This is a genomic window from Paraciimarium castrense LEGE 11436, assembly GCF_056633055.1.
Genome location: NZ_JBSJOW010000007.1, coordinates 109,571 through 218,534, shown reverse-complemented (window position 1 = coordinate 218,534; position 108,964 = coordinate 109,571). Strand labels below are relative to the sequence as shown.

Annotated in this window: 104 protein-coding genes, 2 tRNA genes and 1 pseudogene (1 of these 107 only partly in view); 53 read left to right on the top strand and 54 right to left on the bottom strand. The window is 68.9% G+C overall.

Features of this window, described 5'->3' with window-relative positions; translation table 11 throughout:
- Positions 1-188, bottom strand: a 188-nt coding sequence (locus tag ACWJIO_RS12080) for a sigma-70 factor domain-containing protein (RefSeq protein WP_480313690.1), incomplete at its 3' end; no start/stop codon positions are given.
- Positions 189-275: 87 nt separating this feature from the next.
- Positions 276-1,688, bottom strand: a complete 1,413-nt coding sequence (mgtE, locus tag ACWJIO_RS12075) for a magnesium transporter (protein WP_480313687.1) — start codon at positions 1,686-1,688, stop codon at positions 276-278.
- A gap of 85 nt (positions 1,689-1,773) precedes the next feature.
- Between mgtE and ACWJIO_RS12070 the strand changes: the two genes are divergently transcribed.
- The gene (locus ACWJIO_RS12070) at positions 1,774-2,244 is read left to right on the top strand and encodes a glutathione peroxidase (RefSeq protein WP_480313684.1); all 471 of its coding nucleotides are present in this window, start codon (positions 1,774-1,776) and stop codon (positions 2,242-2,244) included.
- 23 nt (positions 2,245-2,267) lie between these two features.
- Here the strand turns inward: ACWJIO_RS12070 and ACWJIO_RS12065 are convergent, their stop codons facing one another.
- Together ACWJIO_RS12065 and gyrB are read right to left on the bottom strand one after the other, a co-directional pair.
- On the bottom strand, positions 2,268-2,597 hold the full coding sequence (locus ACWJIO_RS12065) for an SH3 domain-containing protein (protein WP_480313680.1): 330 nt from the start codon (positions 2,595-2,597) through the stop codon (positions 2,268-2,270).
- Entirely contained in the window at positions 2,598-4,556 is a 1,959-nt protein-coding gene (gyrB, locus tag ACWJIO_RS12060) for a DNA topoisomerase (ATP-hydrolyzing) subunit B (RefSeq protein WP_480313678.1), read from the bottom strand.
- Between the two features lie 151 nt (positions 4,557-4,707).
- Here gyrB and miaA point away from each other — a divergent pair, with 151 nt between their 5' ends.
- Both miaA and infC read left to right on the top strand, forming a co-directional pair.
- Complete coding sequence (gene miaA / locus ACWJIO_RS12055) at positions 4,708-5,676, top strand: tRNA (adenosine(37)-N6)-dimethylallyltransferase MiaA (protein WP_480313676.1); 969 nt, start codon at positions 4,708-4,710, stop codon at positions 5,674-5,676.
- A gap of 74 nt (positions 5,677-5,750) precedes the next feature.
- Positions 5,751-6,473, top strand: a complete 723-nt coding sequence (infC, locus tag ACWJIO_RS12050; protein ID WP_480313674.1) for a translation initiation factor IF-3 — start codon at positions 5,751-5,753, stop codon at positions 6,471-6,473.
- Positions 6,474-6,507: 34 nt separating this feature from the next.
- Here the strand turns inward: infC and ACWJIO_RS12045 are convergent, their stop codons facing one another.
- Positions 6,508-7,278 carry a dienelactone hydrolase family protein gene (locus tag ACWJIO_RS12045; protein WP_480313672.1) on the bottom strand — a complete coding sequence of 257 codons (771 nt, stop codon included), beginning with the start codon at positions 7,276-7,278 and terminating at the stop codon, positions 6,508-6,510.
- A 124-nt stretch (positions 7,279-7,402) separates the two neighbouring features.
- Here ACWJIO_RS12045 and ACWJIO_RS12040 point away from each other — a divergent pair, with 124 nt between their 5' ends.
- Entirely contained in the window at positions 7,403-8,392 is a 990-nt protein-coding gene (locus ACWJIO_RS12040; protein WP_480313670.1) for a GntR family transcriptional regulator, read from the top strand.
- A 9-nt stretch (positions 8,393-8,401) separates the two neighbouring features.
- Here the strand turns inward: ACWJIO_RS12040 and ACWJIO_RS12035 are convergent.
- A tRNA-Gly gene (locus tag ACWJIO_RS12035) sits at positions 8,402-8,473 on the bottom strand.
- Between the two features lie 121 nt (positions 8,474-8,594).
- On the opposite strand from ACWJIO_RS12035, the gene cysE reads away from it, so the two are divergent.
- Positions 8,595-9,344, top strand: coding sequence for a serine O-acetyltransferase (gene cysE / locus ACWJIO_RS12030; protein ID WP_480313668.1), 750 nt, complete (start codon positions 8,595-8,597; stop codon positions 9,342-9,344).
- A 39-nt stretch (positions 9,345-9,383) separates the two neighbouring features.
- On the opposite strand, the gene secA is transcribed toward cysE, so the two are convergent.
- The 6 genes from secA to ACWJIO_RS12000 all read right to left on the bottom strand — a co-directional run bounded on the left by secA (position 9,384) and on the right by ACWJIO_RS12000 (position 17,924).
- Positions 9,384-12,257 carry a preprotein translocase subunit SecA gene (gene secA / locus ACWJIO_RS12025; protein WP_480313666.1) on the bottom strand — a complete coding sequence of 958 codons (2,874 nt, stop codon included), beginning with the start codon at positions 12,255-12,257 and terminating at the stop codon, positions 9,384-9,386.
- 107 nt (positions 12,258-12,364) lie between these two features.
- Positions 12,365-14,224: a polysaccharide biosynthesis protein gene (locus ACWJIO_RS12020; RefSeq protein WP_480313664.1), complete on the bottom strand. Its 1,860-nt coding sequence runs from the start codon at positions 14,222-14,224 to the stop codon at positions 12,365-12,367.
- Between the two features lie 84 nt (positions 14,225-14,308).
- A complete protein-coding gene (locus tag ACWJIO_RS12015; RefSeq protein ID WP_480313662.1) occupies positions 14,309-15,283 on the bottom strand; it encodes an MraY family glycosyltransferase in 975 nt (324 codons plus the stop codon).
- Positions 15,280-16,215: an NAD-dependent epimerase/dehydratase family protein gene (locus ACWJIO_RS12010; protein ID WP_480313660.1), complete on the bottom strand. Its 936-nt coding sequence runs from the start codon at positions 16,213-16,215 to the stop codon at positions 15,280-15,282. The genes ACWJIO_RS12015 and ACWJIO_RS12010 overlap by 4 nt, the downstream gene beginning before the upstream one ends.
- A 9-nt stretch (positions 16,216-16,224) precedes the next feature.
- Positions 16,225-17,022 carry a glycosyltransferase family 2 protein gene (locus ACWJIO_RS12005; RefSeq protein ID WP_480313658.1) on the bottom strand — a complete coding sequence of 266 codons (798 nt, stop codon included), beginning with the start codon at positions 17,020-17,022 and terminating at the stop codon, positions 16,225-16,227.
- Positions 17,019-17,924 (bottom strand): N-acetylmuramoyl-L-alanine amidase, encoded by a 906-nt coding sequence (locus ACWJIO_RS12000; RefSeq protein WP_480313656.1) that lies wholly within the window; start codon positions 17,922-17,924, stop codon positions 17,019-17,021. The genes ACWJIO_RS12005 and ACWJIO_RS12000 overlap by 4 nt, the downstream gene beginning before the upstream one ends.
- Positions 17,925-18,025: 101 nt before the next feature.
- On the opposite strand from ACWJIO_RS12000, the gene ACWJIO_RS11995 reads away from it, so the two are divergent.
- From ACWJIO_RS11995 to ACWJIO_RS11970, 6 genes are all read left to right on the top strand, one after another.
- Positions 18,026-19,291 carry a flippase gene (locus tag ACWJIO_RS11995; protein ID WP_480313654.1) on the top strand — a complete coding sequence of 422 codons (1,266 nt, stop codon included), beginning with the start codon at positions 18,026-18,028 and terminating at the stop codon, positions 19,289-19,291.
- Positions 19,291-20,019, top strand: a complete 729-nt coding sequence (locus tag ACWJIO_RS11990) for an FkbM family methyltransferase (protein WP_480313652.1) — start codon at positions 19,291-19,293, stop codon at positions 20,017-20,019. Before ACWJIO_RS11995 ends, ACWJIO_RS11990 begins: the two co-directional genes overlap by 1 nt.
- A 93-nt stretch (positions 20,020-20,112) precedes the next feature.
- Positions 20,113-21,075 (top strand): glycosyltransferase family protein, encoded by a 963-nt coding sequence (locus ACWJIO_RS11985; protein WP_480313650.1) that lies wholly within the window; start codon positions 20,113-20,115, stop codon positions 21,073-21,075.
- Complete coding sequence (locus ACWJIO_RS11980; RefSeq protein ID WP_480313647.1) at positions 21,068-21,916, top strand: class I SAM-dependent methyltransferase; 849 nt, start codon at positions 21,068-21,070, stop codon at positions 21,914-21,916. The genes ACWJIO_RS11985 and ACWJIO_RS11980 overlap by 8 nt, the downstream gene beginning before the upstream one ends.
- A gap of 236 nt (positions 21,917-22,152) precedes the next feature.
- A complete protein-coding gene (locus tag ACWJIO_RS11975; RefSeq protein ID WP_480313645.1) occupies positions 22,153-23,181 on the top strand; it encodes a glycosyltransferase in 1,029 nt (342 codons plus the stop codon).
- Positions 23,178-23,984: a glycosyltransferase gene (locus tag ACWJIO_RS11970; protein ID WP_480313643.1), complete on the top strand. Its 807-nt coding sequence runs from the start codon at positions 23,178-23,180 to the stop codon at positions 23,982-23,984. Before ACWJIO_RS11975 ends, ACWJIO_RS11970 begins: the two co-directional genes overlap by 4 nt.
- A gap of 4 nt (positions 23,985-23,988) precedes the next feature.
- Here ACWJIO_RS11970 and rfbB read toward each other — a convergent pair whose 3' ends face one another.
- Genes rfbB through rfbA form a run of 4 tightly spaced genes read right to left on the bottom strand, consistent with a single transcriptional unit; the run spans position 23,989 to position 27,611 of the window.
- The gene (gene rfbB / locus ACWJIO_RS11965; RefSeq protein ID WP_480313641.1) at positions 23,989-25,092 is read right to left on the bottom strand and encodes a dTDP-glucose 4,6-dehydratase; all 1,104 of its coding nucleotides are present in this window, start codon (positions 25,090-25,092) and stop codon (positions 23,989-23,991) included.
- Positions 25,089-26,105 carry a dTDP-4-dehydrorhamnose reductase gene (gene rfbD, locus ACWJIO_RS11960; protein ID WP_480313639.1) on the bottom strand — a complete coding sequence of 339 codons (1,017 nt, stop codon included), beginning with the start codon at positions 26,103-26,105 and terminating at the stop codon, positions 25,089-25,091. Before rfbD ends, rfbB begins: the two co-directional genes overlap by 4 nt.
- On the bottom strand, positions 26,102-26,686 hold the full coding sequence (gene rfbC, locus ACWJIO_RS11955) for a dTDP-4-dehydrorhamnose 3,5-epimerase (protein WP_480313637.1): 585 nt from the start codon (positions 26,684-26,686) through the stop codon (positions 26,102-26,104). The genes rfbD and rfbC overlap by 4 nt, the downstream gene beginning before the upstream one ends.
- On the bottom strand, positions 26,676-27,611 hold the full coding sequence (gene rfbA, locus ACWJIO_RS11950) for a glucose-1-phosphate thymidylyltransferase RfbA (RefSeq protein WP_480313635.1): 936 nt from the start codon (positions 27,609-27,611) through the stop codon (positions 26,676-26,678). The genes rfbC and rfbA overlap by 11 nt, the downstream gene beginning before the upstream one ends.
- Here rfbA and ACWJIO_RS11945 point away from each other — a divergent pair.
- Entirely contained in the window at positions 27,610-28,092 is a 483-nt protein-coding gene (locus ACWJIO_RS11945; protein ID WP_480313633.1) for a GNAT family N-acetyltransferase, read from the top strand. The genes rfbA and ACWJIO_RS11945 overlap by 2 nt on opposite strands.
- Here ACWJIO_RS11945 and ribH read toward each other — a convergent pair.
- Together ribH and psbZ are read right to left on the bottom strand one after the other, a co-directional pair.
- A complete protein-coding gene (ribH, locus tag ACWJIO_RS11940; RefSeq protein WP_480313631.1) occupies positions 28,089-28,568 on the bottom strand; it encodes a 6,7-dimethyl-8-ribityllumazine synthase in 480 nt (159 codons plus the stop codon). The genes ACWJIO_RS11945 and ribH overlap by 4 nt on opposite strands.
- 66 nt (positions 28,569-28,634) lie before the next feature.
- On the bottom strand, positions 28,635-28,823 hold the full coding sequence (psbZ, locus tag ACWJIO_RS11935) for a photosystem II reaction center protein PsbZ (protein WP_480313629.1): 189 nt from the start codon (positions 28,821-28,823) through the stop codon (positions 28,635-28,637).
- 215 nt (positions 28,824-29,038) lie between these two features.
- On the opposite strand from psbZ, the gene mutS reads away from it, so the two are divergent.
- Positions 29,039-31,825 (top strand): DNA mismatch repair protein MutS, encoded by a 2,787-nt coding sequence (gene mutS, locus ACWJIO_RS11930; protein WP_480313625.1) that lies wholly within the window; start codon positions 29,039-29,041, stop codon positions 31,823-31,825.
- Here mutS and ACWJIO_RS11925 read toward each other — a convergent pair.
- Positions 31,810-32,445, bottom strand: coding sequence for a precorrin-8X methylmutase (locus tag ACWJIO_RS11925; protein WP_480313712.1), 636 nt, complete (start codon positions 32,443-32,445; stop codon positions 31,810-31,812). The genes mutS and ACWJIO_RS11925 overlap by 16 nt on opposite strands.
- 99 nt (positions 32,446-32,544) lie before the next feature.
- On the opposite strand from ACWJIO_RS11925, the gene holA reads away from it, so the two are divergent.
- Both holA and ACWJIO_RS11915 read left to right on the top strand, forming a co-directional pair.
- Positions 32,545-33,594, top strand: coding sequence for a DNA polymerase III subunit delta (gene holA / locus ACWJIO_RS11920; RefSeq protein ID WP_480313620.1), 1,050 nt, complete (start codon positions 32,545-32,547; stop codon positions 33,592-33,594).
- Between the two features lie 35 nt (positions 33,595-33,629).
- Entirely contained in the window at positions 33,630-35,513 is a 1,884-nt protein-coding gene (locus ACWJIO_RS11915; RefSeq protein ID WP_480313616.1) for an aspartate kinase, read from the top strand.
- On the opposite strand, the gene uvrB is transcribed toward ACWJIO_RS11915, so the two are convergent.
- The 3 genes from uvrB to ACWJIO_RS11900 form a co-directional block, all read right to left on the bottom strand.
- On the bottom strand, positions 35,476-37,482 hold the full coding sequence (uvrB, locus tag ACWJIO_RS11910) for an excinuclease ABC subunit UvrB (protein ID WP_480313614.1): 2,007 nt from the start codon (positions 37,480-37,482) through the stop codon (positions 35,476-35,478). The two genes, ACWJIO_RS11915 and uvrB, sit on opposite strands and share 38 nt — an antisense overlap.
- 94 nt (positions 37,483-37,576) lie before the next feature.
- Positions 37,577-38,005 (bottom strand): phage holin family protein, encoded by a 429-nt coding sequence (locus ACWJIO_RS11905; RefSeq protein WP_480313612.1) that lies wholly within the window; start codon positions 38,003-38,005, stop codon positions 37,577-37,579.
- Positions 38,006-38,095: 90 nt separating this feature from the next.
- Positions 38,096-38,890 carry a DUF561 domain-containing protein gene (locus tag ACWJIO_RS11900; RefSeq protein WP_480313610.1) on the bottom strand — a complete coding sequence of 265 codons (795 nt, stop codon included), beginning with the start codon at positions 38,888-38,890 and terminating at the stop codon, positions 38,096-38,098.
- 55 nt (positions 38,891-38,945) lie between these two features.
- Here ACWJIO_RS11900 and tilS point away from each other — a divergent pair, with 55 nt between their 5' ends.
- Together tilS and ACWJIO_RS11890 are read left to right on the top strand one after the other, a co-directional pair.
- Positions 38,946-40,025 (top strand): tRNA lysidine(34) synthetase TilS, encoded by a 1,080-nt coding sequence (tilS, locus tag ACWJIO_RS11895; RefSeq protein ID WP_480313607.1) that lies wholly within the window; start codon positions 38,946-38,948, stop codon positions 40,023-40,025.
- Positions 40,000-40,629 carry a hypothetical protein gene (locus tag ACWJIO_RS11890; protein WP_480313605.1) on the top strand — a complete coding sequence of 210 codons (630 nt, stop codon included), beginning with the start codon at positions 40,000-40,002 and terminating at the stop codon, positions 40,627-40,629. Before tilS ends, ACWJIO_RS11890 begins: the two co-directional genes overlap by 26 nt.
- Positions 40,630-40,642: 13 nt before the next feature.
- Here ACWJIO_RS11890 and ACWJIO_RS11885 read toward each other — a convergent pair whose 3' ends face one another.
- The 3 genes from ACWJIO_RS11885 to ACWJIO_RS11875 all read right to left on the bottom strand — a co-directional run bounded on the left by ACWJIO_RS11885 (position 40,643) and on the right by ACWJIO_RS11875 (position 44,741).
- Complete coding sequence (locus ACWJIO_RS11885) at positions 40,643-42,691, bottom strand: ribonuclease J (RefSeq protein WP_480313603.1); 2,049 nt, start codon at positions 42,689-42,691, stop codon at positions 40,643-40,645.
- Between the two features lie 74 nt (positions 42,692-42,765).
- Positions 42,766-43,683, bottom strand: coding sequence for a 4-hydroxy-tetrahydrodipicolinate synthase (dapA, locus tag ACWJIO_RS11880; RefSeq protein WP_480313601.1), 918 nt, complete (start codon positions 43,681-43,683; stop codon positions 42,766-42,768).
- On the bottom strand, positions 43,680-44,741 hold the full coding sequence (locus ACWJIO_RS11875; protein ID WP_480313710.1) for an aspartate-semialdehyde dehydrogenase: 1,062 nt from the start codon (positions 44,739-44,741) through the stop codon (positions 43,680-43,682). Before ACWJIO_RS11875 ends, dapA begins: the two co-directional genes overlap by 4 nt.
- Positions 44,742-45,463: 722 nt before the next feature.
- Here ACWJIO_RS11875 and tig point away from each other — a divergent pair.
- The 5 genes from tig (at position 45,464) to ACWJIO_RS11850 (ending at position 51,900) form a co-directional block, all read left to right on the top strand.
- Complete coding sequence (tig, locus tag ACWJIO_RS11870; protein ID WP_480313599.1) at positions 45,464-46,870, top strand: trigger factor; 1,407 nt, start codon at positions 45,464-45,466, stop codon at positions 46,868-46,870.
- Between the two features lie 152 nt (positions 46,871-47,022).
- The gene (gene clpP / locus ACWJIO_RS11865; protein ID WP_480313708.1) at positions 47,023-47,670 is read left to right on the top strand and encodes an ATP-dependent Clp endopeptidase proteolytic subunit ClpP; all 648 of its coding nucleotides are present in this window, start codon (positions 47,023-47,025) and stop codon (positions 47,668-47,670) included.
- 234 nt (positions 47,671-47,904) lie between these two features.
- Entirely contained in the window at positions 47,905-49,263 is a 1,359-nt protein-coding gene (gene clpX / locus ACWJIO_RS11860) for an ATP-dependent protease ATP-binding subunit ClpX (protein WP_480313597.1), read from the top strand.
- A gap of 7 nt (positions 49,264-49,270) precedes the next feature.
- Positions 49,271-49,975 carry a lecithin retinol acyltransferase family protein gene (locus ACWJIO_RS11855; protein WP_480313595.1) on the top strand — a complete coding sequence of 235 codons (705 nt, stop codon included), beginning with the start codon at positions 49,271-49,273 and terminating at the stop codon, positions 49,973-49,975.
- Between the two features lie 29 nt (positions 49,976-50,004).
- Positions 50,005-51,900: a DNA polymerase III subunit gamma/tau gene (locus ACWJIO_RS11850; RefSeq protein ID WP_480313593.1), complete on the top strand. Its 1,896-nt coding sequence runs from the start codon at positions 50,005-50,007 to the stop codon at positions 51,898-51,900.
- 22 nt (positions 51,901-51,922) lie between these two features.
- Here ACWJIO_RS11850 and ACWJIO_RS11845 read toward each other — a convergent pair whose 3' ends face one another.
- Together ACWJIO_RS11845 and ACWJIO_RS11840 are read right to left on the bottom strand one after the other, a co-directional pair.
- On the bottom strand, positions 51,923-53,344 hold the full coding sequence (locus ACWJIO_RS11845) for a glycosyltransferase family 2 protein (protein WP_480313591.1): 1,422 nt from the start codon (positions 53,342-53,344) through the stop codon (positions 51,923-51,925).
- 24 nt (positions 53,345-53,368) lie between these two features.
- Entirely contained in the window at positions 53,369-54,919 is a 1,551-nt protein-coding gene (locus ACWJIO_RS11840; protein ID WP_480313589.1) for a SpoIID/LytB domain-containing protein, read from the bottom strand.
- 84 nt (positions 54,920-55,003) lie between these two features.
- Here ACWJIO_RS11840 and rpmI point away from each other — a divergent pair, with 84 nt between their 5' ends.
- The 3 genes from rpmI to ACWJIO_RS11825 are packed head-to-tail and all read left to right on the top strand — an operon-like array spanning position 55,004 to position 56,190.
- A complete protein-coding gene (gene rpmI, locus ACWJIO_RS11835) occupies positions 55,004-55,201 on the top strand; it encodes a 50S ribosomal protein L35 (RefSeq protein ID WP_186697954.1) in 198 nt (65 codons plus the stop codon).
- A 52-nt stretch (positions 55,202-55,253) separates the two neighbouring features.
- Entirely contained in the window at positions 55,254-55,601 is a 348-nt protein-coding gene (gene rplT / locus ACWJIO_RS11830; RefSeq protein WP_480313587.1) for a 50S ribosomal protein L20, read from the top strand.
- Between the two features lie 40 nt (positions 55,602-55,641).
- Positions 55,642-56,190: a tetratricopeptide repeat protein gene (locus tag ACWJIO_RS11825; protein ID WP_480313585.1), complete on the top strand. Its 549-nt coding sequence runs from the start codon at positions 55,642-55,644 to the stop codon at positions 56,188-56,190.
- A 12-nt stretch (positions 56,191-56,202) separates the two neighbouring features.
- On the opposite strand, the gene ACWJIO_RS11820 is transcribed toward ACWJIO_RS11825, so the two are convergent.
- On the bottom strand, positions 56,203-56,802 hold the full coding sequence (locus tag ACWJIO_RS11820) for a hypothetical protein (RefSeq protein ID WP_480313583.1): 600 nt from the start codon (positions 56,800-56,802) through the stop codon (positions 56,203-56,205).
- A 173-nt stretch (positions 56,803-56,975) separates the two neighbouring features.
- On the opposite strand from ACWJIO_RS11820, the gene ACWJIO_RS11815 reads away from it, so the two are divergent.
- From ACWJIO_RS11815 to ACWJIO_RS11800, 4 genes are all read left to right on the top strand, one after another.
- Positions 56,976-57,722 (top strand): thiazole synthase, encoded by a 747-nt coding sequence (locus ACWJIO_RS11815; RefSeq protein ID WP_480313706.1) that lies wholly within the window; start codon positions 56,976-56,978, stop codon positions 57,720-57,722.
- 107 nt (positions 57,723-57,829) lie between these two features.
- The gene (gene psb34 / locus ACWJIO_RS11810) at positions 57,830-58,000 is read left to right on the top strand and encodes a photosystem II assembly protein Psb34 (RefSeq protein WP_186697949.1); all 171 of its coding nucleotides are present in this window, start codon (positions 57,830-57,832) and stop codon (positions 57,998-58,000) included.
- Between the two features lie 86 nt (positions 58,001-58,086).
- A complete protein-coding gene (locus tag ACWJIO_RS11805; protein WP_480313581.1) occupies positions 58,087-59,280 on the top strand; it encodes an NAD-dependent epimerase/dehydratase family protein in 1,194 nt (397 codons plus the stop codon).
- A 58-nt stretch (positions 59,281-59,338) separates the two neighbouring features.
- Positions 59,339-60,487, top strand: coding sequence for a glycosyltransferase family 4 protein (locus ACWJIO_RS11800; protein ID WP_480313579.1), 1,149 nt, complete (start codon positions 59,339-59,341; stop codon positions 60,485-60,487).
- Between the two features lie 29 nt (positions 60,488-60,516).
- On the opposite strand, the gene mrdA is transcribed toward ACWJIO_RS11800, so the two are convergent.
- From mrdA to cbiD, 5 genes are all read right to left on the bottom strand, one after another.
- Complete coding sequence (mrdA, locus tag ACWJIO_RS11795; protein WP_480313577.1) at positions 60,517-62,259, bottom strand: penicillin-binding protein 2; 1,743 nt, start codon at positions 62,257-62,259, stop codon at positions 60,517-60,519.
- A 2-nt stretch (positions 62,260-62,261) separates the two neighbouring features.
- Positions 62,262-62,657 carry a hypothetical protein gene (locus tag ACWJIO_RS11790; RefSeq protein ID WP_480313575.1) on the bottom strand — a complete coding sequence of 132 codons (396 nt, stop codon included), beginning with the start codon at positions 62,655-62,657 and terminating at the stop codon, positions 62,262-62,264.
- Positions 62,658-62,755: 98 nt separating this feature from the next.
- Complete coding sequence (locus tag ACWJIO_RS11785) at positions 62,756-63,385, bottom strand: hypothetical protein (protein ID WP_480313573.1); 630 nt, start codon at positions 63,383-63,385, stop codon at positions 62,756-62,758.
- A gap of 80 nt (positions 63,386-63,465) precedes the next feature.
- Positions 63,466-65,037 carry a glutamine-hydrolyzing GMP synthase gene (gene guaA, locus ACWJIO_RS11780; protein WP_480313704.1) on the bottom strand — a complete coding sequence of 524 codons (1,572 nt, stop codon included), beginning with the start codon at positions 65,035-65,037 and terminating at the stop codon, positions 63,466-63,468.
- Between the two features lie 117 nt (positions 65,038-65,154).
- Complete coding sequence (gene cbiD / locus ACWJIO_RS11775) at positions 65,155-66,318, bottom strand: cobalt-precorrin-5B (C(1))-methyltransferase CbiD (protein ID WP_480313571.1); 1,164 nt, start codon at positions 66,316-66,318, stop codon at positions 65,155-65,157.
- Positions 66,319-66,439: 121 nt separating this feature from the next.
- Here cbiD and ACWJIO_RS11770 point away from each other — a divergent pair, with 121 nt between their 5' ends.
- From ACWJIO_RS11770 to ACWJIO_RS11745, 6 genes are all read left to right on the top strand, one after another.
- Positions 66,440-67,591, top strand: coding sequence for a pyridoxal-phosphate-dependent aminotransferase family protein (locus ACWJIO_RS11770; RefSeq protein ID WP_480313569.1), 1,152 nt, complete (start codon positions 66,440-66,442; stop codon positions 67,589-67,591).
- Between the two features lie 108 nt (positions 67,592-67,699).
- Positions 67,700-67,771, top strand: a tRNA-Gly gene (locus ACWJIO_RS11765).
- Positions 67,772-69,214: 1,443 nt separating this feature from the next.
- Entirely contained in the window at positions 69,215-69,658 is a 444-nt protein-coding gene (locus ACWJIO_RS11760; protein ID WP_480313567.1) for a hypothetical protein, read from the top strand.
- A 264-nt stretch (positions 69,659-69,922) separates the two neighbouring features.
- Complete coding sequence (locus ACWJIO_RS11755) at positions 69,923-70,315, top strand: lysozyme inhibitor LprI family protein (protein ID WP_480313565.1); 393 nt, start codon at positions 69,923-69,925, stop codon at positions 70,313-70,315.
- Between the two features lie 665 nt (positions 70,316-70,980).
- Positions 70,981-71,118, top strand: a complete 138-nt coding sequence (locus ACWJIO_RS11750) for a hypothetical protein (protein ID WP_480313563.1) — start codon at positions 70,981-70,983, stop codon at positions 71,116-71,118.
- Positions 71,115-71,267 carry a hypothetical protein gene (locus ACWJIO_RS11745; RefSeq protein WP_480313561.1) on the top strand — a complete coding sequence of 51 codons (153 nt, stop codon included), beginning with the start codon at positions 71,115-71,117 and terminating at the stop codon, positions 71,265-71,267. The genes ACWJIO_RS11750 and ACWJIO_RS11745 overlap by 4 nt, the downstream gene beginning before the upstream one ends.
- Positions 71,268-71,445: 178 nt before the next feature.
- Here the strand turns inward: ACWJIO_RS11745 and ACWJIO_RS11740 are convergent, their stop codons facing one another.
- From ACWJIO_RS11740 to ACWJIO_RS11730, 3 genes are all read right to left on the bottom strand, one after another.
- Positions 71,446-71,715 (bottom strand): hypothetical protein, encoded by a 270-nt coding sequence (locus ACWJIO_RS11740; RefSeq protein ID WP_480313559.1) that lies wholly within the window; start codon positions 71,713-71,715, stop codon positions 71,446-71,448.
- A 225-nt stretch (positions 71,716-71,940) separates the two neighbouring features.
- A complete protein-coding gene (locus ACWJIO_RS11735; RefSeq protein WP_480313557.1) occupies positions 71,941-72,198 on the bottom strand; it encodes a hypothetical protein in 258 nt (85 codons plus the stop codon).
- 54 nt (positions 72,199-72,252) lie between these two features.
- Positions 72,253-72,609 carry a chemotaxis protein gene (locus tag ACWJIO_RS11730; protein WP_480313554.1) on the bottom strand — a complete coding sequence of 119 codons (357 nt, stop codon included), beginning with the start codon at positions 72,607-72,609 and terminating at the stop codon, positions 72,253-72,255.
- Positions 72,610-72,675: 66 nt separating this feature from the next.
- Between ACWJIO_RS11730 and ACWJIO_RS11725 the strand changes: the two genes are divergently transcribed.
- The 3 genes from ACWJIO_RS11725 (at position 72,676) to ACWJIO_RS11715 (ending at position 74,089) form a co-directional block, all read left to right on the top strand.
- Positions 72,676-73,191, top strand: a complete 516-nt coding sequence (locus ACWJIO_RS11725; protein ID WP_186697911.1) for an AbrB family transcriptional regulator — start codon at positions 72,676-72,678, stop codon at positions 73,189-73,191.
- Positions 73,192-73,260: 69 nt separating this feature from the next.
- Positions 73,261-73,692 carry a DUF6554 family protein gene (locus ACWJIO_RS11720; protein ID WP_480313546.1) on the top strand — a complete coding sequence of 144 codons (432 nt, stop codon included), beginning with the start codon at positions 73,261-73,263 and terminating at the stop codon, positions 73,690-73,692.
- Positions 73,693-73,831: 139 nt separating this feature from the next.
- Positions 73,832-74,089: a hypothetical protein gene (locus tag ACWJIO_RS11715; RefSeq protein WP_480313544.1), complete on the top strand. Its 258-nt coding sequence runs from the start codon at positions 73,832-73,834 to the stop codon at positions 74,087-74,089.
- A 2-nt stretch (positions 74,090-74,091) separates the two neighbouring features.
- Here the strand turns inward: ACWJIO_RS11715 and ACWJIO_RS11710 are convergent, their stop codons facing one another.
- Positions 74,092-75,678, bottom strand: coding sequence for a DEAD/DEAH box helicase (locus ACWJIO_RS11710; protein ID WP_480313702.1), 1,587 nt, complete (start codon positions 75,676-75,678; stop codon positions 74,092-74,094).
- A gap of 74 nt (positions 75,679-75,752) precedes the next feature.
- On the opposite strand from ACWJIO_RS11710, the pseudogene ACWJIO_RS11705 reads away from it, so the two are divergent.
- Together ACWJIO_RS11705 and ACWJIO_RS11700 are read left to right on the top strand one after the other, a co-directional pair.
- Positions 75,753-76,131, top strand: a pseudogene (locus ACWJIO_RS11705) (HNH endonuclease); the annotation flags it as partial.
- A gap of 338 nt (positions 76,132-76,469) precedes the next feature.
- Positions 76,470-77,378: an SDR family oxidoreductase gene (locus tag ACWJIO_RS11700; protein WP_480313542.1), complete on the top strand. Its 909-nt coding sequence runs from the start codon at positions 76,470-76,472 to the stop codon at positions 77,376-77,378.
- Here the strand turns inward: ACWJIO_RS11700 and ACWJIO_RS11695 are convergent.
- Entirely contained in the window at positions 77,342-77,539 is a 198-nt protein-coding gene (locus tag ACWJIO_RS11695; RefSeq protein WP_480313539.1) for a hypothetical protein, read from the bottom strand. The two genes, ACWJIO_RS11700 and ACWJIO_RS11695, sit on opposite strands and share 37 nt — an antisense overlap.
- Here ACWJIO_RS11695 and pdxA point away from each other — a divergent pair.
- Positions 77,538-78,563: a 4-hydroxythreonine-4-phosphate dehydrogenase PdxA gene (gene pdxA / locus ACWJIO_RS11690; protein WP_480313537.1), complete on the top strand. Its 1,026-nt coding sequence runs from the start codon at positions 77,538-77,540 to the stop codon at positions 78,561-78,563. The genes ACWJIO_RS11695 and pdxA overlap by 2 nt on opposite strands.
- Positions 78,564-78,565: 2 nt before the next feature.
- Here pdxA and accB read toward each other — a convergent pair whose 3' ends face one another.
- Positions 78,566-79,054 carry an acetyl-CoA carboxylase biotin carboxyl carrier protein gene (accB, locus tag ACWJIO_RS11685; RefSeq protein ID WP_480313535.1) on the bottom strand — a complete coding sequence of 163 codons (489 nt, stop codon included), beginning with the start codon at positions 79,052-79,054 and terminating at the stop codon, positions 78,566-78,568.
- Positions 79,055-79,059: 5 nt separating this feature from the next.
- Positions 79,060-79,620, bottom strand: coding sequence for an elongation factor P (efp, locus tag ACWJIO_RS11680; RefSeq protein WP_480313533.1), 561 nt, complete (start codon positions 79,618-79,620; stop codon positions 79,060-79,062).
- A gap of 123 nt (positions 79,621-79,743) precedes the next feature.
- Here efp and ACWJIO_RS11675 point away from each other — a divergent pair, with 123 nt between their 5' ends.
- Both ACWJIO_RS11675 and ACWJIO_RS11670 read left to right on the top strand, forming a co-directional pair.
- Complete coding sequence (locus ACWJIO_RS11675; protein ID WP_480313531.1) at positions 79,744-80,835, top strand: peptidylprolyl isomerase; 1,092 nt, start codon at positions 79,744-79,746, stop codon at positions 80,833-80,835.
- A gap of 12 nt (positions 80,836-80,847) precedes the next feature.
- On the top strand, positions 80,848-81,906 hold the full coding sequence (locus ACWJIO_RS11670; protein ID WP_480313529.1) for a thiamine-phosphate kinase: 1,059 nt from the start codon (positions 80,848-80,850) through the stop codon (positions 81,904-81,906).
- A 46-nt stretch (positions 81,907-81,952) separates the two neighbouring features.
- Here the strand turns inward: ACWJIO_RS11670 and ACWJIO_RS11665 are convergent, their stop codons facing one another.
- Positions 81,953-82,975, bottom strand: a complete 1,023-nt coding sequence (locus tag ACWJIO_RS11665; RefSeq protein ID WP_480313527.1) for a type I glyceraldehyde-3-phosphate dehydrogenase — start codon at positions 82,973-82,975, stop codon at positions 81,953-81,955.
- A gap of 194 nt (positions 82,976-83,169) precedes the next feature.
- Here ACWJIO_RS11665 and murC point away from each other — a divergent pair, with 194 nt between their 5' ends.
- The 3 genes from murC to ACWJIO_RS11650 are packed head-to-tail and all read left to right on the top strand — an operon-like array spanning position 83,170 to position 85,900.
- A complete protein-coding gene (gene murC / locus ACWJIO_RS11660; protein WP_480313700.1) occupies positions 83,170-84,603 on the top strand; it encodes a UDP-N-acetylmuramate--L-alanine ligase in 1,434 nt (477 codons plus the stop codon).
- Positions 84,604-84,607: 4 nt separating this feature from the next.
- Positions 84,608-85,507 carry a UDP-N-acetylmuramate dehydrogenase gene (gene murB, locus ACWJIO_RS11655; protein ID WP_480313525.1) on the top strand — a complete coding sequence of 300 codons (900 nt, stop codon included), beginning with the start codon at positions 84,608-84,610 and terminating at the stop codon, positions 85,505-85,507.
- Between the two features lie 51 nt (positions 85,508-85,558).
- The gene (locus ACWJIO_RS11650) at positions 85,559-85,900 is read left to right on the top strand and encodes a YbaB/EbfC family nucleoid-associated protein (RefSeq protein WP_480313523.1); all 342 of its coding nucleotides are present in this window, start codon (positions 85,559-85,561) and stop codon (positions 85,898-85,900) included.
- 5 nt (positions 85,901-85,905) lie between these two features.
- Here ACWJIO_RS11650 and rsgA read toward each other — a convergent pair whose 3' ends face one another.
- From rsgA to grpE, 4 genes are read right to left on the bottom strand one after another with little or no spacing between them, the layout of a single operon-like run.
- Complete coding sequence (rsgA, locus tag ACWJIO_RS11645; protein ID WP_480313521.1) at positions 85,906-86,967, bottom strand: ribosome small subunit-dependent GTPase A; 1,062 nt, start codon at positions 86,965-86,967, stop codon at positions 85,906-85,908.
- Positions 86,957-87,211 carry a sulfurtransferase TusA family protein gene (locus tag ACWJIO_RS11640; protein ID WP_480313519.1) on the bottom strand — a complete coding sequence of 85 codons (255 nt, stop codon included), beginning with the start codon at positions 87,209-87,211 and terminating at the stop codon, positions 86,957-86,959. Before ACWJIO_RS11640 ends, rsgA begins: the two co-directional genes overlap by 11 nt.
- Positions 87,212-87,214: 3 nt before the next feature.
- Positions 87,215-88,342, bottom strand: coding sequence for a molecular chaperone DnaJ (gene dnaJ, locus ACWJIO_RS11635; protein ID WP_480313517.1), 1,128 nt, complete (start codon positions 88,340-88,342; stop codon positions 87,215-87,217).
- 2 nt (positions 88,343-88,344) lie between these two features.
- Positions 88,345-89,070, bottom strand: coding sequence for a nucleotide exchange factor GrpE (grpE, locus tag ACWJIO_RS11630; RefSeq protein WP_480313515.1), 726 nt, complete (start codon positions 89,068-89,070; stop codon positions 88,345-88,347).
- A gap of 98 nt (positions 89,071-89,168) precedes the next feature.
- On the opposite strand from grpE, the gene ACWJIO_RS11625 reads away from it, so the two are divergent.
- The 3 genes from ACWJIO_RS11625 (at position 89,169) to ACWJIO_RS11615 (ending at position 93,441) form a co-directional block, all read left to right on the top strand.
- Positions 89,169-91,019 carry a GspE/PulE family protein gene (locus ACWJIO_RS11625; protein WP_480313513.1) on the top strand — a complete coding sequence of 617 codons (1,851 nt, stop codon included), beginning with the start codon at positions 89,169-89,171 and terminating at the stop codon, positions 91,017-91,019.
- A 75-nt stretch (positions 91,020-91,094) separates the two neighbouring features.
- Positions 91,095-92,174 (top strand): type IV pilus twitching motility protein PilT, encoded by a 1,080-nt coding sequence (locus ACWJIO_RS11620; RefSeq protein ID WP_480313511.1) that lies wholly within the window; start codon positions 91,095-91,097, stop codon positions 92,172-92,174.
- Between the two features lie 10 nt (positions 92,175-92,184).
- Positions 92,185-93,441 (top strand): type II secretion system F family protein, encoded by a 1,257-nt coding sequence (locus ACWJIO_RS11615; RefSeq protein ID WP_480313509.1) that lies wholly within the window; start codon positions 92,185-92,187, stop codon positions 93,439-93,441.
- 10 nt (positions 93,442-93,451) lie between these two features.
- On the opposite strand, the gene ACWJIO_RS11610 is transcribed toward ACWJIO_RS11615, so the two are convergent.
- Positions 93,452-94,771 (bottom strand): aminoacetone oxidase family FAD-binding enzyme, encoded by a 1,320-nt coding sequence (locus ACWJIO_RS11610; RefSeq protein ID WP_480313506.1) that lies wholly within the window; start codon positions 94,769-94,771, stop codon positions 93,452-93,454.
- Between ACWJIO_RS11610 and dusA the strand changes: the two genes are divergently transcribed.
- On the top strand, positions 94,770-95,816 hold the full coding sequence (gene dusA, locus ACWJIO_RS11605; protein ID WP_480313503.1) for a tRNA dihydrouridine(20/20a) synthase DusA: 1,047 nt from the start codon (positions 94,770-94,772) through the stop codon (positions 95,814-95,816). The genes ACWJIO_RS11610 and dusA overlap by 2 nt on opposite strands.
- A gap of 32 nt (positions 95,817-95,848) precedes the next feature.
- On the opposite strand, the gene ACWJIO_RS11600 is transcribed toward dusA, so the two are convergent.
- From ACWJIO_RS11600 to ACWJIO_RS11570, 7 genes are all read right to left on the bottom strand, one after another.
- On the bottom strand, positions 95,849-96,355 hold the full coding sequence (locus ACWJIO_RS11600) for an RNA recognition motif domain-containing protein (protein WP_480313500.1): 507 nt from the start codon (positions 96,353-96,355) through the stop codon (positions 95,849-95,851).
- Between the two features lie 64 nt (positions 96,356-96,419).
- A complete protein-coding gene (gene argH, locus ACWJIO_RS11595) occupies positions 96,420-97,847 on the bottom strand; it encodes an argininosuccinate lyase (RefSeq protein ID WP_480313498.1) in 1,428 nt (475 codons plus the stop codon).
- A gap of 35 nt (positions 97,848-97,882) precedes the next feature.
- Positions 97,883-99,295 carry a PP2C family protein-serine/threonine phosphatase gene (locus ACWJIO_RS11590; RefSeq protein ID WP_480313497.1) on the bottom strand — a complete coding sequence of 471 codons (1,413 nt, stop codon included), beginning with the start codon at positions 99,293-99,295 and terminating at the stop codon, positions 97,883-97,885.
- A gap of 35 nt (positions 99,296-99,330) precedes the next feature.
- Positions 99,331-100,989: a signal recognition particle-docking protein FtsY gene (ftsY, locus tag ACWJIO_RS11585; protein ID WP_480313496.1), complete on the bottom strand. Its 1,659-nt coding sequence runs from the start codon at positions 100,987-100,989 to the stop codon at positions 99,331-99,333.
- The gene (nusB, locus tag ACWJIO_RS11580; protein ID WP_480313495.1) at positions 100,989-101,648 is read right to left on the bottom strand and encodes a transcription antitermination factor NusB; all 660 of its coding nucleotides are present in this window, start codon (positions 101,646-101,648) and stop codon (positions 100,989-100,991) included. Before nusB ends, ftsY begins: the two co-directional genes overlap by 1 nt.
- Complete coding sequence (locus ACWJIO_RS11575; protein WP_480313494.1) at positions 101,648-102,373, bottom strand: DUF502 domain-containing protein; 726 nt, start codon at positions 102,371-102,373, stop codon at positions 101,648-101,650. Before ACWJIO_RS11575 ends, nusB begins: the two co-directional genes overlap by 1 nt.
- 69 nt (positions 102,374-102,442) lie before the next feature.
- The gene (locus ACWJIO_RS11570; RefSeq protein ID WP_193915433.1) at positions 102,443-103,111 is read right to left on the bottom strand and encodes an HpsJ family protein; all 669 of its coding nucleotides are present in this window, start codon (positions 103,109-103,111) and stop codon (positions 102,443-102,445) included.
- 45 nt (positions 103,112-103,156) lie between these two features.
- Here ACWJIO_RS11570 and queG point away from each other — a divergent pair, with 45 nt between their 5' ends.
- From queG to ACWJIO_RS11555, 3 genes are all read left to right on the top strand, one after another.
- Positions 103,157-104,191 (top strand): tRNA epoxyqueuosine(34) reductase QueG, encoded by a 1,035-nt coding sequence (gene queG, locus ACWJIO_RS11565; RefSeq protein ID WP_480313493.1) that lies wholly within the window; start codon positions 103,157-103,159, stop codon positions 104,189-104,191.
- A gap of 9 nt (positions 104,192-104,200) precedes the next feature.
- Entirely contained in the window at positions 104,201-105,088 is an 888-nt protein-coding gene (locus ACWJIO_RS11560; protein WP_193915439.1) for a tetratricopeptide repeat protein, read from the top strand.
- Between the two features lie 112 nt (positions 105,089-105,200).
- Entirely contained in the window at positions 105,201-107,708 is a 2,508-nt protein-coding gene (locus ACWJIO_RS11555; RefSeq protein ID WP_480313492.1) for a DNA gyrase/topoisomerase IV subunit A, read from the top strand.
- 40 nt (positions 107,709-107,748) lie between these two features.
- Here the strand turns inward: ACWJIO_RS11555 and purF are convergent, their stop codons facing one another.
- On the bottom strand, positions 107,749-108,964 hold the 3' portion of the coding sequence (gene purF, locus ACWJIO_RS11550; protein WP_480313491.1) for an amidophosphoribosyltransferase. The gene runs 281 nt beyond the window's last position; 1,216 of the gene's 1,497 nt are visible here — the last part of the coding sequence; the start codon falls outside the window, past its right edge — the gene reads right to left on this strand; the stop codon is at positions 107,749-107,751.

The following is a 108,964-nucleotide window of genomic DNA, read 5'->3' as shown; positions in this document are numbered from 1 at the left end:
GCCATCAGCTCCTGCACCTGGCGGCCCAGGGTGATCTCCTGCTCATGGCTCAGCAACGGCACCCGGCCGATGTCCCGCAGGTAGCTGCGCACCAGGTCCCCATCCACAGCCGGCATGGAGCGGGTCGGACGCTCGGAGCGCTGGCTGCGGGGGGCGGTGATGGGGGTGGGGGCGATGGCGATCGTCATGCTTCAGGCCCTTGAACTTTGGTTAAGCCTAACCTAAAGAAGTGTGAACGCTCTCTCATCTAGGCCCAAACGGCGGCCCGGGGCCCCTCAGCCCATGCCGAAGTGGCCGATCAGCCAGCCCGCGGTGCTCAGGTAGATGAACACCCCGGCCACGTCGGTGGCGGTGGTGATGAACGGCGCCGACATCAGAGCCGGATCCAGCTTGAGCCGGTCGAAGAGCAGCGGCAGCGCCGCCCCCGCCGTGGCCGCCAGGGTGGTGATCGCCAGCAGGCTGATCCCCACAGAGAGGCCCACCAGGGGACCTTCGCCGCGCCACCAGGCCCAGGGCACCACCACCACCAGCATCAGCAGGCCCAGCAGGGCGCCGGCCACCGCCTCTCGGGCAATCGTGCGCCAGGCCCCCAGCGACTGGATCCGCTGGGTGCTGAGGCCGCGGATCACCACGGTGGAACTCTGGGCGCCGACGTTGCCGCCGGTGCCGATCAGCAGCGGAATGAAGGCCGCCAGCAGCACCACCTTGTTGAGCACCTCGCCCTGCAGGGCGATCACCTCGGAGGTGAAGCCGTTGGCCACCACCAGCACCGAGAGCCACACCACCCGGCGCCGGGCCACGGTGAACAGGTTGCTCTGGAAGTAGTCGTCCTCATCGCCGGCCTGCACGGCGCCGGCGGCGTAGAGATCGCGGGTGGCCTCCTGCTCGATCACGTCGATCACGTCGTCCACCGTGACGATCCCCACCAGCCGCTCCTCGCGGTCCACCACGGGCACGGCCAGGAAGTCGTAGCGCTGGATGGCGCGGGCCACCTCCTCCTGGTCGGTCTCGGTGGACACGCTCACCACCTCCCGGGTCATCACATCGCCGATGCGGTCCTGGGGGTCGGCCACCACCAGATCCCGCAGCGACAGGATGCCGGTGAGGTAGCGGGAACCGTCGGTCACATAGAGGGAATAGATGGTCTCGGTGTCGCGGGCCCGGCGACGCACCAGCTCGAGGGCCTGGGCGGCGCTGTGAAACTCCTTCAGATCAATGAATTCCGTGGTCATCAGGCGTCCCGCCGTCTCGGCGGCGTAGCCCAGCAGCTGGGCGGTGACCCTGCGCTCGGCCGGGCTCAGCTCCGCCAGCAGCCGGCGCACCACCTTGGCCGGCAACTCATCGAACAGCCGCACCCGGTCGTCCGGCGACATGCTCTCCACCAGCTCCAGCACCTCGCCGGAGCGCAGCCGGTCCAGCAGGCTCTGCTGCACGGCACCGTCGAGGTACTCGTACACCTCGATCGCCTCGTCCTTGGGCAGCAGCCGGAAGGCAAGGGCCTGCAGGGTGCGCGGCAGGGTGCCGATCGCCTCGGCGATGTCCACCTCCTGCACGGGCTGCAGCAGCAACTTGGCGCCGTCGTAGTTGCCGGCCTCCAGCAGGGTGGCCAGCTGCCGTGACACCACCTCGGCCACCATGACGCGGCCACCGCCCGCCAGCTCCTGGTTCGGGGCCTTCGCCTCGCTCATCGGCTCGCAGCCCAGGAACAGGAAGTTTATGGGCCGGGACCCGGGCGCCAGCCGCTAGTGTCCGCCCTCCGGAACTCCAGCCTGCATGACCGTGAACGTGAGCGATGTGGTGGTGCGTGACGCCGCCGGCGGCCAGCGTCGCCTGGGCGAGTGGAACGGCCAGGTGTTGCTGATCGTGAATCTGGCCAGCCGCTGTGGCTTCACGCGCCAGTACGCCGGGCTCCAGAAGCTGCACGAGACCTACGGCCCCCAAGGCCTGGCGGTGCTCGGCTTCCCCTGCAACGACTTCGGGGCCCAGGAGCCCGGCAGCCTCGAGGAGATCCAGCAGTTCTGCTCCAGCACCTACGGCGCCGATTTCACCCTGTTCGACAAGGTGGCAATGGCGGAAGACCCCTACAACAGCCTCACCAAAGCCGAGCCGAGCGGGCCGGTGGCCTGGAACTTCGAGAAATTCCTGGTGGGCAAGGACGGCACGGTGCTGGCCCGTTTCAAGAGTGGCGTGGAGCCCGAGGCCACCGAGCTGACAGCGGCCATCGAGGCGGCCCTGGCGGCCTGATCAGCCCAGCCCTCGAGACCTGATCAGCCTGGCAGCCAGCCCCGGCGCTGGCCGCGAGGGCTGGCCAGCTGCACCTGCAGCCAGCGTTCACCATCCGGACAGGACCAGGCGCGCAGGACCCGCAGGGGCTCCCCGGCCGCCGCTGCGCTGATGGTGGGAGCCTGGTGCTCGGGGGCACAGCGCAGCGCCAGGGGCACGGGGCTGAGCAGGGGTTCGCGGCTGCTCTGGCGGCGACGCAGCTCCGGCATGCGCCAGTCGGCGCCCCCGGCGGGCAGGCCAGCCGGGGCCACCAGGGCGAACCCCAGCAGGGCGGCCCAGCGCCACGGTGTGAGCAACGGTGCGACGGGACCCATTCAGATGTCCAGCTGGGCCAGGTCGAGTTCGGCGCTGTGGGTTTCGATGAACTCGCGGCGGGGAGCCACCTTGTCGCCCATCAGGATCGTGAAGATCCGATCGGCTTCCAGGGCGTCTTCGATTTCAACGCGCTTCATCATGCGTGTTTCGGGATCCATGGTGGTTTCCCAGAGCTGCTTGGGCATCATCTCGCCGAGACCCTTGAAGCGCTGAATGTTGTAGTTGGCCTTTTCGCCAAACTCGTTGATGGTGGCTTTGAGGTCGGCCTCATTATAGCAATAAACATGCTTCTTGCCCCTCTCTACTTTGTAGAGGGGTGGACAGGCAATGTAGATGTAGCCACCTTCCACAAGGGCCTTCTGATAGCGGAAGAAGAAGGTGAGGATCAGGGTGCGGATATGGGCGCCATCCACGTCAGCATCGGTCATGATCACGATCCGGTGGTAACGAAGATTTTTTTCTTCGAACTCTTCTCCTTTGATGCCCAGACCCAAGGCGGTGATCAGGGCCTGGATTTCGGTGTTCTTGTAGATCTTGGCGTCATCCGTTTTCTCGATGTTGAGGATCTTGCCCCGCAGCGGCAGGATCGCCTGGAAGCGGCGGTCGCGGCCCTGTTTGGCGGAGCCTCCGGCCGAATCCCCCTCCACGATGTAGATCTCAGACTCGGAGGGATCGCGGGAGGAACAGTCAGAGAGCTTGCCTGGCAGGGTGGAGCTCTCGAGCACGCTCTTGCGGCGCACCAGCTCGCGGGCGCGGCGGGCGGCCTCAGCGGCATTGAAGGCCTGGATCGCCTTCTCGAGGATCAAGTCGATCACGGAGGGGTTGAATTCCAGAAATTCACCCAGCGCCTCACCCACCAGGGTGTCGACGATGCCGCGCACCTCGGTGTTGCCCAGCTTGGTCTTGGTCTGCCCCTCGAACTCGGGCTCGGGCACCTTCACTGAGAGCACGGCGGTGAGGCCCTCGCGAATGTTTTCACCGGCCAGATTGCTATCGGCATCCTTGCGCTTGCCACGCTTCTTGGCAAACACATTGAGGGTTCGCGTCAGCACCGTCTTGAGGCCCTCAATATGGGTGCCCCCGTCGACGGTGCGGATGTTGTTGGCGAAGCCCAGGATGCTGTCGGAGTAGGCATCCACACACCACTGCAGGGCAGCCTCCACCTGAACGCCTTCCTTTTCAGCGTTCACGTAGATGATGTCTGGATGCAGAGGGTCTTTCTCCGCATTCATGTAGGCCACATACTCGCGGATGCCACCTTCGTAGAAGTAGATCTCCTCATGGGCTTCGCCGGCGGCGCTGCGGGCCGAGGCACGCTCATCGCGGAAGACGATGCGCACACCGCCATTGAGGTAGGCGAGTTCGCGCAGCCTCGAGGAGAGGGTGGCGTAGTCGAAGACGATGCCGACCGTGAAGATCTCAGTGTCGGGCTTGAAGCACACGGAGGTGCCCGTGCGGCCCTTCTCGCCCGGCACGGAGAGCAGGGTGCCGATCGGGGCGCCGCGCTCGAAGCGCTGCGTGTGCATCTGGTCATGGCGGTAGACCGTGACCTCCACCCACTCCGAAAGGGCGTTGACCACGGAGATGCCCACCCCGTGCAGGCCACCGGACACCTTGTAGCCGCCGGAGCCGAACTTGCCGCCGGCGTGGAGCACCGTGAGCACGGTTTCGAGGGCGCTCTTGCCGGTGCGCGGGTGGATGTCCGTGGGGATGCCGCGGCCGTTGTCGGTGACGGCGCAGGAGCCGTCGTCGTTGAGCACCACCAGGATCTGGTCGCAGTGGCCGGCGAGGGCCTCATCCACGGCGTTGTCCACCACCTCGTAGACGAGGTGGTGGAGGCCCCGGGGGCCGGTGGTGCCGATGTACATCCCGGGCCGCTTGCGCACCGGTTCCAGGCCTTCAAGCACCTGGATCTGCTCGGCGCCGTACGCGGCCTGAACTTTCGTGGCTTCGCTCATGCGGGGGGTGCTTTCCAGGGGTCGGGCAGAGGCGGCGACTGGCCCTGGGCAAGAGGGGGCGAGAAGTGGTGAAACCCCTTCTACGGTGGGCAATCTACCATCGCCAGCCGACCCACCAAGGGGTACGGGGGCCACCTGGCACTGTGGGGAAATGGCCCTCGACGCGCCCGTGCCAACCAGCCCTGAGCGCCCCGCTGAGCACCCCGGCCAGCTGCCCCTGGTGATTGCCCTGCTGGGCCCTACCGCCAGCGGCAAGACCGATCTGGCCATCGCCCTGGCCCAGGCGCTGGACCTGGCCGTGCTGAACGTGGATTCCCGCCAGCTCTACCGGGGCATGGACGTGGGCACCGCCAAGCCCAGCGCCGCCCAGCAGCGGCAGGTGCGCCACGAGCTGCTGGACGTCAGCGACCCGGATCGCCCCCTCAACCTCGAGGAGTTCCGGCGCCTGGCCGAACCCCTGATCGCCAGCGAGCACCAGCGTCCCCGCCAGCGGAGTGCCATGGCCCTGCTGGCCGGGGGCAGCGGCCTCTACCTCAAGGCCCTGCTCCAGGGGCTGCGGCCGCCGGCCGTGGCGCCCCAGCCCGCCCTGCGGGCCCAGCTCAGCGCCCTGGGCCAACCCACCTGCCACCAGCTGCTGCGGGCCAGCGATCCCGCCGCCGCGGCCAGGATCGCCAGCGCCGATGCCGTGCGCACCCAGCGGGCCCTGGAAGTGCTCTATGCCACGGGCCAACCCCTGTCCGGCCAGCAGGGCAGCACGCCGCCCGCCTGGAGGGTGCTGGAGCTGGGCCTCGACCCCGCCGACCTGCGCAGCCGCATCAGCGCCCGCACCGGGGCCATGTATGCCCAGGGGCTGGTGGCCGAAACGGCAGCCCTGATCGCCCGCTACGGAGCCGGGCTGCCCCTGCTCGACACGATCGGCTACGGCGAAGCCCGGCAGCTGCTGGCGGGCCGTCTGACCGAGGCCGAAGCCCAGGCCCTCACCACCCGGCGCACCCAGCAGTTCGCCAAGCGCCAGCGCACCTGGTTCCGCCGGCAACACCGGCCCGTGTGGCTGAGCGGCCAGGAAACCGGCCAACGGCTGGAGCAGGCGTTGCAGCAGGTCGAAGCCGTTCTAGGGTGAAAGGTGTGCTTGTGAGGGGCTGCCAGCGCCCTGCACCCGTCAGACCCTCACCCCCCAGATCCTCACCCCACTGAATGCCCCGTCCCCGTTTTGACCGCCGTGCTCCCGTTCGGGAGCTGCCCAACATCAATGAGCGCATCAACTACCCCCAGCTCAGGGTGGTCGACGCCGACGGCAGTCAACTGGGAGTGATCACCCGCGAGGCGGCCCTGGATGTGGCCAAGGACCGGGAGCTCGATCTGGTGCTGGTGAGCGAGAAGGCCGATCCGCCCGTGTGCCGGATCATGGACTACGGCAAGTATAAGTTCGAGCAGGAAAAGAAAGCCAAGGAAGCCAAGAAGAAGTCGCATCAAACGGAGGTCAAAGAAGTGAAGATGCGCTACAAGATTGACCAGCACGATTATGATGTGCGTATTGGCCAGGCTTCCCGTTTTCTCAAGGCCGGCGACAAGGTGAAGTGCACCGTGATCTTCCGGGGTCGCGAGATTCAGCACACTGCCCTGGCGGAAGTGTTGCTGCACCGCATGGCCCGCGATCTGGAGACGGCGGCCGAAATCCAACAGCCCCCCAAGCGGGAAGGCCGCAACATGATCATGTTTCTCACCCCGCGCAAGGCGGCGGTGCCCAAGGCCGGATCGGCCTCGGCTGCAGCCAAGTCCGCCACGCCGAAGCCGGTTCCCGTCAAGGCCGCTCCTCGGGTGGTGACCAGAACCGCCGAGTCCAGAAGCGTGGAAGCCTCGGCCAGCGAATCCAGCCCGGCGGCACCCCGTCCGGTCGATTCCAGCCCGGCCGGCTGAGCGTTCTGCCGGCAGCTAGCGCTGCGGCAGCAGTTCAGCCCAGGCGTTGGCTGAACAGCTCCAGCATCAGCCGCCAACCCTCGGCGGCCGCCTCGGGGTTGTGGTCGGCCCGTTGCTCGCACATGTAGCCGTGACCGGCGCCGGGGGCCAGCACCAGGCGGCGCAGGCAAGCCGGGTCGCGGCTGCTGTCGGCGGCGAGAGCGGCGGCGATGGCCTGCCGCTCCTGCTCCGGCATGAGGGGATCCTCAGTCCCGCAGAGGCAGAGCAGGTCCCCGGGGATCCGGGGCAGCCGCTCCAGGGTGGGCGGACCACCCCCGGGGCTGAACACAGAGACCCGGGCACCATAGAAATCGCAGGTGGCGGCCACCCCCTCCAGGCCGGCCACCAGCAGGGCCAGGTGGCCACCGAAACAGAAGCCCACACAGCCCACAGGACGGCCCTCCAACCCGGGCTGGCCCTGCAGCCAGGTGACGGCCCGGCAGGCATCTTCGAGGCAGCCAGCGGCCGTCACCTGGTCGCGGTGCCGGCGGCCGAGCTCCAGGCCTGCGGCGTCGTAGCCCACCTCGAACTGCGGCGCGGTGCGGGCAAAGATCGGCAGGGCCAGGGCGGCATAGCCCTCGGCTGCCAAACGGTCGGCCACGCTGCGCACCCAGGAATTGACACCGAACACCTCCGGCAGCACCAGCACGGCGGCCCGGGGGGCGCCGCTGGCTGGCCGCGACCACCAGCAGTGCAGGGGCGGCTGGTGGTCACCCGGCAGCTGCTGCCAGGCTGAGAGCACCGGGCGGGAGGCGGAATCAGCCATCGGGGAGCGGCAGTTCGGGAGGATTCTGGCCACGAACCGGCACAGCTCCGTATGCCAACAGGGGGATTGTCCGCAGGGCTCAGGCTCCGTAAGGTGAGCTCCTGCTCCCCCGGTCCACTCCTGCGTGCGATTTCACATCCAACAGGAAAGCGATATCCCGGCGTCGACCCAGCTGTACAACCAGATCTGCTTCGCGATCGCGGCTCGCCACTACCCCCCAGGCCACCGCTTGCCGAGCACGCGCCAGCTGGCCATGCAGACCGGCCTGCACCGCAACACGATCAGCAAGGTGTACAGGCAGCTGGAAACCGACGGCGTCGTGGAGGCCATGGCGGGCTCCGGCATCTACGTGCGCGACCAGCAGAAACCGCGGGAGATCAAGCCACCGCCGGGCCCCCGCAGCCGGGCCCTGCCGGATGCGGAGCGCCAGGTGCGCGAGAGCATTGACGGCCTGCTGAACGGGGGCTGCACCCTGCAGCAGGCCCGCGACCTGCTGACCCGCGAGATCGACTGGCGGCTGCGCTGTGGCGCCCGGGTGCTGGTGAGCACGCCGCGGGAAGACATCGGCGCCTCCCTGCTGATCGCCGAGGAGCTTGTGCCCAGCCTCGAGGTGCCCGTGGAAGTGGTGCCGATGGAGGAGCTGGAGGGTGTGCTTGAAACCTCCAACAACGGCACGGTGGTGACCAGCCGCTACTTCCTGCAGCCGGTGGAGGCGATCGCCAAGCGCCATGGGGTGCGGGCGGTGCCGGTGGATCTCAACGACTTCCACCAGGAGCTGAACCTGCTCAAGGAGCTGCGCTCCGGCAGCTGCGTCGGCCTGGTGAGCATCAGTCCGGGGGTGCTGCGGGCCGCCGAGGTGATCCTGCACAGCCTGCGGGGCAACGAGCTGCTGGTGATGACCGCCAATCCCGACACCGGCAGCCGGCTGCTGGCACTGCTGCGGGCGGCGGGCCATGTGCTCTGCGACCGGCCCAGCCTGCCGCTGGTGGAGCAGAGCCTGCGCCAGAACCGCTCCCAGCTGATGCGCATGCCCGTGGTGCACTGCGCCCAGAGCTACCTCGGCGGCGCCACCATCGACCAGCTGCGCAAGGAAATCGGCGTGCTGGCTGCCTGAGGGCTGAAAAGCGGATGAAGAGATTCGAACTCTCGACCCTCTCCTTGGCAAGGAGATGCTCTACCACTGAGCTACATCCGCAATCCCGAACGGCCTGCGGCTGAAACCGCTGACGGGACTGGGCCGGCGAGGCCGACCCGCTGATCATGCACGAGCGGGTACCCCTCGGTCAAACGCCTCCGGGCTCCGGCAGGATGCCTGCATGCTCAAGGCAATCCAGGCCGACCTGGCGATCATCAAGGATCGGGACCCTGCCGCCCGGGGGGTGCTGGAGATCCTGCTGTGTTACCCGGGGCTGCATGCCCTGGTGCTGCACCGCATCAGCCACCGGCTCTGGAGCACCGGCCTGCCGATCCTGCCGCGGCTGCTCAGCCAGGTGGGTCGCCTGCTCACCGGCATCGAGATCCACCCGGGCGCCCGGATCGGCCATGGCGTGTTCATCGACCACGGCATGGGTGTGGTGATCGGTGAAACCACCGAGGTGGGCAACAACTGCCTGCTGTATCAGGGCGTGACCCTGGGCGGCACGGGCAAGGCGCACGGCAAGCGCCACCCCACCCTGGCGGAGAACGTGGTGGTGGGGGCGGGCGCCAAGGTGCTGGGCGCGATCACGGTGGGCGCCAACACCCGCATCGGCGCCGGCTCGGTGCTGCTGCGGGACGTAGGCCCGGACAGCACGGTGGTGGGCATCCCCGGCCGGGTGGTGCACCAGAGCGGCGTGCGGGTGGATCCCCTGGCCCACTCCGCCCTGCCCGACACCGAGGCCCGGGTGATCCGCAACCTGATGGAGCGCATCGACAACCTGGAGGGGGAACTGGCCCGTGCCCAGGCCTGCCTGCGGGAGATCGCCGCCGGGCGGCCCTTGCCTGAACCCTGCAGGGGCGAGGCCCAGAGCCTCAAAGACCGCGAGATCCTCGAGTTCCTGGGCGACAACCCCGGCACCACCCGCTGACAGCCAACGGCAGATGGCCCAACGGCTGGTCAGCGCCGCTCAGACTGTGGCGCGCTGGGGTGCGGGAGCGGGCTGGAACATGAACATCGAGTAGATCACGTTGCGGCGCATCTGGGTCATCATCTCGAGGAACATGTCGTAGCCCTCGTTCTTGTATTCAATCAGCGGATCTTTCTGGCCGTAGCCGCGCAGGCCCACCGACTCACGCAGCGCATCCATGGCCTGCAGATGTTCCCGCCAGAGGGTGTCGATCTGCTGCAGGATGAAGAAGCGCTCAGCCTGGCGCATCAGGTCTGGGCGCTGCTGCTCGATCTGACCCTCCTTGATGTCATAGGCATTGCGCATCTGCTCCTGCAGGAAGGCCTTGAGCTCCTCCACCCCCAGGCCCTGGAGCTGCTGGGGCTCGAGGTCTTCGAGGAGATAGATGAATTCCTTCACCTTCTCCACCAGGCGGCTGAGATCCCACTCCTCGGGCGGCAGGTCCGGATTCACATAGGCCTCCACGATGTCGTCGATGGTGCGTTCGCCATAGCCGATCACCTGTTGCTTGAGCTCACGGCCCTCCAGCACCCGGCGGCGCTCCGTGTAGACGGCTTTGCGCTGATTATTCATCACCTCGTCATATTCAAACACCTGCTTGCGGATGTCGTAGTAATAGGTTTCCACCTTCTTCTGGGCGCCCTCAAGCGAGCGGGTGAGCATCCCCGATTCAATCGGCATGTCTTCCTCCACGCGGAAGGCATTCATCAGGCCGGCCACCCGTTCGCCGCCGAAGATGCGCAGCAGGTTGTCTTCCAGGGAGAGAAAGAAGCGGGTGGAGCCGGGGTCGCCCTGGCGGCCGGCGCGGCCGCGCAGCTGGTTGTCCACGCGACGGGATTCGTGGCGTTCCGTGCCGATCACATGCAGGCCACCGGCCTCCCGGACCCGCCCCTCCTCCTGCTTCACCACGGCGTCGTAGGTGGCCTTCACCGCCGTGATGCGTTCGCGCAGCAGGGCGATCTGCGGATCCTCCGTGGGGGCTTTCTCGGCCGCCTGGGCGATGCGATCTTCCAGTTCCAGCACGCTGAGGGCGCGATCGCCCCAGGCCTTCACCAGCTCCCGGGCCAGGGCGGCCAGGGCCTGGTCCTCCTCCTCGGGCAAGGAACAGGGGTAGAGGGCTCCGATGGCGCGGGCTTCCGAGGGGGCGCTGCCGTTGCGGGCGCCGGCGGCCTGGCCCTTGCCGGCGCCGAAGCCGGCCGCCTCGGCGGACCGCTGCAGCGGCACCGGCGGGCGATGCCCCTCCTCAGGGCGCACCAGCACGGGCAGCAGCACCTCGCGCAGCTTCAGGCGGGCCATGTAGTCGCTGTTGCCGCCGAGGATGATGTCGGTGCCGCGGCCGGCCATGTTGGTGGCGATCGTCACGGCGCCGGCGCGGCCCGCCTGGGCCACGATCTCCGCTTCCCGCTCCACGTTCTCGGGCTTGGCGTTGAGCAGGTTGTGGGGCACCTCCTGCTCGGCCAGCAGGGCTGAGAGCAGCTCCGATTTCTCCACACTGGTGGTGCCCACCAGCACCGGCCGGCCGGAGTTGTGCACCTCGGCGGTTTCCAGGGCCACGGCGCGCCACTTGGCGGTTTCGGTCTTGTACACCTGGTCGGTCCAGTCGGCGCGGGAGCGGGGCCGGTTGGTGGGCACGATGGCCACTTCGAGCTTGTAGGTCTTCTCGAACTCCACCTCTTCGGTCTTGGCCGTGCCGGTCATGCCGGCCAGGCGCGGATAGAGCAGGAAGAAGTTCTGATAGGTGATTGAGGCCAGGGTCTGGGTTTCGGGCTGGATCGGCAGAGCTTCCTTGGCCTCAATGGCCTGGTGCTGGCCGTCGCTCCAGCGGCGACCGGGCATCACCCGGCCGGTGAACTCATCGACGATCACGGCATCCTGGCCGCGCACAATGTAGTTCACATCCTTGATGAACAGCTCCTTGGCCTTGAGGGCATTGTTGATGTAGTGGGCCCAGGGGTCGGCGGGATCAAAGAGATCGCTCACCCCCAGCATCTGCTCAGCCTTGGCGAAGCCCTCATCGGTGAGCGTGCAGCTGCGCTGCTTCTCGTCCAGCTCGTAATCCCCCTCGGGGTCGATGCCGTCCTTGCCGAGCTCCGCCGCACGCTCCAGCCGGGCGGCCACCTCGGCGGCCTTCTGGTATTTCTCCTGGGGACGCTCCACCTGGCCGGAGATGATCAGGGGCGTACGGGCCTCGTCGATCAGAATCGAGTCGACTTCGTCGATCACGCAGTAGTGGAAATCGCGCTGAACCACCTCGGCGATGTCGGTGGCCATGTTGTCGCGCAGGTAATCAAAGCCCAGCTCGCTGTTGGTGGCGTAGGTGATGTCGCAGCCGTAGTTCTCGCGCCGATCCGAGGGCGCCATGTCCTGCTGGATCAGACCCACGGAGAGGCCGAGGAAGCGGTGGATCTGCCCCATCCACTCGGCGTCGCGGCGGGCCAGGTAGTCGTTCACGGTCACCACGTGCACGCCCCGGCCCGTGAGGGCGTTGAGGTAGCTGGGCAGGGTGGCCACGAGGGTCTTGCCCTCGCCGGTCTTCATCTCGGCGATCTGGCCGTCGTGCAGCACCATGCCGCCGATCAGCTGCACGTCGAAGTGGCGCATGCCCAGCACCCGCTTGCCGGCCTCGCGCACCACGGCAAAGGCCTGGGGCAGCAGCTCATCGAGCAGCTTGCGCTCCCGGGCCCGCACGGCCTCGGCGTTGCCGCCGGCATCCCGGGCCTGCTCCAGCCTCTGGCGGAACTCGCCCGTGAGGCTGCGCAGCTCGTCGTCGGAGAGGGGGGCGATCTCCTCCTCCAGCAGGTTGATGTCGGAGACAACCGGCTGGTAGCGCTTCAGCTTGCGGGCATTGGGGTCACCCAGCAGGAGCTTGAGCATGGAGGGAAGCCGCACGCAGGGAATTCAGCCTACCGAGGGCGAGCTCGGCGGAGTTCCAGAAGGCCGTACCAGCGGCCCAGCGCGCAGGCCTCTTCTGGGTGGAGCGTCTAGGTGGAGCCCACCCCCCGGGGGGAGTACTCGGGCACCAGCCGCTGCAGCAGCGCCACAGCCCGCCGTTCATCCCAGGCCTGGAGGGCTTCCTCCATGGCGGCCATCAGCGCCAGCAGCCGCTCCGGAGCGAGGGCCTGCTCCTGGGCACGGCGGATCAGAGGGTGGGCGGTGGGCTCGCTGGCGGTGGCCAGCAGCAGCTCCTCGTGCAGCTTCTCCCCCGGCCGCAGGCCCGTGTAGTGGATCTCGATGTCGCCATCGGGGTGGTCGGCATCACGCACGCTGGCGCCTGAGAGCTGAATCATCTGGCGGGCCAGGTCGGCGATGCGCACCGGCTCGCCCATGTCCAGCAGAAACACCTCCCCACCCCGCGCCATGGCGCTGGCCTGGAGCACCAGTTGCACGGCCTCGGGAATGGTCATGAAGAAGCGGCTGATCTCCGGATCGGTCACCGTGAGCGGCCCCCCGGCGGCGATCTGGCGGCGGAAGAGGGGCACCACCGAACCGGAGGAGCCGAGCACGTTGCCGAAGCGCACCATGCTGCAGATGGTGGCTGGGCGGGCGGCGGCCGCGTTCTGCACGAGCAGCTCACAGGCCCGCTTGCTGGCCCCCATCGCATTGGTGGGGCGCACGGCCTTGTCGGTGGAGATCAGGATGAAGCGCTCGAGGCCGCAGGCGAGGCTGGCCGCCAGGGCGCTGCGGGTGCCGAGCAGGTTGTTGGCCAGGCCCGCGCACACGTTGACCTCCACCAGGGGCACGTGCTTGTAGGCGGCCGCATGGAAGAACACCTCCACCCCGTGACCGCGCAGCAGACCCTCGAGGAAGCGCTGGTCGGCCACGTCGCCCAGGCTCTCCACCAGAGGCACCGAGCCGGCAAAGGCCGCAAGCTCCTGGCCGATGGCGTAGAGGGAGTATTCGCTGTGCTCCAGCAGCACCAGCCTGGTGGGCTGCAGCCGCAGGATCTGGCGACAGAGCTCAGAGCCGATCGAACCGCCGGCACCGCTCACCAGCACGCAGCGGCCGCTGATGGCCCCCTGCAGCAGGGCCGGCTCGGCGTGCACACTCTCGCGGCCCAGCAGGTCTTCGATCGGGATCGGCCGCAGGGTGTCGATGCGGGCGCGACCGGAGGCGATCTCCTCCACTGCGGGCACCTGGAGCACGGGCACGCCATAGCCCTGCAGCCGGGCCAGCAGCTGGCGGCGCTGGCGCTGGCCCAGGGAGGGAATCGAGACGATCAGCTGGTCAATCCCACCGGATCCCAGCAGGCGTGGCAGCTGGGACACCGGCAACACCGGCACCCCGTACAGGGTGCGGTGCCAGAGGCCGGGGTCGTCGTCGAGGAAGGCGGCGATCCGGGTGCCTTGACCGAGGCGCAGGGCCGCGGCCAGCTGGGCCCCGGCGGCGCCGGCGCCGTAGATCAGCACCCGCTGGCGGCGGCGGCGGGGATCGGCGGAGGGCCGGCCCAGCAACAGGTCGCGCAGGGCGAAGCGCAGACCGCCGGTGAACACGGTGAGCAGGATCCAGAGCAGCACCCAGCTGCTGCGGGGTGGAGCGGAGAGCTGCAGCTGCAGGCCCGTGAAAGCCACCAGCAACACCAGCAGGGCGTTGCGGCTGGCGACCTGATAGAGGGCCGCGCTGCCCACGTAGCGGGCCAGGCCGCGGTACTGGCCGCTGAGGGCATAGAGGGGCAGGCCGATCACCACCACGGTGGGGAACAGCCAGAGCGAGGCCTGCAGCTGGGCGGGCCAGGGCTCCGCCAACCGCAGCAGGAAGCTCAGCCACACCGCCAGGGGCAGCAGCAGCAGGTCGGCGGCCAGCAGCGGCAGGCGCCGCAGCATCAGCGGCAGCCCGGCAACCAAGCGCGGCAGAACCCTCAGCGCCATCGTGGCTGCTGCTGCAGGACCCTCACCGTAGACGCCGCCCCAGGCACCAACCCCGGGCGATCACGCCAAGGGCACCGCCACGCGCCGCTCCAGCAGCAGCCCCAGAAGCAGGCTCAAGGCCAGCAGGGGCCCCAGGGCGGACCAGCCGCCCCAGCTCCAGCCCAGGGCCAGCACGCCAGTGGTGGCGCCATAGACCGCTGCCACCCGGCCATGGCTCCAGCCGGCCTGCTGCAGCCGCTGGTAGAGGTGCAGGCGATGGGGCTGCAGCAGGGGCTGACCCGCCAGCAGCCGGCGCAGCAGGCAGAGGCCGCCATCGGCGAGCAGGGGCGTGGCCACCAGCAACAGGCCCAGGGCCTGGGGCCAGCTGGGAGCCTGCAGCACCTGGCCGGCGAACACCGCGCCCAGGAAGGTGCTGCCGCCATCGCCCATGAACAGCCGTGCCGGGCACCAGTTCCAGGCCAGAAAACCGAGCAGGGCCCCCACCAGGGGCCAGAGGGCCGCGCCCTGGGCCAGGGCGGCCGCACTCAGGCTGAGCGCCATGCAGAGGGCCACCAGACCATCGAGCCCGTCCATGAAGTTGGTGAGGTTGATCACGGCCACCACCAGCAGCAGCAGGGCCAGCAGCAACACCGGCAGCAGCACTGGCGGCAGCACCGAGGCGGTAGCGGTCCCCAGCCCCGCCCGCAGGGGACTGATCGCCAGGAGCGCCGCCGCCGTGGCCAGCTGGGCCAGCAGGCGGGGCGCCACGGGCAGGGAACGGTGATCATCCAGCAGCCCCACCAGGGCGAGGGGCAGACAGAGCAGGGGCAGGCCGCTGCCGAAACCTGCCGCCCCCAGGCCCCCCACCAGCACGAACACCACGCCGCCGCCCCGGGGGGTGGGCTGGCTGTGGGAGCTGCGGGCGTTGGGCCGATCGAGCAGGCCACGGCGCAGCAGCGGCAGCAGCAGCCACAGCAGCAGCCAGGCCAGCAGGGCCGCAGCGGCCACCACGGCGATCGTTGGAACCACCTCCAGGGCAGAACCAGCGGCGCTCATGGGCTCTGCGGCGCAAAGGCCAACTCCAGCGCCGCCAGCTGAGCCTGGGGTTGGCGCCAGCCGAGCTGCTGGCGCACACAGGAGCTGTCCACCACCAGATTGCCGCTGAGCTGCTGCAGCTTCGGGCCCAGCAGGGGCAGGGCGCCGAGGGCCTTGAGCAGGGGCGGGGGCAGGGGGAAGAGGCGGCAGGGCCGGCAGCGCACCCGGGCGATCAGACGCACCAAGGCGGGGGTGGCGATGGTTTCGGCATCGGCTGCCACGAAGGTGCGGTCGGCGGCGGCGGGATGGAGCAGGGCCACTTCGATCAGATCCACCAGGTTGGCCAGGGCGATCAGGCTGCGCCGGTTGGCCACGGCGGCCAGGGGCAGGGGCAGGCCGGCCTCCACCCAGCGGCAGAGGGAGCGCAGGTTGCCGGGGGCAGCGGGGCCGTACACAAGGGCCGGCCGCAGGATCGTGCAGCTGGTGTCGCTGCCGGCGAGGCGGTGGCGCACCAGCGCCTCAGCGGCCTGCTTCGAGGCGGCATAGGCCGTGACCGGGCGCAGGGGGCTCGCCTCGCTCAGGGCCACCCCCGGCGCTGTGCCGGCTCCATGCACCCCGATCGAACTCAGCAGCAGCAGCCGCTCCAACCCGAGCCGAGCCGCCAGGGCAGCGGTGCTGTCGGCCAGCTCCACATTCACCTGCCACAGCTGCTGCTGCTCGCGCTGGCCGCGGGGCGGCCGCCGGTGAGCCAGGGCGGCGGCATGCACCAGGTGGGTGGGACGCCAGCGGGCGAGGGCCTCGTCGCCGGCTGGCCTGTGGCGCGGCAGGGGGTACACGGGATAGCGCTCCGCCAGAGCGGCCACCAGCGCCCGGCCCACAAAGCCTGAGGCCCCCGTGACCACGATGCGGGGCTGCGTGGGGGCAGGGGTGGCTGCAGGGGTGGCGGTCGGCATGGCGGTGGCTCAGAGCCGCTTGCCCAGGGCGGCAACGGAGTGGCGGGCAAGGGCCAGCAGCACCGCAGGGGTGGAGAGGCCCGTGCAGGCGCGCAGGGTGCGAAAGCTGTCCAGGCTGGTGAGCAGCGGGTTGGCGGAGAGGGAGCGGGCATGGCGCAGGCGCACGGCCAGGGGCTGCTGCACCCCCCAGGCGAGCCGCTGGCCCGGCGCCGCCGAGAAGATCTGCAGCCACAGACCCCAGTCATGGGTGATGGTGAACCCCGGCAGGTAACAACGGCCCACCACCTCGGTGTCGACCATGGCCGTGCTGGTGCAGATGCCGTTGGTGCGCATGATCTGCCGGGCCGAGATCCGCTCCGGTGCCCTCACAACGTGCCGGGGGGTCTCGTCTGGGGTGTTCACGGTGAAGTAGGAGCCATGGCTGATGGCGGCGCCGGGGTGGAGCCGCAGGCACTCCAGCTGCAGGGCCAGCTTGGCGGGCAGCCAGGAGTCGTCGGCATCGAGGAAGGCGATGTAGCGGCCGCGGGCCGCTTCGATGGCGAGGTTGCGGGCGGTGGCGGCACCCACCGAGAAGGGCAGGTAACGCGGCTGGATGCGGGCCTCGTCGCGGGCGGCCCGGGCGATGCGCTGGCGGGAGTCGTCCTGGGAGTTGTCGTCCACGATCAACAGCTCCCAGCGCGGCTCCGACTGCTGCAGCACCGAGGCGATGGCCCGATCGATCAAGGGGCCGGCGTTGCGGCAGGGCATCACCACCGACACCAGCGGTGCCGGCTCTGCCCTGGCCTGTGGCGGCGCCTCGCCGCTCATCCGCCGCGCCGCTCCAGCAGCACGAAGGGATCAAACGTCATGCTGATGCCGAACTCCTCGGCGAACTCCAGCACCCGGCACCAGGCCCGGTTCTCGCGCAGGATGCCGCGCAGGATCACGGGTGCGTTGCCGCTCTGCAGGGTCATCTCGAACAGGGGCCATCCCACCGAGGGCTGCACCTGATCCTCGCGGAAGCTGGGCACCACATCGAGGCTGCCCACGAGGATGCGCCGCCGACTCGCCTCCCAGGCATAGGGAATCTCGTAGAGGGAGAGCAGGTCGGCGGCCAGGGCCCAGGAGCTGCCGGCGGCATCGATCTCCACCGCCAGCTCCCGGCCGCGGGCGGACATGGTGGTGGCGCGGCGGAACGCCAGCGGCGCCTCCATGGGCTGCAGCGACTGCTCGGGTGGACGCTGGGATGCCGAGAGAGCGCTGCGAATGCGCTGCCGCAGTTGGTCCCCGCCGGTGGGCGGGCCGTTCCGGCTGAGCTGCAGGAAATCCCAGCGCTCGCCGGTGCCGCCCCAGATCACCGGGCCGTAGTTCTCATGCATCCACTGGCCATCGCGGTTGGAGGCGGCCTCGGCGTGGGTCATCACCCGCTCGATGCCGATGTCGGCCGCACTCCAACCCCAGCTGCGGGCAACCTGGGCGGCCTCGCGGCAGAGGGCCTCGAGCTGGGCCTCGGTGGGGGGCAGCGTCCAGGGATCGGGGCGGCCCCCCATGCAGGCACAGGAGAGGGCCACAGCATTGCTGTTGCGGCGCCAGGTGTGGGCCGGCAGATCAATGCTGTAGGCGTGCAGCCGGTTCAGGCGGCCATCGCCGCTGATGATCGTGTGATAGAGCCCGGAGCGCACCCAGCTGTAGGACGTGGCGGCCCAGTGCAGGTAGATGGTGGCCGGCATCGGCGGAAGCGTGGGCTTGGCTGCCCAAGGCACTGGAGCAGCACACCAGACCGTAGCCACGGTCCCCGCTCCAGCAAGGATGGAGCCAGGCAAGCACCGTGATGGCCGACGCGCCCACCCACCCCAAGGCCGAGCGCCTGCGGCGTTCCCTGCTCAGCCAGGTGGGCAGCCACGGCCTCCAGTTGCTCATTTCGATTGGCCTGGGGGGCTGGATGGCCCGCTACCTGGGCCCGTCGGATCTAGGCAGGCTGAGCTACGTGACCGCCCTGGTGGGAGTACTGGCCCCCCTGGGCAGCCTCGGAACCTCGGCCAGCCTCGGAGTGCTGCTGTGCGAGCCGTCACCACAGCCGGGGCTGGTGCCCACAGCCCTTTGGCTGGAAATCGCCGGCACGGGGGTGCTCGCCCTGGTCTTGTTACCGGTGGCCTGGTTCAGCGGCGACCCTGTGGTGACGGGCCTGATCGGGCTCGCCATTCTGGCCAATCTGTTCCGCTCGGCGCAGGTGCTTGAAGTGGCCTTGCTGGCGATGGAGCAGGGATCGCGGCTGGCTGGCGTCAACGTCCGTCATGACCTGGTGAGAATGGCGCTCACCAGCCTCGCCCTGGGCCTGCGGGCGCCGCTGCTGGTGTTTGGCGTGGTGCAGGCCGCCACGGCCGCGGCCCGGGCCTGGCTTCTGGGAGCGGCGAGCCGGGCCACCAACCAGGCAGGCCACTGGGGCCAAGCCAACCTCAGCGCAGCAGGGGCACTGATCAGGAGAGGCTGGCCCTTGATGCTGGCCGGCCTCTCGGTATCGCTTTACATGCAGTCAGACCAGGTGATGTTGGCCTGGTTCAAAGGCCCGGAGGATGTGGGGCAGTACGCGGTGGCGGTTCGCGCAGCCGAGAGCTTGTATGTCTTGCCCCTGATTCTGGCCCGCACCATGTTGCCCCAGGTGGGGCGAGGGAGTGGCAAGTTCCGCACCGATAGATCGCTGCGCAAGCTCTATCAGAGTGCGTGGATTCTTGGCATGGGCATGATGATCGGTTCGGCCGTGATTCTACCTTCCCTGATTCCCATCATTTTCGGAGCAGACTTTCAGCCGGCCATGCTCACCCTGAGGTGGCTGGCACCAGCCTCATTCGCGGTGGCCATAGGATGCGCCAGCGCGGTTTGGCTGAACACTCAGCAGCTCGCCAGAGCGATCACCGTGCGCAGCGCCATCGGAGCCATAACCAACATTGCCTTGAACTCTATTCTGATCCCGCCGCTTGGCATTGTTGGCGCAGCGATGGCCACTTCTGCCTCCTATCTGGTGAGTGTGTTTGCGCCGGTGCTCTGGAGCCGCAGGATCGCCAGAAATTTCGCTTTTCTGATCGCACCACTCCCCTGATGGCCGGTTTTCTTCGCAACTGGATGCCGCCCGCACTGCTGCTTTCCTGCCAGCACCTTGTCAGAGAGCTGTGGCGGCAAGGGAGCACTGGATTGGACGGACTCGACCTCAGGCTGATCGACGCGATGCCACCCAGGAGGAATGGATACTTCATCGAACTGGGCGCCAATGATGGCCTGCGGCAATCGAATACCTACAAGCTTCAGCGGCATTATGGTTGGACAGGCTTGCTCATTGAAGCCAGCCCCCGCCGATTCGTTGATTGCATTCAGAATCGAAGCTTTGGTGATCATCCCGCCGTGAGGTGCGCGGCTTGCGTGCCCTTCGGCTATTCAGATAGATTTGTTGAAATGATAGAGGCAGACTTGATGAGTGTGGCCAAGGGTCTGAATGTAAGCGATGCTGCTGTTCTGAACCATGCTGCTCGGGGTATCCAGTTTCTGGATCATCCCCAAGCCAGCTTCGCCTATGGCGCCTTGGCATGCACACTCACGAGTCTTCTGGATGACGTCAGCGCTCCTGACCAGCCGGATCTGCTCAGTGTGGATGTGGAAGGCAATGAGCTGGCCGTGCTGATGGGCCTAGATTTCAGTCGATATCAACCAAAGTGGATCCTCGTGGAGACAAGGGATCAGAGTTGCAGTGTTTTCCTCAACAACCAAGGCTATCATCTGCATGAAGTCTTGAGTGATCATGGAAACTATCGGGATCTTCTCTTTTCGATCTGAACCAGCCTTGGCAACCTTTTCAGGTCCAAACCATCAGTTCAGGAGCTTGACCCTGCCCTTGTGTCGGCAGCTGATCTACAGCTGCCCGCTGGCATGAACACCAAGGACACCCCTCTCCTGCTTGTCGCCTGGCGCCGTCCCCATACCCTGCGGCAGGTGATTGACGCCATCCGCCCGGTCGCACCAACCCGGCTGTTCGTGGCCTGTGATGGACCCAACCCCGATCGCCCAGGCGAAGTGGAGAAGGTAGCCGCCACAAGGGCAGTAATCGAAACCGAGATCGACTGGCCTTGCCAGATTGAGCACCTCTACTCTGACACCAACCAAGGCTGCCGCCTCAGCGTCAGCCGCGCCATCAGCTGGTTCTTCGAGCAGGTGGTAGAGGGCATCATTCTGGAGGACGACTGTATTCCCCATCCCGACTTCTTCCCCTATTGCACGGAGCTGTTGGTCCGCTACCGGTACGACACACGAGTCTGGTGCATCAGCGGGAACAACTTTCAGAACGGCCAGTGGCGTGGCGACGGCAGCTACTACTTCAGTCGTTACAACCACTGCTGGGGCTGGGCCAGCTGGCGCCGCTGCTGGCGCCACTACGATGGCGAACTTCGCCAATGGCCGTCCCTCAAGGCCTCTGGACTGATCGGATCAATCTTTGAAAACCGCAGGGAGGCCAGATACTGGACACGCATCTGGGACCGCTTGCTCAGCAAAGGAGAGCCGGACTCCTGGGCTTACCGGTGGGCCTTCACATGCTTTGCCAATGGAGGCCTAACAGCGCTACCTAATTTGAATCTCGTAGAGAATGTGGGTTTTGGGAAGGATGCCTCCCACACCACGTCGGAACATTCAACAGGTGCACCCCTGAGCCATAGAGCAGAGCATCCATCCGGGCTAATACCATTGCAGCATCCCAGATTTACGGTGCGGAATGTCGCTGCAGACACCTATACGTATAGCCACCATTTTACCAGGTCTTTTCCATCTCGAGTTGCGCATAGGCTAAGACTGCTAAGCAGCTCTCGATGGCGAGGATCAGGGAGGGCTTATGATTGATTTAAGCAAGTACAATCTGTCTAGCATCGAGAGAGCTGGCGTTGAAGGTTATCTCAAACAAATCGGAAAGCACCCCAGCCTTGAGCAGATTTGGGCCTTGATGGACAAAGCATGGCGGGATGCGGGCTGCAGTCAAAAGAGATTTCAAGATAGCAAATATCATATGTTTTACGCCAACGCCGTATGGCTCCTGAATGGAATCTACATCGAGCAAGATCCAGTATCCATGGGGCACAGGCCCTCGATTGCAAATGCTATTGCCTCACTTGGGCTAAAATTCATTGTTGATTCCGGCGGTGGCTTTAGCACCCTTGCCAGGCTAATAGCGGATCGCCTTCCTTCCTCGCAAGTCTCCATCTACGATCCGTTCCCTCCAGCTCCTGGCTTGGAAACCTGCAGGGCGTATCCAAGCATCACTTACGTCGGCACGCTCACGCCGAACCGATTCGATGCACTGGTCTGCACCGATGTACTCGAGCATGTGCACGACCCCTTAGGCCTGCTAGAAGAGATGGTGGCAGCGGTGAAACCAGGAGGCCATCTCTTCATAGCCAACTGCTTTCAACCAGTGATCCTCTGCCATCTTCCCTGCACGTTTCACCTCCGCTATTTCTTCAGCTGGTGTGCCGAACCACTGGGGCTGCAACAGATGGGGCGATGCAAAGGCAGCCACGCCTGGATCTATCGCCGACGCTCTAAGGGGGCTATGAACCTACGAAAAGCGCGTTTCCGAGAGGCAGTGGCCAAGGCGCTGCATCCGCTCCTCTGCTGCTTTGCGATACCGGCTCGGCCCATTCTGAGAGGGATGAGAAACCTCCAATTGATTGGCCCAACACCTTGAACATCTGCCACGTTTCATTCTCCGACGGAAAGGGTGGTGCCGCCCGTGCGGCCGATCGGATTCACACCTCACTGCAAGAAGGAACAGCCCAGCAGGTATCCAGCTCCATGCGGGTCAGCCGGAAACAAAGCGACCAGGCCTCCATCCACGGCCCGAAAGGTCAACGGGCAGCACTCCCCCTGGCCCGCAGCGCACTCGGGGGCCTTCTCCCAGGCCTGCAGCGCACCTCCAACCCAGTGCTCCATTCCCCTTCCTGGATCCCCTGCCAGCTCGACCGAGAACTCAACGCCAGCGACGCCGACCTGCTGCACCTGCACTGGGTGCAGGGCGAGATGCTCTCGATCGAAGCCATCGGCCGTCTGCGCAAGCCACTGGTGTGGACCCTCCATGATTGCTGGGCCTTCAGTGGCAGTGAGCATTACCCCAATGGCACCGATGACCTCAGGTACCAGCAGGGCTACCACCGCCACAACCGCCCACCCGGCCATGGCGGTCTGGACATCGACCGATGGTGCTGGCAGCGCAAACGTCGGCAGTGGCGACGACCCATCCAGCTCGTGTGCCCCAGCCGCTGGCTGGCCGGTTGTGCACAGCATTCGGCACTGTTGGCCGACTGGCCGATGCGGGTGATTCCCTATCCCCTGCCTACCCACGTCTACCGGCCCTGGCCCCAGGTACTGGCGCGGCAGTTGTTCGCGCTGCCGGAAGAGGGGCCCCTGCTGCTCTTCGGTGCCCTGGGCGGCAGCCGCGACCCGCGCAAGGGCTGGGATCTGCTCGAAGCCGCCCTGCTTCAGCTCGCCCCCACGCTGCCAGGCCTCCGTGCAGTGGTGTTCGGCCAGTCGCAGCCCCACGATCGGCCACGACTCGGGCTGCCGATTCACTACCTGGGCAGCCTCCACGACGATCAGTCCCTGGCAATGCTGTACTCCGCCGCCGATGTGATGGTGGTGCCCTCTCGCATGGAATCATTTGGGCAGACCGCCAGTGAAGCCCAGAGCTGCGGCGTGCCGGTGGTGGCCTTCAACGCCACCGGCCTGCCTGATGTGGTGGAACATCAGCGCACCGGCTACCTCGCCACTCCCTACGATCCCGCAGACCTCGCCAGGGGCATCGGCTGGGTGCTGGAAAGCACCGAGCGGCGGGAATCCCTGGGCAGCGAGTCGCGCCAGCGCGCCGAACGCCTCTGGAACCCCGGCCGCATTGCTGGGCTCTACGCCGAGCTGTACCGAGAGGTGCTGAATTGCTCGCCCAGCCAAGGCAGATGAGGGCAGCAGCAGCCAGGCCCGAAGTGAGCATCATCGTGCTCACCCGCAACAACCCCCGGGACCTGGACGACACCCTCGCCTCGATCCGCCACCAGCAGGTGTCGGCCAGCCTGCAGGTGGTGGTGGTGGACGGCAGCGATGTGCCCGTGCCCCCGGAGGCGGTGGCGCCATTCGAGCTGGTGCGTGATCACCCGGCCGGCGGCATCTTCCCGGCCATGAATCTCGGTCTCAGCCACAGCCGCGGCCAGTGGGTGCAGTTCCTCAATTCGGGCGACAGCTGGCTCCATCCTCAGGCCCTTCAACGGCTGCTGGATCACGAACAGGCCCACCGCCGCCGCACCGGCAGCTCCCCGCGCGTGGTGTTCGGCCAGGCCCGCATCTGCCCCGTGCCGCCCAGCCGCTGCCGGCCCTGGCTGGTGCCGGATCCGGCGATGCGCAACCTGCGCCGCTGGATGCGCTTCTTCCTGCCCAACCACCAGAGCCTGCTGGTGGAAGGCGACTGGGCCCGCTCCAACCCCTTCAGGCTCGACGCGCCCTACAGCGCTTGCCTCGGCTGGATGGCGGCTGCCTTCGCCGATCTCAGCCGCGTGGCCTACCTGCGCGAGCCGGTGGTGACCTACAACCTCGGCGGCATCTCCAGCCAGCTGCCCACCTGGACCGTGCTGTGCCTGCGTCTCAAGGAACCCACCCGCAGCCTCACGGGCAAGACGGCACAGATCGTCAAGTTCGGCCTGAGGCCCTTCGCCCGCCACTACCCCCGTCTGATGGCCCTGCGCTCGCGCCTGGTGGGCTGGCTCGTCTGAGCCCCTACCCCACCAACCCCAGCCGTGCGCCGGTGTAGCCGCCGCGCTCGCGCACGGCCGTGCACCAGCCCTGCTGCTCCAGATACCAGCGCACCGTGGCCTCCAGGCCCGCCTCGAAGCTGTGGCGCGGCTGCCAGCCCAGCTCGCCGCTGATGCGGGCCGGGTCGATGGCGTAGCGGCGGTCGTGGCCGGGGCGGTCGCTGACCGGGGTGATCAGGCGGGCGTGGGGAGCGCCAGCCGGACGCAGCTGATCGAGCAGGGCGCAGATCGCCTCCACCACCTGCTTGTTGGTGCGTTCGCCGTGGCCGCCCACGCAATAGCTGCGGCCCAGCTCGCCGCGGGTGGCGGCCAGCAGCAGGGCATCCACGTGATCCTCCACATAGAGCCAGTCGCGCACATTGGCGCCGTCGCCGTAGAGGGGGATCGGCTCGCCGGCGGCGGCCTTGAGGATCACCACCGGGATCAGCTTCTCGGGGAACTGCCAGGGGCCGTAGTTGTTGGAGCAGTTGGTGAGCACCACCGGCAGGCCGTAGGTGTGGTGCCAGGCGCTCACCAGGTGGTCGCTGGCGGCCTTGCTGGCCGAGTAGGGGGAGCGGGGGTCGTAGGGGGTGGTCTCCGAGAAGCGGCCCGTGGGCCCCAGCGAGCCGAACACCTCATCGGTGCTGATGTGGTGCAGCCGGAAGGCGGCGCGCCGCTCCTCGTTCAGACCCTCGTAGTGGCCCCGCAGGGCCTGCAGCAGGTGGAAGGTGCCGCTCACGTTGCTGGCGATGAAGGCCTCCGGACCCTCGATCGAGCGGTCCACGTGGCTCTCGGCGGCCAGGTGCATGACCAGATCCGGATCGGCCTGGCGCACCGCCGCGGCCGTGGCCTCGGCATCGGTGAGGTCCACCCGCAGCAGCTGGTGGCGGGCCCCGGCGCCATCACCGAGCTCATCCAGCACGGCCTCCACGCTGGTGAGATCGCTGGCGTAGCCGCACTTGTCGAGGTTGAACACCGTGGCCTCGCTGTCGCGCAGCAGACGCCGCACCACGGCGCCGCCGATGAAGCCGGCGCCGCCGGTCACCAGCACGCGGCGGCGGGGACCGAGCAGGGAGGGGAGGTGGTTCACGGGGGAGCGGCGGCGGGAAACGGAAGGGGGCGGGAAAGGGAAGAGGGCAGCTGCTGCAACACCTGGCGCAGGGCCGCGCGCCAGTGGCGGGGCGGCAGCTCGAGCAGGCGGTGGCTGGCGGTGCACTCCAGCAGCGAATAGCTGGGCCGGCGGGCCGGGGTGGGGTAATCCGCCGTGGTGATCGGCCGCACCCGCGCCTGGCGCTGCAGCAGCCCCAGCTCCTGGCCCAGCTCGCCGATGGCCACGGCGAAGTCGTACCAGCTGGCGGCGCCCGCATCGCTCCAGTGCAGCAGGGGCGGCAGGGGCTCGGCCAGGTCGGCCGACACGGCGGCCTTCTCCCCACCGCGGGCCACCGCGATCAGCCGCCAGCAGGCCGCCGCCAGGGTGAGGGTGCTGGTGGGGCAGCCCACCTGGTCGGCCACCACGCCGATCTCCGGCTTCTCGGCATGCAGGCGCAGCATGGTGAGGCAGAAATTGCGGCCCACCGGGCCATACACCCAGCTGGTGCGCAACACCTGCGCGCGGCCTGCCTCTGCCAGGGCGCTGGCCAGCACCGCCTGTTCACCGGCCGCCTTGCTGGCGCCATACACCCCCAGGGGCGCCAGGGGCTGGTCGGGCCGGTAAGGCGTGCCCTGGCTGCCGTCGAAGACAAAATCGGTGCTCAGCTGCAGCAGCCGGCCGCCGCTGCCGGCCAGGGCCTCGGCGAAGGCCGCCGGCGCCGCGGCATTCACGGCGGCGGCCAGCTCCGGCTCGCTCTCGGCCCGGTCCACCGCCGTGTAGGCACCGGCGTTGAGCACCCAGTGGGGGCGCAGCTCCTGCACCAGCTGGCGGCAGGCGGCCGCATCGGCCAGGTCCAGGGCGCTGAGACCCTCGCCGCCGCTGCGGCTGGTGGCGATCAGCTCCAGGCCCGCAGGGGTGCTGGCAACCAGTGCCTGGCCCAGCTGGCCGGCAGCCCCGGTAAGCAGCACCTTGAGGGGCTGATCGGCTGACGCCATCGCGGCCGTGTTGGTCATGGGAACAGGTCCCCCGCGCCCAGCTCGGCGAAGAGCGGCGCCGCGCCGTCCTTGCCGCTCAGCTGGGGCTGGGCCCCGGCCAGGGCCTCCAGGGGCCAGGCGATCGCCAGGGCCGGATCATCCCAGCGGATGGCGCGCTCGCAGTCCTTGCTCCAGAAGTCGGTGGTCTTGTAGAGCACCTCTGCCTCGGGGCTGAGGGTGAGGAAGCCGTGGGCGAAGCCCGGCGGCACCCACAGCTGCTGCCTGTTCTCGGCGCTGAGCAGGGCGCCGCCCCACTGGCCCCAGGTGGGCGAACTGCGGCGGATGTCCACCGCCACATCGAAGATCTCACCCAGCACGCAGCGCACCAGCTTGCCCTGGGGGTGGGGCGGCAGCTGGTAGTGCAGGCCCCTGAGCACCCCCTGCTGCGAGCGGGAGTGGTTGTCCTGCACAAAGCTCGTGGCGCCCGCGGCGGCATTGAAGGTCTGTTGGTTCCAGCTCTCGTAGAAAAAGCCCCGCTCGTCGCCGAACACCCTTGGGCTGAGCTGCAGCACCCCCTCCAGAACGGCTCCTGAGGCACTGCGCAGCGGCTCAACCTGCATCGTCTGTCTCCAACACCTGCAGCAGATACTCGCCGTAGCCACTCTTGCGCAAGGGGGCAGCCAGGCCGGCGAGCTGCTCGGCGTCGATCCAGCCCATCCGCCAGGCCACCTCCTCAGGGCAACCCACCTTCAGGCCCTGGCGATGCTCGAGGGTGCGGATGTAGCTGCCCGCCTCGTGCAGGGAATCGCAGGTGCCGGTGTCCAGCCAGGCCATGCCGCGGCCCATCAGCTCCACCCGCAGCCTGCCCTCCTCCAGGTACTGGAGGTTGAGGTCGGTGATCTCCAGCTCGCCCCGGGCCGAGGGCACCACCCGCCGGGCCCGCTCCACCACGGAGTCGTCATAGAAGTAGAGGCCGGTCACGGCGTAGCGGCTGCGGGGCTTGGCGGGCTTCTCCTCGATGCTGAGCACCCGACCCTCGCCATCGAAGGCCACCACGCCGTAGCGCTCCGGATCGCGCACCGGGTAGGCGAACACCGTGGCGCCCTGGTGCTGGCCATTGCAGCCCTGCAGCTGGGGGCTGAAGTCCTGCCCGTGGAAGAGGTTGTCGCCCAGCACCAGGGCAGCAGGAGCGCCCGCCAGGAAGGACTCCCCGATCAGAAACGCCTGGGCCAGGCCATCGGGGCTGGGCTGCACGGCGTAGTCAATGGCCATGCCCCAGCGGCGGCCGTCGCCCAGCAGCCGCTCGAACGGCTCCCGATCGGCCGGAGTGGTGATGATCAGCACCTCGCGGATCCCCGCCAGCATCAGGGTGCTGAGGGGGTAATAGATCATCGGCTTGTCGAACACCGGCAGCAGCTGCTTGCTCACCCCAAGCGTGATCGGGTGCAGCCGGGTGCCGCTGCCACCGGCCAGAACGATGCCCTTGCGCTGCTGGCTCAAAGCGTCGGGGTGACTGGGAGGATGTTGCCATGGTGTTGTTGCCATGGTCGCGATCCAGCTGCTTCGCCATGCTCCCGGCGCCCCAGGCCTGCGCTGGTTCGGCCTCGGCCCCGGCCTGCGCCCCAGCCGCGCCCTGCTGAAGCTGCGGCACCTGTTCAACCACCACGCCTTCTGGGCCCAGCAACGCAGCTACGCCCAGCTGCGCACCCTGCTGGCCGGCAGCCCCGTGGTGGTGAGCCTGTGGCGGGGCAAGCGGCTGGTGGGCTTCGGGCGGGCCAGCAGCGATGGGGTCTGCCGGGCCGTGCTCTGGGACGTGGTGGTGGCGGGCGATCTGCAGGGACGCGGCCTGGGCCGCCAGGTGGTGGAGGGCCTGCTCAGCGATCCGCGCCTGCAGCAGGTGGAGCGGGTGTATCTGATGACCACCAACAGCGCCGGCTTCTATGAGCAGCTCGGCTTCCAGAGGGTGAAGAGCCAGCAGTTGCTGGCGCACCATCCCCAGGAGGCTGGCCCAGCCCCACCCAGCTAGCCCGGCAGGCCCGCCATCAGGCTGCCCATTTCGAGCGCCTGCAGGCCATAGCTCCAGCCCAGGTTGCTCTTGATGCCGGCCCGCTCCAGGGCCTGCTGCATGGTGTCGGTGGTGAGCACCCCGAAGATCACCGGCACGCCGCTCTGGCGGCTCACCGCCGCCACCCCCTTGCTCACCTCGCTCACCACCACGTCGAAGTGGGGCGTATCGCCGCGGATCACGGCCCCCAGGGTCACCACCACCTGATAGCGGCCGCTGGCGGCAAGGCGCTGGGCCACCAGGGGAATCTCAAAGCTGCCTGGCACCCAGGCCACATCCAGCTGGGGGCTGTTGGCTGACGTGTCGATGCCGTGGCGACCGAGGCAGTCGAGGCAGCCACTCAGCAGCTTCGCGGTGACCAGATCGTTGAAGCGGGCCACCACCACGCCGATCCGCAGGGAGTCAGCACCGACGAAGCGGCCCTCAAAAATTGCCACAGGCAGACGCCACTGAGTGGCGCGGCAAGGTTCTTTCAGGGTAGAAGGCGCTCTGGTACTGCGGCTTCAGACCACGAAGTAGCTCATGCCCCAGTTGACCAGCACCAGGGCCACCCAGGCGATCCCACCGATCAGGATCAGGCGGTTGGAGCGGCCGCTGTCTTCGCTGGTGGCGTAGAGCACGGGCACCGCCACGATCAGGGCGAAGGACATCACCACCAGGGCCAGAACGGTGAGCGTGTTGAGGATCTGCATGGATCTGCGGCGTCGCCGGGCCGGTCAGTGCCGGGATTCTCACACGCAGGCCAGGGGTCTCCGGCGCGGCCAGCCCCGATCCTTCACAAGTTGTCGGGCTCCGGGATCGGGCAGCTGCGGCCCCGGTGGCGCAGGCAGCCGAGGCGCCCGGCCTACGATCAAACGGCCTCCAGCGCAGAGCCGTGGCCGCGGAAGCCGACCAGCAGCTTTCGCTCATGCCCGAGCCCGTCCTGCAGGGCTCCCTCTTCGCCGAGATCCACGGCCCGGGGCAGGCCGGTGCCAGCGGCGAGGCCGCAGCTGGGCACATTGCGGCAGGCGAGAGAGGCACGGCATCGGACCCGCTTGCCGCCGCAGCCGCCCGGCCGCGGCAGCGGGCGGCACGAGTCCGCCCTGTAAAGCCTGAGCCCGACGAGGCCGCCAACGCAGACGCCGTCCCCCAGGCCCCTGGCAGCAGCACCCCGGGCTCCAGCGCTTCGGGTGCGAGCGCTCCCGAGAGCGATCTGCCCCCCTGGCACCACCACAGCCTGGTGGAGCCGGCCCGGCTGCCGCCAATGCTGCGCCACTACGTGCAGCTCAAGCGCGACCACCCCGAGCGGGTGCTGCTCTACCGGCTGGGCGATTTCTTCGAGTGCTTCTTCGAAGACGCCATCACCCTCTCGCGGCTGCTGGAGCTCACCCTCACCGGCAAGGAGGCCGGCAAGACGATCGGGCGGGTGCCGATGGCGGGCATCCCCCACCACGCGGCTGAGCGCCACTGCGCCGAGCTGGTGCGCCGCGGCTTCAGCGTGGCCCTCTGCGACCAGCTGGAGAGCACCCCCGCCAAGGGCGAACTGCTGCGCCGGGGCATCACCCGCGTGCTCACCCCTGGCACCGTGATCGAGGAGGGGATGCTGGCGGCGCGCCGCAACAACTGGCTCTGCGCCGTGGTGCTGGAGCCGCCGGGCAGCGGCGCCGGCTGGGGGTTGGCGGTGGCCGATGTGAGCACCGGCGAGTTCCGCGTCAGCCAGCAGCAGGGCAGCGATGCCCTGCACCAGGAGCTGCTGCAGGTGGAGGCGGCCGAGGTGCTCTGGCCGGCGGTGGCCAGCGAGGAAGCGGCTGCCGCCGCGGCCTGGTGTCCAGCCACCCTGCGGCGCACCCCCCTGCCGCGCACGCCGTTCGAGGCGCCCGAGGCCACGGCCACCCTCAAGCAGCGCTTCGGCCTGGCGAGCCTGGCTGGCCTCGGCCTGGGGGAGCACCCCCTGGCCCTGCGGGCCGCCGGTGGGCTGGTGGCCTACCTCGATGGCACCCAGAGCGGCCAGGTGCCGCTCGATCCCCCCACCACCTGGCACCCCGACGAGGCCCTGGTGCTGGACGCCGCCACCCGCCGCAACCTGGAGCTCACCCGCACCCAGCTGAGCGGCGCCTTCGAGGGCTCCCTGCTCTGGGCCCTCGATCGCACCCACACCGCCATGGGGGGCCGCTGCCTGCGGCGCTGGCTGGAGGCGCCCCTGCTGGATCTGGAGAGGATCGAGGCGCGCCAGACGGCGGTGGGGGAGCTGGTGGGTCAGCGCCCGCTGCGGCTGGCCCTGCGCCGGCTGCTGCGGCCGATGGGGGATCTGGAGCGCCTGGCGGGCCGCGCCGGCGCCGGCAGTGCCTCGGCCCGCGATCTGGTGGCCCTGGCCGATGGGCTGGAGCGGCTGCCCCAGCTCGCCGGCCTGCTGCAGCGCTGCGCTGCCGCCCCCCTGGCGGCCCTGGCGCGGCCCTGGCCGTCGCTCGACGCCCTGGCCGAGGACCTGCGCCACGTGCTGCTGGAGACGCCGCCGCTCTCGCTCACGGAGGGGGCCCTGATCCATGACGGCATTGATCCGCTGCTGGATGGCCTGCGCAACCAGCTCGATGACCAGGACGCCTGGCTGGGCCGCCAGGAGGCCGCCGAACGGGCGGCCAGCGGCATCGCCAGTCTGCGGCTGCAGCACCACCGCACCTTCGGCTACTTCCTGGCGGTGAGCCGGGCCAAGGCCGCCGCCGTGCCTGACCACTGGATCCGCCGCCAGACCCTGGCCAACGAGGAGCGCTTCGTGACGCCCGCCCTCAAGGGCCGCGAGGCCGAGATCCAGCAGCTGCGGGCCCGTGCCGCCGAGCGGGAATATGCGCTGTTCTGCCAGCTGCGCGGCCGGGTGGGCGAGCAGGCGGCCGCCATCCGCCAGGCCGCCCGGCTGGTGGCCGAGCTCGACGCCCTGGTGGCCCTGGCCGAGCTGGCCGCCAGCGGCGGCTACTGCCGCCCGCAGCTCAGCGACGGCCGGGAGCTGCAGATCGAGGCCGGCCGGCACCCGGTGGTGGAGCAGCTGCTGGTGGAGGAGCCCTTCACCGCCAACGGCATCGCCCTCGGTTGGGAGGGCCCGCAGTCAGCGCCCGATCTGCTGATCCTCACGGGGCCCAACGCCAGCGGCAAGAGCTGCTATCTGCGCCAGACGGGGCTGCTGCAGCTGATGGCCCAGATGGGCAGCTGGATCCCGGCCCGCTCGGCCCGGCTGGGCCTCGCCGATCGCATCTTCACCCGGGTCGGCGCCGGCGATGACCTGGCCGCCGGCCAGTCCACCTTCATGGTGGAGATGGCCGAAACCGCCAACATCCTTCACCACGCCACGGCCCGCTCACTGGTGCTGCTGGATGAGATCGGCCGCGGCACCGCCACCTTCGATGGCCTCTCGATCGCCTGGGCCGTGGCCGAGGAGCTGGCCCAGGGCATCGGCGCCCGCAGCGTCTTCGCCACCCACTACCACGAGCTCAACGAGCTGGCCGAGCTGCTGCCCAACGTGGCCAACGCCCAGGTGCTCGTGGAGGAAACCGGCAGCGACCTGCGCTTCCTGCACCGGGTGGTGCCCGGCGGCGCCAGCCGCAGCTACGGCATCGAGGCGGCCCGCCTGGCCGGCATTCCCGCCTCGGTGCTGCTGCGGGCCCGCCAGGTGCTGAGTCGCATCGAGGCCAACAGCCACGTGCGGGTGGGTCAGGACGCCGCCTGACGGCAGCCGGCCCGCAGCAGGGCGTTGCAGGCCGCGCCCACCAGGGCGGCTCCGCCCCGGGAGCCCTCCAGCCGTACCTGGGCCAGGCCACTGGCGCCCAGGTGACGCTTGCTCTCCGCCACCCCCACGAACCCCACCGGCATGCCGATCACCAGGGCCGGCGCCGGCGCCGCGCCGGCAGCCACCAGCTCCAGCAGACGCTCCAGGGCCGTGGGGGCACTGCCCACCAGCACCACCAGGCCCGGCCCCAGCGCCGCCAGGGCACCCTCCATGCCCACGGCCGTGCGGGTGCTGCCCTCGGGCGCCCGCGCTGGTGCCCAGGCGAGCACGCTGTGCACCGGATTGGCGAAGCTGCGGGCCGCCATCGGCGCCACCGCCGCCGCGGCCATGGCCGTGTCGGTGAGGATGGCGCCACCGGCGGCCAGGGCGGCGGCGCCGGCGGCGCAGGCCCCCGGGCTGAAGCGCAGATCCGCCGCGATCGAGAGGTCGCCGCTGCTGTGGATGCAGCGCTCCAGCACGGCCCGCTCCAGGGGGTCGGTGGGGCCGGCCACAGCGCGCTCGGCCAGTTCGGCCCGGATCAGCCGCAGGCTCTCGAGAAAAATCGGATGATCCTGGAGGATGGGGGTCTCGATGGAACTCGGGGGGGATCGGTCGGGAGCGCTCTGGCCTGACCGCCCTCACAGCCATGGCGCTCCCCAACCCTATCCACCCCCGCCGCCATGCCGATCCACCTGCTCTGGGGCGATGACGACGCCGCCCGGGGCCGGGCCGTGGATGGCCTGATCGCCCGGCTGGTGGACCCCGCCTGGGCCTCGATCAACCTCAGCCGCCTGGATGGCCAGGATCCCGCCCAGGCGGCCCAGGCCCTGGGGGAGGCGCGTACCGCTCCCCTGGGGGCAGGGGCGCGGCTGGTGCTGCTGCAGCGCAGCCCGTTCTGCAACCAGTGCCCCGCCGAGCTGGCCGATCAGCTCGAGGCCACCCTGCCGCTGGTGCCGGAGAGCTGCCATCTGCTGCTGGTGAACACGGCCAAACCCGATGGTCGCCTGCGCACCACCAAGGCGCTGCAGAAGCTGGTGAAGCAGGGCCAGGCCGAGGAGCAGGGCTTCCCCCTGCCGGCGATCTGGGATGGCGCCGGCCAGCTGGAGCTGGTGCAGCGCACCGCGCGGGAGCTGGGCCTGCAGCTGCAGCCGGGCGCCGCCGAGGCCCTCAGCGAGGCCATCGGCAGCGACAGCGCCCGGCTGGCCAGTGAGCTGGAGAAGCTGGCGCTCTACTGCCAGGGCACGCCGGCCGGCTCGGCAGCACCCCAGGCGGACAGGCCGATCAGCGTGGAGGCCGTGCAGGCCCTTGTGGGGGGCCGGAGCACCAGCGCCCTGGCCGTGGGCGATGCCCTGCTGCAGGAGCGGCCCGCCGAGGCGATCGCCCTGCTGGATGCCCTGATCGAAGCGGGTGAACCAGCCCTGCGCATCGTGGCCACCCTCTCCAGCCAGATCCGGGGCTGGCTGTGGGTGTGCCTGCTGGATCAGCGCGGTGAGCAGGACGTGGCCGTGATCGCCAAGGCGGCCGGCATCGGCAATCCCCGCCGCATCTATGTGATGCGCAAACAGATCAGGGGGATCCCCGGCTCCCGCTTCCTGGCCCTGCTGGCGCTGTTGCTGGAGGTGGAGGCCGCCCTCAAGCGCGGTACAGCCCCCGGGGATGCCTTCCGTGACGGCTTTCTGCTCGGCGCCGCCGCCCGGGAGCTCACCCCGGCGCAGGGCCGCAGTCGATAATCGGCCGTTGCGATCACCCCTGATCCCTCAACCCCATGGCCCTGCTGGTTCAGAAGTTCGGCGGCACCTCGGTGGCCGACGTGGCACGGATCCAGGCGGTGGCCCGCAGGGTGGCGCAGTGCCGCGACGAGGGCCATGAGCTGGTGGTGGTGGTGTCGGCCATGGGCCACACCACCGACGAACTCTCCGGCCTGGCCCGGGCGATCAGCAGCGATCCGCCCCAGCGGGAGATGGACATGCTGCTGGCCACCGGGGAGCAGGTGTCGATCGCGCTGCTGGCGATGGCCCTGCACGCCGAGGGCGTGCCGGCGGTGTCGATGACCGGCACCCAGGCGGGGATCATGACCGAGTCGGCCCACGGGCGCGCCCGCATCCTCGAGATCCGCACCGAACGGCTGCGACGCCTGCTGGATGAGGGTCAGGTGGTGGTGGTGGCGGGCTTTCAGGGCACCAGCAGCGGCCTGGCCGGCACACCGGAGATCACCACCCTCGGCCGGGGCGGCTCCGACACCTCCGCCGTGGCCCTGGCCGCGGCCCTCGGCGCCGAGGCCTGCGAGATCTACACCGACGTGCCCGGAGTGCTCACCACTGACCCCCGCAAGGTGCCGGATGCCCAGCTGATGGCGGAGGTGAGCTGCAACGAGATGCTGGAGCTGGCCAGCCTCGGTGCGGCCGTGCTGCATCCCAGGGCGGTGGAGATCGCCCGCAACTACGGCGTGCCGCTGGTGGTGCGCTCCAGCTGGAGCGAGGCGCCCGGCACCCGGCTCACCAGCGGCGCGCCGCAGCCGATCGGCCAGGGCGGCCTGGAACTGGGCAAGCCGGTGGATGGCGCCGATCTCGAGAGCCGCCAGGCCGTGGTGGCGCTCTCCCACGTGCCGGATCGGCCCGGGGTGGCGGCCCAGCTGTTCGAGGCGCTCGGAGCGGCGGCCCTCAACGTGGACCTGATCGTGCAGGCCACCCATGTGGGCACCACCGACGAGGCCTGCAGCTTCACCAACGACATTGCCTTCACCCTGCCCGAGGCCGACCTGGAGCAGGCCCAGCTGGTGTGCCGCGAGGTGCTGGCCGGCATGGGCGCCGAGCTCGGGGCCGGAGCCGCCACCCTCAGCGGCGAGGCGGGGCTGGCCAAGCTGAGCATCTCCGGCGCCGGCATCATGGGCCGCCCCGGCGTGGCGGCGCGGCTGTTCGACACCCTGGCCCGCTACGGCATCAACCTGCGGCTGATCGCCACCAGCGAGGTGAAGGTGAGCTGCCTGGTGGCGGGCGACCAGGGCAGCCGCGCCCTGCGGGCGGCCGCCGAGGCCTTTGAGCTGCAGGAGAGCCAGCTGCGCCACGACCCACCCCCCTGCCACAGCGGCGAGGCGGCCGTGCGGGGCGTGGCCCTCGACAGCGGACAGGTGCAGGTGGCCGTGCGCCAGGTGCCGGACCGCCCAGGCACCGCCGCCGCCGTGTGCAGGGCCCTGGCCGATGCGGGCATCAGCCTCGATGCCATCGTGCAGTCGGAGCGCACTGGCCTCAGCGGTAACCACCGCACCCGTGACATGAGCTTCACCCTGAAGCGCGACGACCGCAGCCGCGCTGAACAGGCCCTCGGGCCGTTACTGGGCCAGTGGCCCGGCTCCCGCTTCGAGGAAGGCGCGGCCATTGCCAGGGTGAGCGCCGTGGGCGCCGGCATGCCCTGCACTCCGGGCACCGCCGCGCGCATGTTCCGCTGCCTGGCGGAGGCCGGCATCAACATCGAGCTGATCGCCACCAGTGAGATCCGTACCAGCTGCGTGGTGGCCGCCGAACAGGGGGTGGGGGCCGTTCAGGCCGTGCACCGCGCCTTCGATCTCGGCGGCAGCACCACCCACCGGGCCGAGGGCAGCGAGGCCCCGGAGCTCAACGGCGGCCCACCAGTTTCTGCCGCAGCCCCTTGATGCGGTCCCTCAGGTTGGCGGCCTCCTCGAACTCCAGGTTCTTGGCCGCTGTTTTCATTCTGTCCTCGAGCTGCTGAATCAGTTCCGGCAGGGAATCGAGGGGAACGGCATTGTGCTCGGCCTGATCCGTGGCCTGCTCAAGCTGCTCGTCGTTGAGACGCCTCGACACCTCCAGGGAAGCCAGGATGGAATTCCCGGCCCGCTTGCCTGCGGGTGTGGGGGTGATGCCGTGCTTCACGTTGTAGGCATGCTGAATGGCGCGACGGCGTTCGGTCTCGCCGATCGCCTTGGCCATCGAATCGGTGAGGTTTTCGGCATAGAGCAGGGCTTTGCCCTCCACATGACGGGCGGCGCGGCCAATGGTCTGGATCAGGGAGCGCTCGGCCCGCAGGAAGCCCTCCTTGTCGGCATCGAGGATCGCCACCAGGGACACCTCCGGCAGATCCAGGCCCTCGCGCAGCAGGTTCACCCCCACCAGCACGTCGTACTCGCCATTGCGCAGATCCTGGATGATCTCGATGCGCTCGATCGAGTGGATCTCGGAGTGCAGATAGCGCACCCGCACCCCGTTCTCGGCCAGATAATCGGTGAGGTCCTCGGCCATGCGCTTGGTGAGCGTGGTCACCAGCACCCGCTCCTGCTTGTCGGCGCGCTGGCGGATCTCGCCGAGCAGGTCGTCCACCTGGCCCTCGGTGGGGCGCACCTCCACCACGGGATCGAGCACGCCGGTGGGGCGGATCACCTGCTCCACCACCTGGCCGCGGCTCTCGGCCAGCTCCCACTGGCCGGGGGTGGCGCTCACGAAGATGGTCTGGCGGGCCTTCCGCCAGAACTCCTCGCCCTTGAGGGGCCGGTTGTCGGCGGCGCTGGGCAGGCGGAAGCCGTGCTCCACCAGCACCTGCTTGCGGCTCTGGTCGCCGTTGTACATCGCCTGCAGCTGACTGCAGGTGACGTGGCTCTCATCCACCACCAGCAGCCAGTCATCGGGGAAGTAGTCGATCAGGCACTCGGGCGGGGTGCCGGCCTGGCGGCCAGCGAGGTGGCGGGCGTAGTTCTCCACGCCGTTGCAGTAGCCCACCTGCTCCAGCATCTCCAGGTCGTAGGTGGTGCGCTGCTCCAGCCGCTGGGCCTCCAGCAGCCGCCCCTGGCCATTGAGCAGGTCGAGCCGCTCATGCAGTTCGTGGCGGATCGCGGCGATGGCCTCCGACAGCCGCTCCTTGGGGGTCACGAAGTGCTTGGCCGGATAGATGTTGATCGTGTCGAGACTCTGCAGGATCTCGCCGCTGGTGGGATCCACATAGCGGATCGCCTCCACGTCATCGCCGAACAGCTCGATCCGCACCAGGCGGTCTTCATAGGCCGGGCCGATCTCCAGCACATCGCCCCGCACCCGGAAGCGGCCGCGGGAGATCTCAACGTCGTTGCGGGAGTACTGGTTGTTGACCAGGTCACGCAGGGAGGCACGCAGGTTGAGCGTGTCGCCCACCTGGAATTTCACCGCGGCCTTGAGGTATTCGCTGGGGATGCCCAGGCCGTAGATGCAGCTGATCGAGGCCACCACGATCACATCGCGGCGCTCGAACAGGGAGCGGGTGGCAGAGTGGCGCAGCATGTCGATCTCTTCGTTGATCGACGCCGTCTTGGCGATGTAGGTGTCGGAGACGGGCACATAGGCCTCCGGCTGGTAGTAGTCGTAGTAGGAGATGAAGTATTCGACGGCATTCTTTGGAAAGAACTCGCGCAGCTCATTGCAGAGCTGGGCCGCCAGGGTCTTGTTGTGGGCCAGCACCAGGGTGGGGCGCCCCGTGCTGGCGATCACATTGGCGATCGTGAAGGTCTTGCCGGTGCCGGTGGCCCCCAGCAGGGTCTGGTAACGCTCACCCCCTTCCACACCCTGCACCAGGCCGGCGATCGCCGTGGGCTGATCGCCCTTGGGCTGGTAGGGGGCGTGAAGCTCGAAGGGAACCATCATGCCTCCCATTCTTGGCGAGCCTGGCCCGCCGCCGCGGTGCCGACAGCAGCGAAATGGCCGCCTTCGCCTCGGACACCCCCAAGGCCCCGGGTCAGCCAGCAGCCACCTGGCTCATCAGTGCCGAGACGCGGGTGAAGTCCACATCGAGGCCGAGCATGCGCAGGATCACCGCGGACAGCACCGCGTAGACCACCGCCCCCAGCACGGCGCTGAGCAGACCCTGGCGCAGCCTGAAGCCCTGGATCAGCCAGGCCGCCAGGCCGAACAGGATCACGGTGATCAGCCAGTTGAACAGCAGACTCACCGGACTGATCACGCCACCCAGGCTGGTGACGGCCCAGACGGGCCCGAGCACGAGTTTGAGCGGCCAGATCAGCAGGGTGCCCAGCAGGCCGATCACCACGGCGGCCAGCAGGGCGATCGGGAAGCTCTCGATCTCAACCCCCAGGGGGAGCCAGGCGACGATCAGCAGCACCAGTGCACGGATCGGCCACTGCAGCAGCCAGACGAGGGAGCCCATGACGGTTCAGGTGGAACTTCTGAAACGTAGGCCTGGCCAAGACCACTGGCACTCAGTTGTGACTGAGGTTTGCCGAGACCCTGCCCGCCTTCAGAGTGTCGCCGCCAGCGGGCAGGGCAGGGCCGCCCGCAGCTCCCGTACCACCAGCGCCATGGCCCAGGCGTCGTCCAGCCGGTTCACGGCGGAACCCACACCCACCCCAGCGGCGCCGGCCGCCACGGCGAGTGGCAGGGTGACAGCCGAGAGGCCCGAGGCGCAGAGCACCGGTGCGGCAGGTGCTTCCGGGCCGGCGGCGGCGGCCAGGGCCCGGCTGATGGCATGGGTGGCCGCCAGGGTGGGGGCCGCCTTTTCGATCAGACCCAGAACGCCAGGGCTGAAGGGGCGGGCACTGGTGCCGCCCTCGGTCTGAATCAGGTCGGCGCCGGCGGCCACCAGGTCGAGGGCCAGCTGCTCCTGCTGGTCGAGGGGCAGCACGTGCGGCACCGTGACCGACAGCACCACCTGGGGCAGCAGCTCCCGGGTGCGACGGGTGATCGCCAGCACCTCATCGGCCTCGAAGCGGCGACCGAGCGGGTAGAAGGCGTCGTAGTTGCCGATCTCCACCATCGCAGCGCCCGCGGCCACGGCGGCGGGGAAGAGCTCGGGATCCACCGCTGACACGCAGATCGGCAGACCGGACACCGCAGCGGCCCGCCGCACCAGTGCCGGGTCACAGGCCACGTCGATCAGGTCAGCACCCCCCTCAGCCGCCGCCTGGCTGATGCGCTCCACGGCGGCGGCATCGAAGTTGGTGAGGCCGGCGATCACCTTGATCAGGCGATGCTCCTCCAGGGCGCTCCGCAGCGGAGCAGGCAGCTGGGCAAGGCGGGAGGGGCCGGACGACATCGCAGGAACAGCTGCACAGTGGGGTCATTCTCCCACCTGAACCCCCGTCGTCAGGGTGTCCGATCCCCAGCCCCAGCCCAGCGCCGCGGCCGACTGGAGCGCCGATCACCTCCGCCTGCACCGCCATCTGCGGCGCCATCCGGCCCTGCTGCCCGATGGGGCCTGCCTGCTGCTGGCCGTTTCCGGTGGCCAGGATTCCATGGCCCTGGTGGCGCTGCTCACCGCCCTGCGGCGGCTGCACGGCTGGCGGCTGCACCTCTGGCACGGCGATCACGGCTGGCGGCCCGATTCGGCCCGAACGGCGCAGCAGCTGGCGGCCTGGGCCGCCGGGCAGGGCCTGCCGCTGCTGGGGGAGCGCTGGCAGGCCGAGGCAGCGGAGCCTGCCGCCAGCGAGGCCGCTGGCCGGGCGTGGCGCTACCGGCAGCTGGGGATCTGCGCCGCGGCGCTCGGGGCCAGCCGGGTGGTGACGGGCCACACCGCCAGCGACCGGGCCGAGACGCTGCTGTTCAATCTGGCCCGGGGGAGCCACCGCCGGGGTCTGGCCAGCCTGCGCGGCCTGCGTGCCCTGGAGGGCGAGCTGCAGCTGGCCCGGCCCCTGCTGCCCTTCAGCCGTGCCGACACCTCCCGGCTCTGCCACCAGCTGCAGCTTCCGGTGTGGCCTGACCCCAGCAACGCAGACCGGCGCTACAGCCGCAACCGTCTGCGGCAGGAGGTGCTGCCGGTGCTGGAGGCTCTGCATCCCGGCGCCGCCCGGCGCCTGGCCGCCCTGGCCGAGCAGCTCGCCGCCGATGACGACGCCCAGGGGGAACTGCTGTCCCTGGCGCTGGCCGCCCTGGGGGCCAGGGCGGCCGCTGGCGCCGGGGGCGATCAGGATCAGGAGCTGCCCCTTTCCCTCCTGCGCACCCTGCAACGCGCCAACCAGGGCGCCCTGCTGCAGCACTGGCTCAGCCGCCACCTGGGGGAGCGGCTCAGCCGCCGCAGCCTCGAGACGCTGCTCGATCGCATGGCCGCAGGGCCTGGAACGGGCACCCTCCAGCTGGCCGGTGGGTGGCATCTGCACTGGGAACGCAGCACACTGGTTCTCACCCGTGCCCCAGCAGCCGAGATCGATGGCCGAGACCCAGGACTCCCATGAGCAGCGCTATGCCGCGATCGAGCGGGTCTACAGCGAACGCCAGTGGGCCGAGGTGGAGTCCCTCGGGGAGGCGCTGCTGGTGGACCTTCCCGACGATCCCGCTGACCCTCTGCGCCTGCGGGTGATCCTGCTGCTTGCCCACACCCGGCTGTACGGCATCGGGGATGTGGCCACGGCCAAGGGGTACTACCGCGCCCTGTTGCGCCACTGCAATGATCCCAGCCTGACTCAGATCGCCGAGCAGGGACTGGAGGACTCCGGCGTGGTGGAGCGCCAGCAGGGAAAGTCCGCCCAGCCGAGCACCGCGCAAGCGGCAATGCCCTGGCTGGAACAGCTGGATCGGGGCCCGCGTTCAGAGCCTCCGGCCGCAGACGCACTTCGACCTGATCCGATTGCCGTGGAGGTGATTGAGGAACCCGAGCAGATCGAGGTGGCCCAGGCGGATCCCGAGCGGCGCCAGGTGGTGGAGGTGCAGGAAGTGAACCGGCTGCAACCGGCCGGCAGCGTGCTGGAGGCCCTTCGCACTCCCGATGCGCCTAAGGGGTTCAGCCCCGAGGAGATCAAGGAGCTCTCCCGGGGCCTGCTGCACGTGAGGCTGGGCTGAAGCCCAGCCGAGCTCAGCCCGCGGCAGCCGCCGAGCGGCGGCGGGTGCGGCCTGCGATCTCGGGCTCGGGGGCGGCCGCAGCCGGCACGACCGCAGCCGGCACCACCTTCGCCGCGGCTTTGGTGACAGGAGTCACCACTGAGGCCCCCGCCGGGGCAGCTGAGGCCGCCGCCGGGGCAGCTGAGGCCGCTCCCACAGGAGCTCCTTCCCGCCGGGGGGTGCGATCCAGCGAGCGGCTGTCACGGCCGCCGGCGCGACCGCGGGGGGCCGGCCGGGAATCGGGCTCGGCATCGGCCCGCCCCTGGTAGGCCGGGGTGCCGGCCGGGGCCGGCTGCACGAGGCAGAGGATCAGGGGCTCCACCTGGAGTTCACGCCGCAGACGGCGCTGCAGGCCCAGCTCCACCTCCCGTTGCACGCCCACCCAGTCCACATCCGGGGCCTTGCCACCGGTGTTGCGGCTGAGCTGGCTCCAGCGGTTCTCCAGCACCCAGGTGATTTCGCGTTCGGCCCAGAGGCTGAGCTTGCGGGCATCGGCCGTGGTGACCACGCCCCGCAGGTTCACCCGCGGCGGCGCAGCCATCACGCCATCGGTGCTGATCACCGCCAGCAGGGTGATCACACCGTCTTCGGCCAACTGTTGGCGTTCCTTGAGTACCCGGGAGTCGACGATGCCGTTGCGGGAGGCATCCAGCAGCTCGATGCCGGCCTTCACGGGCTCACCCAGGCGAATCGAATCGGGGGTGAGTTCCACCACATCGCCGTTGTCGATGATGAGGGTGTTCTCGGGCGGAATGCCCATCGACATGCCGGTCTTGGAGTGGGCCACGAGCATGCGGTGCTCGCCGTGAACGGGCACGAAGAACTTGGGCTTCGCCAGGGCCAGCATCAGCTTGTGGTCTTCCTGGAAACCGTGGCCGGAAACGTGAATGCCTTCGCCTTTGCCATAGACCACCTTGGCCCCAAGCATCATCAGGCGGTCGATGGTGTTCACCACGGAGATGGTGTTGCCCGGGATCGGACTGGCCGAGAAGATGATGGTGTCCGAAGGCTTCACCTGCACCTGGGGGTGCTCCCCCCTGGAGATGCGGCTGAGGGCGGCCAGGGGCTCGCCCTGGCTGCCGGTCATCAGCAGCAGGGTTTCGCGGTCCGGCAGGTCACGGATCTGCTTGATCGGCACGAACAGATCATCGGGGGCACGCATGTAGCCGAGTTCGCGGGCCTTGGCGATCACATTCAGCATCGAGCGGCCCAGCAGGCCCACCTTGCGGCCATTCTTCATGGCCAGCTCCAGGATCATCGACACCCGGTGGATCGAGCTGGCGAAGGTGGTGATGATCACCCGGCCATCGGCCTTGGCGATGTGCTGGTCGAGCTTCGGGAACACCGAGCGCTCGGGAGGACAGAAACCAGGCACCTCGGCGTTGGTGGAGTCACTGAACAGGCAGAGCACCCCCTTGTCGCCGTAGTGGGCCAGGCGGGCCATGTCGAAGTGCTCGCCGTCCACAGGGGTGTGGTCGAACTTGAAGTCCCCGGTGAAGATCACCGTGCCCACCGGGGTGGTGATGGCCAGCGTGAAGCTGTCTGCCATCGAGTGGGTATTGCGGATGAACTCCACTGAGAAGTGCTGGCCCACCTTCACCACATCGCGGGGGCCGACGGTCTTGAGGATGGTGCGATCCATCACACCGGCTTCCTCCATCTTGCCGGTGAGCATCGACAGCGCCAGGCGCGGCCCATGGATCACCGGGATCGTGAAGTTCTTGAGGTGGTGGGCAATGCCGCCGATGTGGTCTTCATGACCGTGGGTCACGATCATGCCGCGGATGCGCTTCTGATTTTCCTTCAGATAGCTGGTGTCGGGCATCACCACGTTGACGCCGTGCATGCCATCGCTGGGGAAGGCCAGACCGGCATCCACCATCATCAGCTCATCGCCGTACTCGAACACACAGGTGTTCTTGCCGATCTCATGAAGGCCGCCGAGGGGAATCACCCGCAGGGCCGGTTGCTTGCCGCTGGATCCGTTCTGGGTAGAACTATGACGAACCTGGGAATTTGACATGTAAAAAACTCGAAGAGTCAGAAGTTGAAACTGGAAGGTTGCTGATTGCAGATCAGCCATTCAGCCTTGGCGTCTCAGGTAGGACGCAGGGCAGCAAGGGTTTCGCAGAGGCGTTGTTTCACGTCGTCGTTCGCGGGGAGAAGGGGAAGTCTTGGGGCACCCACCGGCCAGCCGCTGAGGGCGAGGGCCGCTTTCACGGGCACCGGGTTGGTGGTGCAGAACAGGGCCCGGCACAGGGGCAGCAGCTGTTCGTGCAGGGCCAGGGCGAGGGGCAGATCACCGTCGAGGAAGGCCTGCACCATGCGGCTGATGCGCGGGCCCTCCAGGTGACTGGCCACGCTCACCACGCCCACGGCCCCCACCGCCAGCATCGGCAGGGTGAGGGCGTCATCGCCGGAGTAGATCGCCAGCCGGTCGCCGCAGGCCAGGCGCAGGGCACTGACCTCGTCGGTGGTGCCGCTCGCCGCCTTGAAGGCCACCACATTGGGCAGGTCAAGCAGACGGGCCACGGTGGCGGGCTCGAGGCTGGTGGCCGTGCGCCCGGGGATGTTGTAGAGCATCAACGGCAGGCTCGGAGCCGCCTCGGCAATCGCCCGGAAATGGGCCTCCAGGCCGTCCTGGGGGGGCTTGTTGTAGTAGGGCACCACCACCAGGGCCCCATCGGCGCCGAGGGCTGCCGCTTCGCAGGTGGCCTCCACCGCTTCGGCGGTGCAGTTGCTGCCGCTGCCCGCGATCAGCCGGGCCCGACCGGCCACGGCGTCTTTCACGGCTGCGAACAGGGCGTGCTGTTCCGCCCAGCTGAGGGTGGGTGATTCGCCCGTGGTGCCGCACAGCACCAGTGCATCGGAGCCGTGGGTCACCAGGTGATCAGCGAGCCGGGCCGCCTGGGCCAGGTCCACCTGGCCATCCGGCTGGAACGGCGTGACCATCGCCGTGGCCACCCGTCCGAAGGGGGCGTGCAGCCAGGGCTGCTGCTGGGCGGCAACGCTCAAACCCCACCTCCCTGGGCCAGCGTCGGGGCCCCCGTCCGGGGTTGCTCTGGGGCCTGGAGCAGCAGCTCGGCGATCTGAACCGCATTGAGGGCGGCGCCCTTGCGGATCTGATCGCCGCAGAGCCAAAGCTCAAGGGCGTTGGGGTCGCTGAGGTCCTGGCGGATGCGCCCCACGGCCACCGGATCGCGACCGGTCACGTCGGTGGGCATCGGAAAGCGGTTGGCCTCGAAGTTCTCGATCAGCTCAACCCCGGCAGCCTGGGCCAGCAGGGCCCGGGCCTCCTCCACGGGGAAGGGCTCCGCAAAGCTGATGTTCACCGCCTCGGAGTGGGCCCGCAGCACAGGCACCCGCACGCAGGTGGCCGACAGCCGCAGCTCGGGCAGCTCCATGATCTTGCGGGTCTCGTTGAGCATCTTGAGCTCCTCCTCGCAGTAGCCGTTGGGCTGCAGGGGGGAGTTGTGCAGGAACAGGTTGAAGGCGAGGGAATGGGGCAGCACGGTGCTCACCGGCTCGCCGCCGTCCAGCACCGTGCGGCTGAGCTGACGCAGCTCCTGCATGGCCCGGGCGCCGGCGCCGCTGGCGGACTGGTAGGTGCTCACCACCACCCGCCGGATGGCGCGCCGGGCCTGCAGGGGCGCCAGGGCCAGGGTGAGCAGGATCGTGGTGCAGTTGGGGTTGGCGATGATGCCGCGGTGGCCGAAGGCGGCGGCGGGGTTCACCTCGGGTACCACCAGGGGCACGTCGGGATCGAGCCGGAAGGCACTGGAGTTGTCGATCACCAGGGCGCCGGCGCCGGCGGCCACGGGAGCCCACTGGCGCGACGCGGAGCCACCCGCCGAGGCGAGCACCAGATCCACCCCCGAGAACACCGCCTCGCTGACGCTCTCGATGGTGAGGGTTTCCCCCTGCCAGGCAAGGGGCTGCCCAGCGGAGCGGGGCGAGGCCAGGGGGATCAGCTCGGCCACCGGAAAGTGACGCTCGGCCAGCAGTTGCAGCAGCTCCTGCCCCACGGCCCCGGTGGCCCCGAGGATGGCCACCCGCAGGGGGCGATCCGGCAGCGTGGCGACCCCGGCATTGGCCTGGGGCTTGGCTGCAGCAGCAGTGTTGGCTGTGGTGGGCTGAGCTGTGGTCAAGGGCGGTGCGGGAAGGCGATGGGCAGAAGGAGGGGTTGCGGCGAGAACTGGGGCCTGGTGGTCAACCGAGGACTCGTCAACAGAGGACTCGTCAACCGAGGACTCGACACGATGGAAGCGCTTCGAGGGGACTGGAACGGTGAGGCTGTTCCAGTGGCCTGTGGGTGGCAGCCGCAAAGGGTGAGGCTGATCTGAAGGGAAGGCTTGAGCGGCCTCCGAAGCCAAGGAGAGGTAGGTCAGCGCCAGGCGCTTGGCGGTGCAGGGAGAAGCTGAATGGAGTGGCGGGGGGCTGGTTGGAAAACTTGGGAACAGCTCGGCTGGTTCGCTAGGGCAGGCTCTGGGATCGGAAGCCTGGGCGGCCGAGAAGGGTCAAGAGCTGGAAGGACGGCTGGCCTGGTTCTGCTGAGCAGAGGCCGCGGCGCTGGACTCTTGGGGTATGGCCGGCTAAAGGAGCGCCGTCGCCATGGGCGGAGTCCGATGTGGTCGCTCAGAACTGACCGGACAGCCACAGCGCGGCTGTGAGCGCGGCTGTGGCGGATGGATCAGGGAGACCACCACGGGGATCTCACGTCTTGATGCTGCAAAGACTACTGGCAACGGGGGCCTGCAAGCCACTTTCTTAGGATCGCGGGCTGCAACGAGCTGCCATGAGTCCTGCTGCCGCCTCTTCCGCCCCCACCAGCCCCTCCAGGGGCGACACCTTCAGCGTGACCGCCACACCGCGGCCGGGCAGCCGCATGGCCCTCGAAGTGGCGATCCCGGGCGAGCGCTGCAAGGCCAGCTACGAGACGGCGGTGGAGAAGCTCAGCCGCAGCATCAAGCTGCCGGGATTCCGCAAGGGCAAGGTGCCCCGGGCGGTGCTGCTGCAGCAGATCGGGCCCCTGCGGGTGCGCGCCACCGCCCTGGAGGATCTGGTGGATGCCGCCTTCCGCGATGCCCTGGCGCTGGAGGAGCTGTCCCCGCTGAGTCGTCCGGAACTGAACGAGGCCTTCGACGTGGTGCTGGAGCGGTTCCAGCCGGGAGAAGCGCTCACCTTCACGCTGGAGCTCGACGTGGAGCCCACCCCGAAGCTGAACACCACCCGCGGTCTCAAGGCCGAGGCCGAGGCGATCAGCTACGACCCTGCCAGGGTCGATGAACTGATCGAGCAGTCGCGCAAGCAGCTGGCCACCCTGGTGCCGGTGGAGGGCCGCAGCGCCGAGAGCGGCGACGTGGCGGTGCTGAGCTTCAGCGGCGTGTTTGTCGACAGTGGTGAACCGATCACGGGCGGCAGCAGCCAAGCCACCGAGGTGGAGCTGGAGGAGGGCCGCATGATCCCCGGCTTCGTGGAGGGGGTGATCGGCATGGCCGTAGGCGACGAGCGCACAGTGGAGTGCCAGTTCCCCGAGAGCTACCCCCAGGAGGAGGCCGCAGGTCGCCAGGCCCGCTTCGAGATCGGCCTCAAGGACCTCAAGACCCGCGAGCTGCCCGCCCTCGATGACGCCTTTGCCCAGCAGGCCAGCGACAAGCAGACCCTGGCGGAGCTGCGGGCCGATCTGGAGCAGCGCCTCCGGGACGACGCCGAAAGCCGCGCCAGGACAGCCCGCCACGAGGCGCTGCTGGGCGCCCTGGTGGAGCAGCTCGAGGTGGAGCTGCCGGAATCCCTGGTGCAGCAGGAGATCCGCAACCTGATCGAGCAGACCGCCGGCCAGATCGCCCAGCAGGGCATGGATGTGAAAAAACTGTTCACGCCTGAGCTGGTGCGCAGCCTGGTGGACAGCTCCCGCCCCGAGGCCGAACAGCGCCTGCGCCGCAACCTGGCGCTCCAGGCCCTTGCCAGCGCCGAGGCGATCAAGGTGGAGGACGCCGAGCTGGACGCCAAGGTGAAGGAAGTGCGCCAGGGGCTCGAGAATCAGGGCAGCATCGACACCGAGCGGCTGCGCCAGGTCGTAGGCGACGACCTCCTGCGCGACAAGTTGCTCGACTGGCTCGAGAGCCACAGCACCATCACCGAGGCCGCTGCTGCGAGCGAGGTTGCTCCTGCCGAGGAGGCTGCCCCGACCACCGAGGACTGAGAGGTGCGGGGGTTGTTCTGCACCTGGCTGCGGCAATCCCCCCAGCGAGCACCGATCCCATCGCCATAGATTGCGACCACCAGACCTTGCCGCGCGTGATCGACGCCCACTCCCCCACCGCCCAGCGGGCCCATCCGATCCAGAACCTCTGGATGGGAGGGCGGCCCGAGGCCACGATCGGGGCGCCCTCCGCCGCCCCCGGGGTACTGCCCACCGTGGTCGAGCAGTCCGGCAAGGGCGACCGGGCGTTCGACATCTATTCCCGCCTGCTGCGCGAGCGGATCATCTTTCTGGGCACCGGCATCGACGATGCCGTGGCCGACGCCCTGGTGGCCCAGCTGCTCTTCCTGGAGGCCGAGGACCCCGAGAAGGACATTCAGATCTACATCAACTCACCCGGCGGCTCGGTGACTGCCGGGCTGGCGATTTACGACACCATGCAGCAGGTGGCTCCGGATGTGGTCACCATCTGCTACGGACTGGCGGCCTCGATGGGGGCCTTCCTGCTGTCGGGCGGCTGCAAGGGCAAGCGCCTGGCCCTTCCCAGTGCCCGGATCATGATTCACCAGCCCCTGGGCGGTGCCCAGGGCCAGGCGGTGGACATCGAGATCCAGGCCAAGGAGATCCTTTTCCTCAAGGACACCCTCAATGGCCTGATGGCTGAGCACACCGGCCAGCCCCTCGACAAGATCACGGAGGACACCGACCGCGACTACTTCCTTTCACCGGCCGAGGCGGTTGAATACGGCCTGATCGACCAGGTGGTGACCGAAACCTCTGCCCCCCGGAGGCCGTCCTGACCCGGGTTGGCCAGCCAGTCCGATCCATGGGATCTTGTAGGGCCTTCGCCCTGCCGGACCGATGGTCAGGTCCACAGCCGCCCGGTTGCCGTTCCTGTCTCAGTCTGCCCGCCTGAACCTTCCTGTCTGATCCTTAAGGAAAGTGTCCTGAACCTGTTCCTGGGTCAATGCTGACCCCGGGATCCCCGATCTCCCGACCCCTGACCTGGACGTTCCGTCCTGCCGCTCCTGCCGATGGCCAAGTTCGACGCCCATCTCAAGTGCTCGTTCTGCGGCAAGTCCCAGGAGCAGGTGCGCAAGCTCATCGCAGGGCCCGGCGTCTACATCTGCGACGAGTGCATCGATCTCTGCAACGAGATCCTCGATGAGGAGCTGGTGGACAGCCACGGCTCGGGTGCTGGCCGCCATGTGCCCGAACCCAGCCGCGGCAAGAACGCCGCCAAGAAACCCGCCAGGCCGGCACCAGTCCTGGCGGAGGTGCCCAAACCCCAGGAGATCAAGGAGTTTCTCGACCGCCAGGTGGTGGGTCAGGAAGACGCCAAGAAATCCCTGTCCGTGGCGGTCTACAACCACTACAAGCGCCTGGCCTGGCAGGGTGACGGCAAGGGCGAGACCGACCAGACCGCCACCCGGCTGCACAAGAGCAACATCCTGCTGATCGGCCCCACCGGCTGCGGCAAGACGCTGCTGGCCCAGACCCTGGCCGAGATCCTGGATGTGCCCTTCGCCGTGGTCGATGCCACCACCCTCACCGAAGCCGGCTACGTGGGGGAGGACGTGGAGAACATCCTGCTGCGGCTGCTGCAGAAGGCCGACATGGATGTGGAACTGGCCCAGCGGGGCATCATCTACATCGATGAGATCGACAAGATCGCGCGCAAGAGCGAGAACCCCTCGATCACCCGGGATGTGTCCGGCGAGGGGGTGCAGCAGGCCCTGCTGAAGATGCTGGAGGGCACCACCGCCAACGTGCCGCCCCAGGGGGGCCGCAAGCATCCCTATCAGGACTGCATTCAGATCGACACCAGCCAGATCCTGTTCATCTGCGGCGGCGCCTTCGTGGGCCTCGACGACGTGGTGCAGAAGCGGATGGGCCGCAATGCCATCGGCTTCATCAACCCCGACGGCAGCAGCCGCCCCCGCAGCGTCAAGGAGCGCCAGGCGGCCAGTGTGCTGCGGCACATGGAGCCCGACGACCTGGTGAAGTACGGCCTGATCCCCGAGTTCATCGGCCGTCTGCCGGTGAGCGCCCTGCTCGAACCGCTCGATACCCGCGCCCTGGAGTCGATCCTCACCGAGCCCCGCGATGCCCTGGTGAAGCAGTTCCAGACCCTGCTCAGCATGGACGAGGTGCAGCTGCACTTCGAGCCCGGCGCCATCGCGGCGATCGCCGCCGAGGCCCACCGCCGCAAGACCGGGGCCCGGGCCCTGCGCGGCATCCTCGAGGAGCTGATGCTGGAGCTGATGTACGACCTGCCCTCGCGCCGCAACGTCAAGGACTTCACCGTGACCCGCGAGCTGGTGGAGCAGCGCAGCCAGGCCAAGGTGGTTCCCCTGGGCACCAGCCACGAGGGCGCCCAGGCCAGCGCCTGAGCTTCCGGTGGCCACCGCCGATCACCTGCAGGTGCCTCGCCAGCACGGCCTGTTCAACCACCACGGCATCGACCTGGGCGACGGCACGGTGGCCCACTACCTGGAGGGCCGCGAGATCCTGCGCAGCGCCAGCGACGACTTCAGCCTCGGCCAACCACTGAGCGTGGTGCCGTATCCCGAGGGCAGTTGCTCCCCGGATGGGGTCTGCCTCAGACGGGCCATGGGCCGCCTCGGGGAGCAGAACTACAACCTGCTGTTCAACAACTGCGAGCACTTCGCCCACTGGTGCAAGACCGGCCGGCATCGCAGCTCCCAGGTGGAGGGCTGGCTGCACACCGGCACCCTGGGGGCGCTGGCCCTGGGGCAGGTGATGCCGGCGGCGGTGCTCGCCGGCGCCCGCCTGCTGCTGCGGCAGGGTGCCCGCCTCGATGGCCTGAATCTGGAGGCCCTCAATCTGGATCAGGGGCAGCTGGACAAGGGCCTGGAGCTGGCCCGGCAGACCATCGCCCAGTTGGAGGGGCTGCGCCAGAAGCTGCAGGGGCGGCTGGATGAGGAACTCGCCAAGGCCGAGGCCCGCTGGGGCCATGGCCAGTTCGAGGCCCTGCGGCGCACGGCCCAGGGCCTGGCCGACCAGCTGGCCGAGGTGGAAGACATGGAGGCCGCTCTCGAATCCCGTCTGCATGGGCTGCTGGAGCCCGGGGACGACCAGTAGCCTCGACGCTTCGCCCCTGAGGCCGCCCCATGGGCCAGGCCTACCAGCCGCTCCACCACAAGTACAGACCTCAGCGCTTCGACCAGCTGGTGGGGCAGGAGGCCATCGCCGCCACGCTGGTCAATGCCCTGCGCTCCGGCCGTATCGCGCCGGCCTACCTGTTCAGCGGGCCCAGGGGAACGGGCAAGACGTCCAGCGCCAGGATCATGGCGCGCTCGCTCAACTGCCTCAGCGCCCCCGGGCCCACGCCTGAACCCTGCGGCCACTGCGAGCTCTGCACCGGGATCGCCTCCGGCAGTGCCCTCGACGTGATCGAGATCGACGCCGCCTCCAACACCGGCGTGGACAACATCCGCGAGCTGATCGAGCGCTCCCGCTTCGCGCCGGTGCAGGCCCGCTGGAAGGTGTATGTGGTGGACGAGTGCCACATGCTCTCCACGGCGGCCTTCAACGCCCTGCTCAAGACCCTGGAGGAGCCACCGCCGCAGGTGGTGTTCGTGCTGGCCACCACCGACCCCCAGCGGGTGCTGCCCACGATCCTGAGCCGCTGCCAGCGCTTCGACTTCCGCCGCATCCCCCTGCCGGCCCTGGAGCGGCATCTGGGCTGGATCGCCGCCCAGGAAGCGATCGCGATCACGCCCGAGGCCCTCCATGTGGTGGCCCAGCGGTCCCAGGGCGGGCTGCGCGATGCCGAAAGCCTGCTCGATCAGCTCAGCCTGCTGCCCCCACCCATCGAGGTGGTGGCCGTGTGGGACCTGCTCGGGGCGGTGCCGGAACAGGAGCTGCTGCACCTGGCCGCGGCCCTGGCGGGGGCCGAGCCACTCGGCCTGATCGAGGCCAGCCGCGAGCTGCTGGAGCGGGGCCGGGAGCCGGCGGCCGTGCTGCAGGGGATGGCCAGTCTGCTGCGGGATCTCGTGCTGGTGGGCCTGGCCCCCGAGCGACTCGAGCTCACGGCCGTGTCCCCCCAGTTCCGCAGCCAGTTGCCGGATCTGGCCAGCCGCCTGGGCCAGCCACGCCTGCTGCAGTGGCAGGCCCAGCTCAAGGGCAGCGAGCAGCAGCTGCGCCACAGCGTCAACCCCCGCCTCTGGCTTGAGGTGCTGCTGCTGGGCCTGCTGGCGCCGCGGCAGCCCGTGGCCGCCAGCCAGCCTGAGGCGCAGCGGGCTGCTGCCGCGCCGCCGCCAGCAGCCACTCCTGCCGTCACCCCAGCCGCCACGCCGCCGGGGCCCCCGGTGGCCCCGCAGCCGGCTGCGACATCCCCGCAACAGCTGGCCCCGGAGCCACGGGCGGTGAACCTCAGCGAGCTCTGGCAGCAGATCCTGGCCTGCCTGGAGCTGCCCTCCACCCGCATGCTGCTGAGCCAGCAGGGCCGCCTGGTGGGGCTGGATGAACGCCGGGCGGTGGTTCAGGTGGCCAGCCAGTGGGTCGCCATGGTGCACAACCGCCAGGCCCTGGTGGAGCAGGCGATCGCCAAGGCCCTCGGCAGCCCCCGCCAGCTGGTGCTGGAAGCCGGCCGAGAGCCCACGCCCGCAGCACCGGCAGCCCCGCCGCCCGAACGCGTCGTGCGGGCAGGAGCTCCCAGCCCCGCCCCAACCCCCACCTCCACGCCCAGCGCCACAGCCACGCCCACCGCCACCGCCACGGCCGGGGCCGCACCGCCACCTCCCCCGAGCCGGCCCGCGGCCCCAGCGGGTGCGGCCGCACCGGCTGCACCTGCCGCAGCGCCGCCGACCCCGGCCCCACCTCCGAGCCCAAGCCATCCAGCCCCCAGCAGCAGCTCAGCAGGCCCGACCAGGGCCGCCGGCGAGCCAGGCCCGGGCCACTCCTCCCCCCTGGATGACAAGGCCCGCCGGCTGGCGGACTTCTTCAACGGCGAAGTGGTGGAACTGGATGGGCCCCTCGACGACGCTGACCAGGACGTGGCCTGAGGGCCAGCGCCCAGGGCTGCGCTCAGGCCACCGCCGGGTCTTCCACGGAGGCGTCCTCGGCTGAGGGGTCAGCGGAGCCCGACTCCCCCAGGTGCAGCGTCTTGGCCCAGACCAGGCGCTTGGGCAGCAGGGCCATGCGCAGGCTGGTCCAGGGAATCACCACGAACCAGTGGCCGAGATAGGCAATGCCGAGGGCCAGGTTCCAGGGAGCCATGGGCGGGAAGACCGGGCCCTCCGAGGGTCGGCGGCAGCCCAGCAGGATGGAGCAGCCCGACAGCCCGAACGCCACGAACGACAGGGGCCAGATCAGCGGCGGCGTGGTGGTGAGCAGGGCGCCGAGCAGATCGGCCATCGCCACCACGGGCATGGCGTACTGCAACAGGAAGAAACTGCAGAGATCGAGCCGGCGGCGGCGGCTCAGCTGCCGGGACAGCAGCCCGGGCCCGTAATCAAAGAAGCGCTGCAGGCCACCCTCGGCCCAGCGCTGGCGCTGGCGCCAGAGGGCCGCCAGGCTGAGCACGGCCTCCTCCCGCACCGGGGGATCCCAGAGGATGCCGATCGACGCCCCCTGCAGCAGCAGACGGAAGCTGAGGTCGAGATCGTCGGTGACCGTGGCCTCGTTGAAGCCGCCGGCGGCCAGCAGGGTCTCGCGGTGCAGCAGCTGGCCGTTGCCCCGCAGCTCCACCACACCGCCGCGGCTCTGGCGCCCCTCCTGGACCACGGCGTCGAGGGCCATCTCCATCGACTGGGCCCGGGTGAGCCAGTTGCCCAGGGGGTTCACCACCGCCTTGCGCAGCTGCACTGCCGCCCACTCGCCCGCCTCGGCCCAGGGGATCAGCCGCTCGAGGCTGTCGCTCTGCAGATCGGCATCGGCATCCAGCACCAGCATCCAGGGAGCCTGGAGCTGCTGCAGGGCCAGGTTCAGGGCTCCCGACTTGCCCCCACCGGCATCGGCCTCGCGCCGCAGCACCCGCAGGAAGGAAAAGCGCTGGCGCAGCTCGGCCAGCAGCTGGGGGGTGGCATCGGAACTGCCGTCATCCACCACCCACAGCTGCAGCCGGCCGGCGGGGTAGCGCAACGCCGCGATGCGCTCCACCAGCCGGCCGATCACGGCCTGCTCGTCGCGGGCGGCCACCACCACATCCACCGCACTGGCGCCTGGGCTGGGAATCCCTGCGGGGGAAGGGTTGGGGGCGGCCGCCTGCCGGGCCGCACCGGCACGGCCCCGGCCCAGGGCCGGCAACAGCACCGCGTAGACGCTGTAGCCCCCCAGCAGCAGGGCCATGCCGGTGGAGGGCCAGAGCCGCACGGCTGGATCGAGCCAGTGGGGCACCATGCCGGCCCAGCCGCAGGCGATCACGAACAGCGCCGATTTGCCGCGGCGGCGGTCAGCAACGCTGGCCGCCGGGCGAAGGCCGTTGGTGGTACTGCCGTCCGCGGCCATGGCGTTCCCGGAAGTGTGCGGACTCTAAGGGGCACTCCCAGGTGCTTTGGTGTCCAGGGCAGACAGGGGCTGCAGCGTGGTGCCGGGGTAGTAGCGGCTGAGGATGCGCTGCAGGGTCCAGCCCCGCCCGGCCAGGTCGATGGCTCCAGCCTGGGAGAGGCCGGCTCCGTGCCCGAAGCCGCCGCCATCGAAGCGCCAGCTGCCGGCACCGCTCGGGGCCACCACGAACAGGGTGCTCGGCAACTGGCGCAGGGTGCGGCGGATCGCATCCAGCCGCAGCACGGTGGAGCCACCACTGCCCTGGATGCCCAGGGCCAGCACCCGCCCGCTCACGCCCCGCTCCAGCACCGACACGGTCTTGGGTGTGCCGAGCTGGGGCGCTGTGGCCCGCAGGGCCTGGCCGAGCTGCCCCGCCGTGATGGTGCGGCTCCAGCGGAAGCGCGGGTGGTCGGCGCCGTAGAGGGCCGAGCCCCCTGCCAGCAGGGCCGGCAGCTGGGCGGCAGCCAGGGGCAGTGGGAAGCGGGCCTGGAGGGCCTGCGGGCCATCCAGATTGGGCTTCAGGTAGGGGAGGGGAGGCCCGCTCCAGACCTCCTCAAAGCCGGCCGCCACGCCGCCATTGGTGGCGTGATACACAGCGTGGATGGGCTCCCCCTGCCAGCTCAGCACCTGGGAGCTGGTGGCCGCGATGGCCTGGCGCACCGCTGCACCGGCCTGGCGTGGATCGGCATAGACCTGGCACTGGGTATCGGCACAGAGGTGGTAGCCGTCCACCTGGAAGCGGATCTGGTTGCGCAGGGCCCAGGTGCGGGCCAGCACGGCCTGGGCGGCGAGGGCGGCCGGCGGGGAGCCGGCGCCGATCTCGTGGGGCACCACCCCCTGGAGATAGCGCTCCAGGGGAACCTCCTCCACCAGCGCCCAGCTGCCGTAGGCATCGGGCTGGAGCCGGAACGGCCCCTGGAACAGCCCCCCCTGCCAGAGCAGTCCCCCCGGGGTCTCCAGCCGCACGGGACCCTCCATCAGCACGGGGCCATCATCACGGCGCAGCTCCAGCACCGGCCGTTGGCTGAGGGTCTGCTCAAAGCGCCGGGCCGGGCCGAGGCCCTCCGGCAGGGGCGCCTCCAGCGGCGCCCACACTTCCCATTCGCGCGGATTGGCGATCAGGGGGGCCACCCCGGCGGCACGCCAGCGGCTGGCGGTTTCCTCGGCACTCTCGAAGCTGGCGAAGGGGCCCAGCACCTGGCGGCGGATCTGCAGCGGCGGCTGCACCGGCACGGTGCGCCAGTGCAGCACCAGACGCGGCGAGCTGTAACGGGCACCGGTTGCCGTGACCAGGGTCATCAGGCCACCGCCGCTGCGCAGCTCCAGGGGGGTCGCGGTGCTGAGCCGGGGGGCCAGGCCCACCCAGAGCACCGGGTTGGCGGGGGCGATCCGGGGCGGGGGCGGCACCGGCCAGCGCAGCGTCGCCTGGGGCGGGGGCGGGGCGAGGGGCGCAGCCGAGCAACCCGTGCCCACCAGCAGGGCACCGGCCCAGAGACTGCTGAGGACCAGGTGGCGCAGGGGTGCGGTGGGGGACATCGGCTGGGGGCGGACGGCAGGAGGAGCTTGGAGGATGGCGGGGCCAGGTCGTAAGGTGGTTGTTTGTGCCCGCGCCGGGGAGACATGCCAAAGCTCAAGACCCGCAGAGCAGCCGCCAAGCGGTTCAAGGCCACCGGCACCGGCAAGTTCATGCGTCGCCGGGCCTTCCACAACCACCTGCTCGATCACAAGAGCCCGAAGCGCAAGCGCTACCTGGGCACGATGGCCGTCGTCGACGAGCGCGACGCCGACAACGTCAAGGGCATGCTGCCCTACGCCTGAGGGCTCAGACCACCCGTTCCGCCCTCTGTTCATCTCCACCTGATTCCCTGCCATGGCCCGCGTCAAGAGGGGCAACGTTGCCCGTAAACGCCGCAATAAAGTTCTGAGATTGGCCCGCGGCTTCCGCGGTGGCAATGGTTCCCTCTTCCGCACCGCCAACCAGCGGGTGATGAAGGCCCTCTGCAACGCCTACCGCGACCGTCGCCGCCGCAAGCGCGATTTCCGCCGCCTCTGGATCGCCCGGATCAACGCCGCGGCCCGGATCAACGGCGTCAGCTACAGCCGCCTGATGGGTGGCCTCAAGAAGGCTGACGTGCGCCTGAACCGCAAGATGCTGGCCCAGCTGGCCGTGGTCGACCCCGCCAGCTTCAGCAGCGTCGTCGGCTCCGCCCAGGCCTGATCGCCGACGACCCGATCCCACCTCCCAGCCCCGGCGCCCCTTGGACACCCTGCTTCCCCAGGCCTATCTGATCGGCCTGGTCGTCTTGCTCGGCGTTGCCGCCGTAGTGGTGGCGCGCCAGTTCTGGAGCGTGCGCCAGGACGAGGTGACCCTGGCCCGCCTGGAACGCCAGGGCAATCAAGCCAGCAAGACGGAGGCCAAGGATGCCGCCAGCTTCTATGAGCTCGGCTCGGTGCAGCTGCGCAAGCGGCTGTTCGGCCAGGCGGTGGAGAGCCTCACCGAGGCCCGCCAGTTGGCCACGGCGGAGGAGGCCCCTGAGGAGGCCCTGGCCCTGATCGAAAACGCCCTGGGTTTCGCCCTGGCGGCCCAGAACAACTACAAGCTGGCCCTCAAGCACTACCGCGCCGCCCTCAGGGCCAAGCCCGATTACCCGGTGGCCCTCAACAACCTCGCCTACGCCCTGGAGAAGGTGCAGGACCCCGAGCAGGCCCGTGCCACCTATCAGAAGGTGCTTGAGCTCGACAGCGGCAACCGCACGGCCCTCAAGCGCCTGAATCGGCTGGAACGCACCCAGGGAACGGCGGCCTGAAGGCCGCCAGATTCACCAGAGGCCTCGAACCGGCGCACTCGGAGCTGGGCCCGGGGCATTCAAGGGCTGGGAGTTGGGCTGCATCTCCAGCCGACCGCCCGAATTGGTGAGCCGCGGGGCATTCCAGCCGGCCAGCGTCAGGCCCTGCTGGCCCGAGAACATGCCGCCCATCTCCAGGCCGCCCACATTGCAGCGGCACAGCAGGATCAGATCGAGCTGGTCAGACTCGGCATTGAGGTTGCCCTGCACCTGGGTCGAGGCGCCGTTGACGGTCATGGTGCCGCGCAGGTCCACGAGCTGACCAACCGCTCTCACGTCAGAGAGACTCAGGGCGACGGGCACGACCTCACTGCCCCCGAAGGCCTGGTAGGTGCCCACCCAGGACCTGGGCATCTCCCGCACCAGCAGCTCGGCCCGACCCACCGGGTCAAAGGTCTCGACGCTGCTGTCGCGCTCGCCGTCGCCCGTGTCACTGACCCCGGCGGGGAGGCTGAAGGGAAGAAAGCTGTCACTGCCGAAGGTCTGCGCCGCCACGGGCGCGGCCGTGAAGGGCAGGGCTGCGAAGGGCAGCGCGGCGAGGGGCAGGGCCGTCAACAGGAGCGTTCGAAGCACGGCGGGGCCGGAGTTAGTGGGAGGCTAGAGCCATTGTGAGCCATGCGCCGGAAGCCATCGTGGTGCCCAACCCAGCCGGGATCCCCCTCTCCGCCAGCGCCGCAGCGCCCGGCGACCCTGCCGCTGGCAGCGACGACCTGGTGATCGGCGGACGCCGCTTTCCCAGTCGGCTGATGACCGGCACGGGCAAGTACGCCGATCTCGCCACCATGCAGGCCAGCCTGGAGCGCAGCGACTGCGCCATCGTCACCGTGGCGGTGCGCCGGGTGCAGAGCGGCGCGCCGGGCCACGGCGGCCTGATGCAGGCGATCGACTGGCAGCGCATCTGGATGCTGCCGAACACCGCCGGCTGCGCCACCGCCGAGGAAGCGGTGCGGGTGGCCAGGCTGGGGCGGGAGCTGGCCAAGCTGGCGGGGCAGGAGGACAACAGCTTCGTGAAGCTGGAGGTGATTCCCGACAGCCGCCACCTGCTGCCCGATCCGTTCGGCACCCTGGAGGCGGCCGAGCAACTGGTGAAGGAGGGCTTCACGGTGCTGCCCTACATCAATGCCGACCCGCTGCTGGCCAAGCGCCTGGAGGAGGTGGGCTGCGCCACGGTGATGCCGCTGGCCTCACCGATCGGCTCCGGCCAGGGCATCCGCAATGGCGCCAACATCGCCCTGATCATCGAGAACGCCAGCGTGCCGGTGGTGGTGGACGCGGGCATCGGTGTGCCCAGCGAGGCGGCCGAGGCCATGGAGATGGGGGCCGATGCCCTGCTGATCAACAGCGCCATCGCCCTGGCCGGCAACCCGCCCCTGATGGCCCAGGCCATGGCCCAGGCCTGCCAGGCCGGCCGCCTGGCCTTCCAGGCCGGACGGCTGCCGCGACGCCCCCAGGCCAGCCCCAGCTCCCCCGGCCAGGGGCGCGTGGGCAGCTGATCGCCCTTCCGCCGGGCGCCGCATGAACTTCCGTTGACGTTCTGGCCGCGGCGGCCTGACAGCCCGGACATCTCTCCATAAGGTGAGCCCTCCTAGAGCCCTGGTCCATGCAGGTCACCGAAGAAGACGGCGGCAAGCTCAATGCCTTCGCCCGGGAGCCCCGCATGGTGGTGATGGAGGAGGGCGAGCGCAGCAGCAGCCAGTCGCGGTTGCTGCTGATCGGCGGGGCCGTTCTGGTGCTGGCCCTGGTGGTGGTGGCCGTGGGGATCAGCGGCTGAGAGCGCCGGAACGCCTGTAGTAGCTTGCCCGATGAGCGACAGCTCGTCCTGCAGGGGTCTGGGGTTTTCGGAATGAAGGTTTCGGAATGAAGGTGTTCGTTCTCGGTGGCGATGGCTTCTGCGGCTGGCCCTGCGCGGTCAACCTGGCGGATGCCGGCCACGATGTGGTGATCGTCGACAACCTGAGCCGGCGCAAGATCGACGTCGACCTGGAGGTCGAGTCGCTGACGCCGATCGCCACCATCAGCGAGCGCCTGCGGGCCTGGGAGCAGGTGGGGGGCCGGCCCATCCGCTTCGTGCGCATGGACATCGCCCAGGAGTACACCCGCCTGCTGGATCTGCTGCGTGACGAGCGGCCCACGGCCGTGGTGCACTTCGCCGAGCAGAGGGCAGCCCCCTACTCGATGAAGTCCAGCGCCACCAAGCGCTACACCGTTGACAACAACGTCAACGGCACCCACAACCTGCTGGCCGCGATCGTGGAGAGCGGCCTCGACATTCACATCGTGCACCTGGGCACGATGGGGGTGTACGGCTACGGCTCCCACCGCGGCGCCACGATTCCCGAGGGCTACCTCACGGTGGAGGTGCCCCAGCCGGATGGCAGCCGCTTCACCGAGAAGATCCTGCACCCTGCCAGCCCCGGCAGTGTGTACCACATGACCAAGACTCTGGATCAGTTGTTGTTCCTCTACTACAACAAAAACGACCAGGTCCGCATCACTGATCTGCACCAGGGCATCGTCTGGGGCACCAACACGGAGCTCACCGAAAGGGATCCCCGCCTCACCAATCGCTTCGACTACGACGGCGACTACGGCACGGTGCTGAACCGCTTTCTGATGCAGGCCGCCATCGGCTACCCGCTCACGGTGCACGGCACCGGCGGCCAGACCCGCGCCTTCATCCACATCCGCGACTCCGTGCGCTGTGTGCAGCTGGCCCTGGAGCACCCGCCTGCCCTGGGCGAGAAGGTGAAGATCTTCAACCAGATGACCGAGAGCCACCAGGTGGGCGAGCTGGCCCGCAAGGTGTCGTCCCTCACCAACGCCGAGATCACCTACCTGCCCAATCCGCGCAATGACGCCGTGGAGAACGACCTGATCGTGGACAACCGCTGCTTCATCGAGCTGGGCCTCAACCCCACCACCCTCGACGACGGTCTGATGGCCGAAGTGGTGGATGTGGCCCGCCGCTGGGCTGACCGCTGCGACCGCAGCCGGATCCCCTGCGTGTCGGCCTGGACGACCACCCAGGCCCAGGCCATCCAGACCGTCTGATCCAGACGCTCTGATCGAGACTGCCTGATCCAGCTCTCCCCCCTGCGGCACCCGAGCCTTGAAGATCGCCTTCTTCACCGAGACCTTCCTGCCCAAGGTCGACGGGATTGTGACCCGCCTGACCAAGACGGTGCAGCACCTGGTGGACCTGGGGGATGAGGTGCTGATCTTCTGCCCTGAGGGCGCTCCGGCCGAGTACATGGGTGCCCGGGTGGTGGGGGTGCCGGCCATGCCGCTGCCCCTCTATCCGGAGCTGAAGCTGGCCCTGCCCCGCCCCGCCGTGGCGGAGGCCCTCGAGGAATTTCAGCCCGATCTGGTGCATGTGGTGAACCCGGCCGTGCTTGGCCTGGGTGGCATCTGGCTGGCGAAGACCAAGGGCTATCCGCTCATCGCCAGTTACCACACCCACCTGCCCAAGTATCTGGAGCACTACGGCATGGGCATGCTGGAGCCCCTGCTGTGGGAACTGCTCAAGGCCGCCCACAACCAGGCCAGCCTCAACCTCTGCACCTCCAGCGCCATGGTGCAGGAGCTGAGCGAGAAGGGCATCCAGCACACCGACCTCTGGCAGCGGGGCGTGGACACCGAGCTGTTCCGCCCTGAGCTGCGCAGCCAGGCGACGCGGGAGCAGTTGCTGGGCGGCCACAGCGACACCGGCAAGCTGCTGCTCTACATCGGCCGGCTCTCCGCCGAAAAGCAGATCGAACGCATCCGCCCGGTGCTCGAGGCCCTGCCCGAGGCCCGCCTGGCCCTGGTGGGGGATGGCCCCCACCGCCAGGCCCTGGAGAAGGTGTTCGCCGGCACCGCCACCACCTTCGTGGGCTACCTGGCCGGCGAGCCGCTGGCCAGCGCCTATGCCAGCGGCGACGCCTTCGTGTTCCCGAGCAGCACCGAGACCCTGGGCCTGGTGTTGCTGGAGGCCATGGCGGCCGGTTGCCCGGTGGTGGGGGCCAACCGCGGCGGCATTCCGGACATCGTCAGCGATGGCGTCAACGGCTGCCTGTATGAGCCCGATGGCGCCGACGGCGGCGCCGCGAGTCTGGCGGCGGCCGTGGGGCGGCTGCTGGGGGATCCAGGCGAGCGCCAGCTGTTGCGCCAGGCGGCCCGCAGCGAGGCCGAGCGCTGGGGCTGGGCCTCCGCCACCCAGCAGCTGCGCGGCTTCTACTGCCGCCTGCTGGAGCGGCCCCAGCTGCAGCTGGTGGCCTGAACAGTTGCGCAACCTGAGCCGGCACGGGCTCAGTTGGGCCGGGGGCTGTCGCGGAACCAGGTGGTCATCAGGGCCTTCACCATCGGTGCCGCCACCGTGCCGCCGTAGCCGCCCGAATTCTCCCCGAAGGCCACGATCACCAGGCTGGGTTTGTCGGCTGGCGCATAGCCGCCGAACCAGGCGTGGTCGGGGCGGGGGGGATCCTCACCGGTGCCGGTCTTGCCGGCCACCGGCGGCAGGCTCGGATCGTTGAGCAGCCGCGCCGTGCCCTCGGTGACGACCATGCGCAGGCCCTGCTGCAGCACGGCCACGGTGGAGGGCTTGAGGCCGATGCGGGTGCGGGTGGGCGGCTTCTCCACCAGGTGGGGCGTGACCAGCCAGCCGCCATTGGCCACAGCCGCATAGAGGCGCGCCATCTGCAGCGGCGTCACCAGCAGGGCCCCCTGGCCGATCGAGGAGGTGATCGTGTCCACGGGGGTCCAGGGCTCATCGAGCACCTTGCGCTTCCAGGCCTGGTCACCCAGCAGGCCCGCCGTTTCCTCATCACTGAGCTCGATGCCCGTGGGGCTGCCGAAGCCCAGCCGGCGCGCCGCGGTGAACAGGGCATCGGGACCGATCTTCAGGCCGGCCCGGTAGTAGAAGGTGTTGCTGCTCACCGCCAGCGCGAAGGGGAAGCCCACGAGCCCATGGGCGCCGTGGTCGCGGTAGCAGAGCCCGGCGTAGCAGAAGGAGCTGGTGGTAAGCACCTTGTCATTGGGGCTGTAGACCCCCGACTCCAGCGCCGCCGCGGTGGTGACCACCTTGAAGGTGCTGGCGGGGGGAAACCCCTGGAAGGCGCGGTTGAGCAAGGGCGCCTCGGGGCCGTTGAGGGCGGCCCACTGCTGGCTCGAGGGGGCCGGCGAAAACACATTGGGATCAAAGGCCGGACGGCTGGCCAGGGCCCGGATCGCCCCCGTCTCGGGATCCATCGCCACGATGGCCCCCTTGCGCACCTTGTCGAGCGCCCGCTCCGCGGCCTGCTGCAGCGGCAGATCCAGGGTGAGCTTCAGGTCCTTGCCCGCCTCGGCCGGCTTGTCGCCGAGCACCCGCTGCACCTGACCGGCGGCATTCACCTCCACCTGCTGGCCACCCCACTGGCCGCGCAGATGGGATTCGAAGGCACTCTCGAGACCCGTGCGGCCCACCCGATCGCGAATGCGGTAGCCCTTGTCGCGCTTGCGCTCGTATTCCTCTTCGGTGATGCCGCTGGTGTAGCCGAGCACATGGGCCGCCAGGCGGCCGTGGGGATAGCTGCGCAGCACGTCCACATCCACCTCCGCACCGCGCAGCTCACTGGCCTGTTCGCGAAAGCGCAGCACCTGCTCAGCCGCCAGGCCCTCCGCCAGGGTGATGCGGAAGCCCTCGGCGTTCTGGCCGCTGCTCCGCTTCTGATCGAGGCTGACGGGATCAAGGTTCAACAGCCTGGCCATGGCATCGCGCAGGGGCGGCCAGGCGTCGTCCGGCACCTCCCGGGGCTGGATGTAGAGGTTGTAGGTGAGCCGACTGGTGGCGAGCACCTCGCCCTGGCGATCGAGCAGACGGCCGCGGATCGGGCTGCGCGGCATCAGCCGGATGCGGTTCTGGTCGGAACGCTCCCGGTTCTCAGCGCCATGCACCAGCTGCAGCCAGGCCAGCCGAGACACCATGGCGCCGCTGCAGAGCAGCACCACCAGCAGCAGCAGCAACGGCTGCTGACCCATGCCGCTGTGGCGGCCTGCCTGGCCGTAGGCCATGGCTAGGGGGTCTCCCCATCCGGGGCCAGCCGCAGCTCCAGCAGCCGCAGGCTCTCCGCCACTGAAGCGAGGCGGCGCTGCAGTTCCTCCGGATCGCTGGCCGCCTGAGCACTGGCTGGATCGGCCCCATCGGTGACGGGATCCACATCCCGCACACTCACCTTCATCACCGGATTGCCGAGTCCGGGACTGACCCGATCGAGCTGCTCTCGCACCTGGCTGGCAGCCTGCTCGCCCTCCTGGCGCAACTGGGCCAGGGGATCGGCGCTGGAGCCATCAAAGGCGGCGATCAGCTCCTGGGGGCCACCCTTGCGCACCCGATCCACGGCGGCCAGGCCCAGGGGCAACATGTCCTGCATCAGGGTGAGCCGCAGGCTGTCGAGGGGATCGGCGGCCATGGACGGGAAGCAACAGGCTGCTCCCAGTCTGCCGCGCCCGCTGCCCGGGACGGCAGACCACGGCCAGCGCCTTACGACCAGGGCCAAGGGAAGAGGGCCTAGGGAAGGGGGTTGGCCTGCAGAGCCGGCACTCCGGGAGCCACGATCACCTGGCGGCAGGCCTGCTGACTGCCCCACCACCAGCCGGCCCCCACACTCAGCACCACCGCCATGGCCGCCGGCAGAAGGGCCTGCCGGGTCACCTCCAGGCCGATCCACTCGTTCCAGGCCCGCAGGGTGCGGTCGCGGTCGAAGCGGCGCCGCTCCTTGAGCTCCTCCTGCTGGCGGCGCCGCAGGGCCCGGCCCACCCAGCGCTCGAAGGCGAGCTTCTTGGTCACGGCCATCTTGCGCTCCACTTCGAGCAGCTGGCCGGCGGTGAGGTCGGGGTTGAAGGTGCTGATCAGCTCCAGGGTCTTGAGGAACATCTCCACGGAGCCCTCCTTGGCCAGCCGCTCCTGGGGATCCAGTTGCTCCCAGTTGAGCTCCGGGTAGAAGCGGCCGCGGTTGGCGGTGATCTGCTCCTCCGGCAGCTGGCCGGGCTCCCGCAGCCAGCGGTCGGTGTTGGCATCGAAGCGACGCCAGTAGAGGAAGGGGTTGAGGTAGATCGTCCTGCCGCCCAGCAGGATGCTGTCCTGCTGCAGCTTGCGCTGCAGGTCGGGATCGCTGGATGTCGCAGGAGCGGCCGTCACGGCGGAGCTGGCTCGGGTCCCGAGGGTAACGGAGGCCTCCCCGTCAGGCCAGCGGAGGCTCTGTCAGCGAACCAGGGCGATCACTCCCACTCAATCGTGCCGGGGGGCTTGCTGGTGATGTCGAGCACCACGCGGTTCACCCCCTTCACCTCATTGACGATCCGGTTGGAGATCGTTTCCAGCAGGTCGTAGGGCAGGCGTGACCAGTCGGCCGTCATGCCGTCCTCCGAGGACACGCAGCGCAGCACCACCGGGAAGGCATAGGTGCGCTTGTCACCCATCACGCCCACGCTGCGAACAGGCAGCAACACCGCGAACGCCTGCCAGATGCTGTGATACAGGCCGGCATCACTGATTTCCTCACGCACGATCAGATCGGCGTCGCGAAGAATGTTGAGCTTGTCGTTGGTCACCTCGCCGAGGATGCGGATGGCCAGGCCAGGCCCGGGGAAGGGATGGCGGCCCACAATCTCCTGGGGCAGCCCCAGGGAGCGCCCCACCTTGCGCACCTCATCCTTGAACAACTTGCGCAGCGGCTCCACCAGCTTGAACTGCAGATCCTTGGGCAGGCCGCCCACGTTGTGGTGGCTCTTGATCTTCACCGCCACCCGCTCGCCCGTCTTGGGATCCACGTTGGTGCCGGCGCTCTCGATCACATCGGGGTAGAGGGTGCCCTGGGCCAGGTAGTCGAAGGGCCCGAGGCGCTTGCTCTCCTCCTCGAACACCCGGATGAACTCCGTGCCGATCAGCTTGCGCTTCTCCTCCGGGTCGGTCACACCAGCCAGCTTGCTGATGAAGCGCTCGCGGGCATTGATGTACTCCACATTGATGTGAAAGCGCTTGTCGAAGAACTCCACCAGAAATTCGGGCTCCCCTTTGCGCATGAAGCCCTGATCGATGAACATGCAGGTGAGCCGATCCCCGATCGCCCTGTGCAGCAGGAAGGCCAGGGTGGAGGAGTCCACACCACCGGAGAGGGCCAGCAGCACCCGCTTCTGACCCACCTGGCGGCGCACGTCGGCCACGGCTTCCTCGATGAACGCCGCCGTGGTCCAGTCGGGCTCGCAACCACAGATCCGGTACACGAAGTTGCGGATCAGCGCCATGCCGCCCTGGGAGTGCACCACCTCGGGATGGAACTGCACGCCGTAGAGCTGGCGGCCATGGTGGGCGATCGCCGCCTCGGGGGTGTTGTCGGTGTGAGCCAGGCGCACAAAACCCTCGGGCAGGCGCTCCACCGAGTCGCCGTGGCTCATCCACATCGTGGAGTCCTGCTCCACGCTGGTGAGCAGATCCACCGGGTCATCCACATGCAGCGGCGCCTTGCCGTATTCGGCCCGCCCCGCCGCCACCACCGCCCCGCCCAGCTGCTGCACCATCAGCTGCATGCCGTAACACACCCCCAGCACCGGGATGCCGAGGTCCCAGAGCTCCGGATCACACACCGGCGCGCCGCTCTCGTACACCGAGTTGGGTCCACCGCTGAGAATGATGCCCCTGGGGGCGATGGCCCGCAGCTCCTCCACGCTGGTGGTGTAGCTCAACACCAGCGAGAACACCTCGGTTTCGCGCACGCGCCGGGCGATCAGCTCCGAATACTGGGAGCCGAAATCGAGAATCACGATGGCCGGAGCCCGGCTGGACTGGGACATCTCGTCGATGGGAGATGCGGGCTGGGCCGTGCCCTCAAGGCTGGACGTCGCGTCCCGTGGAGTCATCTGGGGAGCGGCGGACATCGGCAGCACGGAACCCCGGAGATTTGACCCAGCCTAGGCGGCGCCCCCTCCCCGCAGTTCGGCCAGCAGGGGGGCACCCAGGGGGCCCTGGGCACAGAGCTGACGGCTGCGGTCGAACAGCACCGCGCCCACCGCCAAGGCCTCGTGGCCGTAGCGGGCCAGGTAGGCGCGGCTGCGCTGCTCGATCGCCGCCGCGATGCGGGCGCGCAGCCTCGCCGCCAGGGCGGGCTGGGTGGCCTGCAGGTCTGCGAGGGCGGCTTCCACCGTGGCGGCCTGATGCAGGCAGGCCAGCTCCGGGCCCGCCAGGCCCTCCAGGGCCGCCAGGGCGGTGAGCACCTCGCTGCGGCCATCGGCCAGGTGGTGGTGGGTGTGAAAGATGCCGCCGGCCAGCTTGATCAACTTGCCCTGGTAGCCGAACAGCAGCAGCTGGCTCACACCCGCCTCGGCCGCCGCCACCAGCAGGGGCCCCAGCCAGTTGCCGGCCTTGAGCAGCAGCTGGGGAGGGAGGCCGAGGCGGGGGGCCAGATCGAGGCCGTTCTCACCGATCACCAGCACCAGGGCCCCGGCGAAGCCAGGGGAGGCCACCAGGCGGCGCAGCTGCTCCAGGGCCTGCTGCAGCTGGTCGGGGGCCGCGCTGCGCTGCACCAGGGCCTGCGTGCCGATCAGGGCCAGCCCATCCACCACCCCGAAGGCGGCATTGCTGGTGCGCTCGGCAAGACGCCGACCCGCCGGGATCACCAGGTGGAGCTCCAGGCGCCGTCCTGGCGGCAGCAGCGGCTGCAGGGTGCGCTGCAGCAGCTCGCGGGCATAGGCCGAGAGGCAGGGAGCGCCGGAGCTGGCGATCACCCCCACCCCCTCGCCAGCCACCAGTTCCAGCCAGTGCCCAGGGCCCTCCAGCCAACGGGCCTGGGCCCACACCGGCTGACCGCGGGTGAGATCCAGCACCTCAGGGCCCGGATCGGCCCTGGCCACCCCAAGCACCCAGCCTGCGGCCAGGGGCGCCGCAGCCTCCACCAGCACAGGCCGCGGGGGAGCGCCAGGCTCCAGCTCCAGGGGCTGCTCAGGGCAGAAGGGCTCGCCCAGCAGCCCCTGCACGGCGGCGCGGGCCGCGGCGGCAAGCCACACCGGCAGGATCAGGCCGGGTCCAGGGGTGGCGGGCTCAGCCGTGCCGCGTTCAGGTGTGGGGAAGGATTCCATGCAACGGGCAGCCGATGGGAGGGGGGCGCGGTGGCTCGGGGTTGGGCCCCTGTGGTCGGTTTTTTACATTGGTGGATTGCGCCGCCCCGCGGCCGCGCCACTCCACTGCTTCGCAGCACCCATGCAGGACAAGCTCAGCCTGATGATCCCCGGCCCCACACCGGTGCCGGAGACCGTGCTGCTGGCCATGAGCCGTCATCCGATCGGCCACCGCAGCGCCGACTTTCAGAAGATCGTCAAGCGCACCACCGAGCAGCTGCAGTGGCTGCACCAGACCAGCGGCAGTGTGCTGGCCCTGGCGGGCAGCGGCACGGCCGCGATGGAGGCGGGGATCATCAACGTGCTCAGCAAGGGCGACACCGTGCTCTGCGGGGACAATGGCAAGTTCGGCGAGCGCTGGGTGAAGGTGGCGAAGGCCTACGGGCTCGAGGTGGAGGTGGTGAAGGCCGAGTGGGGCCAACCGCTGGATCCCGAGGCCTTCCGCGCCGCCCTGGAGGCCGACACCGACAAGCGCATCCGCGCGGTGATCCTCACCCACTCGGAAACCTCCACCGGGGTGATCAACGACCTGGAGACCATCGCCGGCCACGTGCGCGCCCACGGCACCGCGCTCACCATTGCCGATTGCGTGACCAGCCTCGGCGCCTGCGACGTGCCCATGGACCGCTGGGGCCTCGATGTGGTGGGCTCCGGCTCCCAGAAGGGCTACATGATGCCGCCTGGCCTGGGCTTCGTGGCCATGAGCGAGCGGGCCTGGACGGCCTACGAGCGCTCCGACCTGCCGAAGTTCTATCTGGACCTCGGCAAATACCGCAAATCGGCCGCCGCCGACAGCAATCCCTTCACCCCGCCGGTGAATCTGTATTTCGCCCTGGAGGCCGCCCTGGGGATGATGCAGCAGGAGGGTCTGGAGGCGATCTTCGCCCGCCATGCCCGCCACCGCAGCGCGGCCCAGGCCGGCATGAAGGGGATGGGGCTGCGGCTCTATGCCGCCGAGGGCCATGGCAGCCCGGCGATCACGGCCGTGGCTCCCGAGGGGGTCGACGCCGAGGTGCTGCGCAAGGCCGTGAAGGAGCGCTTCGACATCCTGCTGGCCGGCGGCCAGGACCACCTCAAGGGCCAGGTGTTCCGCATCGGCCACCTCGGCTTCGTGGCCGATCGCGACGTGCTCACCGCCGTCGCGGCGATCGAGGCCACCCTGCAGGGCCTGGGCCTGCTGCGGGGAACGGCGGGGGCCGGCGTGGCCGCCTGCGCGGCGGCCCTGGCCGGCTGAGCCGCCGCGCAGGCGGCAGAGACTGGCAAGGGGGGCACCTTGACTCTTGCTAGTCTCAACAAGCCAACAACGCAGACAACATCAGGACGCCTGAGTTGGCTACACCTTGCGGGTGTAATTCAGTGGTAGAATGTCAGCTTCCCAAGCTGAACGTCGCCGGTTCGAGTCCGGTCACCCGCTTTCAGTCCAGGGCTGAGAAATCCCTACCAAAGCCAGTTTGGCAATGGCTTTAGTGCTGCCAGCGGCTGACTGCACCTCACTGGTGCTGCCAGGCTGTAGGGCCAACCTACTCACAGACTTTCTCACATTGCTGAGCCAGCCCCCTGGGAGATCGCCATCCGCGTCGAGACGGCTCATGCCTTGTCCCGCAAGGGATGTCCAAGGGGCTGGGCGCTCACTGCGCACAGCGGCTTTGCCAGAGTGAACATCACGGCCAAAGCGGGCGGCGGCAAGCGGCGTCAGATACAACTTCCGATCCCCTGGCACTTCGATCACATCAAGAAGATTGGCGTAGCCGCTTGCAGGATCTACGACGCTTTCAGCAGAAGAATCAGATGACGGATCCACTGCCACGCAAAGGCCCAGACTTAAACAGCAGACTGACTGGAATGGCCTGACCAAATGTTATCGCGGGTACAAAATCCGCAGCGGCGAAATCAAGGACTCGACCTGGACCACGGTGCATCGGCACCACATGAAGCTGGTTCCGAAAGCCTTCGCCACCCGTCAGCCACCCCGAAGCGCCACCCAGCTGCTGGATCGGCTCACCCGGCACTGGGCGGACAAGCCCGGTGGGCGAACCAGGCAGATTCAGATGCAGGCCAGCTCGGCCCTGTTGCGCTGGGCGGTGGCCCAGGGCCAGCTCCCGGCGGCCAGCTGGGAGCCACCAACCGACCTGAGCCCCTTTGTGGAGCGGTCACGCTCCGCGGAAGCAGTCACCCCCCCCCCTGGAGGTGGACCACATCCTGGCGTTGGTCCGGGCTTTGCCCGACCCGCGTTGGCGACTGGCCTTCCAACTGATGGCCGCCTATGGATTGCGCCCCGAGGAGCTCCAGCACCTCCAGTGACGCGATGGGCGCCTGTGGTGCACTTAGGAAAAGGTGGCATCACGCGGCAAGACCAAGCCTCGCGCCCTGCGGCTGCTGCCCTGTGATGACTGGGCAGCTGACTGGAAGCTGACCGAACAGTTCTGCCCTGACGATCTCCCTCCGATGCGTGCTGGCTTTTGCGGCAACGACATCAGGCAGTACCTGCACCGAAGCTCCCTCTGGAACAAGCTGCGGCAGGAGTACGAGTCCAAGGGCTAGAAGCTCGTGTCCTACTCCTGTCGGCACGGTCACGCCCACCGGGCGCCCGTGCTCTGCAACCTGCCGCCCAAAGTGGTGGCTGCGACGATGGGGCACTGCATGCAGACCCATCTGGCGGCCTACAGCCACTGGTGTGGGGATGTCGTGACGGATGACGCCTTTGCCAAGGCGGAGCAAAGGCTGGGCCAGGGGCTACACGCTCAGAGTTCAGCGGCGTAATGCCGCACGGCCGGGGAGAACCTGCTCAACCCTTGTTTCTCCAGGGTTGCTAGGTACTCCCGACTGGCTTGGGTGGGTTCTAGAGGCTGGACCGGTAATGCCGTTGCGCCACACAGACCCGTTCGGCATCCAGGTTCAGTTGATCCACCAAAAACAGATCGGGATGGCAGGCGCCAAGGCCATAGATCGACAGGGCCTACTCCGGGACATCATGCAGGTTGAAGGTGATGATCAGATCGGCTCCGCACTTGATGGCGGCAGCCAGAACATCACGGTCTTCCGGGTCTGGCGACTCCAGGGCTGGGATCTAGGGCTGATGGCCATCGACCAGCGCATCACGCACGTGGGCATTCATCAGCGAGCGGGTGCGCTCCAGCTGCGCTCTGCAGAGAACAGGCCGGTTCCGCAGCACGGCCGTCATCCACTCCTCATGAATCTGATCGCTCCAGCGAGCCCGGTAGAGATCCGTGAGCGCAAGGCGCAATCAGCAGATCGGGAAGTGGAGCGGAATAGAGAACACAAGCGTCGTAGACGACCGTGAAGCGATTCACCTCAGTAGCCCATGCCCAGCTCCTGGGCCTGGGCCACCAGCTCATCGAGGGCCGCGGCACGCTGCTGGTCAATGGCGTGCTTGTAGGCCATCAGGTCGGACAGGCGGATGCGCGCTGGCCGCCTTCCAGATCCAGGGAGAGGCTGGCCTGCCGCAAGCGATGGGTAGCCCAAAACCGCGCAAGATCCCGAAGCCTGCGCAAGTGCGTTGGGCTGGCGTGTCCTATGTCTGCACAGCCCCATGCCTGGCCCGATGATGACTGGCTCCATTTCCATGCGCCTGCTGATGGTCGTACCGGTGGTGATGGCAACCACGCTGGTCGCTTGGCCCGGCCAGGCCGCAGACGACACCCTCCGCCAATCGGTGCAGCAGCTGCAGCGATTTCCCTTCCGGCCCGACTGCGACGGCAACACCCAGGAGATCGTGGCCTGCCAGTGGCGCCAGCTGAATCAGGGTGACGCCATGCTGCAGCGCCTGCTGGTGAGCTCGGCCCTGCTGGAGCAATGGCGCGCCGGCCGCCGAGGGGTCTGCGAGCGAGTCGCGACGAAGGCGGAGGGGGGCTCGATTCACCCAATCGTCTGGCTGAGCTGTGAGAACAAGCTCAATGCTGCTCTGATCAATGAGCTCAACCAGCCCCTGGTCCCCTGATCGTGCCTCCACATCAACAAATGGCGTCGACTCCAGCCCATAGTGGTGACCTCCACGTTCACCAGGAGCCACTGCAGTGGCACCCGGGCCTGTGCTCAGCCCCAGCAGCGGTAGTGCTTGCTGGGTTGCAGAACCCCCGGCAGCCGAAGCTGGCGGAGGGTTTCGCGGCTCATCCCCAGAGCTGCTCACGCCTCTGCCGTCGTTACCCAGACCGGTAGCTGCCGGCAAAGCTGGCGCCCCTGTCGCCGATCAGTCGGCCTTCACGCAACCAGCTGGATCGGCGGTGTTGTCTCTTGGAGGTGAATGGATCCGGAACATCCACGGCTGAGCCCAACAGCGGGTGCTGCAGCTCCAACGCCGAGCCTGATGCTGACGGGCCAGCTCATCCACGCGGGCACGGTGGCGGCAGATCTCAGCAGCTTCTGCGCTGTGGCGCTGAGCGGTCACCCTCCTCATACCCGCAGGTCTTGGCTGCCCGCACCAAGGCTGATCCACTTGGGCAGGGGGGCTGCACAGCCGGGGCTCAGGAGCAGCAACTCCCGTTTGGGGTCTGTCCAGACGTTGCCACCACGCAGCTGCTGAATCAGGGCGTCGAGCGAGGTGGGAAGCGACGTCCTGGCCGGACTAGACCAAGACCAAATTCATGCCGAGTGGCCATGGAACCGGTGAACATCCACCAGGCCAAAACCCATCTCTCCAAGCTGCTGCAAGAGGTGACAGCCCCTGGGGTCAGTCGCAGCCCGATCAAACTGGATGAAGACTTGGATGCGCCTCTTGATGGGCTGTTTGAGGCGCTGCGGTGACGCGGCTGCAGCTCGACACCGATCTGATGTTGTGGTGGCTGAACGGCGATCCGTGCCTTGCTCAGGAGGTGGTGGAGTGGGTGCAGGCGCCGGAGGCGGAGGTGTTCGTGGGCGAGGCCTCGCTTCGGCAGATGGTGATCGTGAGCTGATCGAGGGCGCCCCGAGCTTGTCTGCGCATGCAGTTGAACCACCTGGATTCTCAGGTCGTCAGGTCGAAAACAAGTTCGGGAACTACACCGCTTCCCCGTACTCCTGCCAATGCCGAGCCATCTGGTCTCTCTCGCGACAACTAGCCTCAGCAGGTTTGTGATGCGATCAGGCCTCCCTCTAACCCCGCGGCTTGATGAGCTGCAGCACCTGGGGACCGGTGTTGGCCAGGCGCCGCTCTGACTTCAGCAGTTCGAGAATCAGGCGGGCCGATTCGTCCAACTGGCCCTCCGCGGCCGCCTGCCGGGCAGCGGCGTCGAGCTGGCTGATCTGGGCCTGAATGGTGGCGACGGGCTGGGGCTTGGTGGGAACGCGCCTTGATTGGGGAAGCCGTGGGGAGAGGGCCGAGCGTGGTCTGGCGTGGATGTCGGGGGAGAAGGTGACTGTCATGGAATGACGGAATACAGGGCTGAAACAGGCCTGGCGGGTGCTGCGCAGGGAAAAGGAATGGGCCTGAATTGGTATGGCGCCAGCGACCCCCATGGCTGTAAGCCCAAACTTCAGATGTCGTGGCTTGAACAGACCCTGACATCGATAAGTGATGCCATAACCATACCATCGATGGCTATTGCCACAACGCACATCTGTGAGCCTGGAACAATTCCGTACTGGCTGTCAGGTGCCCGGTTCGAGCCCACCGGCTCCAAGGGCCGAGATCTGACCACGCAGGCGCTCACAGCGCTCGGCATCGCCGCGGCTCACGGCGACAGCGAGGGCAAATTCAAGTTTTTCGCGTTGGTGATCCGCCTCACTGATCAGGATGCGGGGGAAACCAGCCCCACAACGGGGCGGGTTCTGCCCCTGGGGCAGGGCATTGACAGGACTCTGCTGGGGGTGGGAGGAGGGGGCGTGAGACGACGTGGTGTAAGCCATGTTTCACTTTCTTTCCATTCTGCCACCGCTGACCAGTCAGTGCTTCTTCTGCCCTCAGGCCGCCTGATCGTAGGGCTCAGCCGAGTCGTATGGATCAGCTGGGGCCTGGGCGTCCATGGGGCTGAAGCAGGTCTGGAGAGTCGTGTCCTCCACGGGATGGCCCTCGTCGGCTGGGGCGGCCTCGAGATCCAGCAGGCAGCGGCAGTCATGCAGCAGCCGTTCGACGTTGTCGAGGCTCGACATTTCCTGCAGATCGGGTTCAGCCTCCTGCTGCTGGTGGCCGTCGAGCTGCAGGGCCATGGCCTGAACATGCTGCTCCAGGGTGATCAGACGCCGCGACAGGGCATGAATCGTCTGGGCCAGGTCTTCAGCGTTGCGGGTGATCCGAAAGGAAACCGACTCGGGGGCCATGGCATCAGGCGCGGTGGAGCCGATGACAGCACACTTTGCTGGCGCAGCCAAGGTCAGACTGGGGCAATGAGCCACCCCTGGAACCTGGTCGTGTATGCCTGTGCCGGGCTGGCGGGCGGCCTGCTGGCGCTGCGCACCGGGATTCCCGCGGCCCCCCTGGCCGGCGCGCTGCTGGCGGCGGCGCTGGTGAGCATCGTCGGGCAGCTCGAACCGGCCCAATGGCCCGGCGGGACGCGCACCCTGCTGGAGATCGGGATCGGCACGGTGATCGGCACCGCCCTGAACAGCGCCGTGCTGCAGCAACTGCAGCAGCTGTGGCGGCCGGCCCTGGTGATCACCCTCAGCCTCGTGCTCGCCGGCTTGGCAGTGGCCCTGGCCTGCAGCCGGCTGTTCGGGGTGGACCCCACCATCGCCCTGCTGGGCGCCGCCCCGGGCGGCATCAGCGGCATGAGCCTGCTGGGGGCCGAGTTCGGCGTGGGGGCTGCCGTGGCGGCCCTGCATGCCGTGCGGCTGATCACGGTGCTGCTGGTGCTGCCCCTGGTGCTGAAGCTGGTGCTGCCCCAGGGCACGGGTTCGCCCTGAGCAGCCCACCACCCTCGACGCTGGCCGTCTCGATCGATACCTTGAGCCCTGCTTGCCGGATCTGTTCCCATGGCCCTGCGCCAGACGTTCGCCCTGTTCTCGCGGCAGCGGCCCCGGTTGCTGGCAGCCCTGGCCCTGACGCTGGGCCTGGGGCAGGGGCTGCCCGCCTTCTCCCAGGCGACTGAAACCGGTGTCGTGCTGGAGGGGGCCGGCCCCAGGGGCGCCCAGATCTACTGCTTCATGCGCGGCAGCGGCAACAGCCACCAGGTGAGCTGGGACGCGGCCTATGCGGTGATCAAGCGCCAGAGCGACCAGCTGTTCAAGACCTCCCCGGAGCACGCAGCGGTGATGATCACCGAGGCCGTGGTGCAGTACTCCGGCTCCTTCCCAGACTGCGGCCGCTATCTCGGTGATCTGTTCAGCAAGCCCGAACCCGCCGCGGTCGCCCCTACCCCCATCCCGGTATCCGGAGCCACCCGTAGCGAGCGCTTCGGCTACTGAGGCTGCGTCCTGCCAAGCGAGGCTTGAGCCAGGCCGAGCCACCCCCCTGCTGCTGGCCACCCTGCTGCTGGCTGCCGCCGGCTGCGCCGAACAGCCCCTGCCCCAGCAGGCCCTCCGCCGTGACGACTGCCTGCGCAACGTGCGCCTCGAGCAGCTCGAGCAGCAGATCAGCCGCTGCGATGCGGTGGTGGCCGCCTTCCCGGAGGATCCCGGCCCCCGCAATGACCGCTACCTGCTGCGCAGCCTGGCGGGCCAGGACGCTGAGGCCTGTGCTGATCTGCGGGAGGCGGTGAAGCTGGCCGAACGGCAGCCAAACGAGGATCTCGATCCCCAGCTGCTCAGTGATCTCAAGGTGCGGCAGAAGCTCTGCAGCCAGGCCACCAGCCCCGCCCCCTGAACTCACCAGTTCTGCATCAGGTCACGCACCATGGCCGCCAGGTCGCGGCGGCGCAGCTCCTGCTGGCCGCGGCCCAGCAGTAAGGCGATGCGCTCCGCCTTGCTGGCGATCAACCCATCCACCAGCTGGTCGGCCACACCCAGCTGCAGCCAGTGGCAGAGCAGGGAGGCCGCCATGCCGATGCGGTGGCAGCGGTCTTCGGCCTGCTCCGCATCCCCGGGTGTCCAGGGGCGCTCGATCAACACCACATGGCGGGCCCTGTGCAGCGTGAAGCCCAGCCCGCCGGTGCCGTAGGTGGCGATCAGCAGCGGGCTGCGGCCCTCCTGGAAGTGGTCCACCAGCTGCTGGCGCCGGCGCGGCTCGAGGGCACCGGTGAGCAGGGCTCCGCCCAGCTCAGCCTGCAGCAGGCTGGCGGTGGTGCGGAAGGCCGTGAACACCACCACGGCCTCGCCCGCGGCCAGCTGGCGCTGCACCAGCTCCCTGGCCGCCGCCAGCTTGGAGTGGGAGGCGATCTGGCGCAGGGCCGTGAACACGGCGAGCACCTCGGCATCGCGGCGCACCTCCCCGCGGGCGGCGCGGCGGCGGTAGGCGTCCACCTTGCGCTGCAGCCGTTGCTCGAAGCCCAGGGCCTGGTCCGGCTCCAGCTGCACGGGGATCAGGGCGCGCTGCTTGGGCGGCAGATCGAGGCAGTCCTGCTTGCGCCGGTGCAGCACCAGGGGCCTGGTGAGGCGCTGCAGTTCGGCGAGGTTGGTGGCGCCCGTGGCCTGCCACACCCGCCGCCCGCCCTGGTCGCGCCAGTGCCCCTGGCAGAACAGCTCCTCGTAGGCCCGCTGATGCCGGGCCAGGGGGTGGCCGATCGCCGCCAGCAGGGGAAACAGCTGGGCCGGTCGACCGTTCTTCATCGGCGTGCCGGTGAGCAGCCAGATCGCCCGCAGCCGGGGGTGCCGGGCCAGCCGCAACAGGGCCTTGCAGCGGGCCGTGTGGGCGTTCTGGGCGAAGTGGGCCTCGTCGGCGATCAGCACCGTGCCGGCCGCAGGCAGCTCCGGCGGCAGCCGCGCCCAGCTGTGCAGCTCCAGCCGCAGGCCCAGAGCCAGGGCTTCGGCGCGCCAGTGGTCGTGCAGGCCCACCGGGGCCACCACCAGGATGCGGCAGTCCGCCAGGCGCACCATGGCCCGGGCCGCCGCCAGGGCCGAGAGGGTCTTGCCGAGGCCCATCGCATCCGCCAGCACCGCCCCGCGTCGCGCCAGCAACCAGCGGCCGGCGGCGCGCTGGTGGGCCAGCAGGCGGCGGCCATCCTCGAGGGGCTGGTCCAGATCGGCGGCCCGCACCAGCTGCCGGTGGGGCGGCAGCGGCGGCAGGGGCTGCTCCAGCCAGGCCAGCCAGGTGGCCAGCTGGGGCTCCACCGGAAAGCGACCGGCCAGGGCCTGCTGCAGCGCTGCGGCGGCCTCCTGCGGAAACTCCCAGCAGCCCCGCCGCGCCAGCCACTCCCCCCGGGGCCGGATGGCCCGCAACTGGGCGCTGGTGACCGCATCAAAGGGGCTGACCACCTCGATCAGTCCGGTGGCACCCAGCCGCAACAGGCAGCGCATGCGCGGAATGGCAGTCCTCGACACATTGCCACCCTGGACACTGGCTGCAAACTCCCCCCAACCGAGCCAAGCGCATGCAGGCCAGGGACTGGGCGGCAGGGAACGCAGGCGGCAGCAATGCCGTTTTTCTCGAAGAGCTCTGTCCCAAACTGCGCGCCCGGCGCTGGCGTCAGTCCCTGCACCAGCACACCAACCGGCGCTGCATCTACTGCGGCTGCCGCTCGGAATCGATCGACCACGTGCTGCCCAAGAGCCGGGGCGGGCCGAGCGTGAACGAGAATTGCGTGCCGGCCTGCCTCGGCTGCAATGGCCGCAAGGGCGACAGCGAGGTGTTCAGCTGGTACCGCCAGCAGCCCTTCTACGATCCGCGCCGTGCCATGGCGATCCGGGCCTGGACCCAGGGCGAGATGGCCCTGGCCACGCGCCTGCTGGCCTGGACCAGCTCACCCGCCAGTGCGCCAGCCGCTGCGGCTTCCCTGGCGCCTGAGGGCCCCAAGGCCGGCGAACGCCCTGGCGACCACGACCTGGTGGCGCTCCCTCAGGCCAGCGATGGTGCTGAGGCCGAGGCCCCTCACCAGACGCGGCAGGCCGCCGGCCCGTTGTGGCGCTGGCAGATGGCGGCCTGATCCTGGGGGGCCTCCGGGGCCAGCAGCGCAGCCAGCAGCAGCAGCCCTGCCGCCAGCAGAGCGGGGAGGGGCCAGGAGCGTGCCCGAAACTGTATGGAGCGCGCTGCAGGGCGCTGCAGCGGCGGAGCCCAGCACCAGCTGGCCTGAACAGGAGAGGACACCACCATGGGAAACGTCGGAAGTGATACAGGTGTACTGGCGCCTTCTGGGGATGTCAAGCCCGCCGCGACGCTGCTGGTGCTGGGGGCAGGCTTCACCGGCAGCCGTCTGGCGGCAGCCGCCGCTCAGCTGGGCTGGGCGGTGACGACCACCAGCCGCCAGGCCCCGCAGAACCCAGGGCCCGGCCACTGGTTGGCCTTCGACAGCAGGGAGGGCCTGGTGCCCGAGCCCGATGCTCTGGCTGGGGTGACCCATCTGTTCGTGTCCATTCCCCCGGACGGCCAGCCCGGCGATCCGGTGCTGCGGCTGCTGGGACCCGTGCTGCGCCAGCTGCCGCTCCAGTGGGTGGGCTATCTCTCCACCACCGGGGTCTACGGCGACAGCCGCGGCGCCTGGGTGGATGAGCAGGCGCCCACCCCGGCACGGCCGGGCCGTAGCCAGGCCCGCCTCGAGGCCGAGCGGGCCTGGCGCAGCAGCGGCCTGCCGGTGCAGATCTTCCGGCTGCCGGCGATCTACGGTCCGGGCCGCACCCCCTTCCGCGCCCTGCAGGCCGGCGAGAGCCGGCTGATCCACAAGCCCGGGCAGGTGTTTTCCCGCATCCACGTCGATGACATCGTCGGCGCGGTGCTGCACTGTCTGGCCCTGCCGGCCCCCGATCGGCCAACGCTGCTGAACGTGGCCGATGACTGCCCCTGCTCCTCCACCGAAACCCTCAGCCATGCCGCCCACCTGCTGGGCCTGCCCCTGCCGCCCCTGGAGCGCTACGAGCAGATCGAAGCCAGTCTGAGCCCGATGGCCCGCAGCTTCTGGCAGGAGAACCGCCGCGTCAGCAACCGCCGGCTGTGCGACGAGCTGGGCTACCAGCTGCGCTATCCCAGTTACCGGGAGGGATTTGGAGCGAGCTTGTCGGCGTAGGGCGAGCCCTTGGGATAGCAACGGGTGCGATCCTCGGGGTCACACACGAACGGGAAGCCTATTTCCCGCATCAGCAGGCCCCAGCGCAGCTGTAGCCAACCCCGGTTGAATCCCGTTCCCAAGCCAAACAGCAGCAGTCCCAGCAGCAGCCAGCGCACCATGGGCGTCTCCCTCTTCCGTTCCACCCCATCCAACTCCGCTGAGGGCCATCTGGCCATGGCCCTGGGGGATCCGGCGGGCATCGGTGCTGAGGTCACGCTCAAGGCCCTGGCCCAGCCCGAGGCGCGTGGCCTGGAGCCGGTGCTGGTGGGCTGCCGCCGCTGGCTGGAGGGCCAGTACGAAGCCCTGAGGCCCCTCAGCCGTGAGCCCCTGCGCGATCCGGCCGAGCTGGCCATGCTGGACCTGCCGCTGGAGGAGCCCGTGGCCCCGGGCCGCAGCGGCCCAGCCTGCGGGGCCGCGGGCTTCCGCTGGCTCACGGCGGCAGTGGAATTGGTGCAGCGGGGCGACTGCAAGGCCCTGGTGACCGCACCGATCGCCAAGGCCAGCTGGCACGCCGCCGGCCATGCCTACCCAGGCCAGACGGAGCGGCTGGCGGAGCTGGCCGGGGTGGCGGAGGCCTCGATGCTGTTCACCGCCCGCGCCCCCCAGGGCCACTGGCGGCTCAACACGCTGCTGGCCACCACCCACATCCCCCTGGCCGCCGTGCCGGCCAGCCTCGATCCGGACCGGGTGCAGCGCAAGCTCGACCAGCTGCTGACCTTCTGCCAGCGCTTCTCAACCCGGCCGCAGCTGGTGGTGGCCGGCCTGAATCCCCACGCCGGCGAGGCCGGTCAGCTGGGGCAGGAGGAGGTGGCCTGGCTCAACGACACCCTCAGCCAATGGCAGGCCGGCCATCCGGAAGCCGAGCTGCTCGGCCCGTTGCCGCCGGACACCTGCTGGTTGAGTGCATCCGAGGCCTGGCAGCGGGGCAGCCCAGGGCCTGATGGCTACCTGGCCCTGTACCACGATCAGGGCCTGATCCCGGTGAAGCTGCTGGCCTTCGACGCGGCGGTGAACACCACCCTGGGGCTGCCGTTTCTGCGCACATCACCAGACCACGGAACGGGTTTCGCGATCGCCGGCCAGGGGGTGGCCCGGGCCGCCAGCATGGCGGCCGCGGTCAGCACGGCCCTGGAGCTGGGCTGAACTCAGCCGGGCTTGACGCGCATCAGCACCTGGCCGAACTCCACCGGCGTGCCGTTCTCAACGAGGATCTCCACCACCTCACCGCTCACCTCTGCCTCCAGCTCGTTCATGAGCTTCATGGCCTCGAGGATGCAGATGGTCTGACCCACCTTGATGCGGGCTCCCAGGGCCACGAAGTTGGGCTCACCCGGAGCAGGCGCGCTGTAGAAGGTGGCCACCATCGGCGCGGTGATCTCCACAAGGTCGCTGCGGCTGGCGGCCGCGGCCGGTGGGGGCGTGGAGGGGGCCGCAGGCCCCGGCGGGACTGCCGCGACAGGGGCCGCCACCGGGGCCGGTGGCTGCACCGGAGCCGGCAGCGGCGGGGGCGCCAGGCTGGGCAGGTTGCGGCGCACTTCCAGCCGGAAATCGTCGCCCTCCAGCTTGAACTCCTGGATGTCACTGTCACCCAGCAGGGCCAGGAGCTGCTGGAGCTGGTCGTGATCGAGCTGCATGGGGATCAGGTCTCCCGCCCGAGATAGCTGTCGCTGCGGGTGTCGATCTTGATCTTCTCGCCGATGGAAAGGAACAGCGGCACCATCACCTGGGCACCGGTTTCCACGATGGCGGGCTTGGTGCCGCCAGTGGCCGTGTCGCCCTTGACGCCAGGATCGGTCTGGGTGATCTCCAGCACCACCGAGTTGGGCAGCTCCACTTCCAGGGGCTTGCCGTTCCAGGACACCACGTTCACCTCCATGCCCTCCTTGAGGTATTTGCGGCTGTCGCCGATCTGCTTGGCCGTGAGCCGCGTCTCCTCGTAGCTGGCCATGTCCATGAACACGAAGTCGTCCCCCTCCATGTAGGTGTGCTGGAGGGTGCTCTTCTCCAGCACGGCCTGGGGCACCATCTCGCCGGCGCGGAAGGTCTTCTCCACCACGTTGCCGCTCTGCACGGCCTTGAGCTTGGTGCGCACGAAGGCCGAGCCCTTGCCCGGCTTCACATGCAGGAACTCAACGACCCGCCAGACCTGGCCATCCAGCTCGATCGATGTCCCGGTACGAAAGTCGTTGCTGGAGATCATTCCGGCGGATCGGATCTGGCGGATTGTACGGCTGGCTACCGGCCCCGCCCCCAAACCTTCTGTGCAGGCGGGGCTGGGCCCGGAAAGGCTGTGCCAAAGTCCGACCAGAAGGAAGACGCTGTGATGGCCGCACCGTGGATCCACCGGGCCGTGGCTCGCGCCATGGCATGGGCCGTGGCTCTGTTGCTGGCCCTCCCCCTGCAGGCCTGGCCCGCTGCGGCTGCCCTGCCGGAAGGGAACGCGGTGAAGGATCCGGCGGCCATCCTGCGCAATGCCCTGCCGGTGGAAGCCCCCGCCCTGCAGAGCCTGCAGCACCGGCTCGAAGCCACCAGCACCGACCTGCGCGCCAAGCGCTGGTCGGCCCTCAACGGCACCGTGCGCCGCAGCCAGTCGCAGCTGAGCAGTCGCCGCAAGGAGATTCAGGACGGCTTCGAGGCCGGCCAGGTGGAGCAGGCCTCAGCCCTTCTGGACCAACTGGAGGGCGACCTTCAGACCCTGGCCAGCGCCGCCGAGGTCCAGGACCGGGACCGCTTCCTCGACGCCCGCCGTCAGGCCCTCGCCACGATCGGCGCGGCCGAGGACCTGCTGGTGGGTCCCTTCCCGTTCACTATTCCAGGCGAGTTCGACGCCCTGCCGCGTCTGCTGGGCCGGGCCACCGTGGAGATCAGCACCAGCCGCGGGCCCCTCGTGGCCGTGGTCGACGGCTACAACGCCCCCCTCACGGCCGGGGCCTTCGTGGATCTGGCCCTGAAGGGCTTCTACGACGGCCTGCCCTTCACCCGCGCCGAGGACTTCTACGTGCTGCAGACCGGCGATCCCAAAGGACCGCTGGACGGTTACGTCGATCCCACCACCAAAGAGCTGCGGCGAGTCCCCCTGGAGATCAAGATCCCCGGCGAGCCCGTGCCCTTCTACGGCCAGACCTTCGAGGATCTGGGCCGCTACAAGGCCGAGGCGGTGCTGCCCTTCGCCACCCTGGGCACCCTGGGCTGGGCCCATTCCGACCAGAGCCTCGACGATGGCTCCTCCCAGTTCTTCTTCTTTCTCTACGAAGCAGAGCTCACCCCGGCGGGCCTGAACCTGGTGGATGGCCGCTACGCCGCCTTCGGCTATGTGGTGGAGGGCTTCGACGTGCTGGAGGAGCTGGGGGTGGATGACGTGATCGAGCGGGTGCGGGTGGTGGACGGGGCCGAGAACCTGCAGCCCCACGCCTGAGGAGCGAACCCCATGGGCCGCGGCCACGATCCCGCCCTGGCCGAGCTGGGTGAAGCGGAACTGATCCGCCGCCTGGGGGCCTTTGCGCCGCCGGCCCAGTTCCAGGACGATGGGGCCATCCTGGCGGCCCGCGGCCCGTTGGTGCTCAACACCGACGTGTTGGTGGAGGGCAGACACTTCAGCGACGCCACCACCGAGCCCTTTGACGTGGGCTGGCGTGCCGCCGCCGCCAACCTCTCCGATCTGGCCGCGATGGGCTGCACCGACGCCCTCGGGATCACGGTGGGGCTGGTGGCCCCGGCCCAGACGCGCTGGTCGTGGGTGCAGGGGGTGTACGCGGGGCTGCAGGCCTGCCTGAACGCCCACGGAGCTGGGGCCATCCTGGGGGGCGATTGCAGCGGCGGCGAGCAGCGGATTCTGGCGGTGAGTGCGGTGGGTGAGCTGGCCACGGCTGCCGGGGCAGTGACTGGCGGGGCTGAGGCTGCAGAAGCTGGGACTGGAGACGGCGCCATCAGACGCGGCGGTGGCCGATGCGGCGATCTGCTGGTCGCCACTGGCCGGCATGGGCTCAGTCGCCTCGGACTGGCCCTGCTGCAGGGAAGCCTGGCGCCGGGGCTGCGGGATCGCCTCGACGCCGATCTGGTGGCCCGGGCCCTGACCGCCCACCGCAGACCCTCGGCCCGTTTCGATGCCGTGCGGGTCCTACGGGCCTCGAGGCCAACGGCCTGCCCCTGGCGGGTGGGCGGCACCGACAGCAGCGACGGCCTGGCCGTGGCCGTGGAGGCCGTGGCCAGAGCCAGTGGCTGCCAGGCCGTACTGCAGCGGGGCGCCCTGCCGCTCGATCCGGCCATGGCAGAACTGGAGCAGGCGGTGGCCTGGTGCCTCGGTGGCGGCGAAGACTTTGAGCTGGTGCTGGCCCTGGAACCAGCCTGGGGAGAAGCGCTGCTGGCAGACCTGCCTGGAGCCGCGCCCCTGGGCATCCTGCGCAGCTCAAGCGAGGCCAGGGTGGTCTGGGAGGACGGCAGCGCCGTCAACGCAGGGGCTATCGCCTACCGCCACTTCAAGGCCTAGGTGTGCAGGATGGCGAGAGCAGCGTGCGGGCGGTGCCCGCCTGGGCTCACCTCCAGTGGCGCGCCACCAGTTCGGCCAGGTCGACGACCCGCTGGCTGTAGCCCCACTCGTTGTCGTACCAGCAGATCACTTTCACCATGTTGTCGCCCATCACCAGGGTGAGGTCGGAGTCCACGATGGTGGACTCATTGGTGCCGGCATGGTCGCTGGACACCAGCGGCAGATCCGAATACTTGATGATCCCCTTCATGCCGTTCTCGGAGGCGGCCTTGAGGGTGGCGTTCACCTCCTCGCGGCTGGTGCCGCGGCTCACTTCCAGCACCAGGTCCACCACCGACACGTTGGGGGTGGGAACCCGCAGGGCGATGCCGTTGAGCTTGCCCTTCATCGGCGGGTACACCAGAGCCACGGCCTTGGCGGCCCCGGTGCTGGTGGGCACGATGTTGATGGCGGCGGCCCGGGCACGACGCAGGTCGCGGTGGGAGGCGTCGAGAATGCGCTGGTCACCCGTGTAGCTGTGGGTGGTGGTCATCGTGCCCTTGACGATGCCAAAGGCCTGATCAAGGGTTTTGACGATCGGCGCCAGGCAGTTGGTGGTGCAGCTGGCATTGGACACGATGTTCCAGTCTTCGTGGCGGTACTCGGCGTCGTTCACCCCCATCACGAAGGTGCCCACGCCGTCGCCCTTGCCAGGAGCTGTGATCAACACCTTGCTGGCCCCCGCCTGCAGGTGCTTGCCGGCACCGTCCTTGTCAATGAACACCCCGGTGGATTCGATCACCAGGTCCACGCCCCACTCCTTCCAGGGGAGGTTGAGGGGGTTGCGATCAGAGAAGCACTTGATCGTCTTGCCGTTGACGACGATGGCGTCGTCGGTATAACTCACTTCCGCATCGCGGATGTGCCCCAGCATCGAGTCGTACTGGAGCAGGTGGGAATTCGTCCTCGGGTCGGAGGTGTCGTTGAGCCCCACCACTTCGATGCCGGTGTCAGCACCACGGCTGAGCCAGCAGCGCATGAAGTTGCGACCAATACGGCCGAATCCATTGATCGCAACTTTCAATGTCATGGCAAAAAGCGGAAGAAGCCGCTTGGCAAGGGGGATTTGGCTGCCGATCATACAGAAATCCCCTCCGCCCCCCCTCCCGGTTCCAGGCCCTCCGGCGGAACCCTCCGCCGAGATGCAGGAACTCGTAATGGCGCGAGAGCCCCCGGCCGGACTAACTTCTGCTGCAGCAGCCTCCCGGTGCGGAACCCACCTTGATCCCCCAGCTTGATCGCCACCAACCTCTGCACTTCATCGGGGTCGGAGGCATCGGCATGTCGGCCCTGGCAGGCATTCTGGCCGCTAGGGGCTACGTGGTGAGCGGCTCCGATCCCCGTGACAACGCTGTGCTCAGTTGCCTCAGGCGCCACGGGGTAAGGGTGTTCCAGGAGCAGACCGGGGCCACCGTGGAGGCGATCTGTGCTGACGCCGGCAGTCTCCCCCAGGTGGTGATCAGCTCCGCGGTTCCCGAAACCAATCCCGAACTGATCGAAGCCCGCCGGGCCGGGCTGGCGGTCTGCCATCGCTCTGACGTGCTCGCCGCCCTGATCCGCGATCAGGACACCATCGCCGTTGCCGGCAGCCACGGCAAGACCACCACCAGCAGCCTGATCGCCACTCTGCTGGCCGCTACAGGGCACGACCCCACCGCCGTGATCGGGGGCATCGTGCCCGCCTTCGCCAGCAACGGCCGTCATGGCTGCGGCCGGCTGCTGGTGGCGGAAGCCGATGAATCCGATGGTTCGCTGGTGAAATTCACCCCGAGCCTCGGGGTGCTGACCAACCTCGAACTCGATCACACCGACCACTACCCCGATCTCGAAGCGCTGATCGCCACCTTGCGGCAGTTCGCCCAACGATCCCGTCGGCTGCTGGCCAATCGCGACTGCGCCATCCTGCGGGAGCACTTCGAGGCCGATCACTGGTGGTCCACCACCCGGGCCGAGGGGGTGGACTTCGCCGCCCTGGCCATCGAAGAGCGCGGCGACGGCACCACGGCCGAGTTCTACGAGCAGGGTCAGCGGGTGGGTCAGCTGCAGCTGCCCCTGCCAGGCCGCCACAACCTGAGCAACGCCGTGGCTGCCGTGGCCGCCTGCCGCCTGGAAGGAGTCGGATTCGCAGACCTGCAGCGGGCCGTGGCCGAGCTCAAGTCCCCGGGCCGTCGCTTCGACTTCCGCGGCACCTGGAACGGCCGGCTGGTGGTGGACGACTATGCCCACCACCCCAGCGAGGTGGCCGCCACCCTGGCGATGGCGCGGCTGATGGTTCAGAGCGGCTGCAGCCCGCTTCCGGAGCCGCCCCGGCGGGTGATCGCCGTGTTCCAGCCCCACCGCTACTCGCGCACAGCCCAGTTCATGGCCGGCTTCGCCCAAGCCCTCCAGGAGGCCGACACCGTGGTGATCGCGCCTCTCTACCCAGCGGGTGAGGCACCGATCGCTGGGGTCAGCAGTCGGGCCCTGGCCGAAGCCCTGCAGGGTCTCGCCCCCGCGCTGCCGGTGCTGGTGGCCGAGACGCTCGACGGCCTGGCCAATCAGGTGGCCGCCTGCAGCCTGGCTGGCGACCTGGTGCTGGCCATGGGCGCCGGCGATGTGAACGGCCTCTGGGACAGGCTCAGCCAGCTCCAGGGTCAGGCCCTGGAGCTGGCGGCCTGAACGGATGAGCTCCAGCCTCAGCCCGCTGCCCGCCCTGCGCCAGGCCACGGACCTGCGAGCCTTCACCACCTGGAAGGTGGGGGGCCCTGCGGAATGGTTTGCCGAACCCTGCTCCGACGCGGAGCTGGCGGCCCTGGCAGCCTGGGCCTGGGGGCAGGGGCTGGCCCTGCGTTGCATCGGGGCGGGGTCGAACCTGCTGATCGCCGATGCGGGCCTGGCCGGTCTCACCCTCTGCAACCGGCGCTTGCAGGGCGCCAGCCTGGATGGCTCCAGTGGCTGGGTGGAGGCTGCCGCCGGCGAACCCATCCCCAGCCTGGCGCGCAAGGCGGCCAGGGCCGGTCTGAGCGGCCTGGAGTGGGCGGTGGGCATCCCGGGCACGGTGGGAGGGGCCGCCGTGATGAATGCCGGCGCCCAGGGGGGCTGCACGGCCGAGTGGCTGCATTCCGTGCGCGTCCTCGACCCGGCCCGACCCGACCAGGTGGTGGAACTCGAGGCCAGGGACCTGGACCTGGCCTACCGGCACAGCAGGCTGCAGCAGGAGCCCTGGATCGTGCTGTCGGCCCGCTTTCGGCTGCAGCCCGGCCATGACCCCGCCGTGGTCAGCCAGCGCACCAGTGCCAACCTGCACAGCCGCACCAGCACCCAGCCCTATCAGCAGCCGAGCTGCGGCAGTGTGTTCCGCAATCCCGAGCCCCACAAGGCCGGTCGGCTGATCGAGGGGCTGGGCCTCAAGGGCCTGCGCATCGGCGATGCGGAAGTGTCCAGAATCCACGCCAATTTCATCGTCAATGCCGGCGAGGCCCGCGCCGTCGACATCGACGCCCTGATCGTGGAGGTGCAGCGCCGGGTGCTGGAGCGCCACGGCATCGCCCTCCATCCCGAGGTGAAGCGGCTGGGCTTCTAGAGCGGCGCCGAGGGGGGCCACCCTTAGCCTGGGCGCTGCTTTTGAAACGGCATGGCCGGCTTCGGACTTCCCAACTTCGGTCAGCTCACTGAGGCCTTCAAGAAGGCTCAGGAACTCCAGCAGAACGCCCAGAAGCTCCAGGAGGAGCTCGACGCGATGGAGCTGGAGGGCAGCAGCGCCGATGGACGCGCCAGCGTGTGGCTCTCCGGCAACCAGCAACCCCTGAGGGTGCGGCTCGCTCCGGAGCTGCTCGCCGACGGTGTCGAGGCCTGCGAAACCGCCGTGCTCGAAGCCCTTCAAGCCGCCTACACCAACTCCACCGGCACCATGAAGGGCCGCATGGAGGAACTCACCGGCGGGCTGAACCTCAACCTGCCGGGGCTTGGGGGCTAGGGGTCTCAGGTCTGGCCGGGGCCCCGGTCTTCCCGTTCTTCCTGTTGGCGCTGGCTGCGGCGTGAACTGCGACGGTGCCGGGCTGCGAGTCGCGGTTCCAGCCCGCCCCCGCGGCTGAGCAGACCGGCAGGTTCCGGGCTGGAGGCCGGAGCACCCTCGAAATCCTGCTGCAAAGCGTCGAGGCACTGGCAGTAGAGGGGCCAGCGCTCCCAGGCCGTTCCCACCGCGCAGCCCGGCTCCCCGCGGTGCAGGCAGTTGCTGAAGCGGCAGGGCCCCTGGCGGGCCAGCCCGGCACGCACCTCCGGGAAGAGCGCCCCAAGGGCGGCTGGATCCCCCGGCAGGCGGGGGCGATTGAAGCCTGGGGTGTCGGCCACCAGGGCACCGGGGGCCAGGCCGAACAACTCCACGTGGCGGGTGGTGTGCCGGCCCCGCTGCAGCCGCCCTGAAACGGCCGCCACGCGCAGGTCCAGGGCCGGCAGCAGGGCGTTGAGCAGGCTGCTCTTGCCCACCCCGGACGGCCCACAGATCACGGCGATCCCAGGCTGCTGGAGGCGCTGCCGCAAAGCGTCGAGCCCCTGCCCCGTGGTGGTCGCCACGGCCAGCGGCGCATAGCCCCAGCCCTGCAGGCGCCGGCACCAGTCGGCCACCGCAGCGGCGGGCAGCAGGTCGGCCTTGGAGAGCACCGGCAGCACGGGGGCGCCGCTGGCCTCGGCCGTGATCAGAAAGCGGCTGAGCTGCAGCGGATCGGGCAGCGGCTCCGCCAGCGCCACCACCACCACGATGCGGCTCACATTGGCCACGGCGGGGCGTTCCAGCAGGCTGCTGCGGGGATACACGGCCGCCACGGCACCCCGACCGGCCCGCCAGTCGATGCCCTCGACCCGCACCCGATCCCCCACGCAGATGCGCTGACCACTCTTCGCCAGCCGGGTGCGGCGGGTGCAGAGCAGCTGGTCGGTGCCCCCGGGGCCGGGCCCCTCCAGCGCCACGCTGCAGTAGTTGGCCTGCAGGGCCATCACCAGGCCGTTGACCGCCTCGCTCAGGCCCCCCGGGGCCTCAGGCCCCATGGCGGCGCACAAACAGGCGGATGGCCCCCTGCTCCGCCTCGGGATGGGGAACCGCCTGCACCGTGTGGCCCTGCTGCCGCAGACCGGCGCTCACCTGCTCCTCCGCTTCGCCGCGATCGAGCTCGAGCTGCAGCCAGGCGCCCGGCTCAAGGCCTTCGAGGGCCAGTCGGGCCCGGATGAAGTTGAGCGGGCAGGCAGTGCCGCGAAGATCGAGCTGGAGGCTTGGGGTCGGGGTGGGCGGCACGGCTCAATCGCGGTGGCCGAACAGGCCGCCGAACAGGCCGCTCTTGTGGGGATGCTTGTGGCCCCGGTTGGTGTGGTGACCCGCCAACTGCTCCAGCAACTCCCGCTCCTCGCCGCTCACCTTGGTGGGCAGCTGCACCCTGACGCTGAACAGGTGGTTGCCGCGGGCCACAGGGTTGCCCAGCTTCGGCACCCCCTTGGCCTGCATGGTGAGCACGGCGCCCGGCTGGGTGCCCGGCGGGATCTTCAGCGGCTCCGGTCCATCGACCGTCTCCACCTCGATGGTGTCGCCGAGGATCGCCTGCAGGTAGTTGAGCGCCACCTCGGACTGGATGTTGATGCCGTCGCGGCGCAGCTGGGGATGGGGCTGGACGCTCAGGAAGACGTACAGATCCCCGGGCGGGCCGCCCCGCTGGCCGGCATTTCCCTCCTGGGCCACCCGCAGCCGGGTGCCCGAATCCACCCCGGCGGGAATGTTGATGCGCAGCTTCTTGCGCACCTGCTGCAGGCCCTGGCCGCCACAGGCTGGGCAGGGGTCCTCGATCATCTGGCCGCTGCCCTCACAGGTGGGGCATGGCGCCACCTGGGTGAAGCTGCCAAAGGGGGTGCGGGTGGCGCGACGCACCTGGCCGGCCCCGGAGCAGGTGGTGCAGGTGGTGGGGCCGGCGCCCTCCCTGGCGCCGCTGCCCTTGCAGCTGGTGCAGGTTTCGAGGTGACGGATCTGCACCTCCCGCTCGATGCCGAAGACGGCCTCCGCAAAGCTGATCGTGAGATCCAGGCGCAGATCGTCGCCCTGCCGGGGTCCCCGGCGCCGGGGACCGCCACCGCCCTGGGCGCCACCGAAGCCGCTGAAGAAGGTCTCGAACAGGTCGGCAAAGCCGCCCATGTCGCCCATGTCGGGCATGCCATCGCCGCCCCCGAGCCCGGCCTCGCCGAACTGGTCGTAGCGGGCGCGGCTCTGGGGATCACTCAGCACCTCGTAGGCCCGGCCGATTTCCTTGAACCGCTCCTCGGCGCCGGGATCCTTGTTGATGTCGGGGTGGTACTGGCGGGCCAGCCGGCGGTAGGCCCGCTTGAGGCTGTCAGCATCGGCATCGCGGCTGACAGCCAGCAGGTCGTAGTAGTCCGCCATGGTCAACCCCCGTGGGGTGGGGCACTGGACTCGTGCTGCGGCTCTGCCTGAGTCGCTTCCGCGGGGGCATCAGCGTCAGCGGGTCCCGGTCCCATGGACACCTTGACGAGGGCATGGCGCAGGACTCGTCCATTGAGGTGATAACCCCGCTGCAGCTCCTCGATCACGATGTCCTCTGCGTGCTGGTCACTGGGCTCGCGCAACACGGCCTCGTGCAACATCGGATCGAAGGGCTCACCCTCCACCCGCATGGGTGAAACGCCCAGCTGCTTGAAGACGTCGACCAGCTGGCGGTAGAGCCCCTGGTAGCTGCGGTGCAGCGACTGGGCTTCTTCATGCTGGGGATTGAGCTGCTGACGGGCCCGATCGAAGTTGTCGAGAACCGGCAGGATCTCACTGAGAGTGGCGCAGGTGATCTGGAGCCGCTGGTCTTCGCTGTCGCGGCTCTGGCGTTTGCGGAAATTGTCGAAATCGGCCGCCAGCCGCATGTGCTGACCATTGAGGTTCTCGTGCTGGCTCCTGAGGCTGGCCAGCTCCTGCTCCAGCTCCCCCACCAGCTGGGCCGCGCTGGCGGGATCGGCCGCCGGGGGCGCCTCAGGCGGAGCCGCAACTGCCGTGGCGGAGGGGTCGAGCGCCTCAACGGCGGCAGGATCCGCCGCGGCCTCCATCGGAGGCTGTAGATCCTGGGTGGGGTTGGTTTCAGGAGTTACCACGGGTTCACCGCTCATGCGTGACAACGAGCACGTTCAGATCTAGACATGTTGAGGCTCAGGCGGTCGGCTCACAACGGCGGAAGCCCGCACCTCCCCATTCTGAAGCCAACCCTATGCCGCTCACTCCCTTCCCCCCCTTCCCACCACTGCCTCCAGGGCCCCTGCCAGGTGGTCTCGGTGGGGCTGGAGACGATCTCGGCACCACGGGACTGCTCGAAAATCCGCTGCTCGATCGCGCCGAACTGACGCCGGAGGAGGTCCGCAACCCAGGCCTGAGCTTCGAGCGCTGGGGCGAACTCGGCGCCTGTCCCATCGCCGAACGGCCCGGTGTGCTGGTGGTGGCCGTGCCCAGCGACTGGGGCCGCGAGCCGCGCATGGGCGTCCAACTGGCCCTGCGGGGCCTGGGCCTGGAGGCGGAGATGCGCCAGGCCAAGGGCAGCGACATCAAGGATGCCCTGGAGCAGGTGGCCCTGATGGCCTCCCTGCGACAGCCGGAGTCGCCCTCGGGCGAGGCTGCCGAGGCAGAAGCCAACGAGCTGGTGGAGCCTCGATCGCTCACCAAGGATCTCGAGCTGCCCAGCGCCAGCAGTCAGCTGCAGGAGGTGCGGGAACTGGAAGATCTGGAGGTCAACGACCCCGACACCAGCTCCAGCGCCAATGCCTCACCAATCGTGAGCCTGGTGGATCGGATCCTGATCGAAGCCCTCAGCATGGGCGCCAGCGACATCCACATCGAGCCCCACGACCAGACCCTTGAGATCCGCTTCCGGATCGACGGCGTGCTGCAGAAGTTGTTTGAGGATCTGCCCCGAAATCTGGTGCCGGCCGTCACCTCCAGGGTGAAAATCATGGCGGAGCTGGACATCGCCGAACGACGCCTGCCCCAGGACGGCCGCATCCGGCGCATGTTCCGGGGACGCAAGATGGACTTCCGGGTCAGCACCCTGCCGACCCGCAACGGCGAAAAGGTGGTGCTGCGGCTGCTGGACAGCGGTTCGACCCAGCTCGGGCTCGACGCGATGATCACCAATGCAGAAGCCCGCCAAACCTTGCGGGAGCTGGGCAGCAAGCCCTACGGCATGATCCTGGTGACGGGACCAACGGGATCCGGAAAATCCACCACGCTCTACGCCCTGCTGTCGGAGCGCAACAATTCGGACATCAACATCTCCACAGTGGAGGACCCGATTGAATACACGATTCCAGGCATCACCCAGACCCAGGTGAATCGCGACAAGGGGCTGGACTTTCCCACCACCCTGCGGGCCTTCATGCGCCAAGACCCTGATGTGCTTCTGGTGGGAGAGACCCGCGATCTGGAAACGGCGAAGACAGCCATCGAAGCGGCCCTCACCGGCCACCTGGTGCTTACCACCCTGCACTGCAATGATGCCGCCAGTGCCATCACCCGGCTCGATGAGATGGGCGTGGAGCCCTTCATGGTGAGCGCCTCGCTGCTGGGTATCGTGTCCCAGCGGCTGGTGCGGCGGGTCTGCAGCCAGTGCCGCATCAGCTACCACCCCAGCCCCGATGAACTGAGTCGGTTCGGCCTGCTGAGCAGTGAGGTCTCCGATGTGACCTTCTACCGGGCCGACACGGCCCATGGGCGCCGCAAGAGTGCCTGCCCTAACTGCAATGGCAATGGCTACAAGGGCAGGGTGGCCGCGTTTGAGGTGCTGCGCATCAACGATGCGGTCTCCACCGCCATCGCCCAGCGTCAAACCACGGATGTGGTGCGGCGCCTGGCCCTGGAGAGTGGCATGAAGACCCTGCTCGGCTATGGCCTGGAGCTGGTGCGGGAAGGCCACACCACCCTGGCAGAAGTGCAGAGGATCCTGCTCACAGATACAGGGCTGGAGAGTGAACGGCGCTCCCGCGCCTTGAGCACGCTCACCTGCCACGGCTGCGGTGCCGGTCTCAGTGATGATTGGCTGGAGTGTCCCTACTGCCTCACCCCCCGTTGAGGCGAAGCCTCTACAGGTTGGGCCTGCCAGGGCTCCCTCCCCTGACCGCTTCGCCACTCTCCTGCTCTGAGACCCATGGCCGTGCTGATCGAAGATCTGATGACTGAGCTGGTCGCTGCCGGAGGTAGCGACCTGCACATCAGCGCCGGGCTGCCGCCCTATGGGCGCTTCAATGGGCAGTTACGGCCGATTATTGACGAACGGCTCGACGAAGAGGAATGCAACAAGCTGATCTTTTCGATTCTGAATAATTCCCAACGCAAACGTCTAGAGCAGGACTGGGAGCTCGACTGTTCTTACGGTCTCAAGGGTGTAGCCAGGTTCCGTGTCAATGTCTACCGGCAGCGCGGCACCTATGCCGCCTCCCTGAGAGCCCTGGGCAGCACAGTGCCCTCGCTTGAGAGCCTCAACATGCCGCCGATCGTTGAGGAGGTGAGCCGCGCACCCAAGGGCCTTGTGTTGGTCACAGGGCCCACAGGATCAGGCAAGACAACTACCCTGGCGGCGATTCTGAACCACATCAATCAAACCCGCACTGAACACATCCTCACCATCGAGGATCCGATTGAGTTCACCTATCTTTCGGAAAAGAGCGTCATTCATCAGCGTCAACTGAACGATGACACCCGCAGCTTTTCAAATGCCTTGCGGGCGGCACTCCGGGAAGATCCGGATGTGATTCTCGTGGGAGAGATGCGTGATCAGGAAACCATTCAACTGGCCATCACCGCTGCGGAAACAGGGCACCTGGTGTTTGCCACCCTGCATACGAGTTCGGCCTCACAGACCGTGGACCGCATGGTGGATGTGTTCCCTGCCGGCCAGCAGAGCCAGATCAGGGTTCAGCTCAGCAGCAGCCTGGTGGCAGTGTTCGCGCAAACACTCTGCAAGAGGCACAAACCGATGCCCAATCAGCTGGGTAGGGTAATGGCCCAGGAGATCATGATCAGCACCCCAGCCATCGCCAACCTGATCCGTGAAGGGAAAACGGCCCAGCTTTACTCCCAGATGCAGATGGGTGGTGAGATGGCCATGCAGACCCTGGAAAAATCATTGGCTGACCTGGTGCTAGGCAATAAAATTCTGATGGATGAAGCGATCAGCAAGACCAGCCGTCCCGACGAGCTCAAGCGACTGCTGAGTCAACTCGGCTAAGGCCCTATCCATGCCCACCTTCATCGCCAACTACGTCAAACGGGGCAAGCAGTCCTCCATCAGGGTGGAGGCTGCCAACGCATTGCAGGCCAAACGCAGCTTGCGCATGCAGGGGATTCGGGTGACCGAGATCAAGGCCTCCTCAAGCACCTCTGCGATCAGTCAGAAGGCCGGACAGGAGCTGAAGCAGAAACTCCGGACCTCCAGCCTGATCAGTGCCTTTGAGAGCAGGCCTGGCGCCAGGGCCAAGGCGGTGTTCGCCAACAAAATGGCAGCCCTGGTGACGGCAGGGGTGCCGATTGTGCGCAGCATCGACCTGATGGCCTCCCAGCAGAAGATGCCGCTGTTCAAACGAGCCCTGCAATCAGTGAGCCTGGAGCTGAACCAGGGTGTGAGCCTGGCGGACGCCATGCGCCGCTGGCCGAAGGTGTTCGATCGCCTCACCCTGGCGATGGTGGAAGCTGGGGAAGCAGGCGGTGTGCTCGATGAGGCGCTGCGCCGTCTCGCGAAACTGTTGGAAGCCAATGCTCGGCTGCAGAATCAGATCCGGGGCGCAATGGCCTATCCGATTGCGGTGTTATGCATCGCCATCGCCGTGTTTCTCGGTATGACGATCTTTGTGATCCCCACCTTCGCCAAGATCTTTGAAGACCTCAATGCCGAACTGCCTTGGTTCACCCAGCTCATGGTGGACTTCAGCAAATTGATGCGGTCACCATTTTCATTCTTTCTCGTTAGCGCGATTGTCCTCGCAACCATTAGTGCCGTCAAGTTCTATCAAACACCCTTTGGCAGGCGCTGGGTGGACGGACTTTCCCTGAAACTGCCCGTGTTTGGCGATCTGATTCAGAAAACCGCCACCGCCCAGTTCTGCCGCACCTTCGGATCACTCACCAAGGCGGGCGTGCCGATCCTGCAGGCCTTGGAAGTGGTTCGTGACATCACCTCAAATTCCGTGGTTTCTGACACGATTCAGGGAAGCCGTCAGTCGCTGATGGAGGGCATTCCCCTGAGCGTTGCCCTGAGTCGTCGTCAGGTGCTGCCGGAGATGGCCCTCAGCATGTTGTCGATTGGAGAGGAAACGGGCGAGATGGACACCATGCTCTCCAAGGTGGCGGACTTCTATGAAGACGAAGTGGAAACGGCCGTGAAAGCACTCACCTCCCTACTGGAGCCGATGATGATTGTACTGGTGGGGTTCATCGTGGGTGCCATCCTGATTGCCATGTATCTACCAATGTTCTCGATATTCGATCAAATTAACTAGTTCCCAGCCCTCAGATCCCTGGCTGGCCGGCCGCGGCGATCGCCCTGCCAGCCAGCCAGCCGGAGGTCCAGCAGTGCTGAAAGTTGAACCCTCCGGTGACGCCGTCCACATCGAGCAGCTCCCCGGCCATGTACAGGCCCGGCACGGCGCGACTCTCCATCCGCGCCGTGGTCAGCTCGTCGAGGGGAACGCCGCCGGCGCTCACGAACTCTTCCCCGAAGGGGCCCCGACCCCGCACGCTGTAGCGGGAGCGGCGCAAGGCCTGGACCAGGGCCTGCTGGTCACCTCTGGTGAGGTCAGCCCAGCGCTGGGCGGGATCCACTTCCTGGCTCTGCAGCAGGTGCAGCCAGAGGCGTCGACTGAGCTCAGGCCAGGGCCTGGCATTGGCCAGCTGCCGCTTCGCCTGCTCTGAGCGGGCCGCGGCCAGCCGGGCGGCGAGTTGCTGTTCCGGGCGGCCTCCGGTCCAGTCCACGAGGAGCTGGGCGCGGTAGCGGGCGGCATGCAGCGCACGGGCGGCGAAGGCCGTGAGCCGCAGGGTGGCGGGCCCGCTCAGCCCCCAGTGGGTGATCAACACGGGGCCGTCCTGCTGCACTCTGCTGCCGTCAGGGAGCTCCAGGGTGAGCTGCACAGGGTCCATCACCACCCCCGCCAGCGCGGTGAGGGCCTGCGCCTCGAGGGCCAGCGTGAACAGCGAAGGCACAGGCGCCACCTGGGTGTGGCCCAGGCTCACCGCCAGGCGTCGGCCACTGGGGTGGCCACCGGTGGCCAGCACCAGCTTTTCGGCCAGCAGGATCGGCCTGGACGCCCCACTGACGCGCACCTGGAGCGCAAAGCCCTCCTCCCGGCGCAGCACCTGCTGGGCACTGGCGCCGAGGTGCACAGCCACGCCGGCGCGGCGGGCCGCCTGGCGCAGGGCCGAGACCACCGAGCTGGAGCGGTTCGAACGAGGAAAGAGCCGGCCATCGGCCTCTTCCACCAGATCGAGGCCGTGGTCAGCGAACCAGGCCACCGTGTCGCCACAGGCAAAGCGGGCAAAGGGCCCGCGCAAGGCCTTCTGGCCGCGGGGGTAGTGGCCCACCAGGCTGCGCGGATCCCAGCAGGCGTGGGTGACATTGCAGCGGCCGCCACCACTGATGCGCACCTTCTGCAGCGGCTCCGCCGTGGCCTCCAGCACGTGGATGTCACGCACGCCGGCCTCGGCAGCGATGATCGCCGCCATGAACCCGGCCGCACCGCCGCCCACCACCACCACCGCCGCCCGTTCAGGAAGCCCGCCCCGATCCGAGCGCGGCTGGCGATCCGATGGCCCCGGCACTGGATCAGGAGCCATGGATCGGCAGCATGGGGCGATGCGGCAGCACGGCCAGAGCAGCCACCGCTTCAGCGTGGCTCCGATGATGGACTACACGGATCGGCATTTTCGGATGCTGATGCGCCAGATCACGCAGCACAGCCTGCTCTACAGCGAGATGGTGGTGGCCAATGCCCTGCACCATGCCAGGCAGGCGCCGGATGCGGCCAGGTCTGGGGGGCGATTGGAGCGGCTGCTGGGATTCCACCCGGCGGAGCGGCCCCTGGCCCTGCAGCTGGGGGGAGACGATCCGGCCCTGCTGGCTGCGGCCGCCCAGTTGGCGGCCGAGTGGGGCTACGACGAGGTGAATCTCAATGTGGGCTGCCCCAGCGAGAAGGTGCGCAAGGGGCGCTTCGGGGCCTGCCTGATGGCGGATCCGCAGCAGGTGGCGGAGTGCGTGGCCGCCATGGCCGCCGCCTCGGCCCTGCCAGTGACGGTGAAGCACCGGATCGGCATCGACGATCAGGACTCCTACGCCGAGCTGCTGGCCTTCGTGGACACCGTGGCTGGCGCCGGCGCCAGCCGCTTCGCCGTTCACGCCCGTAAGGCCTGGCTCAACGGTCTCGATCCCAAGGCCAACCGCACGGTGCCTCCCCTGCGCTACGACGTGGTGCACCAGCTCAAGCGCGACCGGCCCCAGCTCACCCTGGAGCTCAATGGCGGGCTGGAGACCCTGGAGGCCTGCCAGCGGCAGCTGGAGCTGGTGGACGGCGCCATGGTGGGCCGGGCCGCCTATGCCCATCCGATGCACTGGGTGGGGGTGGACGAGCTGATCCATGGCGCTGCCAGCCGCCCGGCGCTCAGGGCTTCGGAAGTGGTGCAGGGACTGATCCCCTATGCCGTGCAGTGGCTGGAGCGGGGAGAGCGGCTCTGGCCCCTGGCCCGCCACCTGGTGCACCTGGTGCAGGGGGTGGGCGGGGCGCGCCGCTGGCGGCAGCAGATCAGCAGCGCCGCCAGTGGGCGGGAGGCCGGTCCGGAGGTCCTGGAGCATGCAGCCCAGTGGCTCGAAGGCCATGGGCTCTGAAGGCTGATCCCGGCGGGCTCTGGGCTGGCCCGTCAGGTCTCCTGGGTCCCATCGCCACCGCTGCTGCGACGACGACGGGTACGGCCCGCGCCGAAGGAATCGACAGCTCCGCCGTAGCTGCGGTCTTCCCAGCCCTGAGACCCGGATCCGCGATCGCCGCCGCCGGCGGCACCACCGCCATAGGCGGCGCCACCTGAACCGCTGCCGTAGCCAGCTCCCCCCCCGCCGTAGCCACCACCAGCACCGCCGCCATAGCCGCCCCCACCACGACGGGGGGCCCCGCCACCGCCACCGCCACTGCGGGGTTCGGCCTTGTTGATGCGCAGCGGCCGGCCCATCAGCTCGGCGCCCTGCAAGGCCTCGATGGCTCGGGACTCCATCTCGGGATCCGCCATCTCCACGAAGGCGAAGCCTCGCTTGCGACCACTGTCCCGCTCCAGGGGCAGGGCACAACTCACCACTTCGCCGAAGGGTGCAAACAGCTCAGCCACATCCTCCTGCTCCGCGCGGAAGGGCAGATTGCCGACAAAGATGCTCACGAACCAGGGGTAGGCACTCGGCCCCGAACGGCTCCAGCCTAGGCCCGCCCCGGGGCGCCTTCCCTCACCCCTCCAGGCGGCGGCGCACCACAACCAGCTGCTCCCTCACCCGCTCAAAGGAGGTGCCTCCCTCACTGCGCCGGGCCGCCACCACCTGGCGAGGATCAATGGCCTCATAGATGTCCTCGCAGAAGGCCGGGTGCAGGGCCTGCCAGCGCTCCAGGGGCAGATCCCGCAACAGCACGCCCTCCTGGAGACAGCCCTTCACCAGGCCACCCACGAGTTGGTAGGCCTCCCTGAACGGCACCCCCCGGGCCACCAGATAGTCAGCCACGTCGGTGGCATTGGAGAAATCGGCCGCCACCGCCGCCTCCAGCCGCCGGGGCCGGAACTCCAGGCCCTCCTCAAAGAGAATGGCCATGGCCTCGAGGCAATCGAGCACGGTGGCCACCCCGTCGAACAGGGCCTCCTTGTCTTCCTGGAAGTCCTTGTTGTAGGCGAGGGGCAGGCCCTTGATCATGGTGAGCAGGCCCATCAGGTGGCCGAACACGCGGCCGCTCTTGCCGCGCACCAGTTCGGGTACGTCGGGGTTCTTCTTCTGGGGCATCAGGCTGCTGCCGGTGGCGCAGCGGTCGCTGAGGGCCACGAAGCCGAACTCCTCGCTGGCCCAGAGGATCACCTCCTCACTGAGCCGGCTGAGATGGGCCAGCACCAGGGACGCCGCCGCCATGAACTCCACGCTGAAATCCCTGTCGCTCACCGCATCGAGGCTGTTGTCATAGATGGCGTCAAAGCCCAGCTCCGCCGCCGTCTGGCGCCGATCGATCGGCACCGGGGTGCCGGCCAGGGCCGCGGCGCCGAGGGGGCAGATGTTGACGCGGCCACGCACATCACCGAGCCGTTGGCGATCCCGCTCCGCCATGGCGATGTAGGCCAGCAGGTGGTGGGCCAGGCTGAGCGGCTGAGCCCGCTGCAGGTGGGTGTAGCCAGGAATCATGGTGTCCGCATGCCGATCGGCCTGCTGCAGCAGGGCGCGCTCAAAGCGCACCAAGGCCGCATCGATGGCGTCGATCCGCTGGCGCAGCCACAGCCTCAGGTCCGTTCCCACCTGGTCATTGCGGGAGCGGCCGGTGTGCAGTTTCTTGCCCAGCGGTCCGAGCAGCTCGATCAGGCGCCGCTCCACCGCGAAGTGCACATCCTCGGCCTCCAGGCCGGGGTTGAAGGCGCCGGCGGCCGCCTCACGCCGCACCGTCTCCAGCCCCTCGATCAGCCCACCGGCCTCCGCCTCGCTGATCACCCCACAGCGGCCCAGCATGCGGGCATGGGCGATCGAGCCGTCCAGGTCCTGCTGCAGCAGCAGGATGTCAAAGCCGATCGAGGCATTGAAGCGCTCGATCGCCGGATGCAGGCCCTGGTCAAAGCGGTTGCTCCAGCCGCCGGCCTCAGCGCCGGTGACACCAGCCTGCGGCGAGGGGGAGGACGGGGCGGCCATCGGGGGCTGGGGAGGCAGATCTGTCAGCTTGGCACTCAGCTTCCAGGGGCCGGCAGGCTGGGCAGCACGGGCTGGTCGCGAACTTTCAGCACCACGAGCGAGGCGTCGTCGTCGAGCTGGCGGTTGGCGCCGACGAAACGATCGAGGCGGGCGAAGAGCTGATCGAGGATCTCCCGGACGCCAAGACCCTCCCGGCAGGCGGCTTGAAAGCTCTGCACGAGCCGCCGTTCTTCGTAGCGCTCGCCACCCAGGCCGACCGCCTCGGTGAGGCCATCGGTGTAGTACAGCACCACGTCGCCTGGGTCGAGCACGGTGCCGTCCACGCCGTAATCGGCGTCGCTCTGCAGACCGATCAGCGGCCCCGCGGCATCCAGCCGCTCCAGTTGATCGGCCTGGCGCCGCCAGAGAAGGGCGGGGTTGTGCGCGGCATTGGCGTAGCGGAGCCGCCTGGTGCGGGGGTCGAAGTCGGAATAGAAGAGGGTCACAAAGCGGTGGGAATGGGAGAGGTCCTCCTGGGCCAGTTGGTTGAGGTCATGGAGAATCCGATCCGGTGGGTGGCCGCTCAGCACCTCGGCCCGCAACATGCCCCGCAGCAGGCTCATCAGCAGGCCAGCCGGCACCCCCTTGCCCATCACGTCCCCCATCACCACGGCCCAGCGCTCTCGTTCAGGCGAGTGGCCGGGCCGGGCCGGCCGGGTGGGAATGAAGTCGTAGTAGTCGCCTCCAACCTGGAAGGCCGGCCGGCAGCGCGCCGCCAGTTCGATCCCCTCGATCACGGGGCAACGATCCGGCAGCAGCTGGCCCTGCACCTCGGCGCCGATGCTCAGCTGGCGATCCACCCGCTCATGGCGACGCATGTCCTGGAGCAGGGTGTCGTTTTCGAGGGCCACCCCGGCCAGATCGGCCACCAGCTGCACGTGGCGGCGATGCACCTCGCTCCAGCTGAATCCCTGGCGCTGGCTGAACACGTAGAGGCGGCCCCGCTGGCGGCTGCGGCAGACCACCGAGGTGGCGAACAGCGGGCCGCCGCCGATCAGCCGCGACACGCGCAGGTCAAGGCTGCCCAGGTCAGCACCGTCACCGCGCAGCAGCGGCTTCTCGCTGCTGGCCAAGGCCCCCAGTTGGCGCAGCAGCTCACTGCAGCGGTCGTAGGGCGTGGCCTGAAGCTGCTCCTTCCAGAGGCGGCCGTCATCGTGAAACACCACCAGCACAGCCCCATCGGCCTCCACCAGCCGGGCCGCCACCGCCGGCACCAGCTCCAGCAGACGACTGAGGTTGGTCACGCTGCGCAGCGCGAAGGCCAGGGAGGCCAGCAGGTCCTGGTTGCGGCGCTGTTCCCGGTTCAGGCTGTCGAGCAGTTGCCGCATCGAGGCCGCCGCGGCAGGGTCCGGCACCGCCGCCGCAGGGGGCAGGTCAGCATCAAGGCGTGTGGGCGGCTTCTGGCTCAAGGAGCTGCCGCGGAGGATCAGCAGGGTAGCGGCGATCAGCCCGCCATCAGGGCCTCCACGAACTCAAAGCTGTTGAATGGCCGCAGGTCGCGGATGCCCTCGCCGGCCCCCACGAACCGGATCGGCAGCCGGGCCTCCGACGCCACCGCCAGGGCCACGCCGCCGCGGGCGCTGCCATCCAGCTTGGTGAGCACCACGCCCGTCAGGCCAGCGGCGCTGGCAAAGGCCATCGCCTGCCTCAGCCCATTCTGACCCTGGCTGGCATCGAGCACCAGCAATGACTCCACCACGGCCTCCGGCGCCAGTTTGTCGACGATGCGCCGCACCTTGGCCAGCTCCTCCATCAGGTTGTGCTTGGTCTGCAGCCGGCCGGCCGTGTCCACCAGCACCAGTTCCGTGCCCTGGGCCCGGGCCGCCCCGAGGGCGTCGTAGACCACGGCGGCGGGATCGGCGTTGGCACTGGGGTTGGAGATCACCGCCACACCACTGCGCTCACCCCAGACCTGCACCTGCTGCACGGCAGCGGCCCTGAAGGTGTCGGCGGCGGCGATCAGGCAGCTGTAGCCGCTGCGCACCGCCAGGTTGGCGAGCTTGCCCAGGGTGGTGGTCTTGCCCACCCCGTTGACTCCCACCAGCAACCAGACGTTGAGGCGGCCGCGCTCAGGGGCCAGCAGGGGGCTGGCGAGGCCCTGGCCGGGATCATCGAGGATCTGGCGCAGCTGTTCCTTGAGAAAGCGGATGCCCTCGGCGGGATCCACCACCTCGCGGTTGAGACGCTGGCGCAGGGCGTCCAGCACGCGATCGGTGGCGCTCACACCCACATCGGCCCGCAGCAGGGTGGTCTCGAGGTCGTCGAGGGTCTCGGGACTGAGGGGGTCATCACCAAGCCGCTCCAGCAGCTGGCTGACAAAGCCCTGACGGGTCTTCTCCAGACCCTGGCGCAGCCGCCCCAGCCAGTCGATCTCCTCCAGCGACACGTCCTCCACGCGGCGTCCCTGGGCCGCCAGCACCTCGGCCGACCAGGTGAAGGTGTCGTCGAAGGCCCCCAGCTGGGGTTCCGCTGGCCGGGATGGGGTTGGGGCACTGGGCTCCGGCGGCTTCTGGGCAGGGGACGCTGGCGTGGTGGCGGCATCGGCCGTGATCACAGCGGCAGCGGCGGTGATCGCCTGCTGGCGCTCGGCCCGCCTTGCCGCGGCCTGCTCGAGCAGCGAGACCGGAGCTGGAGCCGGGGAAACAGGAGCAGCCGGCGGCACCGGAGCGGCCACCGGGGTTACCACCGTGGTGGAGGGATCGGGCGTTGGGGGAGTGGCTGAGGCTGGGCTCGCTGAATCTGCAGTGGTGGCGCCTGCTGGTGGCGGAGCCGAAGCGGCAACCGCTGGCTCAGGCTCAAGGGGCTGGGGCGCCTGGGCAGCCTGCTCAGCCGCCAGCTGCTGGGCCTTGAGGCGGGCATAGGCCTCCCGGGCCCAGGCGAGAGCGTCCTGGTCGGTGGCTGGTGTGCCCCCAGCAGGGGCAGGCACAGGCGTGGCGGTCGCCGCAGCCCTGTGCGGCGCCGGCTCGACGAACGCCGGCTCGGGCACTGACTCGGACGGGGCCGGCTCTGACGTTGGCCCTGCTTCGGGGGAAGGAGTGGGGGGCGTGTCGTCGGCAGCCGGGGCCGGGGAAGCAGGCCTGCGCCTGAACCAGTCGAACACCATCAGGAGGCCGTCACTGCGTTGGTGAAGCGGCGCAGCACGCCATTGATCATGCGCCGGCCCTGTTCATCGCTGTAGCGGTTGGCCAGGTCCACCGCCTCGTTGCAGGCCACGGCGGCAGGGGTGCCGAAATCGGCGAGATCCACGGCGGCCAGCCGCAGGATGTCGCGGTCGATGCGGGGCAGCCTGGTGAGGCGCCAACCCTCCATCACGGCATCGAGGCGCCTGTCGATGTCCTCGCGCTGGCGCAGCACGGCTGCAGCGCGATCCAGGGCACCGCAGCGCACCTCCTCCTGGTCAGCGAGCATCAGCAGGCGCGGCAGTTCCAGGCTGGCCGAGAGGCGGTTGAGCGCCTGCTCGGCTGCGGCCAGGCCCTCGTGGAGATGCTGGCGCACCCGGGGCAGTTGGCTCGGGCCCTGATCCTGCAGTTCACTGTCCAGCAGGTGCTGCTGCGACAGCTGCAGATCGGCGGCGGAGCGGTCGAGGGCTTCGCGCACGTGCTGGCTGAGGCTGGCCAGGGCCTGCTGCAGCAACTGATCGAGGGCCAGATCGGCGGGAGCCTGGCTGGCGGCGGCCGCCTTGGCTGCAGCGCCATCGCCACGGTCACTGATCTGACCCAGCATCAGCAGGGCCAGTTCGCGGGAGAGGGTGCGGCTCTGCATCAGGACATCTGGGGGGCGCGCAGCTGGGCCAGCAGGCTGGAGAAGCTGCGGTTGGGGGTTTCGCGCTCGTCGGGGTTGACGATGCCGGCGGAGATGATCGTGCGGAAGGCGTCCTCGACGGAGAGGTTGAGGTCGCGCACGGAGGTTTCGGGAACCACCGCATACCAGCCGGTGGTGGGGTTCGGAGCGGTGGGGATGAACACGCTCAGCATCGGTTCACTGAAGCCGGCCTGCAGCGCGCTGCCCAGCACCCCCGTGACGAATCCCAGGGCGAACACACCCTCGCGCGGATATTCCACCAGCACCACGCGGCGGAAGCGGGTGGCATTGCCCTGCAGGAAGGTTTCCAGCAGCTGCTTGAGGGTCTTGTAGACGGAGCCCGCCAACGGGATGCGCAGCAGGGTACCCTCGCCGAACTCGAGCAGCCAGCGGCCCACGATGTTGCGGGCCATCAGTCCGATCAGCAGGATGGCCAGCAGCGGCACCACCAGCCCCACCCCCAGGTTGATCAGCTCCTGCAGCAGCGGGCTGAGGGTGTTGAACGGGTTGAACTGCTTCGGGATCGAGGTGAGGAACGCCAGCACGAAGCGGCTCACCGTGGTGGCCAGCCAGATCGTGGTCGCCAGGGGGATCACCACCAGCAACCCGGCGATCAGGTCGTTCTTCAGGTCCTGCTGGAGTCGGTTGCTCAGCGGCTGATCTGGTTTGGGACTGGATTGAACCAAGGCAAAACCCGGGGATCCGGTCGACAGCTGCCACAGGCACAACTTAGCCAGCCGGGCCGCCGCCCCGTCTCAGACGAGGGCGACCAGGGCCACCAGCACAAAGGCGACCGCCAGGACCATGGCGCGCCCCGTTCCGCCGAAGCGGCGCTGCTGCACGGAGAGATCGCGGCCGAGGCGCGCCTGGTCGATCTGCTGCTGCGCCTGGGCCAGCTGGGGTTTGAGCTGGGTGTCGATGAACTCCTGGGCCCGCTGCTTCTTGAGTTCGTCACTGGCATCGGCCGGAATCCGACCTTCCCGCTCGGCCTCGGCGATCAGCTGGTCCACAAAGGCCGGATCCTGCAGCTGCTGTTGCTGCTGCTCCAGCTGGGAGGTCTGCTGGGCGATCTGGGCTTCCGACTCCTGCATCTGGGTCATGAGGGAGCGCTCAGCCTCCACGGCAACGGGCACCGTCACCACCATCGCCACGGCCAAGAGGATGGCCAGCACTCCCGTGGTCCAGCGCAGGGCCGTACGGGAGGGGTTCCCCTCGAGGCGGCTGCCGAACAGCATCAGCAGCAGGCCCACCAGTGCCATGGGCGACTCGGCCACGAGTCGATCGACGAACACCTGGCGGAACGGCTCCAGCGACCAGTTCCAGGCGGCAACGAGAGCTGCGATCTGCAGCGCCATGAGCAGCACCAGGGTGAGGCCGATCCAGCGCAGGAGGAAGGCCAGGCGGCCGTGGGGAGCTGTACTCACTGGCGTTGCGTTGCAGAATGAGATTGCGTGGCAACTGTACGGGCGATGCCGAGCGGCACCCAGAGCGCCCGCTTCGGCCGTGGCCGCAATCCAGAGCCGACGGTCGATCCGGCCAATCTGGTGGAGGCGCTGAAGCAGCGGGCCCTGGCTCTGGGATTCGATCCCGTGGGGGTGGCCGCCGTACCGGGAGGGCCGCGAATGGAATTGCGCAGCGCCGCCCTGGTGCGTTGGTTGCAGCAGGGAGACCAGGCGTCGATGGCCTGGATGGCCGATCCGCGCCGCCGTGCTGCGGAGGCGCTGCTTCCTGGTGTGCGCAGCCTGCTGGCGGTGGGGCTGAACTATCACGTCGCCGCGGACCGGCCCCGCGGCGCCTTGAAGGTGGCCCGCTACGGCTGGGGTCGGGACTACCACCGGGTGATCGATGGCCGCCTGCGGCAGCTGGGCCGTTGGCTGGAGGCCGAAGTTCCCGGCTGCCGCTGGCGCGCCTGTGTGGACAGCGCGCCGCTGATGGACAAGGCCTGGGCGGAGGAAGCCGGCCTGGGCTGGATCGGCAAGCACGGCAACCTGATCCACCGCCGTAAGGGCTCCTGGCTGCTGCTCGGTCACCTGCTCACCACTGTGGCGTTGCCGCCGGACCGGCCGGCCGTGCCCCTCTGCGGCAGCTGCAGCCGCTGTCTGCCGGCCTGCCCCACAGGAGCGATCCGGGAACCCTTCGTGGTGGACAGCCGGCGCTGCATCGCCTTCCACACGATCGAGAGCCGTGAGCCCCAGTTGCCCGCCGGGATTGCCGGGCAACTGCAGGGCTGGGTGGCCGGCTGCGACATCTGTCAGGAGGCCTGCCCCTGGAACCAGCAGCCCCTCGAGAGCTCAAGCGATCCCGATCTGGCGCCGCGGCCCTGGTGGCTCAGCCTCTCGGCCGATGCCTTGGAATGGAGCGACGCGGCATGGGATGAACATCTGCGTGCTTCGGCACTGCGGCGGATCAAGCCCTGGATGTGGCGGCGCAACCTGCGGGCGGCCCTGGGGCGGCCGGAGCCTGAACCGGTTCGGAAGCCACTGCCTAGGGTGGAAGAGCCTTGATCCACGTCAATGAGTTCGCGCTGGCTGCGCGCCCTTGCACGCGTTGCCCTGGGACTGACCCTCAGCCAGACGCTCCCGGCCCAGGCCCTGGTTCCCTACACCTACGTTCCCAATCCCACGGAGCTTCAGGGCGCGGGCCTGGGCATTGCCCAGGCGGCCGCCAGGCTGCTGCGGCTGGGCCAGGCCGAAGACGCCGCCCGACTGGCCGCCCTGACGGTGCAGCTGCTACCGGCCGATCCGCGCGGCTGGATGCTGCTGGCGGAAGCCCAGCTGCGCAGCAACCAGCGCCAGGAGGCGGCTGTCTCCCTGGCCAGGGCCAAGGATCTCGACCCGAACAACGCTGGCATCTGGTTCGCTGAGGGCTCCCTGGCCCTGCGCGATAGCCGTCCTGAGCAGGCGATCGGCCTGCTGGAGCAGGGCCTGCGGCTGGACAGCCGCAACGCCAGCGCCTATTTCGACCTCGGCAACGCCCACATTCTGCTGAACCAGCCCTCCCAGGCGCTGAAGGCCTTCGAGCGGGCCAGTGGCCTGCGCAAGGACTTCTGGGAAGCCATCAACAACCAGGCCCTGGTGCTCTACGAGCAGGGCAACGTGGAGGAGGCGATCAGCCGCTGGCGGCGGGTGCTGCGGATCAAACCCGACGCCGCTGAACCCAACCTGGCCCTGGCCGCCAGCCTGTTCCGGCGGGGCGGTGAAGCCCGCAGCGAAGCCCTGGAGCGGGCCGGCAAGGCCCTGGACCTCGAACCCAACTACGTGCTGGACAGCTATCAGAAGGAGCAGCTGTGGGGACCGAAGCTGCGCACCACCACCCAGCAGCTGTTCGAGCAGCAGGAGCTCAAGGCCCAGGTTGACCGCGCCATGGCCAATGCCAGCCCGGAGGATGGCCTCGACCTCTGAGCCATCGGATCAGCCGTCGGCAGGGGTGGCGGCCGTCTTGAGCACCGCAATCCCCCATGGCAGCTGATCGGTAGGCTGAGCCCCACCTCTCGCCCCCAGACTTCAGCAGCGGATGGCCGAGGAGCGCGGCAACGAAGGCAACGGCGGATCCGGCTGGGCGGGCCGCATCCAGCCGATCGCCCTGCATCAGGAGATGCAGCGCTCGTATCTGGAATACGCCATGAGCGTGATCGTGGGGCGGGCCCTGCCCGACGTCCGCGATGGCCTCAAGCCCGTGCAGCGGCGCATTCTGTTCGCGATGCATGAGCTCGGGCTCACGCCCGACCGCCCCTACCGCAAGTGCGCCCGCGTCGTGGGCGACGTGCTCGGCAAGTACCACCCCCACGGCGACCAGGCGGTCTACGACGCCCTGGTGCGCCTGGTGCAGACCTTTGCCAGCCGCCATCCGCTGCTCGATGGCCACGGCAACTTCGGCTCGGTGGACGACGATCCGCCGGCCGCCATGCGCTACACCGAAACGCGGCTGGCCCCGATCGCCAACGAGGGCCTGCTGGATGAGATCGGCAACGACACCGTCGATTTCGCCTCCAACTTCGACGGCTCCCAGCAGGAGCCCACCGTGCTGCCGGCCCAGCTGCCGTTCCTGTTGCTGAACGGCTGCACCGGCATCGCCGTGGGCATGGCCACCAACATCCCTCCCCACAACCTCGGCGAGGTGGTGGATGCCCTGGTGGCCATGATCCGCAAACCCGATCTGAGCGAGGAGGAGCTGCTGGCCCTGGTGCCCGGGCCCGACTTCCCCACGGGAGGGGAGGTGCTGATGAGCAGCGGCGTGCGGGACACCTACCGGGTCGGTCGGGGCAGCATTCCGATGCGAGGGGTGGCCCACATCGAAGAGGTGCAGCCCGGCAAGGGACGGCACCGGCGCAGTGCCGTGGTGATCACCGAGCTGCCCTACCAGCTGAGCAAGGCCGGCTGGATCGAGAAGCTGGCCGAGCAGGTGAACGACGGCAAGATCGGCGGCATCGCCGACATCCGCGACGAGAGCGACCGGGACGGCATGCGGGTGGTGGTGGAGCTGCGCCGCGACGCCAGCGCCGACAACGTGCTGGGAGAACTGCAGCGGCGCACGGCCCTGCAGAGCAACTTCGGCGCCATCCTGCTGGCCCTGGTGAACGGCCAGCCGGTGCAGCTGAGCCTGCGGCGGATGCTGCAGGAGTTCCTGGACTACCGGGAACTCACCCTGCTGCGCCGCACCCGCCACGCCCTGCGCCGCTGCGAAGACCGCCTGGAGGTGGTGGAGGGTCTGCGCAAGGCCCTGGCTGCCCTGCAGGAGGTGATCGCCATGATCACGGCGGCGCCCGATGCCGCCAGCGCCCGCGCCAGCCTGCAGGTGCGGCTCGACCTGAGCGAGCGCCAGGCCGACGCCGTGCTGGCCATGCCCCTGCGCCGCCTCACCGGCCTGGAGCAGGAGAGCCTGCACAAGGAAGCCCAGGATCTGCTGGAGGAGCGCACCCGGCTGCGCCACCTGCTCGACGACCGCACCAGCCTGCTCAAGGCGATGGTGGCGGAGTTCAAGTCCCTCAAGGCCCGCTTCGCCACCCCGCGCCGCACCCGTCTGGTGGAGGGCGGCGACGACCTGGTGGCCCAGCGGGCCGCCGCGGCCAGACCCAACGCGGAGCTGCAGCGCCAGCAGGCCCTCGAGGCCCTGGCCCCGGACAGCCGGCTGGTGGTGCAGGCCGATGGAGCCGTGAAAATCGTGACGCCCCAGGTGCTGGGTCGGCTGCACCTCGACGAGGCGATCGAGCTGGGCGACCATCCCGCCCCTGGGCAGCTGGTGCTGCCTGTGGCCGGTCAGCCGCCGGTGCTCGCCTTCACCAGCGACGGGCGGGTTGCCCTGCTGCGCTGGGAGTTCGCCGGCCAGCAGCCGGGTCTGCTGGAGCGGTTCCTGCCCGACAGCCTCGATGGCGCCACGGTGTTGCAGCTGCTGCCCCTGCCCCAGGACAACCCAGAGCAGCCCCTGAGCATCGGACTGCTCAGCAGCGACGGCCGCTTCAAGCGACTCCCCCTCGACGCCTTCCAGGAACTCTCCGGCCGCGCTGCCACGGTGCTCAAGCTCAAGGACGGCGTGCGCCTGCAGCAGGCGGTGCTCTGCCGGGAAGGGGAGGATCTCGTGGTGGCGAGCAGCACGGGCAGGATGCTGCGGCTGCGGCTGCAGGAAGCGGATGTGCCGCTGATGGGCCGGGCCGCCCAGGGGCCGGTGCTGCTGCGGCTGCTGCCGGAGGAGCAGGTGGTGGGGGCCAGCTGCGTGGCCTCGGAAGGATCGGTGCTGCTGGCCAGCCGCTGTGGCCTGATCAAGCGGCTGGCGGTGCAGAGCCTGAGGCGCTGTCAGCGCGGCGATCTGGGCCAGATCGGCCTGCGCTTCAGCCAGCGGGGCGATGCCCTGGTGGCCCTCTGCGACGACCGCAGCAAGGTGGTGGCCGTGCTGGTGGGCGAGGGCCGCAGCAGCCGCTTCATCCCTGGGAGCCTCAAGCTGGAAGACGCCAGCAGTGCCCCAGGGGAACCCCTGCCCCTGCGTCAGACGGAAACACTGCGGGCCCTCGTGCCCCTGCTGGGCTGACCCGGGGCCCAGCGCCGCGGCTCAGTAGGCATCACAGGGCTCAGCGCAGGCTTGCGGCGATGCCGGCTGGTTCCAACATCAGCTTGCTGGAGCGCACGTCATCGTCCATGGCAATCGGATAGTTGCCATCGAAGCAGGCGGTGCAGAAGTGGGAGGAGTTGGCCTGGGCGGCCTCCACCATGCCCTCCTGGCTCAGGTAGGCAAGCGAATCCACGCCCAGGTGGGCGGTGATCTCCTCGAGGGTGAGCCGGGCGGCGATCAGGTGGTCCTGGCTGTCGGTGTCGATGCCGTAGAAGCAGGGATGGGTGACGGCCGGGGAACTGATCCGCATGTGCACTTCACGGGCACCGGCATCACGCAGGGCGGCCACCAGCTTGCGGCTGGTGGTGCCGCGCACGATCGAGTCATCGATCACCACCACCCGCTGGCCTGCCAACACGTCGGGCAGAGGGTTGAGCTTGACGCGGATTCCCGCCTCCCGCATCGCCTGGGTGGGCTGAATGAAGGTGCGACCCACATAGCGGTTCTTGATCAGGCCATCGGCATAGGGAATCCCGCTGATCTGGGAGTAGCCGATGGCCGCCGGAATGCCGGAGTCGGGCACACCGATCACGATGTCCGCCGCCACGGGGGTTTCGCGGGCCAGCACTTTGCCGATCCGCACCCGGTAGCTGTAGAGCGATTCACCGAAGAAGCGGCTGTCGGGCCGGGCGAAATAGATCATCTCGAACACGCACAACTTGGCGGGCTCGTCACACCAGAGGCTGCGCCGTGGCCCGGTCGTCTCCCCCTGCAGGAAGTGGATGATCTCTCCAGGCTGCACGTCGTCCTCAAAGCTGGCACCGATGATGTCCAGCCCGCAGCTCTCGCTGCTCACCACCCACTGGTCGTCGCCGGGCTCACCGAGGTGGCCGAACACCAGCGGACGGATGCCATGGCCATCGCGCAGGGCAAACAGGGAGCCGGCCGTGCCGATCACCAGGCTGAAGGCCCCACGGCAGAGACCCGCCGCTTCTCGGATGGAGGGATCCCAGTCGAGCCCACGGTTCACGGCCCGCTGCACGGCAAAGGCGATCAGCTCCGAATCGGTGGTGGAGGTGAGTTCGCTGGCAATCTCACGCAGGTCTTCGCGCAGCTGGGAGGCATTCACGAGGTTGCCGTTGTGGGCGAGAGCAAAGGGACCCAGCCGGGTGTTGAGCACCACGGGCTGGGCATTGCACACCTTGCTGCTGCCGGTGGTGGAGTAGCGGTTATGG

Bases quoted from the DNA above. Each gene is read 5' to 3' on its own strand.
- infC (WP_480313674.1), top strand. From the start codon at position 5,751: ATGCCCCGTCCCCGTTTTGACCGCCGTGCTCCCGTTCGGGAGCTGCCC.
- rfbD (WP_480313639.1), bottom strand. From the start codon at position 26,105: ATGACCAACACGGCCGCGATGGCGTCAGCCGATCAGCCCCTCAAGGTG.
- ACWJIO_RS11840 (WP_480313589.1), bottom strand. From the start codon at position 54,919: ATGTCCCCCACCGCACCCCTGCGCCACCTGGTCCTCAGCAGTCTCTGG.
- nusB (WP_480313495.1), bottom strand. From the start codon at position 101,648: ATGCAGAGCCGCACCCTCTCCCGCGAACTGGCCCTGCTGATGCTGGGT.
- ACWJIO_RS12010 (WP_480313660.1), bottom strand. From the start codon at position 16,215: ATGCCGACCGCCACCCCTGCAGCCACCCCTGCCCCCACGCAGCCCCGC.
- mrdA (WP_480313577.1), bottom strand. From the start codon at position 62,259: ATGGCCTACGGCCAGGCAGGCCGCCACAGCGGCATGGGTCAGCAGCCG.
- ACWJIO_RS12045 (WP_480313672.1), bottom strand. From the start codon at position 7,278: ATGGCTGATTCCGCCTCCCGCCCGGTGCTCTCAGCCTGGCAGCAGCTG.
- ACWJIO_RS11555 (WP_480313492.1), top strand. From the start codon at position 105,201: ATGGCCGAGGAGCGCGGCAACGAAGGCAACGGCGGATCCGGCTGGGCG.
- ACWJIO_RS11670 (WP_480313529.1), top strand. From the start codon at position 80,848: ATGGGCCGCGGCCACGATCCCGCCCTGGCCGAGCTGGGTGAAGCGGAA.
- miaA (WP_480313676.1), top strand. From the start codon at position 4,708: ATGGCCCTCGACGCGCCCGTGCCAACCAGCCCTGAGCGCCCCGCTGAG.
- ACWJIO_RS11710 (WP_480313702.1), bottom strand. From the start codon at position 75,678: ATGCGCTGCCTGTTGCGGCTGGGTGCCACCGGACTGATCGAGGTGGTC.
- ACWJIO_RS11695 (WP_480313539.1), bottom strand. From the start codon at position 77,539: ATGGTGCGCTGGCTGCTGCTGGGACTGCTGCTGTTTGGCTTGGGAACG.
- murB (WP_480313525.1), top strand. From the start codon at position 84,608: ATGAGCTCCAGCCTCAGCCCGCTGCCCGCCCTGCGCCAGGCCACGGAC.
- ACWJIO_RS12070 (WP_480313684.1), top strand. From the start codon at position 1,774: ATGACCGTGAACGTGAGCGATGTGGTGGTGCGTGACGCCGCCGGCGGC.
- ACWJIO_RS11945 (WP_480313633.1), top strand. From the start codon at position 27,610: ATGGTCGCGATCCAGCTGCTTCGCCATGCTCCCGGCGCCCCAGGCCTG.
- ACWJIO_RS11790 (WP_480313575.1), bottom strand. From the start codon at position 62,657: ATGGCCGCCGATCCCCTCGACAGCCTGCGGCTCACCCTGATGCAGGAC.
- ACWJIO_RS11885 (WP_480313603.1), bottom strand. From the start codon at position 42,691: ATGTCAAATTCCCAGGTTCGTCATAGTTCTACCCAGAACGGATCCAGC.
- ACWJIO_RS11900 (WP_480313610.1), bottom strand. From the start codon at position 38,890: ATGTCGTCCGGCCCCTCCCGCCTTGCCCAGCTGCCTGCTCCGCTGCGG.
- pdxA (WP_480313537.1), top strand. From the start codon at position 77,538: ATGGGCGTCTCCCTCTTCCGTTCCACCCCATCCAACTCCGCTGAGGGC.
- ACWJIO_RS11700 (WP_480313542.1), top strand. From the start codon at position 76,470: ATGGGAAACGTCGGAAGTGATACAGGTGTACTGGCGCCTTCTGGGGAT.
- argH (WP_480313498.1), bottom strand. From the start codon at position 97,847: ATGGCCGCCCCGTCCTCCCCCTCGCCGCAGGCTGGTGTCACCGGCGCT.
- ACWJIO_RS11845 (WP_480313591.1), bottom strand. From the start codon at position 53,344: ATGGCCGCGGACGGCAGTACCACCAACGGCCTTCGCCCGGCGGCCAGC.
- ACWJIO_RS11995 (WP_480313654.1), top strand. From the start codon at position 18,026: ATGGCCGACGCGCCCACCCACCCCAAGGCCGAGCGCCTGCGGCGTTCC.
- ACWJIO_RS11980 (WP_480313647.1), top strand. From the start codon at position 21,068: ATGATTGATTTAAGCAAGTACAATCTGTCTAGCATCGAGAGAGCTGGC.
- ACWJIO_RS11770 (WP_480313569.1), top strand. From the start codon at position 66,440: ATGCAGGACAAGCTCAGCCTGATGATCCCCGGCCCCACACCGGTGCCG.
- ACWJIO_RS12005 (WP_480313658.1), bottom strand. From the start codon at position 17,022: ATGAGCGGCGAGGCGCCGCCACAGGCCAGGGCAGAGCCGGCACCGCTG.
- queG (WP_480313493.1), top strand. From the start codon at position 103,157: ATGCCGAGCGGCACCCAGAGCGCCCGCTTCGGCCGTGGCCGCAATCCA.
- cysE (WP_480313668.1), top strand. From the start codon at position 8,595: ATGCTCAAGGCAATCCAGGCCGACCTGGCGATCATCAAGGATCGGGAC.
- ACWJIO_RS11620 (WP_480313511.1), top strand. From the start codon at position 91,095: ATGGCCGTGCTGATCGAAGATCTGATGACTGAGCTGGTCGCTGCCGGA.
- efp (WP_480313533.1), bottom strand. From the start codon at position 79,620: ATGATCTCCAGCAACGACTTTCGTACCGGGACATCGATCGAGCTGGAT.
- accB (WP_480313535.1), bottom strand. From the start codon at position 79,054: ATGCAGCTCGATCACGACCAGCTCCAGCAGCTCCTGGCCCTGCTGGGT.
- rfbC (WP_480313637.1), bottom strand. From the start codon at position 26,686: ATGCAGGTTGAGCCGCTGCGCAGTGCCTCAGGAGCCGTTCTGGAGGGG.
- ACWJIO_RS11970 (WP_480313643.1), top strand. From the start codon at position 23,178: ATGAGGGCAGCAGCAGCCAGGCCCGAAGTGAGCATCATCGTGCTCACC.
- rfbA (WP_480313635.1), bottom strand. From the start codon at position 27,611: ATGGCAACAACACCATGGCAACATCCTCCCAGTCACCCCGACGCTTTG.
- ACWJIO_RS11890 (WP_480313605.1), top strand. From the start codon at position 40,000: ATGGCCGAGACCCAGGACTCCCATGAGCAGCGCTATGCCGCGATCGAG.
- ACWJIO_RS11985 (WP_480313650.1), top strand. From the start codon at position 20,113: ATGAACACCAAGGACACCCCTCTCCTGCTTGTCGCCTGGCGCCGTCCC.
- ACWJIO_RS11905 (WP_480313612.1), bottom strand. From the start codon at position 38,005: ATGGGCTCCCTCGTCTGGCTGCTGCAGTGGCCGATCCGTGCACTGGTG.
- ACWJIO_RS11990 (WP_480313652.1), top strand. From the start codon at position 19,291: ATGGCCGGTTTTCTTCGCAACTGGATGCCGCCCGCACTGCTGCTTTCC.
- ACWJIO_RS11915 (WP_480313616.1), top strand. From the start codon at position 33,630: ATGGCCCTGCTGGTTCAGAAGTTCGGCGGCACCTCGGTGGCCGACGTG.
- gyrB (WP_480313678.1), bottom strand. From the start codon at position 4,556: ATGAGCGAAGCCACGAAAGTTCAGGCCGCGTACGGCGCCGAGCAGATC.
- guaA (WP_480313704.1), bottom strand. From the start codon at position 65,037: ATGTCCCAGTCCAGCCGGGCTCCGGCCATCGTGATTCTCGATTTCGGC.
- ACWJIO_RS11735 (WP_480313557.1), bottom strand. From the start codon at position 72,198: ATGGCTTACACCACGTCGTCTCACGCCCCCTCCTCCCACCCCCAGCAG.
- dnaJ (WP_480313517.1), bottom strand. From the start codon at position 88,342: ATGGCGGACTACTACGACCTGCTGGCTGTCAGCCGCGATGCCGATGCT.
- clpP (WP_480313708.1), top strand. From the start codon at position 47,023: ATGGGAGGGCGGCCCGAGGCCACGATCGGGGCGCCCTCCGCCGCCCCC.
- ACWJIO_RS11815 (WP_480313706.1), top strand. From the start codon at position 56,976: ATGACCGGCACGGGCAAGTACGCCGATCTCGCCACCATGCAGGCCAGC.
- ACWJIO_RS12065 (WP_480313680.1), bottom strand. From the start codon at position 2,597: ATGGGTCCCGTCGCACCGTTGCTCACACCGTGGCGCTGGGCCGCCCTG.
- ACWJIO_RS11675 (WP_480313531.1), top strand. From the start codon at position 79,744: ATGGCCGCACCGTGGATCCACCGGGCCGTGGCTCGCGCCATGGCATGG.
- ACWJIO_RS11665 (WP_480313527.1), bottom strand. From the start codon at position 82,975: ATGACATTGAAAGTTGCGATCAATGGATTCGGCCGTATTGGTCGCAAC.
- ACWJIO_RS11610 (WP_480313506.1), bottom strand. From the start codon at position 94,771: ATGGCTCCTGATCCAGTGCCGGGGCCATCGGATCGCCAGCCGCGCTCG.
- ACWJIO_RS11560 (WP_193915439.1), top strand. From the start codon at position 104,201: ATGAGTTCGCGCTGGCTGCGCGCCCTTGCACGCGTTGCCCTGGGACTG.
- grpE (WP_480313515.1), bottom strand. From the start codon at position 89,070: ATGAGCGGTGAACCCGTGGTAACTCCTGAAACCAACCCCACCCAGGAT.
- uvrB (WP_480313614.1), bottom strand. From the start codon at position 37,482: ATGGTTCCCTTCGAGCTTCACGCCCCCTACCAGCCCAAGGGCGATCAG.
- mutS (WP_480313625.1), top strand. From the start codon at position 29,039: ATGCCCGAGCCCGTCCTGCAGGGCTCCCTCTTCGCCGAGATCCACGGC.
- ACWJIO_RS11850 (WP_480313593.1), top strand. From the start codon at position 50,005: ATGGGCCAGGCCTACCAGCCGCTCCACCACAAGTACAGACCTCAGCGC.
- dusA (WP_480313503.1), top strand. From the start codon at position 94,770: ATGGATCGGCAGCATGGGGCGATGCGGCAGCACGGCCAGAGCAGCCAC.
- secA (WP_480313666.1), bottom strand. From the start codon at position 12,257: ATGCTCAAGCTCCTGCTGGGTGACCCCAATGCCCGCAAGCTGAAGCGC.
- psbZ (WP_480313629.1), bottom strand. From the start codon at position 28,823: ATGCAGATCCTCAACACGCTCACCGTTCTGGCCCTGGTGGTGATGTCC.
- mgtE (WP_480313687.1), bottom strand. From the start codon at position 1,688: ATGAGCGAGGCGAAGGCCCCGAACCAGGAGCTGGCGGGCGGTGGCCGC.
- holA (WP_480313620.1), top strand. From the start codon at position 32,545: ATGCCGATCCACCTGCTCTGGGGCGATGACGACGCCGCCCGGGGCCGG.
- rplT (WP_480313587.1), top strand. From the start codon at position 55,254: ATGGCCCGCGTCAAGAGGGGCAACGTTGCCCGTAAACGCCGCAATAAA.
- rpmI (WP_186697954.1), top strand. From the start codon at position 55,004: ATGCCAAAGCTCAAGACCCGCAGAGCAGCCGCCAAGCGGTTCAAGGCC.
- ACWJIO_RS11760 (WP_480313567.1), top strand. From the start codon at position 69,215: ATGCCGTTGCGCCACACAGACCCGTTCGGCATCCAGGTTCAGTTGATC.
- ACWJIO_RS11730 (WP_480313554.1), bottom strand. From the start codon at position 72,609: ATGGCCCCCGAGTCGGTTTCCTTTCGGATCACCCGCAACGCTGAAGAC.
- ACWJIO_RS11725 (WP_186697911.1), top strand. From the start codon at position 72,676: ATGAGCCACCCCTGGAACCTGGTCGTGTATGCCTGTGCCGGGCTGGCG.
- cbiD (WP_480313571.1), bottom strand. From the start codon at position 66,318: ATGGAATCCTTCCCCACACCTGAACGCGGCACGGCTGAGCCCGCCACC.
- ACWJIO_RS11755 (WP_480313565.1), top strand. From the start codon at position 69,923: ATGACTGGCTCCATTTCCATGCGCCTGCTGATGGTCGTACCGGTGGTG.
- psb34 (WP_186697949.1), top strand. From the start codon at position 57,830: ATGCAGGTCACCGAAGAAGACGGCGGCAAGCTCAATGCCTTCGCCCGG.
- ACWJIO_RS11650 (WP_480313523.1), top strand. From the start codon at position 85,559: ATGGCCGGCTTCGGACTTCCCAACTTCGGTCAGCTCACTGAGGCCTTC.
- ACWJIO_RS12015 (WP_480313662.1), bottom strand. From the start codon at position 15,283: ATGAGCGCCGCTGGTTCTGCCCTGGAGGTGGTTCCAACGATCGCCGTG.
- rsgA (WP_480313521.1), bottom strand. From the start codon at position 86,967: ATGGGGCCTGAGGCCCCGGGGGGCCTGAGCGAGGCGGTCAACGGCCTG.
- ACWJIO_RS11625 (WP_480313513.1), top strand. From the start codon at position 89,169: ATGCCGCTCACTCCCTTCCCCCCCTTCCCACCACTGCCTCCAGGGCCC.
- ACWJIO_RS12000 (WP_480313656.1), bottom strand. From the start codon at position 17,924: ATGCCGGCCACCATCTACCTGCACTGGGCCGCCACGTCCTACAGCTGG.
- tig (WP_480313599.1), top strand. From the start codon at position 45,464: ATGAGTCCTGCTGCCGCCTCTTCCGCCCCCACCAGCCCCTCCAGGGGC.
- clpX (WP_480313597.1), top strand. From the start codon at position 47,905: ATGGCCAAGTTCGACGCCCATCTCAAGTGCTCGTTCTGCGGCAAGTCC.
- ACWJIO_RS11720 (WP_480313546.1), top strand. From the start codon at position 73,261: ATGGCCCTGCGCCAGACGTTCGCCCTGTTCTCGCGGCAGCGGCCCCGG.
- ftsY (WP_480313496.1), bottom strand. From the start codon at position 100,989: ATGGTGTTCGACTGGTTCAGGCGCAGGCCTGCTTCCCCGGCCCCGGCT.
- ACWJIO_RS11740 (WP_480313559.1), bottom strand. From the start codon at position 71,715: ATGACAGTCACCTTCTCCCCCGACATCCACGCCAGACCACGCTCGGCC.
- ACWJIO_RS11615 (WP_480313509.1), top strand. From the start codon at position 92,185: ATGCCCACCTTCATCGCCAACTACGTCAAACGGGGCAAGCAGTCCTCC.
- ACWJIO_RS11805 (WP_480313581.1), top strand. From the start codon at position 58,087: ATGAAGGTGTTCGTTCTCGGTGGCGATGGCTTCTGCGGCTGGCCCTGC.